121 protein-coding genes, 1 tRNA gene, 29 pseudogenes and 1 riboswitch (1 of these 152 cut by a window edge) are annotated in these 109147 nt (G+C 67.3%); of the genes and pseudogenes, 99 read left to right on the top strand and 52 right to left on the bottom strand.

The genetic code is table 11. The features are described from left to right. Positions 1 to 767, bottom strand: partial view of a peptidase C39 family protein gene (locus ACHMWU_RS22100; protein WP_396047254.1) — the 5' portion only. 475 nt of this gene lie to the left of the window's left edge; 767 of the gene's 1242 nt are visible here — the first part of the coding sequence; its start codon is at positions 765 to 767; the stop codon falls past the left edge of the window. A gap of 91 nt (positions 768 to 858) precedes the next feature. Here ACHMWU_RS22100 and cysS point away from each other — a divergent pair. Together cysS and rlmB are read left to right on the top strand one after the other, a co-directional pair. Next, positions 859 to 2264: pseudogene (cysS, locus tag ACHMWU_RS22095) on the top strand (cysteine--tRNA ligase). Between the two features lie 5 nt (positions 2265 to 2269). Further along, positions 2270 to 3216 (top strand): annotated as a pseudogene (gene rlmB / locus ACHMWU_RS22090) (23S rRNA (guanosine(2251)-2'-O)-methyltransferase RlmB). Between the two features lie 94 nt (positions 3217 to 3310). On the opposite strand, the gene ACHMWU_RS22085 reads toward rlmB, so the two are convergent. The 5 genes and pseudogenes from ACHMWU_RS22085 to ACHMWU_RS22065 form a co-directional block, all read right to left on the bottom strand. Then, positions 3311 to 4084, bottom strand: coding sequence for an ABC transporter ATP-binding protein (locus ACHMWU_RS22085; protein WP_396047252.1), 774 nt, complete (start codon positions 4082 to 4084; stop codon positions 3311 to 3313). Continuing rightward, positions 4081 to 5175 (bottom strand): ABC transporter substrate-binding protein, encoded by a 1095-nt coding sequence (locus ACHMWU_RS22080; protein ID WP_396047250.1) that lies wholly within the window; start codon positions 5173 to 5175, stop codon positions 4081 to 4083. Before ACHMWU_RS22080 ends, ACHMWU_RS22085 begins: the two co-directional genes overlap by 4 nt. 4 nt (positions 5176 to 5179) lie before the next feature. Further along, positions 5180 to 5503, bottom strand: a complete 324-nt coding sequence (locus tag ACHMWU_RS22075) for an ABC transporter permease (RefSeq protein WP_396049172.1) — start codon at positions 5501 to 5503, stop codon at positions 5180 to 5182. A gap of 585 nt (positions 5504 to 6088) precedes the next feature. Next, the gene (locus tag ACHMWU_RS22070) at positions 6089 to 6619 is read right to left on the bottom strand and encodes a ketopantoate reductase family protein (protein ID WP_396047248.1); all 531 of its coding nucleotides are present in this window, start codon (positions 6617 to 6619) and stop codon (positions 6089 to 6091) included. A gap of 80 nt (positions 6620 to 6699) precedes the next feature. Continuing rightward, positions 6700 to 7110 (bottom strand): annotated as a pseudogene (locus ACHMWU_RS22065) (ketopantoate reductase family protein); the annotation flags it as partial. 96 nt (positions 7111 to 7206) lie between these two features. Between ACHMWU_RS22065 and ACHMWU_RS22060 the strand changes: the two are divergent. The 22 genes and pseudogenes from ACHMWU_RS22060 to ACHMWU_RS21955 all read left to right on the top strand — a co-directional run bounded on the left by ACHMWU_RS22060 (position 7207) and on the right by ACHMWU_RS21955 (position 19330). Then, positions 7207 to 8177: pseudogene (locus ACHMWU_RS22060) on the top strand (fumarylacetoacetate hydrolase family protein). Positions 8178 to 8179: 2 nt separating this feature from the next. After that, positions 8180 to 8988 (top strand): annotated as a pseudogene (locus tag ACHMWU_RS22055) (ABC transporter permease). A gap of 7 nt (positions 8989 to 8995) precedes the next feature. Beyond that, positions 8996 to 9625, top strand: coding sequence for an ABC transporter ATP-binding protein (locus tag ACHMWU_RS22050; RefSeq protein WP_396047246.1), 630 nt, complete (start codon positions 8996 to 8998; stop codon positions 9623 to 9625). Further along, positions 9595 to 9744 (top strand): hypothetical protein, encoded by a 150-nt coding sequence (locus ACHMWU_RS22045; RefSeq protein WP_396047244.1) that lies wholly within the window; start codon positions 9595 to 9597, stop codon positions 9742 to 9744. The genes ACHMWU_RS22050 and ACHMWU_RS22045 overlap by 31 nt, the downstream gene beginning before the upstream one ends. A 45-nt stretch (positions 9745 to 9789) precedes the next feature. After that, on the top strand, positions 9790 to 11118 hold the full coding sequence (locus ACHMWU_RS22040; RefSeq protein ID WP_396047242.1) for an ABC transporter substrate-binding protein: 1329 nt from the start codon (positions 9790 to 9792) through the stop codon (positions 11116 to 11118). Continuing rightward, a complete protein-coding gene (locus ACHMWU_RS22035) occupies positions 11051 to 11815 on the top strand; it encodes an LLM class flavin-dependent oxidoreductase (RefSeq protein ID WP_396047240.1) in 765 nt (254 codons plus the stop codon). The genes ACHMWU_RS22040 and ACHMWU_RS22035 overlap by 68 nt, the downstream gene beginning before the upstream one ends. A gap of 5 nt (positions 11816 to 11820) precedes the next feature. Then, complete coding sequence (locus tag ACHMWU_RS22030; RefSeq protein ID WP_396047238.1) at positions 11821 to 12090, top strand: hypothetical protein; 270 nt, start codon at positions 11821 to 11823, stop codon at positions 12088 to 12090. Positions 12091 to 12116: 26 nt separating this feature from the next. After that, positions 12117 to 12974 (top strand): fumarylacetoacetate hydrolase family protein, encoded by an 858-nt coding sequence (locus tag ACHMWU_RS22025; RefSeq protein WP_396047236.1) that lies wholly within the window; start codon positions 12117 to 12119, stop codon positions 12972 to 12974. Between the two features lie 90 nt (positions 12975 to 13064). Next, positions 13065 to 13277 (top strand): LysR family transcriptional regulator, encoded by a 213-nt coding sequence (locus tag ACHMWU_RS22020; RefSeq protein ID WP_396047234.1) that lies wholly within the window; start codon positions 13065 to 13067, stop codon positions 13275 to 13277. Between the two features lie 19 nt (positions 13278 to 13296). Further along, positions 13297 to 13599, top strand: a pseudogene (locus ACHMWU_RS22015) (LysR substrate-binding domain-containing protein); the annotation flags it as partial. Between the two features lie 32 nt (positions 13600 to 13631). Beyond that, positions 13632 to 14003 carry a hypothetical protein gene (locus ACHMWU_RS22010; protein ID WP_396049300.1) on the top strand — a complete coding sequence of 124 codons (372 nt, stop codon included), beginning with the start codon at positions 13632 to 13634 and terminating at the stop codon, positions 14001 to 14003. Positions 14004 to 14163: 160 nt separating this feature from the next. Further along, complete coding sequence (locus tag ACHMWU_RS22005; RefSeq protein ID WP_396047232.1) at positions 14164 to 14901, top strand: sulfurtransferase; 738 nt, start codon at positions 14164 to 14166, stop codon at positions 14899 to 14901. After that, positions 14787 to 15023: a sulfurtransferase gene (locus ACHMWU_RS22000; protein ID WP_396049171.1), complete on the top strand. Its 237-nt coding sequence runs from the start codon at positions 14787 to 14789 to the stop codon at positions 15021 to 15023. The genes ACHMWU_RS22005 and ACHMWU_RS22000 overlap by 115 nt, the downstream gene beginning before the upstream one ends. A 135-nt stretch (positions 15024 to 15158) precedes the next feature. After that, entirely contained in the window at positions 15159 to 15482 is a 324-nt protein-coding gene (locus tag ACHMWU_RS21995; RefSeq protein WP_396047230.1) for an LLM class flavin-dependent oxidoreductase, read from the top strand. A 4-nt stretch (positions 15483 to 15486) separates the two neighbouring features. After that, a complete protein-coding gene (locus tag ACHMWU_RS21990; RefSeq protein ID WP_396047228.1) occupies positions 15487 to 16140 on the top strand; it encodes an LLM class flavin-dependent oxidoreductase in 654 nt (217 codons plus the stop codon). Between the two features lie 256 nt (positions 16141 to 16396). Beyond that, the gene (locus tag ACHMWU_RS21985; RefSeq protein ID WP_396047226.1) at positions 16397 to 17047 is read left to right on the top strand and encodes a hypothetical protein; all 651 of its coding nucleotides are present in this window, start codon (positions 16397 to 16399) and stop codon (positions 17045 to 17047) included. Beyond that, positions 17044 to 17438, top strand: a pseudogene (locus tag ACHMWU_RS21980) (FAD-binding oxidoreductase); the annotation flags it as partial. The gene ACHMWU_RS21985 and the pseudogene ACHMWU_RS21980, both read left to right, overlap by 4 nt. 293 nt (positions 17439 to 17731) lie before the next feature. Continuing rightward, positions 17732 to 18100 (top strand): annotated as a pseudogene (locus ACHMWU_RS21975) (FAD-binding oxidoreductase); the annotation flags it as partial. Then, entirely contained in the window at positions 18069 to 18323 is a 255-nt protein-coding gene (locus tag ACHMWU_RS21970) for an FAD-linked oxidase C-terminal domain-containing protein (protein WP_396047224.1), read from the top strand. The pseudogene ACHMWU_RS21975 and the gene ACHMWU_RS21970, both read left to right, overlap by 32 nt. Continuing rightward, positions 18323 to 18817, top strand: coding sequence for an NAD(P)H-dependent oxidoreductase (locus ACHMWU_RS21965; protein ID WP_396047222.1), 495 nt, complete (start codon positions 18323 to 18325; stop codon positions 18815 to 18817). Before ACHMWU_RS21970 ends, ACHMWU_RS21965 begins: the two co-directional genes overlap by 1 nt. Continuing rightward, a pseudogene (locus tag ACHMWU_RS21960) lies at positions 18814 to 19059 on the top strand (flavin reductase family protein); the annotation flags it as partial. The gene ACHMWU_RS21965 and the pseudogene ACHMWU_RS21960, both read left to right, overlap by 4 nt. A gap of 34 nt (positions 19060 to 19093) precedes the next feature. Then, positions 19094 to 19330: a flavin reductase family protein gene (locus tag ACHMWU_RS21955; RefSeq protein WP_396049170.1), complete on the top strand. Its 237-nt coding sequence runs from the start codon at positions 19094 to 19096 to the stop codon at positions 19328 to 19330. A 9-nt stretch (positions 19331 to 19339) separates the two neighbouring features. Here the strand turns inward: ACHMWU_RS21955 and ACHMWU_RS21950 are convergent, their stop codons facing one another. Continuing rightward, entirely contained in the window at positions 19340 to 20479 is a 1140-nt protein-coding gene (locus tag ACHMWU_RS21950) for an LLM class flavin-dependent oxidoreductase (protein ID WP_396047220.1), read from the bottom strand. A 259-nt stretch (positions 20480 to 20738) separates the two neighbouring features. Further along, complete coding sequence (locus tag ACHMWU_RS21945) at positions 20739 to 21482, bottom strand: LysR family transcriptional regulator (protein WP_396047218.1); 744 nt, start codon at positions 21480 to 21482, stop codon at positions 20739 to 20741. Between the two features lie 288 nt (positions 21483 to 21770). Between ACHMWU_RS21945 and ACHMWU_RS21940 the strand changes: the two genes are divergently transcribed. The 14 genes and pseudogenes from ACHMWU_RS21940 (at position 21771) to ACHMWU_RS21875 (ending at position 31660) form a co-directional block, all read left to right on the top strand. Further along, on the top strand, positions 21771 to 23168 hold the full coding sequence (locus ACHMWU_RS21940; protein WP_396047216.1) for an NtaA/DmoA family FMN-dependent monooxygenase: 1398 nt from the start codon (positions 21771 to 21773) through the stop codon (positions 23166 to 23168). 46 nt (positions 23169 to 23214) lie between these two features. Next, a complete protein-coding gene (locus ACHMWU_RS21935) occupies positions 23215 to 24843 on the top strand; it encodes an ABC transporter substrate-binding protein (RefSeq protein WP_396047214.1) in 1629 nt (542 codons plus the stop codon). A gap of 5 nt (positions 24844 to 24848) precedes the next feature. Then, positions 24849 to 25274 carry a hypothetical protein gene (locus ACHMWU_RS21930; protein ID WP_396047213.1) on the top strand — a complete coding sequence of 142 codons (426 nt, stop codon included), beginning with the start codon at positions 24849 to 24851 and terminating at the stop codon, positions 25272 to 25274. Beyond that, the gene (locus ACHMWU_RS21925; RefSeq protein ID WP_396047211.1) at positions 25253 to 26083 is read left to right on the top strand and encodes an ABC transporter permease; all 831 of its coding nucleotides are present in this window, start codon (positions 25253 to 25255) and stop codon (positions 26081 to 26083) included. Before ACHMWU_RS21930 ends, ACHMWU_RS21925 begins: the two co-directional genes overlap by 22 nt. Then, on the top strand, positions 26073 to 26654 hold the full coding sequence (locus ACHMWU_RS21920) for an ABC transporter permease (RefSeq protein WP_396047209.1): 582 nt from the start codon (positions 26073 to 26075) through the stop codon (positions 26652 to 26654). The genes ACHMWU_RS21925 and ACHMWU_RS21920 overlap by 11 nt, the downstream gene beginning before the upstream one ends. 61 nt (positions 26655 to 26715) lie before the next feature. Next, complete coding sequence (locus ACHMWU_RS21915) at positions 26716 to 26895, top strand: hypothetical protein (RefSeq protein ID WP_396047207.1); 180 nt, start codon at positions 26716 to 26718, stop codon at positions 26893 to 26895. Next, positions 26862 to 27164 carry a hypothetical protein gene (locus ACHMWU_RS21910; protein ID WP_396049169.1) on the top strand — a complete coding sequence of 101 codons (303 nt, stop codon included), beginning with the start codon at positions 26862 to 26864 and terminating at the stop codon, positions 27162 to 27164. The genes ACHMWU_RS21915 and ACHMWU_RS21910 overlap by 34 nt, the downstream gene beginning before the upstream one ends. Continuing rightward, positions 27053 to 27496: pseudogene (locus ACHMWU_RS21905) on the top strand (ATP-binding cassette domain-containing protein); the annotation flags it as partial. The gene ACHMWU_RS21910 and the pseudogene ACHMWU_RS21905, both read left to right, overlap by 112 nt. 66 nt (positions 27497 to 27562) lie before the next feature. Beyond that, positions 27563 to 28240: an ABC transporter ATP-binding protein gene (locus tag ACHMWU_RS21900; protein ID WP_396049168.1), complete on the top strand. Its 678-nt coding sequence runs from the start codon at positions 27563 to 27565 to the stop codon at positions 28238 to 28240. Between the two features lie 14 nt (positions 28241 to 28254). Continuing rightward, positions 28255 to 28416 carry a hypothetical protein gene (locus ACHMWU_RS21895; RefSeq protein WP_396047205.1) on the top strand — a complete coding sequence of 54 codons (162 nt, stop codon included), beginning with the start codon at positions 28255 to 28257 and terminating at the stop codon, positions 28414 to 28416. Then, complete coding sequence (locus tag ACHMWU_RS21890; protein WP_396047203.1) at positions 28413 to 29657, top strand: hypothetical protein; 1245 nt, start codon at positions 28413 to 28415, stop codon at positions 29655 to 29657. The genes ACHMWU_RS21895 and ACHMWU_RS21890 overlap by 4 nt, the downstream gene beginning before the upstream one ends. 1 nt (position 29658) lies before the next feature. Further along, complete coding sequence (locus ACHMWU_RS21885; RefSeq protein WP_396047201.1) at positions 29659 to 29922, top strand: acyl-CoA dehydrogenase family protein; 264 nt, start codon at positions 29659 to 29661, stop codon at positions 29920 to 29922. Next, positions 29919 to 30857 carry an acyl-CoA dehydrogenase family protein gene (locus tag ACHMWU_RS21880; RefSeq protein WP_396047199.1) on the top strand — a complete coding sequence of 313 codons (939 nt, stop codon included), beginning with the start codon at positions 29919 to 29921 and terminating at the stop codon, positions 30855 to 30857. Before ACHMWU_RS21885 ends, ACHMWU_RS21880 begins: the two co-directional genes overlap by 4 nt. Further along, positions 30854 to 31660, top strand: a complete 807-nt coding sequence (locus ACHMWU_RS21875) for a flavin reductase family protein (protein ID WP_396047197.1) — start codon at positions 30854 to 30856, stop codon at positions 31658 to 31660. The genes ACHMWU_RS21880 and ACHMWU_RS21875 overlap by 4 nt, the downstream gene beginning before the upstream one ends. Here the strand turns inward: ACHMWU_RS21875 and ACHMWU_RS21870 are convergent. The 4 genes from ACHMWU_RS21870 to ACHMWU_RS21855 all read right to left on the bottom strand — a co-directional run bounded on the left by ACHMWU_RS21870 (position 31605) and on the right by ACHMWU_RS21855 (position 33914). Further along, entirely contained in the window at positions 31605 to 32129 is a 525-nt protein-coding gene (locus ACHMWU_RS21870) for a hypothetical protein (RefSeq protein WP_396047195.1), read from the bottom strand. The two genes, ACHMWU_RS21875 and ACHMWU_RS21870, sit on opposite strands and share 56 nt — an antisense overlap. Positions 32130 to 32157: 28 nt before the next feature. Continuing rightward, positions 32158 to 32523 carry an acyl-CoA dehydrogenase family protein gene (locus ACHMWU_RS21865; protein WP_396049167.1) on the bottom strand — a complete coding sequence of 122 codons (366 nt, stop codon included), beginning with the start codon at positions 32521 to 32523 and terminating at the stop codon, positions 32158 to 32160. A 252-nt stretch (positions 32524 to 32775) separates the two neighbouring features. Then, on the bottom strand, positions 32776 to 33642 hold the full coding sequence (sfnG, locus tag ACHMWU_RS21860) for a dimethylsulfone monooxygenase SfnG (RefSeq protein WP_396049166.1): 867 nt from the start codon (positions 33640 to 33642) through the stop codon (positions 32776 to 32778). A 23-nt stretch (positions 33643 to 33665) separates the two neighbouring features. Then, the gene (locus tag ACHMWU_RS21855) at positions 33666 to 33914 is read right to left on the bottom strand and encodes a hypothetical protein (protein WP_396047193.1); all 249 of its coding nucleotides are present in this window, start codon (positions 33912 to 33914) and stop codon (positions 33666 to 33668) included. Between the two features lie 271 nt (positions 33915 to 34185). Between ACHMWU_RS21855 and ACHMWU_RS21850 the strand changes: the two genes are divergently transcribed. Further along, complete coding sequence (locus ACHMWU_RS21850; protein ID WP_396047191.1) at positions 34186 to 35379, top strand: hypothetical protein; 1194 nt, start codon at positions 34186 to 34188, stop codon at positions 35377 to 35379. Between the two features lie 110 nt (positions 35380 to 35489). Here the strand turns inward: ACHMWU_RS21850 and ACHMWU_RS21845 are convergent, their stop codons facing one another. The 3 genes and pseudogenes from ACHMWU_RS21845 to ACHMWU_RS21835 all read right to left on the bottom strand — a co-directional run bounded on the left by ACHMWU_RS21845 (position 35490) and on the right by ACHMWU_RS21835 (position 37946). Beyond that, positions 35490 to 36575 carry a D-arabinono-1,4-lactone oxidase gene (locus ACHMWU_RS21845; protein ID WP_396047189.1) on the bottom strand — a complete coding sequence of 362 codons (1086 nt, stop codon included), beginning with the start codon at positions 36573 to 36575 and terminating at the stop codon, positions 35490 to 35492. 7 nt (positions 36576 to 36582) lie between these two features. Further along, positions 36583 to 36789: pseudogene (locus tag ACHMWU_RS21840) on the bottom strand (FAD-binding protein); the annotation flags it as partial. 89 nt (positions 36790 to 36878) lie between these two features. Next, entirely contained in the window at positions 36879 to 37946 is a 1068-nt protein-coding gene (locus ACHMWU_RS21835; protein ID WP_396047187.1) for an alanine racemase, read from the bottom strand. 53 nt (positions 37947 to 37999) lie between these two features. On the opposite strand from ACHMWU_RS21835, the gene ACHMWU_RS21830 reads away from it, so the two are divergent. The 5 genes from ACHMWU_RS21830 to ACHMWU_RS21810 all read left to right on the top strand — a co-directional run bounded on the left by ACHMWU_RS21830 (position 38000) and on the right by ACHMWU_RS21810 (position 40992). Next, positions 38000 to 38833, top strand: coding sequence for a hypothetical protein (locus ACHMWU_RS21830; protein ID WP_396047185.1), 834 nt, complete (start codon positions 38000 to 38002; stop codon positions 38831 to 38833). A gap of 37 nt (positions 38834 to 38870) precedes the next feature. Then, positions 38871 to 38946: transfer RNA gene (locus ACHMWU_RS21825), tRNA-Thr, on the top strand. Positions 38947 to 39349: 403 nt separating this feature from the next. Then, positions 39350 to 39712 (top strand): sigma factor-like helix-turn-helix DNA-binding protein, encoded by a 363-nt coding sequence (locus ACHMWU_RS21820; protein ID WP_396049165.1) that lies wholly within the window; start codon positions 39350 to 39352, stop codon positions 39710 to 39712. After that, on the top strand, positions 39709 to 40524 hold the full coding sequence (locus ACHMWU_RS21815; RefSeq protein WP_396047183.1) for a hypothetical protein: 816 nt from the start codon (positions 39709 to 39711) through the stop codon (positions 40522 to 40524). The genes ACHMWU_RS21820 and ACHMWU_RS21815 overlap by 4 nt, the downstream gene beginning before the upstream one ends. 147 nt (positions 40525 to 40671) lie before the next feature. Further along, positions 40672 to 40992 (top strand): CoA transferase, encoded by a 321-nt coding sequence (locus ACHMWU_RS21810; RefSeq protein ID WP_396049164.1) that lies wholly within the window; start codon positions 40672 to 40674, stop codon positions 40990 to 40992. A gap of 85 nt (positions 40993 to 41077) precedes the next feature. Here ACHMWU_RS21810 and ACHMWU_RS21805 read toward each other — a convergent pair whose 3' ends face one another. The 3 genes from ACHMWU_RS21805 to ACHMWU_RS21795 are packed head-to-tail and all read right to left on the bottom strand — an operon-like array spanning position 41078 to position 42374. Further along, on the bottom strand, positions 41078 to 41296 hold the full coding sequence (locus ACHMWU_RS21805) for a hypothetical protein (protein ID WP_396047181.1): 219 nt from the start codon (positions 41294 to 41296) through the stop codon (positions 41078 to 41080). Then, entirely contained in the window at positions 41293 to 41907 is a 615-nt protein-coding gene (locus ACHMWU_RS21800; RefSeq protein WP_396047179.1) for an SDR family NAD(P)-dependent oxidoreductase, read from the bottom strand. Before ACHMWU_RS21800 ends, ACHMWU_RS21805 begins: the two co-directional genes overlap by 4 nt. Positions 41908 to 41957: 50 nt before the next feature. Further along, positions 41958 to 42374, bottom strand: a complete 417-nt coding sequence (locus ACHMWU_RS21795) for a hypothetical protein (protein ID WP_396047177.1) — start codon at positions 42372 to 42374, stop codon at positions 41958 to 41960. Between the two features lie 757 nt (positions 42375 to 43131). On the opposite strand from ACHMWU_RS21795, the gene ACHMWU_RS21790 reads away from it, so the two are divergent. The 6 genes and pseudogenes from ACHMWU_RS21790 (at position 43132) to ACHMWU_RS21765 (ending at position 50927) form a co-directional block, all read left to right on the top strand. Further along, positions 43132 to 43746, top strand: a complete 615-nt coding sequence (locus ACHMWU_RS21790) for a hypothetical protein (protein WP_396047175.1) — start codon at positions 43132 to 43134, stop codon at positions 43744 to 43746. After that, positions 43724 to 44662 carry an Ig-like domain-containing protein gene (locus tag ACHMWU_RS21785; RefSeq protein ID WP_396047173.1) on the top strand — a complete coding sequence of 313 codons (939 nt, stop codon included), beginning with the start codon at positions 43724 to 43726 and terminating at the stop codon, positions 44660 to 44662. Before ACHMWU_RS21790 ends, ACHMWU_RS21785 begins: the two co-directional genes overlap by 23 nt. Then, positions 44659 to 48180 (top strand): beta strand repeat-containing protein, encoded by a 3522-nt coding sequence (locus ACHMWU_RS21780; RefSeq protein WP_396047171.1) that lies wholly within the window; start codon positions 44659 to 44661, stop codon positions 48178 to 48180. The genes ACHMWU_RS21785 and ACHMWU_RS21780 overlap by 4 nt, the downstream gene beginning before the upstream one ends. A gap of 115 nt (positions 48181 to 48295) precedes the next feature. Continuing rightward, positions 48296 to 49090 carry a hypothetical protein gene (locus ACHMWU_RS21775; protein WP_396047169.1) on the top strand — a complete coding sequence of 265 codons (795 nt, stop codon included), beginning with the start codon at positions 48296 to 48298 and terminating at the stop codon, positions 49088 to 49090. Positions 49091 to 49303: 213 nt separating this feature from the next. After that, positions 49304 to 50149 carry an alpha/beta hydrolase gene (locus ACHMWU_RS21770; RefSeq protein ID WP_396047167.1) on the top strand — a complete coding sequence of 282 codons (846 nt, stop codon included), beginning with the start codon at positions 49304 to 49306 and terminating at the stop codon, positions 50147 to 50149. Then, positions 50146 to 50927 (top strand): annotated as a pseudogene (locus ACHMWU_RS21765) (SDR family NAD(P)-dependent oxidoreductase). The gene ACHMWU_RS21770 and the pseudogene ACHMWU_RS21765 overlap by 4 nt, the downstream one beginning before the upstream one ends. Positions 50928 to 50943: 16 nt before the next feature. Here the strand turns inward: ACHMWU_RS21765 and ACHMWU_RS21760 are convergent. Continuing rightward, a complete protein-coding gene (locus tag ACHMWU_RS21760; protein WP_396047165.1) occupies positions 50944 to 51156 on the bottom strand; it encodes an FCD domain-containing protein in 213 nt (70 codons plus the stop codon). Positions 51157 to 51262: 106 nt separating this feature from the next. Beyond that, a complete protein-coding gene (locus ACHMWU_RS21755; RefSeq protein ID WP_396049163.1) occupies positions 51263 to 51610 on the bottom strand; it encodes a winged helix-turn-helix domain-containing protein in 348 nt (115 codons plus the stop codon). Between the two features lie 226 nt (positions 51611 to 51836). On the opposite strand from ACHMWU_RS21755, the gene ACHMWU_RS21750 reads away from it, so the two are divergent. From ACHMWU_RS21750 to ACHMWU_RS21695, 12 genes and pseudogenes are all read left to right on the top strand, one after another. Next, a complete protein-coding gene (locus tag ACHMWU_RS21750; RefSeq protein WP_396047163.1) occupies positions 51837 to 52427 on the top strand; it encodes an AMP-binding protein in 591 nt (196 codons plus the stop codon). After that, on the top strand, positions 52315 to 52812 hold the full coding sequence (locus ACHMWU_RS21745) for an AMP-binding protein (RefSeq protein WP_396049162.1): 498 nt from the start codon (positions 52315 to 52317) through the stop codon (positions 52810 to 52812). Before ACHMWU_RS21750 ends, ACHMWU_RS21745 begins: the two co-directional genes overlap by 113 nt. Next, positions 52793 to 53311, top strand: a complete 519-nt coding sequence (locus ACHMWU_RS21740; protein WP_396047161.1) for a hypothetical protein — start codon at positions 52793 to 52795, stop codon at positions 53309 to 53311. The genes ACHMWU_RS21745 and ACHMWU_RS21740 overlap by 20 nt, the downstream gene beginning before the upstream one ends. Before the next feature lie 148 nt (positions 53312 to 53459). After that, on the top strand, positions 53460 to 54110 hold the full coding sequence (locus ACHMWU_RS21735; RefSeq protein WP_396047159.1) for an SDR family NAD(P)-dependent oxidoreductase: 651 nt from the start codon (positions 53460 to 53462) through the stop codon (positions 54108 to 54110). A 54-nt stretch (positions 54111 to 54164) separates the two neighbouring features. Beyond that, a complete protein-coding gene (locus ACHMWU_RS21730) occupies positions 54165 to 55181 on the top strand; it encodes a DUF1116 domain-containing protein (RefSeq protein WP_396047157.1) in 1017 nt (338 codons plus the stop codon). A gap of 109 nt (positions 55182 to 55290) precedes the next feature. After that, positions 55291 to 55431: a hypothetical protein gene (locus ACHMWU_RS21725; protein WP_396047155.1), complete on the top strand. Its 141-nt coding sequence runs from the start codon at positions 55291 to 55293 to the stop codon at positions 55429 to 55431. Further along, positions 55428 to 55634, top strand: a complete 207-nt coding sequence (locus ACHMWU_RS21720; RefSeq protein WP_396047153.1) for a hypothetical protein — start codon at positions 55428 to 55430, stop codon at positions 55632 to 55634. Before ACHMWU_RS21725 ends, ACHMWU_RS21720 begins: the two co-directional genes overlap by 4 nt. A gap of 148 nt (positions 55635 to 55782) precedes the next feature. Then, positions 55783 to 56273 (top strand): annotated as a pseudogene (locus ACHMWU_RS21715) (hypothetical protein). Positions 56274 to 56280: 7 nt separating this feature from the next. Further along, on the top strand, positions 56281 to 56850 hold the full coding sequence (locus tag ACHMWU_RS21710) for a hypothetical protein (protein WP_396047151.1): 570 nt from the start codon (positions 56281 to 56283) through the stop codon (positions 56848 to 56850). 50 nt (positions 56851 to 56900) lie between these two features. Continuing rightward, positions 56901 to 57221 carry an FAD-dependent oxidoreductase gene (locus ACHMWU_RS21705; RefSeq protein ID WP_396047149.1) on the top strand — a complete coding sequence of 107 codons (321 nt, stop codon included), beginning with the start codon at positions 56901 to 56903 and terminating at the stop codon, positions 57219 to 57221. Further along, a complete protein-coding gene (locus ACHMWU_RS21700; RefSeq protein ID WP_396049161.1) occupies positions 57131 to 58348 on the top strand; it encodes a flavin-containing monooxygenase in 1218 nt (405 codons plus the stop codon). The genes ACHMWU_RS21705 and ACHMWU_RS21700 overlap by 91 nt, the downstream gene beginning before the upstream one ends. Positions 58349 to 58392: 44 nt before the next feature. After that, positions 58393 to 59130 (top strand): SDR family oxidoreductase, encoded by a 738-nt coding sequence (locus ACHMWU_RS21695; RefSeq protein WP_396047147.1) that lies wholly within the window; start codon positions 58393 to 58395, stop codon positions 59128 to 59130. A gap of 53 nt (positions 59131 to 59183) precedes the next feature. On the opposite strand, the gene ACHMWU_RS21690 is transcribed toward ACHMWU_RS21695, so the two are convergent. The 5 genes from ACHMWU_RS21690 to ACHMWU_RS21670 are packed head-to-tail and all read right to left on the bottom strand — an operon-like array spanning position 59184 to position 61596. Next, complete coding sequence (locus tag ACHMWU_RS21690) at positions 59184 to 60182, bottom strand: hypothetical protein (RefSeq protein ID WP_396047145.1); 999 nt, start codon at positions 60180 to 60182, stop codon at positions 59184 to 59186. A 2-nt stretch (positions 60183 to 60184) separates the two neighbouring features. After that, positions 60185 to 60349: a hypothetical protein gene (locus ACHMWU_RS21685; RefSeq protein WP_396047143.1), complete on the bottom strand. Its 165-nt coding sequence runs from the start codon at positions 60347 to 60349 to the stop codon at positions 60185 to 60187. Further along, a complete protein-coding gene (locus ACHMWU_RS21680; RefSeq protein WP_396047141.1) occupies positions 60324 to 60602 on the bottom strand; it encodes a hypothetical protein in 279 nt (92 codons plus the stop codon). The genes ACHMWU_RS21685 and ACHMWU_RS21680 overlap by 26 nt, the downstream gene beginning before the upstream one ends. Beyond that, positions 60566 to 61360: a hypothetical protein gene (locus ACHMWU_RS21675; protein WP_396047139.1), complete on the bottom strand. Its 795-nt coding sequence runs from the start codon at positions 61358 to 61360 to the stop codon at positions 60566 to 60568. The genes ACHMWU_RS21680 and ACHMWU_RS21675 overlap by 37 nt, the downstream gene beginning before the upstream one ends. After that, complete coding sequence (locus ACHMWU_RS21670) at positions 61264 to 61596, bottom strand: hypothetical protein (RefSeq protein ID WP_396047137.1); 333 nt, start codon at positions 61594 to 61596, stop codon at positions 61264 to 61266. The genes ACHMWU_RS21675 and ACHMWU_RS21670 overlap by 97 nt, the downstream gene beginning before the upstream one ends. Positions 61597 to 61827: 231 nt before the next feature. Here ACHMWU_RS21670 and ACHMWU_RS21665 point away from each other — a divergent pair, with 231 nt between their 5' ends. From ACHMWU_RS21665 to ACHMWU_RS21650, 4 genes and pseudogenes are all read left to right on the top strand, one after another. Continuing rightward, entirely contained in the window at positions 61828 to 63141 is a 1314-nt protein-coding gene (locus ACHMWU_RS21665) for an APC family permease (RefSeq protein ID WP_396047135.1), read from the top strand. Next, positions 63141 to 63341: a hypothetical protein gene (locus tag ACHMWU_RS21660; RefSeq protein WP_396047133.1), complete on the top strand. Its 201-nt coding sequence runs from the start codon at positions 63141 to 63143 to the stop codon at positions 63339 to 63341. The genes ACHMWU_RS21665 and ACHMWU_RS21660 overlap by 1 nt, the downstream gene beginning before the upstream one ends. A gap of 42 nt (positions 63342 to 63383) precedes the next feature. Continuing rightward, positions 63384 to 63764 (top strand): annotated as a pseudogene (locus ACHMWU_RS21655) (gamma-glutamyl-gamma-aminobutyrate hydrolase family protein); the annotation flags it as partial. A gap of 74 nt (positions 63765 to 63838) precedes the next feature. After that, positions 63839 to 64177, top strand: coding sequence for a gamma-glutamyl-gamma-aminobutyrate hydrolase family protein (locus ACHMWU_RS21650; protein WP_396047131.1), 339 nt, complete (start codon positions 63839 to 63841; stop codon positions 64175 to 64177). A gap of 35 nt (positions 64178 to 64212) precedes the next feature. On the opposite strand, the pseudogene glsA reads toward ACHMWU_RS21650, so the two are convergent. Beyond that, positions 64213 to 65118: pseudogene (gene glsA / locus ACHMWU_RS21645) on the bottom strand (glutaminase A); the annotation flags it as partial. Positions 65119 to 65275: 157 nt separating this feature from the next. Here glsA and ACHMWU_RS21640 point away from each other — a divergent pair. Further along, positions 65276 to 65725: a hypothetical protein gene (locus tag ACHMWU_RS21640; protein ID WP_396047129.1), complete on the top strand. Its 450-nt coding sequence runs from the start codon at positions 65276 to 65278 to the stop codon at positions 65723 to 65725. Beyond that, the gene (locus ACHMWU_RS21635; RefSeq protein WP_396047127.1) at positions 65695 to 66351 is read left to right on the top strand and encodes a zinc-binding dehydrogenase; all 657 of its coding nucleotides are present in this window, start codon (positions 65695 to 65697) and stop codon (positions 66349 to 66351) included. Before ACHMWU_RS21640 ends, ACHMWU_RS21635 begins: the two co-directional genes overlap by 31 nt. Here ACHMWU_RS21635 and ACHMWU_RS21630 read toward each other — a convergent pair. Next, complete coding sequence (locus ACHMWU_RS21630; protein WP_396047125.1) at positions 66348 to 66569, bottom strand: LuxR C-terminal-related transcriptional regulator; 222 nt, start codon at positions 66567 to 66569, stop codon at positions 66348 to 66350. The genes ACHMWU_RS21635 and ACHMWU_RS21630 overlap by 4 nt on opposite strands. A gap of 721 nt (positions 66570 to 67290) precedes the next feature. Here ACHMWU_RS21630 and ACHMWU_RS21625 point away from each other — a divergent pair. From ACHMWU_RS21625 to ACHMWU_RS21605, 5 genes are all read left to right on the top strand, one after another. Further along, on the top strand, positions 67291 to 68046 hold the full coding sequence (locus ACHMWU_RS21625) for an SDR family NAD(P)-dependent oxidoreductase (protein ID WP_396047123.1): 756 nt from the start codon (positions 67291 to 67293) through the stop codon (positions 68044 to 68046). A gap of 31 nt (positions 68047 to 68077) precedes the next feature. Further along, entirely contained in the window at positions 68078 to 70279 is a 2202-nt protein-coding gene (locus tag ACHMWU_RS21620) for a N,N-dimethylformamidase beta subunit family domain-containing protein (RefSeq protein WP_396047121.1), read from the top strand. Positions 70280 to 70418: 139 nt separating this feature from the next. Continuing rightward, entirely contained in the window at positions 70419 to 71933 is a 1515-nt protein-coding gene (locus ACHMWU_RS21615; RefSeq protein ID WP_396047119.1) for a sugar ABC transporter ATP-binding protein, read from the top strand. Between the two features lie 9 nt (positions 71934 to 71942). Then, positions 71943 to 72983, top strand: a complete 1041-nt coding sequence (locus ACHMWU_RS21610) for an ABC transporter permease (protein WP_396047117.1) — start codon at positions 71943 to 71945, stop codon at positions 72981 to 72983. A 611-nt stretch (positions 72984 to 73594) separates the two neighbouring features. Next, positions 73595 to 74335 carry a hypothetical protein gene (locus tag ACHMWU_RS21605; protein ID WP_396047115.1) on the top strand — a complete coding sequence of 247 codons (741 nt, stop codon included), beginning with the start codon at positions 73595 to 73597 and terminating at the stop codon, positions 74333 to 74335. An 89-nt stretch (positions 74336 to 74424) separates the two neighbouring features. Here ACHMWU_RS21605 and ACHMWU_RS21600 read toward each other — a convergent pair whose 3' ends face one another. From ACHMWU_RS21600 to ACHMWU_RS21560, 9 genes and pseudogenes are all read right to left on the bottom strand, one after another. Next, positions 74425 to 74739, bottom strand: a complete 315-nt coding sequence (locus ACHMWU_RS21600) for a hypothetical protein (RefSeq protein WP_396047113.1) — start codon at positions 74737 to 74739, stop codon at positions 74425 to 74427. 111 nt (positions 74740 to 74850) lie between these two features. After that, entirely contained in the window at positions 74851 to 75495 is a 645-nt protein-coding gene (locus ACHMWU_RS21595; protein ID WP_396049160.1) for a (2Fe-2S) ferredoxin domain-containing protein, read from the bottom strand. Next, on the bottom strand, positions 75492 to 76253 hold the full coding sequence (locus ACHMWU_RS21590) for an ABC transporter ATP-binding protein (RefSeq protein ID WP_396047111.1): 762 nt from the start codon (positions 76251 to 76253) through the stop codon (positions 75492 to 75494). The genes ACHMWU_RS21595 and ACHMWU_RS21590 overlap by 4 nt, the downstream gene beginning before the upstream one ends. Then, positions 76250 to 77279 (bottom strand): annotated as a pseudogene (locus tag ACHMWU_RS21585) (FecCD family ABC transporter permease). Before ACHMWU_RS21585 ends, ACHMWU_RS21590 begins: the two are co-directional and overlap by 4 nt. Positions 77280 to 77311: 32 nt before the next feature. Beyond that, positions 77312 to 78309: pseudogene (locus ACHMWU_RS21580) on the bottom strand (ABC transporter substrate-binding protein). 56 nt (positions 78310 to 78365) lie between these two features. Further along, positions 78366 to 78548, bottom strand: a riboswitch (cobalamin riboswitch). A 13-nt stretch (positions 78549 to 78561) separates the two neighbouring features. Continuing rightward, a complete protein-coding gene (locus ACHMWU_RS21575) occupies positions 78562 to 79032 on the bottom strand; it encodes a GGDEF domain-containing protein (protein ID WP_396047109.1) in 471 nt (156 codons plus the stop codon). Continuing rightward, positions 79029 to 79706: a histidine kinase N-terminal 7TM domain-containing protein gene (locus ACHMWU_RS21570; RefSeq protein ID WP_396047107.1), complete on the bottom strand. Its 678-nt coding sequence runs from the start codon at positions 79704 to 79706 to the stop codon at positions 79029 to 79031. Before ACHMWU_RS21570 ends, ACHMWU_RS21575 begins: the two co-directional genes overlap by 4 nt. 219 nt (positions 79707 to 79925) lie before the next feature. Beyond that, the gene (locus tag ACHMWU_RS21565; RefSeq protein WP_396047105.1) at positions 79926 to 81530 is read right to left on the bottom strand and encodes an ABC transporter ATP-binding protein; all 1605 of its coding nucleotides are present in this window, start codon (positions 81528 to 81530) and stop codon (positions 79926 to 79928) included. Positions 81531 to 81790: 260 nt separating this feature from the next. Beyond that, a pseudogene (locus ACHMWU_RS21560) lies at positions 81791 to 83164 on the bottom strand (ABC transporter transmembrane domain-containing protein); the annotation flags it as partial. A gap of 275 nt (positions 83165 to 83439) precedes the next feature. Here ACHMWU_RS21560 and ACHMWU_RS21555 point away from each other — a divergent pair. From ACHMWU_RS21555 to ACHMWU_RS21525, 7 genes and pseudogenes are all read left to right on the top strand, one after another. Then, complete coding sequence (locus tag ACHMWU_RS21555) at positions 83440 to 84231, top strand: helix-turn-helix domain-containing protein (protein WP_396049159.1); 792 nt, start codon at positions 83440 to 83442, stop codon at positions 84229 to 84231. A 201-nt stretch (positions 84232 to 84432) separates the two neighbouring features. Then, on the top strand, positions 84433 to 85440 hold the full coding sequence (locus ACHMWU_RS21550; RefSeq protein ID WP_396047103.1) for an ABC transporter substrate-binding protein: 1008 nt from the start codon (positions 84433 to 84435) through the stop codon (positions 85438 to 85440). Beyond that, on the top strand, positions 85437 to 85769 hold the full coding sequence (locus ACHMWU_RS21545) for a hypothetical protein (protein ID WP_396047101.1): 333 nt from the start codon (positions 85437 to 85439) through the stop codon (positions 85767 to 85769). The genes ACHMWU_RS21550 and ACHMWU_RS21545 overlap by 4 nt, the downstream gene beginning before the upstream one ends. Next, positions 85693 to 86504 (top strand): annotated as a pseudogene (locus ACHMWU_RS21540) (iron chelate uptake ABC transporter family permease subunit). Before ACHMWU_RS21545 ends, ACHMWU_RS21540 begins: the two are co-directional and overlap by 77 nt. Then, a pseudogene (locus ACHMWU_RS21535) lies at positions 86501 to 87220 on the top strand (FecCD family ABC transporter permease); the annotation flags it as partial. The pseudogenes ACHMWU_RS21540 and ACHMWU_RS21535, both read left to right, overlap by 4 nt. 79 nt (positions 87221 to 87299) lie before the next feature. Continuing rightward, on the top strand, positions 87300 to 87554 hold the full coding sequence (locus tag ACHMWU_RS21530; protein WP_396049158.1) for an iron chelate uptake ABC transporter family permease subunit: 255 nt from the start codon (positions 87300 to 87302) through the stop codon (positions 87552 to 87554). Between the two features lie 4 nt (positions 87555 to 87558). After that, positions 87559 to 88413: an ABC transporter ATP-binding protein gene (locus ACHMWU_RS21525; protein ID WP_396047099.1), complete on the top strand. Its 855-nt coding sequence runs from the start codon at positions 87559 to 87561 to the stop codon at positions 88411 to 88413. Between the two features lie 9 nt (positions 88414 to 88422). Here ACHMWU_RS21525 and ACHMWU_RS21520 read toward each other — a convergent pair whose 3' ends face one another. From ACHMWU_RS21520 to ACHMWU_RS21510, 3 genes and pseudogenes are all read right to left on the bottom strand, one after another. Next, positions 88423 to 88839: an aldo/keto reductase gene (locus ACHMWU_RS21520; protein WP_396049157.1), complete on the bottom strand. Its 417-nt coding sequence runs from the start codon at positions 88837 to 88839 to the stop codon at positions 88423 to 88425. 246 nt (positions 88840 to 89085) lie between these two features. Continuing rightward, a pseudogene (locus ACHMWU_RS21515) lies at positions 89086 to 89311 on the bottom strand (aldo/keto reductase); the annotation flags it as partial. Between the two features lie 101 nt (positions 89312 to 89412). Beyond that, a complete protein-coding gene (locus tag ACHMWU_RS21510) occupies positions 89413 to 90543 on the bottom strand; it encodes an NAD(P)H-dependent flavin oxidoreductase (protein WP_396047097.1) in 1131 nt (376 codons plus the stop codon). Between the two features lie 98 nt (positions 90544 to 90641). Here ACHMWU_RS21510 and ACHMWU_RS21505 point away from each other — a divergent pair, with 98 nt between their 5' ends. Further along, positions 90642 to 90863 (top strand): hypothetical protein, encoded by a 222-nt coding sequence (locus ACHMWU_RS21505; RefSeq protein ID WP_396047095.1) that lies wholly within the window; start codon positions 90642 to 90644, stop codon positions 90861 to 90863. A gap of 718 nt (positions 90864 to 91581) precedes the next feature. On the opposite strand, the gene ACHMWU_RS21500 is transcribed toward ACHMWU_RS21505, so the two are convergent. Continuing rightward, positions 91582 to 91743, bottom strand: a complete 162-nt coding sequence (locus tag ACHMWU_RS21500; protein WP_396047093.1) for a GPGG-motif small membrane protein — start codon at positions 91741 to 91743, stop codon at positions 91582 to 91584. Between the two features lie 314 nt (positions 91744 to 92057). Here ACHMWU_RS21500 and ACHMWU_RS21495 point away from each other — a divergent pair, with 314 nt between their 5' ends. The 6 genes from ACHMWU_RS21495 (at position 92058) to ACHMWU_RS21470 (ending at position 96064) form a co-directional block, all read left to right on the top strand. Then, positions 92058 to 92489 (top strand): Abi-alpha family protein, encoded by a 432-nt coding sequence (locus tag ACHMWU_RS21495; protein ID WP_396047091.1) that lies wholly within the window; start codon positions 92058 to 92060, stop codon positions 92487 to 92489. A 900-nt stretch (positions 92490 to 93389) separates the two neighbouring features. Then, entirely contained in the window at positions 93390 to 93698 is a 309-nt protein-coding gene (locus tag ACHMWU_RS21490; RefSeq protein ID WP_396047089.1) for a hypothetical protein, read from the top strand. Next, on the top strand, positions 93695 to 93979 hold the full coding sequence (locus tag ACHMWU_RS21485; RefSeq protein WP_396047087.1) for a hypothetical protein: 285 nt from the start codon (positions 93695 to 93697) through the stop codon (positions 93977 to 93979). Before ACHMWU_RS21490 ends, ACHMWU_RS21485 begins: the two co-directional genes overlap by 4 nt. Positions 93980 to 94260: 281 nt before the next feature. Beyond that, on the top strand, positions 94261 to 94809 hold the full coding sequence (locus ACHMWU_RS21480; protein WP_396047085.1) for an alcohol dehydrogenase catalytic domain-containing protein: 549 nt from the start codon (positions 94261 to 94263) through the stop codon (positions 94807 to 94809). A gap of 21 nt (positions 94810 to 94830) precedes the next feature. Beyond that, positions 94831 to 95439: a hypothetical protein gene (locus ACHMWU_RS21475; RefSeq protein ID WP_396047083.1), complete on the top strand. Its 609-nt coding sequence runs from the start codon at positions 94831 to 94833 to the stop codon at positions 95437 to 95439. Between the two features lie 145 nt (positions 95440 to 95584). After that, positions 95585 to 96064 (top strand): methyltransferase, encoded by a 480-nt coding sequence (locus ACHMWU_RS21470; RefSeq protein WP_396047081.1) that lies wholly within the window; start codon positions 95585 to 95587, stop codon positions 96062 to 96064. On the opposite strand, the gene ACHMWU_RS21465 is transcribed toward ACHMWU_RS21470, so the two are convergent. The 3 genes and pseudogenes from ACHMWU_RS21465 to ACHMWU_RS21455 all read right to left on the bottom strand — a co-directional run bounded on the left by ACHMWU_RS21465 (position 96061) and on the right by ACHMWU_RS21455 (position 97155). After that, a complete protein-coding gene (locus ACHMWU_RS21465; protein WP_396047079.1) occupies positions 96061 to 96255 on the bottom strand; it encodes a CDGSH iron-sulfur domain-containing protein in 195 nt (64 codons plus the stop codon). The two genes, ACHMWU_RS21470 and ACHMWU_RS21465, sit on opposite strands and share 4 nt — an antisense overlap. Continuing rightward, positions 96252 to 96760, bottom strand: a pseudogene (locus ACHMWU_RS21460) (iron-containing redox enzyme family protein). The gene ACHMWU_RS21465 and the pseudogene ACHMWU_RS21460 overlap by 4 nt, the downstream one beginning before the upstream one ends. Positions 96761 to 96993: 233 nt before the next feature. Next, complete coding sequence (locus tag ACHMWU_RS21455) at positions 96994 to 97155, bottom strand: hypothetical protein (RefSeq protein ID WP_396047076.1); 162 nt, start codon at positions 97153 to 97155, stop codon at positions 96994 to 96996. A 235-nt stretch (positions 97156 to 97390) separates the two neighbouring features. Between ACHMWU_RS21455 and ACHMWU_RS21450 the strand changes: the two genes are divergently transcribed. Beyond that, positions 97391 to 97609: a hypothetical protein gene (locus ACHMWU_RS21450; protein ID WP_396047074.1), complete on the top strand. Its 219-nt coding sequence runs from the start codon at positions 97391 to 97393 to the stop codon at positions 97607 to 97609. 64 nt (positions 97610 to 97673) lie between these two features. Next, positions 97674 to 98108, top strand: a pseudogene (locus ACHMWU_RS21445) (pyridoxamine 5'-phosphate oxidase family protein); the annotation flags it as partial. Here ACHMWU_RS21445 and ACHMWU_RS21440 read toward each other — a convergent pair. The 4 genes and pseudogenes from ACHMWU_RS21440 to ACHMWU_RS21425 form a co-directional block, all read right to left on the bottom strand. Next, positions 98069 to 98305, bottom strand: coding sequence for an oxidoreductase C-terminal domain-containing protein (locus ACHMWU_RS21440; protein ID WP_396049156.1), 237 nt, complete (start codon positions 98303 to 98305; stop codon positions 98069 to 98071). The pseudogene ACHMWU_RS21445 and the gene ACHMWU_RS21440 overlap by 40 nt on opposite strands. A gap of 247 nt (positions 98306 to 98552) precedes the next feature. Next, positions 98553 to 98669 (bottom strand): annotated as a pseudogene (locus ACHMWU_RS21435) (hypothetical protein); the annotation flags it as partial. After that, positions 98666 to 98923: an FAD-dependent oxidoreductase gene (locus tag ACHMWU_RS21430; RefSeq protein WP_396049155.1), complete on the bottom strand. Its 258-nt coding sequence runs from the start codon at positions 98921 to 98923 to the stop codon at positions 98666 to 98668. The pseudogene ACHMWU_RS21435 and the gene ACHMWU_RS21430, both read right to left, overlap by 4 nt. Positions 98924 to 99032: 109 nt before the next feature. After that, a pseudogene (locus ACHMWU_RS21425) lies at positions 99033 to 99311 on the bottom strand (FAD-dependent oxidoreductase); the annotation flags it as partial. Positions 99312 to 99436: 125 nt separating this feature from the next. Here ACHMWU_RS21425 and ACHMWU_RS21420 point away from each other — a divergent pair. Continuing rightward, entirely contained in the window at positions 99437 to 99721 is a 285-nt protein-coding gene (locus ACHMWU_RS21420) for a hypothetical protein (protein WP_396047072.1), read from the top strand. Here ACHMWU_RS21420 and ACHMWU_RS21415 read toward each other — a convergent pair. Next, the gene (locus tag ACHMWU_RS21415; RefSeq protein ID WP_396049154.1) at positions 99691 to 99975 is read right to left on the bottom strand and encodes a hypothetical protein; all 285 of its coding nucleotides are present in this window, start codon (positions 99973 to 99975) and stop codon (positions 99691 to 99693) included. The genes ACHMWU_RS21420 and ACHMWU_RS21415 overlap by 31 nt on opposite strands. A gap of 46 nt (positions 99976 to 100021) precedes the next feature. Continuing rightward, positions 100022 to 100414: pseudogene (locus ACHMWU_RS21410) on the bottom strand (TetR family transcriptional regulator); the annotation flags it as partial. Positions 100415 to 100564: 150 nt separating this feature from the next. Between ACHMWU_RS21410 and mftA the strand changes: the two are divergent. The 9 genes and pseudogenes from mftA to ACHMWU_RS21365 form a co-directional block, all read left to right on the top strand. Next, positions 100565 to 100669, top strand: a complete 105-nt coding sequence (gene mftA / locus ACHMWU_RS21405) for a mycofactocin precursor MftA (protein ID WP_396047070.1) — start codon at positions 100565 to 100567, stop codon at positions 100667 to 100669. A gap of 11 nt (positions 100670 to 100680) precedes the next feature. Continuing rightward, on the top strand, positions 100681 to 100953 hold the full coding sequence (mftB, locus tag ACHMWU_RS21400; RefSeq protein WP_396047067.1) for a mycofactocin biosynthesis chaperone MftB: 273 nt from the start codon (positions 100681 to 100683) through the stop codon (positions 100951 to 100953). Positions 100954 to 101075: 122 nt separating this feature from the next. After that, positions 101076 to 101702 carry a mycofactocin radical SAM maturase gene (gene mftC / locus ACHMWU_RS21395; RefSeq protein ID WP_396049153.1) on the top strand — a complete coding sequence of 209 codons (627 nt, stop codon included), beginning with the start codon at positions 101076 to 101078 and terminating at the stop codon, positions 101700 to 101702. Further along, positions 101624 to 102226 (top strand): SPASM domain-containing protein, encoded by a 603-nt coding sequence (locus tag ACHMWU_RS21390; protein WP_396049152.1) that lies wholly within the window; start codon positions 101624 to 101626, stop codon positions 102224 to 102226. The genes mftC and ACHMWU_RS21390 overlap by 79 nt, the downstream gene beginning before the upstream one ends. Positions 102227 to 102238: 12 nt before the next feature. Continuing rightward, positions 102239 to 103459 carry a pre-mycofactocin synthase MftD gene (mftD, locus tag ACHMWU_RS21385; protein ID WP_396049151.1) on the top strand — a complete coding sequence of 407 codons (1221 nt, stop codon included), beginning with the start codon at positions 102239 to 102241 and terminating at the stop codon, positions 103457 to 103459. Positions 103460 to 103573: 114 nt separating this feature from the next. Then, entirely contained in the window at positions 103574 to 103738 is a 165-nt protein-coding gene (locus tag ACHMWU_RS21380) for a hypothetical protein (protein WP_396047065.1), read from the top strand. Between the two features lie 184 nt (positions 103739 to 103922). Then, a pseudogene (locus ACHMWU_RS21375) lies at positions 103923 to 104006 on the top strand (mycofactocin biosynthesis peptidyl-dipeptidase MftE); the annotation flags it as partial. Positions 104007 to 104172: 166 nt separating this feature from the next. After that, positions 104173 to 105471, top strand: a complete 1299-nt coding sequence (gene mftF, locus ACHMWU_RS21370) for a mycofactocin biosynthesis glycosyltransferase MftF (protein ID WP_396049150.1) — start codon at positions 104173 to 104175, stop codon at positions 105469 to 105471. Between the two features lie 51 nt (positions 105472 to 105522). Continuing rightward, a pseudogene (locus tag ACHMWU_RS21365) lies at positions 105523 to 106984 on the top strand (GMC family oxidoreductase); the annotation flags it as partial. A 104-nt stretch (positions 106985 to 107088) separates the two neighbouring features. On the opposite strand, the gene ACHMWU_RS21360 reads toward ACHMWU_RS21365, so the two are convergent. The 3 genes and pseudogenes from ACHMWU_RS21360 to ACHMWU_RS21350 form a co-directional block, all read right to left on the bottom strand. Further along, positions 107089 to 107343: a 2Fe-2S iron-sulfur cluster-binding protein gene (locus tag ACHMWU_RS21360; protein WP_396049149.1), complete on the bottom strand. Its 255-nt coding sequence runs from the start codon at positions 107341 to 107343 to the stop codon at positions 107089 to 107091. After that, a complete protein-coding gene (locus ACHMWU_RS21355; RefSeq protein WP_396047063.1) occupies positions 107313 to 108218 on the bottom strand; it encodes a hypothetical protein in 906 nt (301 codons plus the stop codon). The genes ACHMWU_RS21360 and ACHMWU_RS21355 overlap by 31 nt, the downstream gene beginning before the upstream one ends. Before the next feature lie 136 nt (positions 108219 to 108354). Next, positions 108355 to 108720 (bottom strand): annotated as a pseudogene (locus ACHMWU_RS21350) (cytochrome P450); the annotation flags it as partial. Positions 108721 to 109147 lie beyond the last annotated feature (427 nt).

Genomic DNA, 109147 nt, shown 5'->3' with positions numbered 1-109147 from the left:
CCGAAGTAGCGCATGATCATCGAGGTCGAGGTCGGCGAGCACCAGGCCTCGCCACCGCCGCCCCACTGCGGGAACTCGCTCTTGTGGATCATCTGCGACGACATCGGCACCGCGAGGTCGGTCGTCGTGGTCATCGTGGTGGCGCTGGCCGCGCTGGGGTTGCGAGCGGAGTAGCTCGCTGCGACGCCGTTGACGGCGTGCAGGGTGGGCGTGCTCTTCGAGCCCTTCGGCCGGTACAGCAGCACGCGGACCTGCCACTGGTCGAACGACTTGCCGACATTGGCCAGCACGGTGTCGGTCGACAGGCGGGCCAGGTCGTCGGTCTGCGCCGAGTACGACGAGCGCTTGACCCGGGTCGTGGCAGTGGCCCAGCGCGCGACGGTGTCCCAGCTGCCGACCGTCGAGCCCTTGCGGACGCGTACGTCGATACGGGCCCACGTGCCCGACGGCGTCGTGATGCTCCACGACGGGATCAGGCTCGCGGCGGAGAAGCTCGTCTTGGCCCACGGGCTCGTCCAGTAGCCGCGGTCGTACGACTTCTTGCTGCCCGAGACGCGCGGATCCTTGTACTTGTAGACCGCGGTGCCCTTGCCGATCGTCAGCTTGCCGGTGCCCGGCGAGAGCCCGACCGACCGACCCTTCTTGAAGTCGTTGCTGGAGGTCCAGCGGGAGAAGGAGGCCTTGTCGGATGCTGCGCTCGCGGGAACGGCCGACAGCACGGTCAGACCGAGGATCATGGCGACGAGCAGGGGAAGATGACGACGCATCGACCCATAGTAGGTGACATATGTGACGCGTGGGGTTGGAGTGAAGGTTCGCCCGCACCACCGCGGGCCGCAGAGCCGATAGGGTTGGCGCGTGGCATTTCACCTGTACGACACTGCGTCCCGGCAGATTCGCGAGCTCGTCCCGGTCATCCCCGGGCAGGTCTCGATCTATCACTGTGGGCTGACGGTGCAGGGGCCGCCGCACATCGGGCACATCCGCAAGGAGGTCGTCTTCGACGTCCTGCGCCGCTGGTTGATGCGTTCGGGCCTCGAGGTCTCGATCGTCGCCAACGTGACCGACATCGACGACAAGATCCTGGCCAAGGGCGTCGAGCAAGGGCGTCCGTGGTTCGCTGTGGCCTACGAGAACGAGCGGGCGCTGCACGCGGCGTACGAGGTGCTGGGGTGCATCCCGCCGACCTATGAACCTCGCGCGACGGGTGTGGTGCCCGAGATGATCGAGATGATGGAAGAACTCATCCAACGGGGGCATGCCTACGCAGCCGACGACGGCTCCGGTGATGTGTACTTCGACGTCCGCTCGTGGCCGGCCTACGGCGAGCTGTCGAACCAGAAGGTCGACGACATGCTCAACGCCGAGGACGCCCCGCCCGAGGGCAAGCGCGACGGGCGCGACTTCGCGCTCTGGAAGGGCCACAAGGACGGCGATCCCGAGTCGGCTTCGTGGCAGACGCCGTGGGGTCGCGGACGTCCGGGCTGGCACCTGGAGTGCTCGGCGATGGCCGCGAAGTACCTCGGCCCCGAGTTCGACATCCACGGCGGAGGACTCGACCTGCGGTTCCCGCACCACGAGAACGCCTCGCCCAGTCGCGGGCGGCGGGCCAGAAGTTTGCCCGGTTCTGGATGCACAACGCGATGCTCAACCTGGCCGGCGCCAAGATGAGCAAGTCGGTCGGCAACACGTTGATGGTCAGCGAGGTCGTCAAGCGGGTCCGGCCGATCGACCTGCGCTACTACCTCGCGGCATCGCACTACCGCTCGATCGTGGAGTTCTCCGAGGAGTCGCTGGCCGAGGCGGCGACAGCCTTCGGCCGGATCGAGGGATTCGTCCGTCGCGCGGTGGAGATCTCGGGGCCCGGCGAGCTCGGCGACGTCCCCGCGGCCTTCGCCGAGGCGATGGACGACGACCTGTCGGTCCCGGCCGCGCTCGCGGTGCTGCAGAGCCGCGTCACCGAGGGCAACTCGCTGCTGGCCGGCGGCGAATCGGCCGAGCTGACCGCAGCGCTGGCCGACGTCCGGACGATGCTCGATGTGCTCGGTTTGGATCCTGTGTCCTCGACGTGGGATCGTGGAGGTAACGATGCGGCTTCAGCGCAGGTGATCGACTCCCTCGTCGAGGGGCTGCTCGAACAGCGACAAGAAGCACGTGCCGCCAAGGACTTCGCCACCGCCGACCGTGTGCGCGACCAGCTGGCGGCTGCGGGCATCGACATTGAGGACACGCCGCAGGGTGCGCGCTGGTCCGTGAAGGGCTAGAGAACATGCCAGGCAACAGCAAGCGCAAGGGTGCGATCAAGAAAGACCGGCAAGGGCAATCCCACAGCCGGATCGGGCGGACGCCGCCGTCAGGGTCTCGAGGGCAAGGGCCCGACTCCTCGCGCCGAAGATCGTCCCAACCACAAGATCTACAAGATGAAGAACGCCACCGCCAAGCGCGAGCAGGCCCGCCCCAAGCGCAAGCAGGGCGACGCCGCCGAGTGGGTGGCCGGACGCAACTCGGTGCTCGAGCTGCTGAAGGCGACCGTGCCGGTGCACGCGCTGTACGTCGCCGAGGGCACCGACCGTGACGAGAAGGTCCGCGAGATCTTCAAGCTGGCCGCCGAGCAGCACGTCAGCCTCCTCGAGGTCGGACGCGTCGAGCTCGACAAGTTCACCGGTGGGGCCGTCCACCAGGGCATCGCCGCCAAGCTGCAACGCCTACGACTACGCGTCTCCCGACGACCTGATGGCGCTGGCCGCTGAGCGCGACGAGCCGGCCCTGATCCTGGTGCTCGACGGGATCACCGATCCCCGCAACCTGGGTGCGATCATCCGTTCGGCTTCGGGCTTCGGCGCCCACGGCGTCGTGATCCCCGAACGTCGCGCCGCGCAGATCACGGCTGCGGCCTGGAAGACGTCGGCCGGTGCTGCTGCACGCGTGCCGGTCGCCCGGGTCACCAACATCACCCGGACCCTCAAGGACTTCCAGGACGAAGGCTGCATGGTCATCGGTCTGGCTGCTGACGGGACCGTCGATGTTGCCGACTCGCAGATGATCGACGGCCCGCTGGTCGTCGTGATCGGCAGCGAGGGCAAGGGGCTGTCCCGGCTCGTCGGCGAGACCTGCGACGAGATCGTCTCGATCCCGATGGCCACGGGCCTCGAGAGCCTCAACGCCGGTGTCGCCGCCGGCATCGCGCTGTACGCGATCGCCCAGAAGCGAGCCTGACCACCCGCCACGTGTGGTCAGGTCGCTCTGGATCGGTCCGCGCTGGGTTGGTCCGCGCTGGGTCAGGCCGTGATGGCTTCGCGCACCTGCGCGGTCAGCCGGGTGAACTCCGGCAGGCTGCGTCAGCTTCTGGTGCGATCGGATGCTGCGCCGACGAGAAGCGGGCCGCGACGTCGAGCACGATCCGGCCCGGTCGCGGACTCATGACCAGCACCCGCGTCCCCAGGAAGACGGCCTCGTCGACACTGTGCGTGATGAACAGGATCGTCTTGCCGGTCTCCCGCCAGATCGTGAGCAGCTCTTCCTGGAGCCGTTCACGGGTCAGGGCGTCGAGCGCGCCGAAGGGCTCGTCCATCAGCACGATGTCCGGATCGTTGGCGAGGACGCGAGCGATCTGGGCCCGCTGCTGCATGCCGCCGGACAGCTCGTAGGGACGGTGGCCGGCGAACTCGCTCAGCCCGACGAGCTCGAGGTGACGGTCGGCGGTCGCGTACCGCTCGGCCTTGCCGATCCCGCGCACCTTCAGCCCCAGCGCGACGTTGCCGCGGACGTCGAGCCACGGGTAGAGCGTCGGCTGCTGGAAGACGACGCCACGCTCGACGCCCGGCGCGGTGACCTGCTTGCCGCCGACCTCGACCGTGCCGCGGCTCGGCTGCTGCAGTCCTGCGATGATCCGCAGCAACGTCGACTTGCCGCATCCCGACGGTCCGGCCAAGGTCACAAGCTCACCGGGCTGGATCGTCAGGTCGATCCGGTCGATGGCGCGCACGGCCCCGCCGGGGGCCCGGAACTCATGTTCCAGGCCCGCGACGGTTACCGCGAGATCGTGGTAGGTCCCCGTGGGGATGGGTCCCGCTGGGATGGTCACTGTGCTGCGGCCTCCGCCGGTGCCTTGTCGACGCCGTCGGCGTACACCGACTTGTCGGCGACCTTCGCGATGCCGTCCTGGGTCAGCAGGAATCCGGCAGTCGTGAACAGGTCCTGGCCCAGCTTGCCGCCCAGGTAGTCGGCGCCGACCTGCTCGGAGGCGTCGAGGAACACGAAGCCGCCGAACAGCTTCTCGGCCTCGGCGGTGCTGACACCGACCTCCACGGCAACGCTCTCGGCGGCCTTCGCGGGCTCTTCCCGGATCTGCTTGACCGCGAAGTCCTGCGCCTTGGCCCAGGTCTCGAGGACAGCCGGATTGGCGGCGATGAAGTCGTTCGAGGCGATCGCGAGGTCGAAGGTCGGCTTGCCAGCCTTCGCGGTGTCCTCGCTCGACAAGATGACCTCGCCCTTGTCCTTCGTCAGCTCGCTGAGCGTGGGATCCCAGATCCAGGCGGCATCGACGTCGCCGCGGCTCCAGGCCGGAGCGATCTGCTCGGGCTCGGAGTTGATCAGCTTGTAGTCCTTCGCGTTCTCGCCGGCGTCGGCGATGGCCTGCAGCAGCGAGAAGTGCGCGGTCGAGCCGAACGGCGTCGCGATCGTCTTGCCCTTCAGCCCGGCGATGTCGGAGGCAGCGCCGTCACGGACGACCAGCGACTCGGCGGTGCCGATGACGTCGTGGATCCAGATGACCGAGACGGGCAGGTTCAGCGGAGCCGACAGCGCCTTGGTGCTGGGGGACGATCCGGCGAGCCCGATGTCGAGGCTCTTGCCGCCGAACGCCTGGACGACGTCGCCGCCCGAGGCGAAGTTGCTCCACTCGATCGTGGCATTGGGCAGGCAGTGCTCGAGGATCTTCTGGTCCTTGACGACGACGTCGCCGTTGGGGATCTTCTGGTAGCCGATGCGCACCTTGGCGGTGACCGACTCGTCGGCCTCCCACGGGCAGGCTGACGACGCACTCGCGTTCTCGGTGTCGTCGTCGCTGCTGCCGCCGACACAGGCAGACAGCGACAGCGCGAGTGCTGTGGCGGCGCCGAGTGCCAGGAGCTTGCGCTTCGGGGGCAGGTGGCTCTTCACGGTCAGGTGCTTCATGGGGTCAGGCCTTTCCTCGCCAGGGGACGAGTGTGTTCTCGATGGTGCGGATGAGTGCGTCAAGGGCGATCGCGGTGAGGCCGATGACGATGATGCAGGCGATCGACAGGGCGATCTTGTTCTGTGTTCCCGAGAGATATGCCAGGCCCCCGATGCCGGGCAGTCCGTTCACGAGCTCGGCGGCCACGACCGTGGTCCACGCGAATCCGACCGCGACCCGCAGGCCGCTGAAGATGTCGGGGAGCGTGGCGGGCAGGGTCACCTGTGTGACGACCTGACGCCGGGAGGCGCCAAGAGTGAGGATCGCGTCGACCTGGTCCGTGCGAATTCCGCGGACTCCGTTCAGGGTGGCCAGTGCGATGGGTGGGGAAGGCTGCGAGGAACAGCAGCCAGACCTTCGACGTGTCGTAGATGCCGAACCAGGCCACCAGGAAGCCGATGTAGGCCAGGGGCGGGATCGAGCGCAAGAAGTCGAGGTACGGACCGAGCAGACGTCCGGCGAACTGTGAGGTGCCCATCAGCAGCCCCAGCGGGATGCCGACGATGATCGCGAACAGCAGGCCGAGCCCGATCCGGCGCAGGCTCACGACGAGGTGCTCCCACAGGAAGTAGTTCTCCTCCCCGCGCACGACCCGGTCGACTCCGCCGCCGATCGCGTGGTGCGTGTTGGCCCGGACGAAGGCGTCCCAGACCTCGAGCGGGCTCGGCGTCAGGTAGTGCGGCTCGACGAGGTCGGCTGCGGCAACGGCCGTCCAGACGAGGAGCAGGACGACCAGCAGGGCGACGGGCGGCAGCCAGCGGGACAGGGCGGGGAGGCGGGACACGTCCGAAACCGTAGGGACAGCGGGCCCCGGTCGGGCACATGTCTCAGCCGGCGGACCTTGGTCCAACCGGCCGAGACATGTGAGATGGATCAGGCAAGCAGCTGGGCGAGCTCCTCATCGCCGAGGGCGCCGGGCGCGCGCTTGTCCGCGACGGCCTCTTGGATCAGCAGCTGCAGTGCTTCATTGAGCGGTGCCTCGACCCCGTTCAGGCGGGCCAGCAGGACGACCTCGCCGTTGAGGTAGTCGCTCTCGACCTCGGCGCCGCGGACATAGCTCTGCAGCGTGGAGTTGCCCTGGCGAGGCTGGCCTTCGACCGCGCCACCGTGGAGGTCTTCGAGATCGATCGTCGACACGCCCTCGGCATGGATGTCGACGGGCTTGATGCCTTCGGCCGCGAAGACGTCGAGAGCCTCGAGGCGCAGCCGCTCGACGAGCTCGGACCGCAGCTCGCTCGGGGCGAAGACCGGCTCGACGGAGTTGACCGTGTTGTAGCTGAGCTTCCAGGCCTTGAATCCCCGGATCTCGTCGACGACCTGGACGCCGATCCGTCCGGTCGCGCGCAGCCCTCGGCGATCGACTCGAGCTCGGCGTCGCTCCCGCTCGGGTAGCGGCCCAGCCACAGCAGGGCCCGCTTCGTGGCGCCGTAGTTCGTGATCTCGCCGACGGTCGTCTTGCCTCCGGGGCAGCCGATCGTGCCGGCGTAGACCGTGCTGAACCAGCGGAGCGCCACGCGCTCGGCGTTGAAGCCGTTCTGCACCGTGACGACCGGGATCGTGCGGGCAGCGCGGGTCACGGTGCCGTCGGCAGCAGTGACGGGCTGCCAGGCCCACTGGCGCAGCGCGCCTTCGACGTCCTGCACCTTGGTCGCGATGAGGAGGACGTCGTCGGGTGTGAGGCTCACAGCCGACGGCCCGTCGACGACGGGGATCTGGAGGTGCTCAGTGCCGTCGGGCGTGTGGTAGATCAGGCCCTTGCTGGAGATCGCTTCGTACTCGGCGCCGCGGGCGACGAGCAGGACGTTGCTGCCCTGACGGGCGAGCTCGGCGGCGATCGTGCCGCCGGTGGCACCGGGTCCGATGAGGATGAACCGGCGAGATGACTGGGTGCTCATGGGTGCTCCTGGAAGGGTTGCGGAGCCCCCATCGTGTGCGGCTGGCAAGGCCCGCGTCCAATAGTGATTCCTGATCCCTCGGCATCGCAAAACCCTATGAATTGCAGGAACGATCGGGCATTCGGATCGATCGGATTAGCCGATGGGAATCGATCGGCAAAACGTGTTGGACGTGGCCACGCGATCGCCCTTAGCGTCGTCGCCATGACCACCCTTGCCAATATCGCCGGCCGCCTCGCTGTCATCCTCGACGACGGTGCCGCCGACGTCGCGACCGCCAGTGATGGCCGCTTCGGCCCCGATCCCCAGTCCGTCTACGACGACTGGCCCGCCTTCGCGGCGTGGCTCGGCGATGCGACGTTCGTGGCCGATCAGTCCGCTCCCGCAGCGTCCGAGATCGGGACTCCGGTCCCACGGCCGCGGCAGATCATCGGCGTCGGCCTCAGCTATCACGACCACATCGCACATGCGGGGCTCACGCCACCGACGACGCCAGGCTTCTTCGCGAAGTTCGCCTCGTCGTTGACCGGTCCGTTCGCCGAGATATCGGTTCCCGGGACCCAGGTCGTCACCGAGGTCGAGCTGGCTCTCGTCGTGGGTCGTGGCGGTTACCGCATCCCGGCGGCCGACGCGCTCGACCACCTCGCGGGAGTCACGATTGCCCAAGACCTGACCGATCCGGCGTCGTCGGTCAAGGTGCTCCGTGAGGACGGGACGCCCGGCGCGACCTATATCGACCCCGGCAAGTCGCACCCCGGATTCGTGCCGGTCGGCCCGTACGTCCTGACGCTCGACGCGGCCGGAGACCTCGCAGACCTGGCGATCGGCTCGACATCGATGATCAGCCGGTCCAGCGCGGCAACAGTCGGGATCTCGTGTTCCCGATCGCCGATCTCGTCTCGCGCGTCTCCCACCACGTCGAGCTGCTGCCGGGCGACATCATCTTGACCGGAAGCGCTGACCGGGTCGACGGCACGCACGGCCTCAAGCTCGCGGCGGGCCAGACGATCCGCGCCCGCGTCGGTGCCCTGGGCGAGCAGCGAACCGTGATCGTCGAGGCGGCCTGACGATGGCGACGACGACGTTGCAGCGGCTCGCGGTCTCCGACGAAGTCGCGGTCCGACGGGTCCGGTGGTTCTCCCCGCGCAACCTGATCAGGGCGCTCCTGCCGGTCTCGGCGTTGCTGCTCTGGCACATCCTCAGCTCGACCGGTGCGATCAAGCCGCAGTACTTCCCGTCGCCCGTCACGGTGTTCGAGGCGTTGATCGACCTGGTGGAGACAGGTGAGCTCGGGGCCGCGCTGCCGGCCTCGCTGGCGCGTGCCGGAACGGGCCTGGCGATCGGCATCGCGATCGGGCTGACCTTCGGCGTCCTGAACGGACTGTCGCGGATCTTCGAGGAGGTCTTCGACTCGTCGTTCCAGATCGTGCGGCAGGTGCCGTTCATCGCGATGGTGCCGCTGTTCATCATCTGGTTCGGTATCGACGAGTCGTTCAAGGTGGTCGTCATCTCGCTGGCCTGCGTGTTCCCGGTCTACATCAACACCTACTCGGGTGTGCGCAACGTCGACCCCAGCTGGTCGAGGCGGGCCGCGTCTTCGGCTTGTCCAAGTTCGAGTCGATCCGTCAGATCGTGCTGCCCGCCGCCTTGCCGTCAGTCCTCGTCGGGGTGCGCTACTCGATGGGGGTCTCGCTGCTCGCGTTGATCGTTGCCGAGCAGGTCAACAGCAAGAGCGGCATCGGCCACATCATCTTCGTCGCGAACGGCGCACTGCGCATCGACATCATCACCGGCGCGATCCTCATCTATGCCGTCCTCGGCGTGCTGGTCGACATCACGATGCGTTTCCTCGAGCGCCGTCTCCTGCCCTGGAAGTGAGCAGAACATGACCATCACCGCCCCACCCCACCACCCGCTCCCGGTCGAGGACGATGGCGCAGACGCCGTCGTGTCGCTGAAGGGCGTCAGCAAGTCATTTGGCGAGCGACCGATCCTCGACGACATCGATCTCACGATCCGACGCGGCGAGTTCGTGGCGCTGCTCGGTGCCTCAGGCTCCGGGAAGACGACCTTGCTGCGGATCCTGGCCTCCCTCGACCATGCCAATGCTGGCGAGCTCAGCGTCGCGCCGCAGCGGTCCGTAGTGTTCCAGGACGCGAGGCTGCTCCCGTTCAAGCGGGTGTGGCGCAACGTCCGCCTCGGCCTGTCGCGCTCGGCGATCTCTCGTGACGAGATCGTGGCCGCCCTCGACGAGGTCGGGCTCGGCGACAAGGGCGATCGCTGGCCCAAGACCCTGTCGGGCGGGGAGGCCCAGCGAGTGGCACTGGCGCGGGCGCTGGTGCGGGAGCCACAGCTGCTGCTGCTCGACGAGCCGTTCGCGGCCCTTGACGCACTGACCCGGATCAAGATGCACGAGCCGTGCTGCGGCTGTGGCGACAGCACGATCCGGCCGTCCTGTTCATCACCCACGACGTCGACGAGGCCGTGCTGCTCGCCGACCGGATCCTGGTGCTGAAGGACGGGAAGTTCATCGTCGACCTCGACGTCACCGAGCCACGGGAGTCCCGTCGTACCTGGGCCGGGCTGCTCCAGATCCGCCTTCAGCTTCTCGAGGAGCTCGGCGTCGTCCACTGATCCACCCCTGCGCGGTCATCCGACCGCATCCACCCCCTGAAAGAAATGAAGAGGAATCATCATGTCCCTGTCACCGTTCGGCAGTCGCCGCCAGACCGTCGTCGCGGCCATCGCCGCCCTCGGCCTCAGCTTCGGCCTCGCCGCCTGCGGTGGGGAGTCGTCGGCGACATCAGAGGGGACGACCCGCTCGCGGGCGTCACCATCACCCTCGGCCAGAACGACCCGGCGGTCCGCGCCGGGATCGAGGCGTCCGGCGTCTACGACGACGCCCCCTACAAGGTCGACTTCGTCGACTTCGCCAACCAGGTCGACGCCTCCACGGCGTTGACGACGGGCGACATCGACGGCTCGGTCATCGCGCAGTACACCCTGGTCCAGGCCGCGGCGGGGGCCAAGCCCGCGTGGACGCCCGAGACCGCGCCGTACAAGACGATCATCGTGCCCGGTTTCGTCGACACCGAGAACTGGGACCCGTTCGGAACCGTCGCGTCCAAGAAGTCGGGCATCAAGGAGCTGACTGCGGATGCGGTTCGCGGCAAGAAGTGGTCGGCCTCCCCGGGTGCCACGAACTACCTGACGATGCTGCAGACGCTCGACTACCTGGGCCTCGGTCTCGACGACATCAAGTACGTCCCGCTGGACAATCCCTCGGGCGCGGTGGCGTTGCTCAACAACGAGATCGACCTCGTCTCGGGCGGCTACTCGTCGTACTTCGCCGCGATCCAGGACGGGGCGACCCCGCTGCTGAGTGGCAGCCAGGTCGGACCGGGCAGCCCCGGCGCAGTCGTGGCGACCACGGCATCGCTCGATGACCCCCAGAAGGGCAAGGCCTGGGAGGACTTCGTCGACCGCTACCTCGACTACCGGCTCTGGGTCCTGCAGAACGAGGACAAGTGGGTCGATGCAGTGGTCAAGGCCACCAAGGTCACTCCGGAACAGGCGACCCAGCAGTACCTGAACTACGGCCGCGGCACGATCGGCCCCGTCACGGCGGACGCCCAGAAGACAGGTCAGGAGATCGCCGACGTGGCGTTCAAGAACAAGGCGATCTCGCAGAAGGTCGATGCATCGGCAGGCTATGACGACCGATTCACCGCCGTCATCGAGAAGAAGCTGCAAGGCCATCGACTTCGAGGCCGCGGTCGAGAAGTCGCGCGCAGACAACGCCGATCGCTCACCACGACGGGGGTGGGGCGTCGCTGCCCTGCCCCCATCGCTGGTCCCATCACCCTCGAAAGGGAACATCATGCGTCTGTCGGTCTTCGAGCTGTCAGCCATTCCCGCAGGCTCGACCCCGGGTGCTGCGTTGGCCGATGTGCTCGAGCTCGTCCGCTCGGCGGAGGAGTGGGGCTATCACGGCTACTGGTTCGGTGAGCATCACCTGGGCCGTGGACGTGCGGGTGCCTCACCGGTCGTGCTGACGGCGCTCGCGGCTGCGGCCACCCAGCGGCTCCACGTCGGTACCGCGGTGGCGGTGCTTCCGCACTACCGGCCGCTGGCTCTTGTCGAGCAGATCGGCACGATCGCCGAGCTGTATCCCGATCGGGTGCACCTCGGGCTCGGGAAGGGGACCAGCCACCCCGACGGCCCTGCGCCGGCGCGGATCGCGGCCGTCTCCGAGGCACTGGCCGATCCCTCGTCGGCGGTGCCGAAGCTCGAGATCGGCGACTTCGCGCTCTTGCTCAAGGAGCTTGCAGTGTCGAGCGACTCCTCGGTGGACGGCTATGAGCGGTCCGTCCGACAGGTACTGAGCCTGCTCACCCGACCGGTCGCGACGATCGACGGTCACCCCTTGCAGGCCGCACCGGGGCTCGGCGCCCCCGTTACGCCGTGGCTGTTCGGGCTGACGAGCGTGCGCAGCGCACAGCACTCGGCCGCAGCCGGACTGCCCTACGTCGTCAACCAGCACGTCAGCGGGCATTCCGTCGACGAGGCCGTGGCAGCCTACCGAGAAGGATCCGGCCGTCGGTGTTCCTGGACCGGCCCTATCTCGCCTACTCCGTGCACGCCGTCGCGGCTCCTTCGGCGACCGAGGCCGAACGACTCGCCGAGGCGTATCCCCGATGGATAGCCGGGGTGCTGCACCGCGGCTTCTCGGACCACATCGGCTCGCACGACGATGTTGACATCGCCCGACTGACTGACCCGGACAGGCTCCGGGGCGCGGCCGGCGTGCGAATCGTCGGCGAGGCCGCCGATGTCGCCGAGCGCGTGCGGGCCTTCGGTGACCGGATCGGCGCCGACGAGGTCTTGGTCAACACCATCGTGGCCGATCCCGTGGCGAAGGCCCGCTCGTACGCTGCTTGCCAAGCTCTGGCACCACCAGCTCTGACCCGACCAGCCTGACCTGACATCGCCCCGAGGAGACGGACATGACACGCATCGCCAACATCGAGGGACGACTCGCCCTCGTCCTGCCCGACGGGGTCATCGACGTCGAGCGCGCCAGTGACGGCCGCTTCGGAGCTGCTCCGCAGCATGTGTACGAGCAGTGGAGCGCCTTCGCCGACTGGGCTGGATCGGCCGATCTCTCGGCCGACTCGCCGCTGCCGGAGGACGCTGCGTGGTGGTCGCCGGTGCCGGAGCCACGCCAGATCGTGGCGATCGGCATCAACTCGCGGATCGAGCTCGAGCAGTTCGGGCTGGGCGAGCCGACCGGTGTGGGCTTCATCTCCAAGCTGCAGTCGTCACTGGGTCATCCCTTCGCACCGATCACGATCACGAGCGAGCGGGTCTACGTCGAGACGGAGGTCGCGGTCGTCGTGGGTCGGCGCGCGTGGCACGTGGGCGAGGCCGATGCCTGGAGCCACGTGGCCGGGCTCGCCGTGGCCGAGGACCTCGCCGACGCCGACGCGTACGTCAGCATCCCCGGGACACGCGATGGCGTCGCCGACGTGACCTACCACAACCCGGCCAAGTCGTTGCCGGGATTCGCCCCGGTGGGTCCGCAGCGCGTGACACCGGACGAGGTCGCCGACGTCGACGACCTCACGCTGTCGTTGTCGATCGACGGACGGATCGTCCAGCACGGCACGACCCGCGACTACCTCCACTCGATCGCCGAGATCATCGCTCGGCTGTCGCACCAGGTCCCGCTGCTGCCGGGGGACGTCATCCTCACGGGCAGCCCCGGCCAGCTGGAGTCATCGCCGCTGGAGCCTCTGCGCCCCAGCAGCACCGTGGTCTCCACGATCGACGGACTTGGCCGTCAGGTGCACGTTACGGAGTGAGGCGTACACCAATCCTCTGTGCGCGGGGATGCGCCGTCCACATGATGGTGAATCGTCTCGGCTCCTGAAACCGCGACGTACTGTCGCCGCATGGCTGCCACTCTCGACCTCATCCATCTCCGGTCCTTCGTCGCCATCTCTGACTGCGGCGGATTCGGTCGTGCGGCGACCGTGCTGCACATGAGCCAGCCCACCGTCAGCCAGCACGTCCGCGCGCTGGAGAAGCGGTTGGGCCAGCCGCTCGTGGAGAAGCACGGACGGGGCGTGCGGTTCCACCCGGGCCGGCGAGAGCCTCCTGCTTGAGGCGCGCCGGATTCTGGGAGTGCACGATCAGGCCCTCGAGCGGCTTGACGCGACCAAGCCACGCGCGATCGTCATCGGCTCGACCGAGACGGCGGCCGAGTCGATCCTGCCGGAGCTCCTGACATCGGTGCGTCAGGCATATCCCGACCACCAGGTCCAGTTCCACATCGATCGCTCCACGCAGATGGAGGATGCCGTGTCGAAGGGCACGATCGACCTGGCGATCACGATGGGTCTCGGCTCGGGTCTCGCGGGCAAGGAGGTCGGGCTGCTGCCGCTCAACTGGTACGCGTCCCCGCGGTTCACCCTGCCGGCCGTGGGTGCCCCGATGCCCTTGGTCGCCTACGTCGAGCCGTGCGGCATGCGGCAACGAGCTCTGGACGGCTCGGGGTGCGGGGCCACCAGGTGGAGGTCGTCGCAGAGTCGACGAGCCTCGAGGGCGTCATCGCCGCCGCCAGGGCCGGCCTGGGGGTCGCGGTCCTCCCGACGTCGGGAGCTGTGCCTACCGGGCTGGAGGTCCGTCGCGACCTTCCCGAGCTCGGCCAGATCGGCTTGCGACTCGTCAGTCGCAAGGGCGTCGACCGCGACATCGAGCGCACTGCGTACGAAGCACTCACCGAGTTCTACGCCGTCAAACGATACGTCCACTCGGTGCAGTCCGGCCTCCGATCGATCGGCACCGCTGATGGGTTCTCATCGGCAGAAGTTGTTGGACTCTCGGGCTGAAGCGCTGGAGAATCGACATCATGAACAGCACCGCGCACATCGGCTTCCCGCTTTGTCGCCGTCGTTCCTGACGACCTGCTGATTCACCGCTCCAACCCCCTGGCACGCTCGCGTGCCGGTCCTTGGCACTGCCATGCCACCAGTCGATCCGGAGAACCCGATGCCGATCCTCATCACCGCAGACGAGCTCGCTGAGCTTGCCGGGGTCTCGTCGCCCCGCGTGCTCGACGTCCGTTGGCGCCTCGACCGCCCGGACGGCCGAGGCGAGCACCGTGCCGGACACGTGCCCGGGGCGGTCTACGTCGACCTCGACCACGAGCTGGCCGCACACGGCGTGCCGACAGACGGACGGCATCCGCTGCCGGCTGTCGAGGCGCTCCAGGTCAGCGCCCGGAGCTGGGGGATCGATGACGACAGCACTGTCGTGGTCTACGACGACCAAGGCAATCTCGCGGCCGGCCGGGCCTGGTGGCTGTTGACCTACGCGGGTGTCCAGGACGTCCGAGTGCTCGACGGCGGCCTGCAAGCCTGGACCGCTGCGGGTCGCGAGCTGGCCACCGGCGGCGAGACCGCACCGGCCGGATCGGTGACGCTGGCGTACGGCCACCTGCCGGTCATCGGGGCCGACGAGGCACTCGATGCTGCGGCCGAGGGCAGCCTGCTCGATGCGCGGGCCCCCGAGCGCTACCGCGGTGAGACCGAGCCGATCGACCCGGTCGCCGGTCACATCCCCGGTGCGCTCAACACCCGACGGGAGGCGATCTCGACGCCGACGGCCGGTTCCTGCCGGCCGAGCAGCTGCGGCAGCGGTTCCTCGAGGCCGGTGTCGACCCGGCCAAGCCCATCGCGACGTACTGCGGCTCCGGCGTCACTGCGGCCCACAACGTCATCGCGCTGACCCTCGCTGGCTTCGAGTCGGCGCTCTACCCCGGCTCGTGGAGCCAGTGGTCCAACCAGCCCGGTCGTCCCGTCGAGACCTGGCCCATCCCGCCAGCACCGTCCCAAGGAGCCTCCGCATGACACTTCCCAGCCCCAGCGCCATCCGGTGGAGTTCGTCGGCCTGACCTTTGCCCAATGACGCGACCGAGCTCAATCCTCGTCCCGGCGCGCCACTCGACATCGACTACCTGATCCGCTATTCGCGGGCGCTCGACGATGTGGGCTTTCGACTACACGCTGCTGCCGTACCACTCGTCGTCATTCGACCCCTTCACCCAGGCCGCCGCGATCTCGCAGCACGCACCGAACGGGTGCGGCCGATCATCGCGCTGCGCCCCGACGCGGTCTACCCGACAGCTGCGGCCAAGGCGCTCGCGACGCTCGACCAGCTCAGCGGGGGGTCGTGCCGTCGTCCACATCATCGCGGGCGGCGATGCTGCCGAGCAGGCCCGCGAGGGCGACTACCTCAGCGAGGACGACCGGTACGCCCGCGCCGAGGAGTTCGTCCGCATCCTCAGAGCGGGCCTGGGAGTCGCCTGAGCCCTTGACTTCGACGGCGAGCGCTGCCGGTTCGAACTTCGGCAACGCAGTTCGCCCGGTCAACGGCGCGATCCCGGTGTCGGTCGGCGGATCCTCGGACGAGGCGTACCGCGTCGGCGGATCGTTGCGGCGACATCTCGGCCTGTGGGGCGAGCCGCTCGAGGAGACGAAGGAGCAGATCGACCGGGTCTGGGGTGAGGCCGAGAAGGCCGGCCGCATCGACAGGCCGCGTATCTGGGTCACGTTTCCGTCCGATCATCGCCGAGACCGACGACCTGGCCTGGAAGAAGGCGCACGAGGTGCTCGAATCGCTCCCAGCGCAACTCCGCAAACGGCAACCAGGTCAAGGGGCCGGAGGCGAGAGCCGCAGAATCTCGGCTCGCAGCGGCTTCTCGACATCGCGGCTCGCGGCGAGGTCCAGGACCGGGCGCTCTGGTACCCGACCGTGACCGCGACGGGAGCTCGCGGTGCGTCGACGGCCCTGGTCGGATCGCCGGACACGATCGCCGAGTCGATCGTCGACTACGTAGAGATCGGTGCCGACCTGATCTCGATCCGCGGTTACGACAACCTCAATGACGCGATCGACTACGGGCGCTACGTCCTGCCGTTGGTGCACGAGAAGCTCGCGGCGCGGAACCTGATGGCGGCGGTCTGATGGCGCACGTCAGCCGGGGTGAGCTTTGCCAGCGCGGTGAACGACCACGTCTCGACCGAGCAGGTGCCGACGAGTCTTCGCTCCCGGCCGGGACGCGGTGGTGACGCGATGACCGCTGAGACGCTCTTGCAGACCGAGTGGAACGAGCCGCAGGGCATCGCGCCTCGCGGAACCGTCATCGTGGTGGGCGGACGAGCCGAGAAATGCCGCGGTCTATCAACGCTTCGGTCGCCGCATCGCCTTCGATGCCTACCGAGTGCGCTTCGTCGAAGGTGATCTGTCGGATCTCGAGGCGGTGTCGCGCGACATCGACGCCGTGCTGAACGATCCGCAGACGGTGCTCCCGACCCTGCTGCTCGGCTCCGACACGGGTGCGGCGCTTGCGCTCGACCACGTGGCACGTCGCACCGACCTCGCCCAGCCCGATGCTGTCGCGATCGCCGGCCTGGCCTTCCCCGACGACGAGATCGCCACCTTCGACGACGAGATCGGCGCCCGGACGGCCTGCCCAACCACCGCGGAGTGCTGGGCCGTGAGGGCATCGACCACGTGCTCGCGACAGGTGATGTGCAGGTGCCGCGACCGGGCGCAGGCTCGGTCAGGGTCCCGCTGCTCGTCGTGCACGGTGAGGCCGACGAGGTGTCGCCGGTCGGGCGGGTCCGCCAGGTCGTCGAGGGCCTGGCGGCGCACACCGGCTCGTCACGATCGACGAAGGTCTGCACGATGCGCTCAACGACGTCACCCACCGCACGGTCGCCGCGACGATCATCCGCTTCCTCGAACGGCTCAAGCGCGGCCCCGATCTTCGACCCATCGCGACCGAGGACCAGGCGTGACGGTCGACCTCACTGCTCTGACGTCGACCCTTCGCGACTGGAGCATCGCTGACGGCGACTGGCGGCCGTGAGCGCCGACCGGTCGGGCTCGCCCGAGGCCGGAACCCCCGCGCTGCTGGTGCGGGCCACGAGCGTCGACGAGGTGCAGGCCGTTGCGAGGTTCGCGAACCAGCACCGCATCGCGGTCGTGCCGCGTGGCGGCGGCAGCGGGCTGGCTGGCGGCGCCGTCGCCGGCACCGGCACGATCGTGCTCGACCTGAGCCGGCTCGACCGGATCATCGAGATCAGGGCCGACGACCAGGTCGCAGTCGTCGAGCCCGGTGTCGTCACCGCTGACCTCGACACGGCGGCCGCCGAGCACGGGCTGTTCTACGCGCCCGACCCCGGGCAGCATCGACGTCGACGATCGGCGGCAACATCGCCACGAACGCCGGCGGGCTACGCGGGGTCAAGTACGGCGTGACCCGCGACGCGGTGCTGGCGCTCGACGTCGTGACGGCCGACGGACGACTCATCCAGGTCGGCGCGAGCACCCCCAAGAACGTCACGGGCTATGACCTGCTCGGGCTGTTCGTGGGCTCGGAAGGAACGTTGGGGATCGTCGTCGGGGCGACCGTCAGGCTGCTGCCGCGGCCCGGAGAGATCGGCACGGTGGCGGCGTACTTCGCGACCCTCGAGGAAGCGGCTGCAGCGGCGGTCGAGGTGCGGGCCAGCGGTGCGCGCCCCGCAGTCATCGAGCTCGTCGACGGCGCCACCTGGGAGCGATCGACGAGCTGGCCGGGACGACGCTGCGCCAGCGCGGCGAAGCCTTCCTGCTCGTGCAGGTCGACGGTCTCGACGTCGCCGCCGAGCTGGCCGCCGTCGAAGCGGCACTGCACGGTGCGACGTCGATCGAGTCGTCCACCGATGCCCAGGTCAGCGCGCAGCTGCTGGCGGCACGCCGACTCGCACTGCCAGCGATCGAGGCGCGAGGACGGGCACTGATCGAGGACATCGCAGTGCCGCCGTCGCGGCTGGTCGACGCCGTGCGCGGGGTCCACGCGATCGCTGCCGAGACCGGCGTCGAGATCTACGTGTTCGCGCACGCCGGAGATGGCAACCTGCATCCGATCATCGCAGTCGACGGTCCCGACGGCGAACCTCTGCCGACTGTCGTGGTCGAGGCCGCTGATCGCATCTTCGCCCTGGCTCTCGCTCGGCGGGACGCTGACCGGCGAGCACGGGGTCGGGACGCTCAAGCAGGCCTGGGTGGCCCGTCAGGTCGGACCCGACGTCGACGCGCTGCACCACGCCATCAAGTCCTTGCTCGATCCTGCGGGCATCCTCAATCCTGGAAAGGCGATCTGATGAATGTCGCTGTCGTCGTCGGCAACCCCAAGCCCCGTTCGCGCACCTGGGACGCGGCGCACCGGGTCGCCGAGGGCCTGGGTGGACAGGTCGACACGGCGATCGACGTCGTGGATCTCGGCCCGGGCCTGCTGGGTTGGGGTGATCCTGCCGTCAAGGTCGCGGTCGAGAAGGTCGCGGCGAGCGACCTCGTCGTCATCGCCTCACCGACGTTCAAGGCCACCTACACCGGTCTGCTGAAGCTGTTCCTCGATCAGTTCGCAGGATCGACCGGGCTGGAGGGGTCGTCGCCGTCCCGGTGCAGCTGGGGCGGGGCCGGCCCACGCGTTGTCGCCGGAGCTGCACCTCAAGCCGGTGCTGGTCGGCCCGGAGCGACCGTTCCGGCGCCGGCGCTCTACCTGGTCGACAGCGCCGAGCAGCCAGATCCGGTCGAGGTGGGCTGGCTCGAACGCTGGGCCCCGGTCGTCCGCGCCGCCGCAGGAGCCACGGCATGAGCGCCGCACCGGCCCCCGACGACGACCTCGTGCTCGACGAAGCGGTGCTGCAGAAGTCGTTCCGGGCCGCGATGGGCAATGTCGCCGCGGCGGTCTCGGTCGTCACGACGATCCACGACGGCGGACCGCACGGGACGACGGTCAGCGCCTTCGCATCGCTGTCGATGGAACCGCCGATGTTGCTGGTCTCGCTCGACAACCGGTCGGGCCTGCTGGCCAAGCTGCGGGTGGGCTCACGGATCGGGGTCAACGCGTCTCGCGTCCCACCAGGACCAGATCGCCCTGCGGTTCGCCGGCAAGGCCGACGACAAGTTCGTCGACGTGCCGTGGCAGCTGGAGGACGGGGCACCCGCACTCGTCGACCGGCATGCGTGGGTCGCGGTGACGGTCGACCAGCTGGTCGTGGCCGGCGACCACACGCTCGTGCTGGGCACGGTCGAAGCCGCTGACAGCTCGGCGTCGACACCGCTCACCTACTGGCAGCGAACCTTCGGCACCCACCAGGGGTTCTGAGCAGGTGCCTCAGGTTCCGGTGGGCAGAAGGCCGCGGCGGCGCAGGATCGGCAGGACGCCCTCGGCGAACCAGTAGGCCTCCTCGATGTGCGGGTAGCCCGACATCACGAACTCCTCGATGCCCACGGCGGCGTACTCCTCGATGAGGTCGGCGACCTCGGTGTGGCTGCCGACCAGTGCGGTGCCGGCGCCGCTGCGCATCAGGCCGATGCCCGACCAGAGGGCCGGGTGCACCTCGAGCTGGCGGGCATCGGTGTACGTCGTCAGCCCGCCGTGCAGCTCGCGCATGCGCTTCTGCCCCTCTGACTCGCTGCTCGCGAGGGCCTCCTGCGCCTTGGCGACATCGGCCGGGTCGAGCTCGGCCAGCATCGCGTCGGCGATCTGCCAGGCCTGCTCGGAGTGGTCGCGGCTGATGGTGTGCAGCCGCACCCCGAAGCGGACGGTACGGCCTTCCTCGTCGGCGAGCTTGCGGATCCAGGCGATCTTTTCCGCGACGGCGGCTGGCGGCTCTCCCCACGTCAGGTAGACGTCGGTGTGCGCTGCGGTGACCGGACCAGCGGCCGCCGACGAACCGCCGAGGTAGATCTCGGGCACGGGTGCCGGGCGTCGGGTGCGGGCGTCCTCGACGTCGTAGTAGTCGCCGGTGAAGCTGCTGCCCGCCTCGGTGAACGCCTCGCGAAAGACCTGGAGGAACTCAGCGGCCCGTGCGTAGCGGTCGTCCTTGGCGACCCGGTCGCCGAACCTCAGCTGCTCGGACGGATCTCCGCCGACCACGACGTTGAGCAGCAGGCGGTTGTCCGACAGCCGCTGGAACGTCGACGACATCTGCGCGAGCAACGTGGGGGAGATGAGCCCGGGCCGCAGCGCCACCAAGAACTTGAGCCGCTCGGTCTGCGGGATCAGCGCCGATGCCACGACCCAGGCGTCCTCGCAGGGGGTGCCGGTGGGCGTCAGCACCGCGTCGAAGCCGAGGTCTTCTGCGGTGCGGGCCACCTGGGCGAGATAGCGCAGGTCGGGCTCGCGGAACCGCCCGGCAGTGTCGATCGAACCGCCCGCGCGGCCGAGATCTGACGGGACGCTGTGACCGCCGCCGACGAGGGCGCGGCTGTCGCCGGTCGTGGGCAGGAACCAGTCGAACGTGAGAGCCATGGGTCGAGTCTCATGTCAAAGCGCCGCCCGGCGCGACGCGTCTTGCATCGTGGAACCGGTAGTGGTGGGGTGCGGGTCAGGACGCCCGGGCGTCGACCCGTCCTTGTGAGTGGGCCCGCGCGATGCCCGCGACGGTCTCCTCGAAGTCGGCGATGTCGGCCGGCATCCGTTCGAAGTCGCGCCGCAGCAGCAGCATCGTGACCAACGGTGTCGGGCGGAAAGAGGACGAGCCGTGATGATCCCGGCCTCCTCGAGCGGGTCACCGGTGATGCCTGTAGTCCGGCAGGACCGAGGGGCCGACGCCCTTGGCGACGAGCGACTTGGCCATCTCGGCGCCGTCGGCGTAGTAGGTCGTGGCCGGCGGGCGTGAGCCGAACAGTCGTTGCGTGAGCCGGTTCATGACGTAGCCCGGACGCGACGAGACGAATGGCCGATGGCGCAGGTCGTCGACGCTGATCTCGTCCTGCGTGGCCAGCGGGTCACCGGTGTGGACGCACACGACCGGGGTGCCTTCCAGCAAGGGGACCGCGGTCAGCGCGGTGGGGATGTCATCACCCGGAAAGATGTTGACCAACCCGATCTCCAGCCGGCCCTCGAGCAGGCTCTGCTGGATGTCGGCCTGGAACATCGTGGCGACGTCGACCGTCGTGGTCGCGTGCCGGGTGCCGAAGTCCTGCACAGCGGGGATCAGGATCGCCGATGTCCCGGCGTTCACGGTGCCCACCCGGATCGTGCGGCTGGTCCGGTTCTGGTCGCCTGCCGCCTCCTTGAGCCTGGCGATGCCGTTGAGCACCTCGGCCATGATCGGGAGCAGGTCACTGCCGTCACGGCTGATGCGGGCACCCGATCGATGCCGCTCGAGCAGAGGGACTCCGAGCTCGCGCTCCAGGCCGCGGATCGCCTCGCTGAGCGCCGACTGCGACAGGTGCAGCTGCTCGCTGGCCCTGCGCAGCGAACCGTGCTGCGTGACCGCGGCGAGGTACTCGAGCTGCTCGATGCGCATCGGACCTGCCTTCCGTCGGGAGCGGCTCTGACGAGCAGCGGTGACAGTCGCCATTAGACGTCCGACCGGCGGCGGCCGATCACAGATCTCACGATCCGGTCGGCCTGGAACACGGTTCGTGACGCAGGTCTCAGAGGTGCATGGGGTGGCCGATCACCCCATCGGAAATGCGCGTTGAACGCAGAGTGAGACGGGCGCTGTGACCCCGCTGCCGGTTCCTAACGTCGTGGGCAACACAAGTTTCTCGGGTGTGCTTCGGGCCGCTCGACGTCTAGGAGGCCCCATCCCATGTCACGCCCACCGATCTACAACGGGTTCTTGCACCTGACCCCCAACCACCACAGCCACGGCTACTGGCGCACCGAGGAAGGGCAGGTCCAGTACGGCTACAAGGACCTCGATCCGTACGTCGATGTCGTCAAGACCTTGGAGCGCGGCCGGTTCGACGCGTTGTTCATCGCCGATGTCGTCGGCGTCTACGACCGCGAGTACGGCGACGGCGGCGGGACGATCCGCGCTGGCTCGCAGTTCCCCGGCAATGATCCTGCTGCGATCGTGTCGGCGCTCGGCTACGTCACCGAGCACCTCGGGCTCGCGATCACCAGCAACGTCATCCAGGACCACCCGTTCTCCTTCGCCCGCAAGCTCTCGTCGCTGGACCACTTCACGGAGGGCCGGGTCGCGTGGAACATCGTCACGTCCTACCTCAGCAACGGCTTCCGCAACTTCGGCTACGACGAGATCGTGTCGCACGACGAGCGCTACGTGTGGGCGCAGGAGTACCTCGACGTGACGTACAAGCTGTGGGAGCACTCGTGGGAGGACGGCGCGGTCGTCAAGAACCCCGCAACCGGGGTGTTCTTCGACCCCGACAAGATCCACACGATCGATCACGTCGGTGAGCGCTACAAGGTCGAGGGCCCGCACCTCGTCGAGCCGTCGCCGCAGCGCACACCGGTGCTGTTCCAGGCAGGCAACTCCGTGGCCGGCCGTGAGTTCGCGGCCCGCAACGCCGAGGTCACCTTCCTGCCGTCGTTCACCCCGGAGGCGGCACGCAAGGACATCGCGATCCTGCAGGACGCGGTCGAGGCGCACGGCCGCGAGCGGGGATCGCTGAAGACGCTGGTGCAGCTGTCGACGATCATCGGCTCGACCGAGGAAGAGGCTCGACGCAAGCAGCAGCACCTGCGCGACAACATCGACTTCGGTGGACTGGTCGGCTTCTACAGCGGCGGCTCGGGCATCGACTTCACGTCGATCGACCCCGAGACACCGTTGAAGGCCCTGCGCGACCAGGTCCAGCTCGGCGAGCACGTGCGCTCGATCTTCCGGTCGATCGTCGACGCCGATCTCGGCGCCGGCCGCGACCTGACCTGGCGCGAGTACCTCATCGACCACGCCCTGCTGCCCGGCAAGTTCGCCGGAACGCCTGAGCAGATCGCCGATCACGTGCAGACCTGGGTCGACGCCGGGGTCGACGGGTTCAACGTCGTCCCGATCACGACGCTCGGCTGGTGGGACGAATGGGTCGACCACGTCGTCCCGGTCCTGCAGTCCCGCGGCCTCGCCCAGACCGAGTACGCCGAGGGGACCTTGCGCGAGAAGCTCTTCGGCCGCGGCGACCGTCTTCCCGAGACCCACCACGGCCGGACCCTCGGCCTGTCCGCGCCGGCGTTCTCCGGCTGAACCCGACCTTCCAGAAGCATCCGACTTTCACGAGAGAAGCAAAGACATGAAGATCGAGAAGCTGTTCGGAGCCGTGGCGCTCGTCGTGGTCGGTGGCCTGACCGCGGCAGCGTGCGGCGGCAGCAGCACCAAAGGCGCCGAGGGCACCAGTGGCAAGCGCATCCTCGACCAGACCATCACCTACGCCCACGCCCAGGAGCCGCCGTGCTTGTGGGGCGGCTGGGTGCAGCAGGCCTACCTCTCACGCCAGGTGTTCGACTCGCTCGTCAGCCACGACGACGGCAAGATCGTCCCCTGGCTGGCGACGTCGTGGAAGACCTCGAAGGACGGCAAGACCGTCACCTTCGAGCTGCGTGACGACGTCACGTTCACCGACGGCACACCCTTCGACGCCGAAGCCGTCGTGGCCAACAACGAGAACTGGGCCAAGGGCATCGGCTGGAACAGCTTCACGTACCTGACCGACGCGAAGGCCACAGGCACGCACACCGTCGAGCTGCACCTCTCGCAGCGCAATCCCGAGATCTTCCAGGAGCTCTCGAACGGCCACTACGGGATCCAGTCGCCGACCGCGCTGAAGACGCAGTCGACCGAGAAGAACTGCCACCAGCCGGTGGGCTCAGGCCCCTGGACCGTCAAGGAGTGGAAGGTTGGGGACGGCATCACGTTCGTCCGCAACGACGACTACAACTCGGCTCCGGAGAACGCGCACCACGACGGCCCGGCCTACCAGAAGCAGCTGAACTGGAAGTTCGTGCCGGACGCCACGACTCGGTGGTCGGCGCTCAACACCGGCGAGGCTGACGTGATCTACGACGTCCCGGCCGTCCAGTGGGCGACTGCGAACAAGGACTTCCAGGTGCTGAACTTCGTGGCCGGCGGACGGCCGCAGGTGTTCTCGTTCAACGTCCAGCGCGGCCCCTTCACCGACAAGCGCGTCCGCCAGGCCTTCTTGTACGCCTCCGACCGCAAGGCGATCGTCGACGCGGTCTTCAAGGGATCGGTGCCCTTCGAGGGCAACGGCGCCCTGGCCAGCTGGCAGGCCGACTACCTCGACGTGAACAGCGCCTACCCGTTCGACCTCACGAAGGCCGAGAAGCTGCTCGACGAGGCAGGATGGAGCGCCAAGAACAAGGACGGGATCCGGGTCAAGGATGGCGAGACGCTGACCGTGCGCCTGCCGTTCGGCAACGGTTCCATCGTGACGGCCGAGGGCTCGGCTGCCCTCCAGGCGGTCCAGGACCAGGTCAAGGCGGCCGGCATCGACCTCAAGCTCATCCCGCTGACGCAGACCCAGCTGTTCTCGGGCGAGCAGTCGGCTCCGACCGACAAGGAGCTCAGCTTCGGCTACTGGGTCTGGGGCGCCCCCAACATCCTCGACATCACCTTTGCGGCCAAGCAGGGTGACGCGCCCAACGGGAACAACACCTCGTTCTTCGACAACCCGGAGATCGAGGCCAAGATCCAGGCGGCGCAGGTCGAGACCGATCCGGCGAAGCGCACCCAGCAGTACGACGCGCTGCAGAAGTGGTTCACCGACGAGGCGATCGTCGGCGGCTTCTACGACATGACGTACAACGCGGCCGTGTCGCCGAAGCTGAAGGGCGTGTGGCAGGACCAGAACAGCAACGGCCTGCTGAACTTCAACGACGCCTACTTCGTGTCGGGGTCCTGATGACCGTGGTCTCGTCACCCGCCTCGATCGTGTCGCCGGCTGATGTCGACGGCACGATCGGGGGCCGGGCGCGCCGCATCGCCCGGCTCGTCGGGACGAAGATCCTCGCGGCGATCTTCGTCCTGTGGGGAACTGTCACCGTCACGTTCGTGGTCCTGTCGGTGCTTCCGGGTGACCGGGCCACGATCCTGCTGAACGTCCAGTCCGGCCTGAGCATCCCGCGCAGCGCCGCCGAGCCGCGCCCGTCAACCGCGAGTACGGCTTCGACCGGTCGCTGCTGGTCCAGTACGTCGACTACCTCGGCAACCTGGTTCGCGGCGACTTCGGACTCTCCTACCAGTCGGGGCGTCCCGTCTCGACGATCATCGGCGAGCAGATCGGGCCGACGTTCGTCCTGGCCATCGCCTCCTTGGTCCTCGCCTGGCTCCTGACCGTGGCGTGGACCCTGGTGACGGCGGGCCGCGGACCGCGACTGCGTTCGCTCGGCTCGGCCGGCGAGACCATCACGGCGGGCCTCCCGCAGTACTGGGTCGGCATCCTGCTGCTGATCGTGTTCGCCGCGAACCTCGGCTGGTTCCCGGTCATCGGCGGCACCTCGTTGGCCGGCACCGTTCTGCCAGTGGTCACGCTCGCCGTCCCGTTGGCCGGCTTCCTCGGTCAGGCGACCAGGACCGAGTTCGACCGGGCGATCCGCGAGCCCTTCGTCCTGTCAGCGCGCACACGGGGCATGGGAGATCTCGAGGTCCGCTGGCGGCACGTCCTGCGACATGCCTTGATCCCCGGCATCACCCTCTCCGGCTGGGCCATCGGCTCCTTGTTGTCGGGTGCGGTGCTCGTGGAGACCGTCTTCGCCCGACCCGGCCTCGGTGCGGTGCTCGTCACCGCCGTCAGCCAGAAGGACCTGGCTGTCGTCGCGGGCATCGTCGTCCTGATCAGCGCGCTGTACGTCGTCATCAACCTGCTGGTCGACATCATCTACGTGCTCGTCGACCCCGACTGCGAGGTTCGCTATGACCGTCCTGCCCCTCCCCACAGCACCGGAACGCCGCGCGACACGTCGCGGGCGAACCGGCGTGCCGGTCTCGGTCATCGTCTCAGGACTCATCGTCCTGCTCTTCCTGGTGGCCGCCGTGCTTCCCGGTCTCCTGTCGGCGCACAGCCCCTTGACCACGGATCTGCCCAACGCCCTGCAGGGCCCGTCGCTGCAGCACTGGCTCGGGACGGACGACGTGGGCCGTGACCTGTACAGCCGCATCGTCTGGGGCACTCGGCCGTCGCTGCTCATCGGGATCGGCGTCATGGCCCTGGGCATGGTGCTCGCGGTCGTGCTCGGGCTCGCGTCAGGTCTGGGACCGCGATGGGTTGCCGGGCCGGTCAACCGTCTGCTCGAGGTGCTGCTCGCCTTCCCGACCCTGCTGCTGGCGCTGCTGCTCGTGGCGCTCCTCGGCCCCTCGGCGCAGAGCCTGATCATCGCGGTCGGCATCAGCACAGCGCCCGGCTACGCCCGACTCATCCGAGCGCAGACCCTCAGCGTCAAGCGATCCGGGTACGTCGAGGCTGCCCGCGCGCTCGGGCACACCCGGCGCACGATCGTCGCGCAGCACATCGTGCCGAATGCCTTCCGTCCGCTGGTGGCGCTGATCGCCCTGGGAATCGGCACCTCGGTCGTCTGGGCCTCGGGGCTGTCGTTCCTCGGGCTGGGGGTGGCGCCGCCGTCGTCGGAGTGGGGGCTGCTCCTCAACTCCGGCAAGACCCAGATCACCGTCGCGTGGTGGCTGGAGATCTTCCCGGCATCGCGATCGTGCTCGTGACGCTGTCGTTCACGCTGATCGGCCGATACATCCAAGCACTCGTAGAAGGGGACCACGTCTCATGACGAACCATCGTGAGGACCGCGCGATCGGCGACCGGGTGCTGGAGGTACACGACCTCAACGTCTCGTTCGCCGGCGAGGACGGTCAGCTCAAGCACGTCGTCAAGGACGTGAGCTTCGAGCCCACGCAGGCCAGTGCGTCGCGATCGTCGGCGAGTCGGGCTCGGGCAAGAGCGTGACCGCGCGCTCGCTCGTCGGCCTCGCCGGTGACCGATCCGTCGTCGACGCCGCGACGCTCGAGCTGGAGGGCGAGACGCTGCTCGGTCGTCCGGGCAGCGGTGGCGCCGGGTCCGCGGATCTCGGATCGGCTACATCTTGCAGGACGCGCTGGTCTCGCTCGACCCGCTGCGCCCGGTCGGCAAGGAGATCGCCGAGCCGCTGCGGCTGCACCGTCACGGTGCGCGATCGACCCATGCCGCGCAGGTGCTCGCGCTGCTGGACCGGGTAGGTGTCCCAGAGCCGGAGCGACGTGCCCGGCAACGGTCCGGCGAGCTGTCAGGTGGCCTGCGACAACGGGCGCTGATCGCGTCGGCCATCGCGCTCGACCCGAACATCGTCATCGCCGACGAGCCGACCACCGCGCTCGACGTCACGGTGCAGGCGCAGGTTCTCGACGTCCTTCAAGGCATGCTCGCCGAGGGGACCAGCGTCATCCTCATCAGCCATGACCTGGCGGTCGTGGCACGGCTGGCCGACGTCATCCTGGTCATGCAGGGCGGTCGGATCGTCGAAGCCGGCGACAGCGATCGGGTGCTGCGCGACCCACAACATCCCTACACCCAGCAGCTCATCGACGCGGTCCCCAGCGAGCACACCAAGGGCACCCGGCTCGGCCGCGGGGCTCACGTGAACGCGGCCTCGCTGTTCGCCTCGGCGCCAGCGGGCGCCGAGACCACCGATGTCGTCCTGCGCGCCAACAGCGTGGTCAAGAGCTTCGTCGGGCCCGACAAGGTGCGACGTACCGTGGTCAACCAGGTGTCGTTAGACCTGGCCCGCGGTGAGACGCTCGGGATCGTCGGGGAGTCCGGGTCGGGCAAGAGCACCTTGGCGCGCATCGCCTTGGCCTTGGAGACGCCCGACAGTGGTGACGTCGAGTTCCTCGGTCGACCGTGGACGTCGGCCCCAGCGGCCGACCAGCGGGCCATCCGACGCCGTATCGCGGTGGTCTACCAGGATCCGTTCGAGCGATTCGATCCCCGGTGGCGGGTCTCGCGGATCCTGACCGACGCGATCGAGCTCGGAGACCCAGAGAACGCGCACCGTGCTGCCGACCGGGCCGTCGAGCTGCTGGAGACGGTCGGGCTGGGGCGAGAGCACCTGGCGGCCTGGCCACGGCAGATGTCGGGAGGGCAGCGCCAGCGGGTCGCCATCGCCCGAGCCATCGCGACCCGGCCAGAAGTCATCGTGCTCGACGAGGCCGTCTCGGCGCTCGACGTCTCCGTGCAGGCGCAGATCCTCGACCTGCTCACCGACCTCCAGCAGCAAGCTGGGCGTCAGCTTATCTGTTCATCTCCCACGACCTAGGAGTCATTCACCACATGAGCGATCGAGTGCTTGTCATGCAGGGCGGTCACGCCGTCGAACAAGGCCTGGCCGACGACATCTTCTCCCGTCCGCAGCATCCCTACACACAACGGCTGCTGGAGTCGCTTCCGCGGCTCGAGTACGCCTCGCTGCGTGGGGCGGTGTCGTTCGCATGATCGGCGACGAGGACTTCGGCGGTGTGCAGCGGGCGGTTCGTCGGCTCGCCGCGCGCGTGCATGACGAGGCTCCGGTGCGTGAGCGCGACCACCTCGGAGTCGCCGACGTCGTGCCCGACCTGCTGGCGACCGGGATCGGTCGACTACGGGTGCCGCGCCGCTACGGCGGCATCGGCACGTCGGTGGCCGGCAGCTGGGAACTGTCCTGGTCGAGCTGGCTGCGGCCGAGTCCAATCTCGTCCAGATCATTCGTGGGCATCTCGGATTCGTGGAGTTCTTGCTGCAGCGCGAGGACGATCCGGCTGCCGAGGGAGCTGCTCGCTGCTGCTGGCCGGGGTGAGTTCTTCGGTCCCGCTGCCTCGTCCAAGGGCGGTCCGAGCGCACCGACCGACGGCGAGCCGCGCAGCGCAGCGTTGGCCTTGACCGACGGCGTGTGGCTGCACGACGACGGTGCAGGACTGCGTCTCTCGGGGACCAAGTACTACAGCACCGGAAGCCTGTACGCCGACTGGATCAACGTGCTGGTGCCACACGAGGGCGGCTTCGTCGAGGTCGTCGTCTCGCGCACCGATCCGGGGGTCAGCGTCGTCGACGACTGGAACGGCTTCGGGCAGCGGATGACCGCGAGCGGCACAGCGACGTTCGAGGCGGTCGCGGTGCGCGAGGACTACGTGCTGCCGCACCGTGACGCCGAGGTCGCTGAGCTCCTCGGCGCGTTCTACCAGTTCATCCACTCGGCGACCCAGGCCGGAATCGCTCATCGGGCGTCGCAGGACGTGGCCCGTCTGGTGCGAGGGCGACGCCGCTCCTATCCGTTGGCGGCCGACCCGGAACCGCGTCATGACGCGCAGGTGCTCGGGGTCGTGGGTGAGATCTCGACCCGCGCGTTCACGGCCCGTGCCACAGTGTCGGCGCTCGGCGCCACGATCGACGACTACCTGGTCAGTGGCGGTGACCTGCGACCGGAGGCGCTCAAGCACGTCGTTGTTGAGTCCGCACAGACCCAGGTCGTCAACTCCCGCCTGGCCGGCGAGGTCGGCTGGCTGCTGTTCGATGCGGCCAGCGCCTCGGCCCTCGACCTCGATCTGGCCCTTGACCGGCACTGGCGCAACGCCCGGGCGGTGTCCTCGCACAATCCGTCGATCTACAAGGCACGACTCGTGGGCGACTTCGCCGTGAACGGCACCCTGCCGAGCCCGGCGTTCGCGGCGAGCCCGGTGCCAGAGCGGGCAGGGGTGTGACATGGCGGTCGACACGCTGAACCTCACGGGCGCCGAGGCTGTCAGTCGGGCCGCCGCGCTCGGCCGCAAGTTCGTTGAAGATGCTGCGGTGCGCGACCGCGACCGGCTGCTGCCCTTCGAGGAGGTTGCCGAGCTGGCCTCGAGCGGTCTGCTCGCGATCACGGTCCCTGCCGCCCACGGCGGTGCTGATCTGCCGGTGGAGGTCGTCACCGAGGTCATCCGGCTGGTCTCGGTCGGCGACCCGAACGTGGGCAGATCCCGTTGAGCCACTTCGCCTACGTCAACCAGCTGCGCCTGCAGGGCAGCCCCGACCAGCAGGCCCGGATCTTCGCCGAGGTGCTGCGCGGACGGACGATCGGCAATGCTCAGAGCGAGCGGGGGACCAAGCACGTCCGCGACTTCCGCACGACCCTGACCCGCGACGGCGATGCTTGGCGCCTGGACGGCACCAAGTTCTACTGCACCGGCGCCGCGTTCGCCGACTGGATCCCGGTGCTGGCCCATCTCGGGCCGGACGGGCCGATGCACGTGGCGTGGGTCCCGCGGGGATCCGACGGTCTCGAGATCGTCGACGACTGGGACGCCGTCGGCCAGCGGACGACGGCCAGCGGGACGGTCCGGCTGGAGGGGGTCCGGGTGACGGACGACCTGATCACCGACTACGCCGAGACGTTCACCGGGCCGACGACGTACGGCGCTTTCGCGCAGGTGCTGCATACGGCGATCGACACGGGGATCGCCCGGGCCGCGTTGCAGGATGCGGCCCGATTCGTCCGCGAGCTGAGTCGTCCGTTCGCCGACGCAGTCGAGCCGCACGGCGCCGAACGGGCGGCGGACGACCCGTTGGTCGTCCAGGCGCTGGGCGAGATGGAGCTCGAGGTGCGCGCAGCGGAGTCGTTGCTGGCCGAGGCGGCGCGGGCGGTCGACGCGGCGAACGCCGACCTGACCGAGGAGTCGGCTGCCGCTGCGAGCCTCTCGGTCGCAGCAGCGCGGGTGGCCTCGAGCCGTTCGGCGGTCGACGTCTCGAGCCGGCTGTTCGAGGTGGCGGGCACCCGCTCGGCGCTCGCCGGAGAGTCCCTCGACCGTCATTGGCGCAATGCGCGGACGCACACGCTGCATGACCCCGCCGCGTGGAAGGTGCACCATCTGGGCCGCTGGGCCGTCGACGGCACCCGCCCGCGCCCGCAGGGGCAGCTGTGACCGAGACGGCCGTGGCAGCGGCCTTCCCGACGAACCAGGATCTCGATCCAGTGCGGCTGCGGCACGCCTTCGGTGTCTTTCCGACCGGCGTCGTCGCCGTGGCGGCGCAGGTCGACGGCGTGCTGACCGGCCTGGCAGCGTCGTCGTTCAGCTCGGTCAGCCTGGATCCTCCGTTGATCTCGTTCTCGATCGCAGCGGCGTCGAAGACGTGGCCCGATCTGCGCCGGGCTGATCATCTGGGCGTCACGATCCTGTCGTCCGATCACGGCCAGGTCGCCCGGCAGCTCGCCGGGGCGGTCGACCAGCGCTTCGACGGGCTGCCGGTCCAGGCGACGCAGCACGGCGCCGTCACGATCGACGGCGGCATTGCCTTCTTCGACACCACGATCTACCGGGAGGTCGAGGCAGGGGACCACACGATCGTGCTGCTGGAGCTGCACGCGGTCGGCCATCCGTCCCCTCGGAGGTCGGCGGGCCGCTGGTCTTCCACCGCAGTGGTTTCGGGAGCCTGGTCGAGCTGGGCTGACCGCATGCATGACACAGCACCGCCCGAGTCCCGTCGATGGGCCCGGGCGGTGCTGTGTGCTCGCGGCTCAGGTGTACCAGGTCGGCTGGGGGAACTTGCCGAGCAGTGCGTACTCACCGACCTCGCGGCGTTTGTAGGCGACGGGGTCGTGGAGCGTGTGCGTGCGTGCATTGCGCCAGTAGATGTCGAGCCCACCGAGCTGGCAGATGCGCGTGCACCGGTCAGCTCGAAGATCTTGGTGCCGACCTCCAGCGAGATGTCGGTCGCGGCTCTTTGACCGCCGCGATGCGGACGGCGACGTGGCCGCGCTGCTCGGCCGTCAGCGCCTCGCGATCAGCGTGCAGCAAGCCCGAGATCTCGGCTCCCGCCGCATCGGCCAGGGCCTCGACGGCCCACAGCTGCGACTGCAGACGTCCGTAGCCTTCCAGCAGATACCACTCCTGGTCGGCCGATTCCTTGTTGTCGCCGCCATAGGGCCAGGCGCGCGTCTTCTCCCGGGCGTAGGCTGTGCCGGCCTTGATCCCGCCTTGGGCGATGCCGAGGTAGAAGTTGCTGAAGACGAGCTGGATCGTCGGCAGGTTGAGCGTTCCGTAGGTCAGCTCGACGGGTTGCTTGTCGACGTAGCCCGCAGCAGCTGCCCACGGGATGCGGACGTCGGTGATCGTGACGCCTCCGGACTCGGTGAGGCGCTGGCCGAGATTGTCCCAGTCGTCATGGAAGACGATGCCGTCCTGCTGGGTCGGCACGATCGCGAAGATGTGCTGCTCGGTCCCCTCAAGGACGCCTTCGAGGACGGTGAGGTCCGAGACCTTGGGACCCCGTCGAGAACGACTTGCGTCCGTTGTAGACGAGCTCGTCGCCGTCCTCGGTGATCGTCAGGTCGTTGTCGCGGGGATTGACCGCACCGCCGAAGAAGAGGTTCTGCGTCGTGTAGAGCTCTTCAACTGCAGCGATCTGCTCGGGTGTGCCGACCAGTCGTACTGCCCAGGCCCACAGGTAGTGATAGCCGATGAGCTGGCCGATCGATCCGTCGCCGGAGGCGACCTCGCGGATGATCCGGTAGGCAGTCTCCCAGGTCTCGCCGGCGCCGCCGTGCTCGATGGGGCCGAGCAGCGTCACGAGCCCGGAGTCCTTGAGCAGCTGGACTTCGGCGGTGGGAACAGCCTGGGCGCGGTCTCGCTCGACGGCGTCGACGGCGAGGATGGCAGAGACGTCAGAGGCTGCGGTCGATCCAGCCCTGGATCGTGGTCGGGCGGGGCTGATCTGCCCACGGTGAGGACGACAATGCTTCCTGAACGCTGATGGTCATATTCTTTTCCTTGTCTCTCTTCTGGGGATGACACGCCTGCCGGGTCCTGGTCGACCCGGCAGGCACCTTGGTGGGGAGGTGGTTCAGCGGGAGGGGGCGAGCCGCCGGCGCGGATCGCGTCGGCCTCGAGCTCGCGGACGAGGGGCAGCACCTTCTCGCCGAAGTAGGCGATGTCCTCGAGGGTAGTGCAGGAATCCCAGCAGGAACAGGTCGACGCCGAGCTTCTTGTACTCGACGATCCGCGTGGCGATCTGCTCGGGCGTTCCGATCAGGCCGGTGCGGAAGCCGTCGTTGTACTGGACGAGGTCGCGGGTCGTGGAGTCCGACCACATGCCCTTGCCGTCGCCGGTTGATGATCCTGCCTGCTTGACCGCCTGGCGGAAGCCCTCGACAGCGTCCGGATTGGCCTTCTCGATGATCTCCTCGAGCACCGCGTGTGCCTCGTCTTCACTGTCGCGGGCGACGACGAAGCCGTTGAGCCCGAACCGGACCTGTCCCTCACGTCCGGCGAGTGCAGCGTTCTGGTTGACCTCGAGGTACTGCTCGGTGAAGCCGTCGAAGTCCTTGCCGTTGGAGAAGTACCAGTCCGACACCGTCCCGCCATTGCGACGGGCGGCGGTGGAGTTGCCGCCCTGGAAGATCTCAGGGTGCGGTCGACCGGGGACGTCGACGGGTCCGGGCTGGAGCGTGAAGTCGTGGATCCGGTAGAAGTCACCACGGTGGGTGAAATCCTTCTCTGTCCAGAGCCCGCGGAGGACGCGGATGAACTCCTCGCTGCGGCGGTAGCGTTCGTCGTGCTCGAGCCAGGGTTCACCGAGACCAGTGAACTCGTCCTTGAACCACCCGCTGACGACATTTACCGCAGCCCTGCCCCCCGAGATGTGGTCGGCGGTGATGATGAACTTCGCGAGGACGGCGGGGTGCCACAGCCCGGGGTGAACCGCGGCGATGACCTTCAGCTTCTCGGTCTGGGTCAGCAGGCCGAGCGACAGCTCGTTGATTCGTGCTGCTGGTCGGCGCCGTATGACGCGGTGTACCGGACCTGGCTCAGTGCGTACTCGAAGCCGACCTTCTCAGCGAGCTGGGCGACGTCGACGTTGAAGTCGTAGGACCAATCGGTGCGTTGCTCGATCGTGCTGGTGACCAGTCCGCCGGAGACGTTGGGCACCCAGTAGGCGAACTTGAGCGGTTCTGCTGAACCGTGGGGAGTGGAAATGGGCATGACGAATACATCCCTTCAGGGAGGTGGAGGTGAGAAGCGAGCGGAGCTCAGCGGGCAGAGCGAAGGGACAGACAGCTGCGGCCGTGCGCGGCGTAGGTCGTCCCTGTGGTCATACGTCGAAGGTAGACCGGGCTCTAGGTCGACGTGCCGGTTCTCATGACGTGGACGGGCGAAAGCCAGGCACCATGCCGTGATATCCGCACCGCCTCGAACAAGATGAATTTGACAATCATTCTCAGTTGGCGTGAGACTGCGTGCCATGAAGAAGCACATGACACGCACCTTGATCACCTTGCTGGCTGTCGGCTTGACCGTCGCGGCCTGCGCCGAGTCCGACTCCGGCTCCGAGAGCGCCGCCGAGACTGCTGCGGAGACGACGGATCGCTCCGCCACCCCGACCGCCCAGCCGCGACTCGTGATCGGCTCAGACGCCGGCGTCGAGATCGTCGCCGGGGCAGACCTGAAGAAGCTCGACCAGTACGACCTGGCGAGTCGGCCCGAGCTGCAGGTCGCCGGCGACGGCCGTCACGTCTTCGTCCTGCAGTCCGAGGCCAAGAAGGTCGGCGTCGTCGACGCCGGGACGTGGTCGGTCGCGCACGGCGACCACAGCCACTCGTACGTCACCGCACCCTCCCTGCTCACGACGACGTTCGACCGCGGCACGAGCTATCACGCCGTGAGCGATGACGAGCGCAGCGTCGTATGGTTCGACGACGACGGCTCGTTCGAGGCCTTCGACTGGAAGGGGTTCGAAGACGACGAGGTGTCGGTCCAGCGGGTCGAGACCGGTGCGGCGCACCACGGCGCAGCTGCTCCGACGTCGGACGGCGGCTTCCTGGCCTCCTACCCCGAGGGCGAAGAGGCTGCTGGCGTGCTCGTGCTCGATGCAGACGGCAAGGAGACCGGCCGCATCGACGGGTGCGAGGGCCTGCACGGTGAGACGCACGCCGGGCACGACGCCTATGCGTTCGGCTGCTCCGACGGCGTGCTCGTCGTCGAGGACGGCAAGGGCGCCAAGATCGACTCGCCCGTGAAGGGAGCTGGCACCAGCACGCTGATCGGGGACCACGAGTCCGATCTGCTGGCGGGCAACCTCTACAGCGAGAAGGATGCCGACGTGGCGAAGCAGATCGCGTTCTACGACGTCGATGCGGCGAAGGCGACGACGGTCGATCTCGGCGTGGCGTACTCGGGATTCGTCCGTGCAGATGGTCAGACAGTGGCCCTGGGCACCGACGGCGCCCTGCACGTCATCGACGAGGCGTCCGGCAAGGTCGCCGAGAAGCTCGACGTCGTCGAGCCGTGGGAGCTGACCGACGAGTACAGCGACCCGAAGCCTCAGGTCGCCGTCGGCGGCGGCTTCGCCTGGGTCACCGATCCGCGTGACAAGTCGGTTGCCCTGTTCGAGCCGGCACCGGCAAGGAGCGCACCCGAATCACGCTCGACGACGTCCCGACATCGCTGACCGTCGTCAACGCCCCGCACATGCACTGATCCTCAGCCCTGGCCCACCCTGCGCGGACGTCGTCCCCACAGTGCTGTCGCACGTACTGATGGGATGACGTCCGCGTGAGGCTAGCCGAGGACGCGGTCGAGGTACGGGTTGCTAAACGTCCGGGCGGGGTCGCAGCTCGTCGCGAATCGCCACGAAGTCGCCGAAGCGCGAGTACCGCTCAGCAAAGTAAGCTCGCATCGAGGGTGTGCAGCTTTGCCCCAGTGCGGACGGCCCTCGTGCGCGGTGAAGATGTCTTGCGCTGCGGCGAAGTACTCGTCGTAGTCGGTGCGCCAGTACTGGTGCACCGCGACGTAGCAGTTGTCGCGCTCATGACCGGTCGACATCCAGACATCGTCGGCGGCGGTGAACCGCACCTCGATCGGGAACGAGATGTTGGCGTGACCCGCACCGAACCACGTTGCCAGCTCGGCCAGGACGCTGGGCAGGGCCTCACGTGGCAGGGCGAACTCGGACTCACGGAACCTGACCTTGCGCGTCGAGACGAACACGTTGTACGAGTCGTCGACGTACTCGCGGGCGCTCAGCACCGAGCCAGAGATCTGGTTGACCCGAGGGATCCACGACGGCTTGCGAGCCAGCACCCGGTTGACGCCCTCGAAGGCGGTGTTGCTGAGGAACTCGTCGTCGAGCCAGTGACGGAACGCGCCGACCGGCTTGCGCTCGGTGCCCTCGGGTACTCGGTTGTTGCGCTTGATCGATGTCTTCTCGGTGTGCGGGAACCAGTAGAACTCGAAGTGGTCGTTGTCGGCGACCAGCGAGTCGAGGCGTCCCATGACCTCGGGCAACGGCATGGGCTCTTCGCGGGCGTGCAGCAGGAAGGCTGGGACGCACTGCAGGGTCACCTCGGTGACGATGCCGAGGGCCCCCAGCGTGACCCGGCTGGCGCCGAACCACGGGTGCTCCTCGTCGATCTCGAGCACCTCGCCGGTCGCCGTGACGAGCTGCACCGCGACGACGGCCTTCGAGATGCCGAAGAGCTTGCCGCCGGTGCCGTGCGTCCCCGTCGAGACCGCGCCGGCCACGGACTGCGGGTCGACGTCGCCGAGATTGGGCAGAGCGAGGCCGTGGGCCTTGAGCCGCGGGTTGAGCCCCGTGCAGGGAGATACCGGCCTGTACCCGCACTCGCTGGGTCGCGCTGTCGACACCGACGATGGTGCTCATCCGGTCGAGCTGCAGCAGGACGCCGTCGGTCGCACCGATCGCGGTGAACGAGTGGCTCGCGCCGACGGCCTTGACCGGCAGGCCGGCGGCGACGGCGTCGCGGACGAGTGTGGCGACCTCAGCGGTCGAGGCCGGATGGGCGATGCGTACGGGGTGGGACTGGGCGCTGCGTCCCCAGTTGTGCCAGTACTCAGCCAAAGTTCTTTCCTTCTCCTCGGTAGGTCGGCACGAGCGCGACGCTTCCGTCGGCGTCGACCACAGCGACCTGGTCGAAGCGTTCGCACATCTCACCGGCCTTGGCGTACCGCATCACGACGCGGTCGCCGATCGACAGCTGGCGGGCGGCCTTGCCCTTGAGCGGGCTCTGCACCTCGCCTGCGCCCTCGGTGCCGACTGCGGTGAGACCCTCTGGCCAGGTCGGCAGCGGTTGGCGGTTCTTGTTGGTCGGTCCCGACGCGATGTATCCGCCGGCGAACAGGGTCGCGATGTCGGGTCGCGGCTTGCGGACCACGGAGAGCACGAAGTATGCGGCGGGGCGTGACTCGAAAGCGTCGTAGCCGTCGAACAGCACCGGCGAGAACAGCCCGGAGCCGGCGGTGAGCTCGGTGATGGCGGGGTCGGCGCCGGTGACCTCGAGGCTGCCGGTGCCCCCCGGCGTTCACGATCTCGAGGGCGGCATGCTCGGCGACGGCGGCGACGACCTTGCCGCGGCGGGCGAGCAGCTCGGCGACCGAGCGCTTCTTGACCAGGCGCACGGCCTTCGACGAGTCGGGCAGCCCGGCGATCTGAGCGTCGTAGAACATGACTCCGACCAGGTCGAAGCCCGGCCGCTGCTCGATCGCGGCGGCGAGCTTGCGGGCCTGACGCGGGGTGTGGACGGGGGAGCGGCGGACGCCGAGGTGGATCGGGCCGAGCTTCAGCGAGCAGTCGACGTCGATGCAGACCCGGATCTCTGGATGGTTGGGCCCGATCAGGGAGTCGATGTGGTCGAGGGACTCGACGCTGTCGACCATGACCGTGATCGCCGCGCGCCTGCGCTCGTCGGCGACGAGATCCTTGAGCGCCTGGCGGCTCGTCGTCGGGTAGGCCAGCAGGATGTCGTCGATTCCTTGGTCGACGAGCCAGTTGGACTCTGCCAGTGAGTACGACATGATCCCGGCGAATCCGTCGCGGGCGAGGGTCTGCTCGAGGATCGACCGGACGCGCACGGACTTGCTGGCGACCCGGACCTTGACCCCACCGGCGCGGCGCACCAAGTCGTCGGCATTGGCCCAGAGGGCGGGGGCGTCGACCAGCGCGAACGGGGTGTCCAGCGTGGTCGTCGCGGTCAGAAGACGATCGAACGGTTGTGGCATCTCGTCAGTATGTCGCACCAAGGTTCCTCTGGCGGGTCATCGATACTGGGACGATGCGCTCGTTGTGGGGAACCCTGGTCGTCGTGCTTCTCGTCGTGGGAGGCTGCAGCGACGGTTCCGACGAACCAGAAGCCACCCCGACGCCCTCGGCGGACGCGACCACGGCGACCCGGGCGGTCACGTTGGAGTCGCTCGATCTCGACTGGCCACGTTCTGACGGCACGCTCGACGCCGCCAAGCCGCCCGCCGTCCCGGACGGCTTCGACGAGGGCGTGTACGACCAGATGGTCACTGGCCTGAAGGCGTGGGCCGCTGCCAGCACGGTCGACGACACGGTGTGGCACAACGCGAAGCCCGTGGAGCAGGTTGCCTCGACGCTGCCCGGGCAGGCGGCAGCAACCTTGACGAAGCAGAGCGAGGGACAGGCGTCGCCACGACTCGCCGTCGCCAATGTCTTCTCCGACCGGGTCAAGGTCATCGGTGAGCCGCAGGTGTCGACGGCCTGGCAGGTCAGGACCGTGGACGACGACACCGAGAAGCCGTACATCGTGCTCGAGGCCGAGACCCGCGCCGCCTATGAGGTGCGGCTCGGGGCGAACGGGCCCAGCCGGGTCATCGGGATGCTCCGCGTGCACGCGCTGAGCGCATTCGACGACACGACCGACGACTTCGGGGTCAGCGGCGGCTGGCAGGAGTTCGGTGCCGGTGACTGCTCGTTGGCGCTCAACGACTCGCTGATTCCCGACGCAGACGTCGACGGCTCGGCGAAGGACCTCGAGAAGTTCATTGCCGTGGGCAACGACGATGCGGTCGTGATGCCCGATCTCGGCGACGACGAACAGGTCGACGGCAACTATCTGAAGCGGTGCCGTGAAGGTTCGATCTAGGTGTCGCTAGGATGATGTCTCGGACTTCGGTCCGTACGCCTCTGTAGCTCAGTTGGTAGAGCGCCATACTTGTAATATGGATGTCGCGGGTTCGAATCCTGTCGGAGGCTCCAAAAACCGTGTGACCTTCATTAACGCAAAGCCAGTCTCTGGCGAATTGCCCGAAACCCACGTTGTGACCCACGCATTGACGATGTGGTTGTTCCGGCTGAGTTCCGCCAGGCCATCGCCCAGAACTCTGTAGATCGACAAAGAGAACAAATCCGCTAGTCATGGCGACACACTTGTGCGCCTGCCGACATGAGGAGATATGGACTCCACCGTTTCGGCGCAGCAGCGTGAGCAGCGCTTTCGAACGCTGTACGACGACGTTCATAGTGATCTGCTGCGCTTCGTGTGCCGACGGGTCCATACGAGAGATGCCGAGGACGTTGTCGGCGAGGTGATGCTCGTGGCATGGCGGCGTTTGGACGACGTACCCTCTAGCTGTCGCTGGCGCGCGCCTGGTTGTTCGGTGTGGCACGTCATACCCTCCTGAATGCGGGGCGGCGTGAACGCAAGCGGGAAGCGCTTCCCATTCGTCTCGCCGAGGTCGTTCCTGTCGTGACCAGCGGCGATCATTCCGCCGATTTCATCGCTGCCAGAGTTGATATGGCAACAGGTTGGCGTGCGCTGAACCCGATCCACCAAGAGGCGCTTGCTCTCGCAGTCTTCGACGGGCTCAGCGCGCCGGAGGCAGCCGTTGTGCTGGACATCTCGCCGACAGCATTTCGGCTTCGGCTGTCTCGCGCCAGGAGATCGCTGAAGCGGCTCATCGAGACGGGGCAAGCCGATGGCCAGCTGCCCGGAGACATGGCTTACACAAGGAGCCCGGAATGACCAAGCACACCTTCGCTCACCTCGATGCCGTCCTGCGCGAGATGGACCCGGCCCCACCCACACTGACCGACGATGAACGTCGCCGGGCCGTTGTAGCTCGTGATCGGATCATGGCCACGTCCACCGACGAACAGGTGCAGATCGGACCTGATCGTCAGAAGCGGCATCGCGGCCGTGCACTCGTTGCGGCGGCTATCACTGTGACCGCGGCAGTCGCCGCGCCAACACTCATCGGCGGTGGCTCCGCGTTCGCATCGTGGACCGCGACCCCGAAACCGCTGTCAGGTTCGGCCGCGACAGCGGCCGCCACCACATGCCGTTCAGCTCTTGGTATTGACGATCAACGTGCGCAAGCAATTATCAGCGAGGTGCGAGGCACATGGACGTACGTCCTTGTCGAAGGCCCAGCAGGCGAAGGCGCATGCCTGATGCCCGACGGTGACACGAACCGCAAGAGCGGATTCTTCGGCAGCTACAACCCTGAGCCGTCAGATGCGCCACCGCTGGCGAGTGACGACATCGACGAAACCTGGAGCATGGGAGGCTCCGTCACCGTTCCCGGTCGGCTGCCATTCAGTTCCACCGAAGAGTGGTTCAGCTGGGTCAGCGGCTTCGTGGGCAGCGACGTCACCGCCATCACGGTGCACCCGCCCGTCGGTCCTGATGTCGAAGCCACCGTCAGCCACGGTCGTTTCAGCGCTTGGTGGCCGGCCGGTGAAGCCAGAGGTGACAATCCGGGTGTGGGTGGGGGATGGAGCGACACCCTGACCTTGGCCGACGGTACTTCGCAGTGGGTCGACGTCGACGGCTGATGCGGGCGGCCGTCGACCACGTCGCTTGATCGCGGCTTAGGGTCTCGGTCACGATGATCCAACGATGACGATGCAGAAGTGTCTCGGTCGCGTTCCGTGTGGCAATGAGTTAGAAATTGCTTACGCGACCCGGCCACGTGGCCGCACCTGCGCGAGGTGTTCGCGGAGAAGTTCTCGTCGCGTACTCGCGCTGAGTGGACTGAGGTGTTCGACGGAAGCGACGCCTGCGTGGCCCCGGTCCTCTCGTTGGCCGAGGCGGCCGGGCATCCGCACCTTGCCGCTCGGCAGACGTTCGTGGAGGTGGGCGGGCTCGTGCAGCCAGCACCCGCCCCGCGCTTCAGTCGCACGAGCAGCCCCGTTCCAGAGGTGCCGCCAGCAGTTGGTGCCCACACGTGCGAAGTCCTCGAGGCCTGGGGAATCGACGACGTTGACTCGCTACTTGCTGCCGGAGTCGCGATCCAGGCCTAGGGAGCCGCAGGAGGAGGCAGGCTCGCATGGGATGCGGTGGGCCGAAGCGGCACGCCGGGGCGGTGTGCGTGCCGCTTGGCTCGCCTCAGGCGAGCTGGCCGCCTGCTGAGAGCACGTGCGTGATGCCGGTGATGTATCGACCGGAGTCGCCGACCAGGTAGAGCACGGCAGCGGAGATGTCCTCGACCTCGAGGGCAGAGACCGGCAACTTGTTGAGCGTGCGGGCCGCCTCTTCGAAGTCGGCGCGCGTCGGTTCGGCGAGGTCTGGTCGGAACAGTCGGTACGTTGCGTCGTTGAGGATCATGCCGGTGTTGACCGTGCTCGGGTGAAGCGTGTTGACACGAATGCTCTGAGGGGCAAGCTCTTGGCCATGACCTTCATGAGGCCGATGAGACCAAACTTCGCGGCCGAGTAGTGAGAGATGTTCTCGTTCACGACCTCGGTTGCCATCGAGCTCGTGATGACGACCGAGCCGCCACGCCCGCCAGCGATGATGTGCGGCACGGCGGCGCGCACTGTCTTCCACTGGCCGGTCAGGTTGATGTCGATCATCTCGTCCCAGACCTCTTCGTCCATGTCGACCGCGGGGGACATGCTGTTGATACCAGCGTTGGCCAGCACGATGTCGAGCCGCCCGAGCTCGGTCACGCCGGCGTCGACGGCCGCGCGTAGTGCGCCGAGATCGCGGACGTCGACCTCGGACGCAAGGATGCGACGGCCGACCGCCTCGACCGCTTCGACGGTCTCGGCGAGGTCATCTGGTGTTGCCATCGGGTAGGGAACTCGGTCGAGCTGGCGACACAGGTCCACCGCGATGATGTCGGCACCTTCCTTCGCCAGGGCGACGGCGTGACTGCGCCCCTGCCCCCGCGCGGCTCCGGTGATGAAGGCAACTTTGCCGTCGAGCTGTCCCATGATGTTCCTGCTTTCTCTAGGCGGTACTGAACTGGGGGAGGGGTGTCTTGTCAGGAGCTGTGGTCTGGTTGGCGTGGATCTGTGAGCCACGAAGGCAGGCATAGGAGGAGCGCTTCGACCAAGCGGTCGGCGGGCCAGCTGTCTTCAGGCTCGGCCAACCACGTGCTGATCACGCTGAGCACGCCGCCGCCGAGAAAGCGTGCGACCAGGACTGGATCGGCGCCATCGGGCCGCACCGACATGCGCGAAATCGCTTCAACACTGTGCTCGACGAATGCTGAGGTGACCGCTGCGCGCAGCTGCGCGGGGGCGTCTGGGCCGATCAGGCGGGCATACGACCCGCGCCGGTCAGCGAGGAAGGCAACCAGCCCACTCATCGCTCGCCGACTGGCCTCGGCCGGAGTGATCGGGCTGCCCGTGCTGCGCATGACGATGTCGGCATCGCGGATCAGGTCGAAACAGCCCATCGAGACCCTGCAGGGCGATGTCTTCGGGCGAGGTGAAGTGCTGGTAGAAGGTCGACCGGTTGACCTCGGCCAAGCGGCACAGCTCGCTGACCGTGATCTCATCGGTGTCTCGAAATCGCACTGCTTGCTCGAAGGCTGCGATCAAAGCTTCTCGTGCGCGAACCGCTCGCGGATCGGTGCTCCGTGCCATGGGGCGAGATGCGGAAGGCATGTGTCTCACGTTACATGACTGTCCAACAGGTGTTGGATAGCGTTGTCTTTTCCGTTCGTGCCCGCCACGCGCTCCGGAGGGATAGCATCCGGAAGTGATCAACGTGACGTCGGCTCGCAGGCTCCCTCCGATGGTCTTTTCGCTGGTAGCGCTGACGACCGCGCTTGTCACGGTGCTCCCACCATCGGTGGCGACGGCAGCACCCACAGCGGTGACGCCCACGGCGGCATCCGCGGCATCCGCGTCGGTCGCCGGAGCGGCCGTGGGAGATCGAGCGTCGCGCCCCATCTCCCGGGCCCGGGCCACGAAGCGCGCGATCCAGGTGCTGAAGGTCAGGAAAGCCGCCGCCCCGGTGCGTGTTTTCGCCGTGGGCGGGATCCGCCAGCCGGGAGACCGGATCACTCAGGCAGGTCGCGGGCACGGGCGCCTGTCCACCCGCTCGACGTACCAGGCTCCGGTGGTGGCCAAGGTGACGAAGCGGTCCTACATGTTCTACGCCGACGACGCGCCCACAAGCTCTACCAGCATCGAGGCCGGGTCGTCATCGTGCCGCTGGACGGCAGCAAGCCAACCATTCGACGTACCACCTTCGCGGTGCTGGTCAACGGCGTCGCCCCGTCCTTCCTCACCAGCCAGGGCCGTTACCTCGGCTACCCGACAGTGTTCGCCCGTGACTACTCGGCCGGCGCTGTCCCCAGCGCGAACCGACCCGCCGATCGTGCCGTCGATGCTGCGGCAGAGCTGGACGTCGCGCAGATCTTGGCCGAGCAGCGCACGTGTGTGGTGCGCGCCGCCAACAACGGCTTCAGCTACGGCCGCGCTGACAAGAGCTTTGGCGCCGCCCGCCGCAGCGCGACGACCCTCAGCTCGTTCTTCACCCGCTTGGCCGCCCGCACGCCCGGCCTGGTCAACGTGACCTGGTCGCCCCGGAAGACCTCGGCGACCACGTTCATCAGCTCCCCTGATCGCTTCTCGCGGTTGTCGGTCGGTCCTCGTCATCGCAGCGGGCGGTGGATACGTGACGGGCACCCCGGCCGTCAACCTCGGAATCTCGGTCTCCGGCGGTCAGCGTGTCCGGGTCAGGACCGAGAACCTGACCGCGGCCGATCTGTCGACGCTGGTCCGCCGCCACCCCGGCGTGGCCATCAGCCTCGTGCTTGACGCGCCCTACACCGGCCGGTTCACCAAGGGGCTTGCCGCGACTGCCAACGTCGAGGCGCTGCTCACCCCGGGCGGGTCCACCAGCCCGTCGTTCGCCTATCTCCCGGGCGTCCGGTCAGGAAGCCGGTACGTGCGTAATCCGGCCAATCCGCGTCGACTCCAGGAGACGTCCAACCAGATCGCGACCGGCCTGAAGCGGTTCGTGTCCTCCGGGGACGAGGTCCGGCGCTACCAGAGGGTGCGTAGCCAGGGGAACGCCCGCTCACTCGTCAGCTGGATGCTGGTGCGCTCTTCACGTCTCGGTGCCGCGGACGCGATCGTGCCCAAGGTCAAGGGAGCACCGAAGCCGCTCACCTTCAGCCGAGTCGCGGTCACCGCTCCGGTGCCACGAGGGGCACCCACTGCCGACGCTTCGACCCTGACGGTCGACGAGGACGATTCTGCAGCGGTCACCTTTTCAGGCAGTGACCCCGAGGAGAAGCCGTTGACGTTCGAGGTCGTCGACGCGCCCGCGAACGGAGACCTCGTCGCAGTCGAGGGCGGCGTCCGCTACACCCCGGTCGCCAACTACCACGGGGCCGATTCCTTCACGTACCGCGCGATCGCCGAGGACGGTGTCACGTCTGCGCCGGCCACGGTGTCCATCACGGTCACCCCGGTCAACGACGGCCCGACGGGCGGCGACTTCGACACGAGTGTCGACGAAGATTCCGCAAGCACGACAGTCGCGGCTCCCGGGCTGCTGGCGAGCGCGAGCGATGTCGACGGCGACCAGCCGCCGCGACCCCCGCCACGGGCGAGGGGACGGCGGGCGGCGAGTTCGACGTCCGCGCGAACGGCAGCTTCGACTACGACCCCGACGGTGCCTTCGACGACCTGGCTGCTGGTGAGGACCGCATCGACAGCTTCGACGTGACCGTCGTGGACCCGTCGGGCTCGTCGACCGTCGTCACGATCCGGGTCCGGGTCGTCGGAGTGAATGACGGCCCGAAGGTCGATCTCGGCACGACGTCGGCCGCCTACACCGAGGACGGTCCGCATGCTGACCTGGCGCCTTCGCTGACCCTCACCGACGTCGATGACGCCACCATCTCAGCGGCCACCGTCACGATCGCAGACGGGGAGGGCTCCGATCTGCTGACCTGGACCGTGCCGACCGGCAGCGGCATCACCGCGTCGTACGACTCCGCGACCCAGACGCTCGCTGCGTCCGGGTCGGCGTCGAAGACCGCCTACCGCGACCTGCTCCGCTCGGTTGCCTTCCACACCGTCTCCGACACCCCCGACGAGTCACCGCGCACCGTGACGTTCACGGTCGCTGACCCGGCTGACAACGACGGCGCCGACGACCTGACACTGGCCGTCACCGCCCACGACGACCCCTCGTCGGCCGTCGACGACACCAAGACGGTGGCCGAAGACTCCGGCAGCACGGCGATCGATGTGCTGGCCAACGACGTCGATCCTGACGGCAACGGTCCTGAGGTCACGTCCGTCGGCCAGCCGGAAGACGGCTCCGTCACGCGCGTCGACGGCGACGTGTCCTACACGCCTGCCGCGAACTTCAACGGCAGCACATCGTTCACCTACACGTTGGTCGGCGGATCCACCGCGACCGTGACGGTCACCGTCACCGCTGTCAACGACGCGCCGACCCTGGCTGGCGGTACCGGCTCGGCGAGCACCGCGGGTGGCGCCACCGGAGTGATCGTCCACGACGCCATCACCGTCGACGATGTCGACAGCTCGACCCTCGCCGGAGCGACTGTGTCGATCGGCGCCGGCTTCGACGCCACCGAAGACCGACTTTCGTTCACTGACACAGCGACGATCACCGGCACGTACAACACGAGCACGGGAGTCCTGACTCTCGTCGGCAATGGCACCACGGCGGCCTACCAGACCGCCCTGCGCTCAGTCCTCTACCGAAATCTCGGCTCCGGCGGGCCCAGCCCCGCCACGCGCGTCATCGGCTTCCGGGTCACTGACGGCTCGGCCAGCGACGCGACCAGCAACACCGTGATCAGCAACGTCACGATCGCTGCGGCCAACGTGGCGCCGTCGCTGAGCGGCGCGGGCGCGCTCGAGTACACCGAGAATGACACCGCGACGGCCATCTCCCCGGCGCTGGTCCTGACCGACGTCGACAACCCGACCCTCACCGGGGCGACAGCGTCCATCACCGGCAACCTCTCGGCTGGCCAGGACCGGCTCTCCTTCACGAACGCGGCGCCGATCACCGGCTCGTACAACGCCTCGACGGGGGTCCTGACCCTGAGCGGCACCGCCACAGTTGCGGAGTACCAGGCGGCACTCCGTGCCGTGAAGTACCACAACACCTCTGACACACCGTCGACCGTGACCCGGACCGTCACCTACAGCGTCTCCGACGGCGAGCTCTCCGACTCGGACACTGCCACCGTGACCGTGACCGCCGTCAACGACGCTCCGGTCGCCGACGACGAGTCCTTCAGCGGCGCCGACGCCGCGATCGGCAACACGACGCTGGTCGGCGACGACTCGACCGACGGAGCACCGAATCCAGCCGGACCGCAGAAGATCATCAGCGCGAACATCCTCGGCGGTGACACCGACGCCGAGGGCGACTCGCTGGCCGTCGTGCCCGGCACATTTGCCACGAATGACGGTGGCTCGGTCACGGTTCAGGCAGACGGCGACTTCACGTTCACCCCGGCAACCGGAACAAGCTGTTCCGACGCGAGCGACTTCTTCGACTACACCGTCACGGACGGCGCGTCGCCGACGCCGGGCACCGACACCGGTCGGGTCACGATCGCCATCACCGACTGCGTCTGGTACGTCGACAACACGGCCAACGCTGGTGGCAACGGGACGTCCGGCGAGCCGTTCGACACGCTGGCCGAGGCCGACTCGGCGGCGACCACCACCGGGGCCTACCTCTACGTCTACGAGGGCGATGGGACCACAGCCGGGCTGACCGGCGGCGTCGCGCTGCTGGCCAACCAGCGGCTCGTCGGCGCCGCCGAGGACCTCACTGTCGCGGGCGCCACGCTGGAGAACGGATCTGACACCAACCGGCCGGCCATCTCCGGCAACGTCACGCTCGCCGCCGGCAACACGGTCGAGGGCCTCGCGATCGCCACCTCCGGCGCCAACGCGATCGACGGTGGCGCGGGCGACGCGTCAGGCACCCTGGACGACCTCGTCCTGACGCCCAGCGGCGCGGCTGGCAGCGGCATCACGCTGAACGGCACGAGTGGCACGTGGAACGTCTCGGACACCACCATCACGGCCACGGCAGGCGCTCAGGGGATAGTCCTCAGCGGCGCTGGCACGGTGAACTTCACCTCGGCCGGAACGCTCTCCATCACGGCAGCGGGCCCGGCGTTCTCGGCGCTGAGCACCGCCGTGTCCGGCGTGATCGACACGACGACGTCCACGGGCGGATCGTACGGCTGGGCGCTGAACGCCGTCACGGGCTCGATCGACCTGGGCACCGGCACGGTCTCCGGCCACACGAGCACCGAGGTATCGGTCACGGCAGGCACCGGCGACGTGACGTACGCCGGAACGATCGGCAACGGCACCGGCACGAGCGCGATCGTGCAGAACCGAACGACCGGGGCGGTCACGCTGAGCGGCAACATCAACGACAGCAGCGACGCGGGCGGCGGGATCTCGATGAGCGGCAACAGCGGCGGGTCGACGACGTTCAGCGGCACGAGCAAGACCCTGAACACCGGATCCTCCACCGCGGTCAACCTCGCTTTCAGCGGTGGCCATACCGTGAGCTTCACCGGTGGTGGCCTGGACATCGACACGACGTCGGGCAGCGGTATCACCTCCAGCAGCCCGAACGGCTTCGTTGCGGTGACCGGGAGCGGCAACACGATTGACGTCAGCTCTGGCACGTCGGGTACGAAGGGCCTCAACCTCAACGGTCCAGACATCACGGCCAGTGGGTTGACGTTCCAACGGATCAGCACGACCGCGTCCGACAACGGCATCGTCCTGGTCAATACAGGCAGCGCCGGCGGCCTCACCGTCACCGGCACGGGGACGTCGGGCAGCGGCGGCGTGATCACCACGTCCACGGGAGCGGGCATCAGCCTGACCAGCACGCGGGACATCGCGCTCAGCGGCGTCAACGTCACCAACGGCGGCGACGACGGCATCCGCGCGTCCAACGTGACCAACCTGTCGCTCGCTGGCAATGCCGGGACAGGCCTGGCCTCCGCGATCTCCGGCAATGGCAACGCAGGCGGCGAGAACGGGTTCGACCTGACCGAATTGGCGGGTGTCGTGACGATCAGCAACGCCACGGTGACCGGCAACTACGACAACAACGTGGCGCTGTTCAACGATGCGGCAACGCTGTCGAACTTCACGATCGACGACGGCTCCTACGGCTCCACGAGCCGTCGGGCGGCAACGACAGCATCCAGATCGTGAACACCGGCTCAGGCAACCTCACCGGCACGATCAAGAACGCGGACTTCGTGAACAGCCGAGGCGACCACATCCAGCCGTCACCGACAACGACCCGACCACGACGTCGACGCAGAAGGTGACGATCCAGAACAACACCCTGGACAGCACGGCTCTCAGCTCCACGGTCCTGGGCGGCGGCATCGCGCTCGGCGTCGGCGGCGGTGCGACCCAGACGGTCGTGGTCGACAACAACGACATCGACCACGCCCACGGCGCTCCCATGTCGTTCAACACGACGACGGGCAGCAGCCCCAACGCCAACTGGACGGTCAACAACAACCGGATCGGCAACACGGGCGAGGTCAAGTCTGGCTCAGCAGCGAGCTCAGGCTTCTACATCAACGTCAACGGCAACGGCAACGCGAAGTTCAACCTCACCAACAACACGATCATGCAGACGAACTTCACTGCCGTCGACGCCGTGCAGAACGACGGCGACGCGGCGATGAACATCACGATGAAGGGCAACGTGATCACCGAACCGGGCACGACCATCGACTACGCCTTCGGTGTGCGCTTCGTGATCGGCAGCGACGACGGAGATGCCGGCACCTCGTGCCTCGACCTCGGTCACCCGAGCACCACTGCGCTGAAGAACCGCTTCTTCGGGTCCGGCAACAGCGGTCAGGGCTATCAGGACGTGCGGCTGCGCATGGCCGGCGATGCGACGGTGAACCTGGCCGGGTTCACGGGCGGTCCGCACGACAACGCCGCGGTCAACTCGTGGGTGCAGACCCGCAACAACCTCGGCGGCACACCGACCACGGCTCGTCGCAGTTCGACGCGGACTCGTTCTACGTTCAGGCCTCCAGTTGCCCGCTGCCGTCCGTGCCGTGACAGCTTGAACGGGGTCGCAGAACTGATGGCATGAGGTGCTGCTTGCAGCCTTCGTGATGAGTTCGACGGGTAGTGAGGCAGCGGCCTGTCGTGTACATTGGTCTATTGGCTTGACCATACCGAAAAATCGATGTCCGACGGCAGCCTCTGAAGGAGTAGATCGATGCCCATGCACCCAGCCGCGCGTAGATTGATGGATGAAGCAGCGCAGAGCGATCAGCCCAACTCTCACCTTCTCCCCATCGAGGTGGCGCGCGCCAACTTCGAGGCGAACTTCGCCGCGCTTCCGGTAGACCAGATCCACAAGGTCGAAGACTTCGTCGCCACGGCCCCGGGGGTCGACATACCCCTGCGCATGTATCGCCCGAGCGACGCCCAGGCCCTCGCGGTCATCGTGTACTTCCATGGTGGCGGATGGCAGATGGGCAGTATCGATTCGCATGACGGAATCTGCCGGTCGCTGGCCAACGCGACAGGGTCGGCAGTCATCAGCGTCGGCTACCGCAGGCCGCCCGAGAGCAGATTTCCGACGGCGCCCCACGACTGTTTTGCTGCGCTGACATGGATAGTTGGGCATGCCTGCGAGCTTGGCGTCGACGCTCGACGATTGGCGCTGGCGGGTGACAGCGCTGGCGGCAATCTCGCGGCTGCTGTAGCCATCCTCGCGCGCAATGGGGAAGGTCCGGTGATTTCCTGCCAGGCGTTGATCTATCCAGCGACGACGTTCGATCTCGACGTCGGATTCGACATGGACTTCGAGGGGGTCGTCTTGATGCGAGACGAGGTGCTCTGGCACCGAGGCGCCTACTTCGAGGACGAGGCGGATGCAGCGTCCCCGCTTGCCTCGCCCTTGGGATCTGATCTGGACAACTTGCCGTCCACGTTGGTGATCACCGCCGAGTACGACCCGTTGCACCGACAGGGTGAGCTGTTCCACGAGGCGCTCGTCGCGGCCGGCGTGGACTCGACGCTACGCCCGTTCGCCGGGATGATTCACGGCTTCGCTCAGTTTCCGATGTTGTTCGACGAGGCAGATGCGGCGATCGCCGAGATAGGCGAGTTCATCTCGAAGCACACGGGCGCAGTGGCATGACCGGCTTCACTGGTCGGACTGCGGTCGTCACGGGCGCCGGTGGCGGCATGGGCCTGCAGATCGCCAACGACTTGACCCGACGGGGTGTGCGAGTCGTGGCGACGGACATCCGTGGCGAACGGCCCGACGATCTCGAGGCTCACGAGTACCTTGCCGGTGACGTGACCGATCAATCGCTCGTGGAGCGGCTGGTCAAGCGTGCGGCCGATGGATCGGTCGACGGCAATATCGACATGCTCGTCAACGCGGCAGGCGTGGCGTGGTTCGGCGAGGAAGGACTGCCAGAACCTCCGGGCCTGGATGGATCCATCGTCGACATCGAGATCGAGACGTGGCGTCGTGTACTGGAGATCAACCTCACGGGGCCGATGATGTTGGCCCGAGCTGTCCTGCCTGTCATGAAGCGTCTCGGTGGCGGTTCCATGGTCCACATTGCGAGCATTGCTGGTGTGCGAACGGCTGACGGGGCTCTCGACGCCTACCAGGTGTCGAAAGCTGGCCTGATAAGCCTTTCCCGTGCTATCGCAGCTCAGCACGGGGCGGTTGGTATCCGTTCGAACACCGTCTGCCCGGGTGCCATCTTGACTCCGATGATCGCGGGGATCTACGAGGCCCACCCTGAACGTGCTGTCGCGATGGCCGAGCGAGTCCCGCTTCGACGAATCGGGTCGCCGGGGATGTCGGTGCTGCTGTGATGTACCTGTTGTCGGACGAGGCGTCGTTCGTGACCGGAATCGACCTCGTCGTCGATGGCGGGTGGCTGACCAACATCGGGTGACGCAGACGGCGAGCCTTCAGCGCTTGAGCCAGGACTCGATGGTCCGTCTGGTCGACTCGATGTGGGCCGTCATCGTCTCGGAGGCGCGATCTGCATCTTTGTCGCGGATGGCTGCCAGGATCTCAGCGTGGTGATCGTTGGCGTTGTCTTCGATGTGTCCGAAGATCGCCCCCGACGGGCAGCCACATCTTGCGTCGTCCCTGGTCGACCGCATGTGCCAGCTGCTCATTTCCGGACGCTTGAGCGATGCCGAGGTGGAACGCGGAGTCAAGTAAGCTGGAAGTCGGTGATGAGCGTCGTCGAGGGATCGGTGCGTGCGGTCTCGATGACTTCGGTCATGCGGCTGAGGAGCTGGAGAGGTGTGGCAGGTCCGCGGCTCGTCTACGTTCGGCTGCGAGCCTGGCGGCGCCGGACTCCACGACGATGCGGAACTCGAAGGCGTGTCTCACGGCGACGCGGTCCTTGCGGAACTGCCGGCGCGCCTCGGCCGGGTCGAAGGAGGGCTCCAGCACGAGGAAGCCGCCACCTCGTCCACGCCGGACCGACAAGCGGCCTTCGTGCTCGAGGACGGCGACCGCGGCGCGCACCGTCGTGCGAGAGACGTCGAGCATCTCCGCCAAGTCTCTCTCGGAGGGCAGGCGGTCTCCTGGTCGGAACTGGCCGTGGTCCAGTGAGCGTCGGATCTGGTCGAGGACCAGCGTGCGCGGCGATCTGCTTGATGGGTGCGAGTTCAGCGGTCTTTGACACCTTGCCTCCTAATGTCGCAAAGGTTACTGCAATGCGCCGATAGAGGTGGAGTCGATGGGGTAAGCAACCCGAAAACCATAAAGGTCTAGAGGTCTTGTTTATAGACCTTATCTCGTTTAGAGTCGAGGCACAGCCACGACGACGCGCCATTCGGAGACCTGCATGAAATATCCGCTGACGATCAAGGACTACCTCTATCGGGCGGAAGAGGTGTTCGCGGCCCGCATCGGCATCGTGGACGAGCCTGACCAGCCTGCCGAGCCGTGGAGGCCTGTCTCGTACGCCGAACTGGGGCGATTGGCCCGTTCTCAGGCAGCGACGTTGGACGAGCTGGGTGTCCCGGTCGGCGGTCGAGTTGCCATCGTCTCGCAGAACTCGGCTCGAATGCTCGCCTCTTTCTACGGAGTGAGTGGATTCGGACGGGTCCTGGTGCCGATCAACTTCCGACTGACGCCCGAAGAGGTCAGCTATATCGTCGAGCACAGCGGTGCGGAGGTCCTGATCGTCGACCCGTCGGTTCGCCACCTGCTTGACGTAGTCGACGTCGCGCACGCTTTCGTGATGGGCGAGGACCAGCGCGTGTGGTCCGATCCCAACGCGCCAGTGGAGTGGGACGGTGACGCAGGATGCCACGGCGACCATCAACTACACGTCGGGCACGACCGCACGCCCCAAGGGCGTCCAGCTGACACACCGCAACCTGTGGCTCAACGCGGCAACCTTTGGTTGGCACGCCCAGGTCAACGACGATGACGTGTACCTGCACACCTTGCCGATGTTTCACGCCAACGGATGGGGTATGCCATATGCCATCACCGGCATGGGCGGTCAGCACATCGTGCTCCGTCAGGTCGACGGTGCAGAGATTCTTCGACGGGTCGATGAGCACGGCGTGACCTTCATGTGCGCAGCGCCAGCCGTCCTGGCCGCGGTGCTTGAAGCGGCATCGACGTGGACCGGCGCGATTCCGGGTCGTCATCGCGTGCGGGTCGTGGTGGCAGGCGCCTCCGCCACCCACCCGGATGATCGAGCGGATCCGCGACGACTCGGGTGGGAGTTCATCCAGATCTACGGGCTCACGGAGACGTCGCCGTTTCTGACCATGTCTCGTATGCGCAGTGAGTGGCGCGAGCTTTGAGCCGGAGGCACAGGCCGTCCTGCTGGCTCGGGCGGGCGCGCCCGCCATCGGTGTGCGCATCGAGACCGACGGCGCCGGGAAGATTCTGGCTGCCAGCAATCACAACATGGCTGGCTATTGGCAGAACCCTGACGAGACGGAGCGGGCGCTGGCCGGCAACCGGTTCCACACGGGGGATGGCGGCCTGGTCGACGACGGGTATCTCAGCATCGTTGATCGCAAGAAGGATGTCATCGTCAGCGGCGGGGAGAATGTCTCGTCGATCGAGGTCGAGGATGTGCTGTCCAGCCACCCCGCAGTGAAGGAGGCTGCCGTCATCGGGATTCCTGACGAGAAGTGGGGTGAGCTGGTGATGGCGCTGGTCGTCACGGCTCACGAGGTCGACGAGCACGGGCTGATCGAGTACTGCCGTAGCCGTCTGGCTGGATACAAGTGCCCGAAGCGGGTCGAGTTCCGTGACGGCTGGCCCGAACAGCGACGGGCAAGCTCCAGAAGTTGAGCTTCCCGCGAGGCCTACTGGGGTGCGGGGTCAGCGTCAAGTGAACTAAGTGACCTGCCCGTTGGCGAACGGGTCGACCCGTGTCGCGAGAAATGGTCTATAGACCCGATCTATGAATTTTTAAATTTCAACTAACGAAGGTGGAAAAGTGAGCGGAAAAGTCATCGCGACCGGCGGAGCCGGTGTGATTGGACGAGCGATCTGTGACCGGCTCGCCGTGGGCGGCTATGAGCCGATCGCAGCCGACCTGCCTGGGTCGTGTGACGTGGGTAAGCCGCTCGAGCATCCATTCGTCGCGCTCGACGTCAGTGATCCCGCGTCGGTTAAGGACGTCGTCACGAGCATCGTGAGCGGCGGGAGTCTCGCAGGGCTTGTCAACTGTGCAGGCGTCCTGCGCGATTCCTTCCTCGGTGAGCTGGACGAGTCGAAGCCCGACGTCATGTTCCAGGTCAACATCGCCGGGATGGCCCGTATGGTCGATGCGGCGGCGCCGCACATCGTCGACGCCGGCTCGATCGTCAACATCGGCTCGTTGACCGGTCATTTCGGTCGCTTCACCGGCGCATCGGTCTACGGCGCGACGAAGGCGGGGATCGCGGCCTACACCCGGTACCTCGCCTCGGCTCTCGCCGCGGGAATTCGCGTCAACAACGTTGCGCCGGGTGTCATCCGCGCTCCCATGGGGCCGTCGATGGCTCGCGTCTCCGGTGGTGAGGAGGTCTCCGCGCAGTATGCGATGCTCAAGCGGATCGGAGAGCCTGAAGAGGTTGCCGAGGTAGTCGAGTTCTTTATCTCTTGACCGGTCCTCGTTCGTCACGGGTCAGACCCTGTTGGTCGACGGCGGAGTCGTTGCATGGTGACTTCCACCGCTGTGCGGTCCGAAGATCGGATCGACGCGGCGAATGCGGAGTCGTTCGCACGGCTGAACGCCGCCGATCCGTGGGTGGTCGACGTGCAAGCAGCGCGTGAGGTGATTCCGGGTTACACAGATGATCTCGTGCTGACCTCTGGTGCCCCGATGGCCTGGAAGGAGTACGTCGGTGGGCAGCGCGAAGCGCTGATCGGCGGCGCCCTGTTCGAAGGCCTGGCCAGCACCCGCGAGGAGGCGATTGCGGGCTTCGAGTCTGGTGCGATCAGGATCGGTGCCTGCCACGACTATGGTGCTGTCGGCTCGTTGGCCGGCATCTACACGGCGTCGATGCCTGTCTTCGTCGTCGAGAACCGCGAGCACGGCAACATCGGCTTCTGCAACTTCTACGAAGGCAAGGAGCCGCGCCGTCTCAACTACGGTTGCTACGACCAGGGCGTCCACGACCGGTTGGTGCACGTCAACACCGTGCTGGCGCCCGTCGTGGGTGAGGCCATCCGACGATCCGGCGGCATCGCGCTGAAGCCGCTGATCGCTCGCGCCCTGCGGATGGGGGACGAGGTTCACAGTCGCAATGCGGCGGCCTCGCTGCTGTTCAACCGGGACATTCTCCCGGCAATCCTCGACATGGTGCAGGAGGGGCACCAAGGCGTCGCCGACGCGATGGTGCACCTGTCGGAGAACGACTACTTCTTCTTGCGACTCTCGATGGCCGCGGCGAAGGCGTCGGCTGACGCGATGGTGGTCCCGGGTCTCACGCTCGTATCGGCGATGGCATTCAGCCGTCGCGGATTCGCGATCAGCTGGCCGGTCCTGGGCGATCGCTGGTTCGAGGGACCTCCTCCGATTCATGAGGGAAAGCTGTTCGCGGGCCACATCGAGGACGAGATCACATGGATGGGCGGAGAGTCTCCGATTACCGAGACCATCGGCCTGGGTGGATTCGCGCAAGCGCGTGCCCGTCGCTGCAGGACTATCAGGGAGGCTCGGCTGACATCATGATCGAGCGAAACCTCCAAATGTACGAGATCTCGCACGGTGACAACGCGACCTTCAGGATTCCGTTGTTCAACTTCCGGGCACGCCGACGGTGGTCGATGCGCGCAAGGTGGTGGCAACCGGAATCCTCCCGGTCATGGACGTGGGCCTGGCAGGACGCGACGGAGGGCAGATCGGTGCGGGCATCATCCGGGCACCTCGCGAGTGCTTCGAGCAGGCGCTCGCGGCACATGCATCGGAGACGCCGTCATGAGCCGCGACCAGGGGCTGCTGAGCCGGGATGAGTATGAACAGCTTGCGGCTGACGGTGACGTCGACACGGTGATTTGTGCGACCCCCGACATGCACGGCCGGCTGATGGGCAAGCGCCTGACGACAGATGCCTTCAAGAGCTTAGGTCTGTCCGGAGAAGGGATCGCCGCGAGCAGCTACCGTTCACGTCTGACATCGACATGACGCCGATGAATCTGCCGATCGCGAACGAGGACAATGGCTGGCCTGACTTCCATCTCGTGCTGATCTGACGACGCTTCGACGTGTGCCATGGGAGCCGCACTCGATCTTGGTGCTGTGCGATGCGCGATCGGCCGAGACTGGCGGCTTAATGGAGGTCGCCCCTCGTTCGATCCTTCGACGGCAGCTCGAACGCGCCCGCGAGGTGGATCTGGCCTTCAAGTTCGCGTCTGGAGCTGTCTACCTGGCCGCTGTGGAACCGACCGCTGCCCACGCGGCCGGCTACCGGGATCTGCCGATGAGCTCGCCTTACCGCGGCGACTACCAGATCCTGCAGGGCAGCCGCGACGAGTGGTTGATCCGTCAGATCCGTACCCAGATGCCGCAGTTCGGCATCCCGATCGAGTCCTCCAAGACGGAGTGGGGGCTTGGGCAGCAGGAGATCACCCTCGACTACTGCGACGCGCTCCAGATGGCGGATCGCCACGTCTTGTTCAAGCATGGGATCAAGGAGCTGGCGCAGCGAACTCGATGACTGCGACCTTCATGGCGAAGCCGACGATCGATGACGCTGGTTCGTCGTGCCACCTGCACACGAGCTTGTGGTCAGCTGACGGCAGCACGCCGTTGGACTTGGTCTGATGGCGGCATGTCGGATGTCTTTGGTGCCTACATATCGGGGCAGCTGGCTTACACACTGGATGTGGGTCTCCTGTATGCGCCGACCATCAACTCCTACAAGCGATATGTGCCGGACCAGTTCGCCGGTACGGCGATCGTGGTCGGCCACGACAATCGTACGTGCGCCTTCCGACTCGTCGGGGAGGGTGAATCCTACCGTCTGGAGAACAGGATCCCGGGAGCTGACACCAACCCCTACCTGGCCTACGCCGGCACGATCGCTGCCGGACTGGCAGGTGTGACGGGCGGGCTCGGGCGTCCTGACGTCTTCTCGGGCAATGCCTACCGTGACGACTCGCTGACTCTCATGCCGTCAAGTCTTCAGGAGTCGCTCGCGAACTTCAGCGAGAGCAAGATCGCTCTGCACGCTTTGGGGGCGCAGGTGCACGAGCACTTGCGCGGCTTCTATGCCCAGGCTGCGCGCGTTCAACTCCGAGACCGTCACCGAGTGGGAACGGCAGCGCTACTTCGATCGTATCTAGTCGGCGCCCTCGGGAATGCAGGTTCTGGTATGGCAGGAATCTTGACAACTCGTTAAAAGGTCGAAAGACTGGACCTAATAACCACAACGTATGGATTGGTAGACCAGTGAAGTCAACGAACACACCCAGTGCGCCAGGCGCGCACGACGTTGCCGTCATCGGTGCTGGCTTCAGCGGCATCGCGGCAGCGACCGAGCTCATCAGACAAGGCGTAGACGACTTCGTCATCTTCGAGCGGTCGGAAGACATCGGCGGCACATGGATGGTCAATCGCTATCCGGGTGCCGAGGTCGATCTCGAGTCGCACATCTACTCGTTCTCGTTCGAGCCTCACGACTGGACGCGCACGCATGCCGACTGGCGCGGCTTCTGGCCTACCTGCAGGGCGTCGCCAAGAAGTGGAAGCTCTACCAGCGCACCCGGCTGAGCACCAAGGTGGAGTCCGTCACCTGGTCGGACGACACCCAGACCTACACGATCGTCACCGGTGACGGCGAGGTGTGGGGGCCGTTCAAGGCGGTCATCTCGGCCGTGGGCTTCCTCAACACGCCTCTGATCCCTCCCTTCGCCAGAGGGGAGACAGTGTTCGAGGGCGACCTCTGTCACACATCGACCTGGCGGGACGAGCTGACGCTTCGCGGCAAGAAGGTCGGAGTCCTCGGGACCGGGTCGTCGGCGGTGCAGGTCGTCACGGAGGCGGAGAAGCAGGGTGAGTCGGTCAAGGTCTTCCAGATCGAGCCGAACTGGATCCTGCCGAAGGACGCACGAGACTTCACGCCGTCGGAGCGTCGATGGAACGGCTTTCGTCCGGTCTACTACTTCCGCCGCTACCGGCTGTATCTCAACTACGACGTGCGACAGTGGCGGGCCAGCCACGCGCGCACCGGCGGGTGGGTCAACCGCAAGCGTCAGAAGCGGGTGGAGGCGTTCCTCGACGCGTCGATGGCGTCGCGCCCGGATCTCAAGGCGCTCTTGACTCCCGAGTTCTCGGTCGAGGCGCGCCGGACGGTGGTCAGCGACACCTACTATCCAAGCTTGCTGAGCGAGAAGGTCACCCTCGTGCCGCATGCGGTGGCTGATGTGACGGCCAGCGGCGTGGTCGACGCGATGGGGGTCAAGCACGATCTGGACATGATCGTCCTGGCGACGGGCTTCGATGCCGCCAACTTCATCAGTACCTTCACGGTCAGGGGCGAGAACGGCGCCGACCTGCGCGAGCAGTGGACGGATGGAGCCGAAGCGCTGTACGGGCTGATGACACCGAACTTCCCGAACTTCTTCATGATGTTCGGCCCCAACACCAGTGGACTGCCTCTCGTGACGTACTACGAGGCGCAGGCCAAGTTCTCCGCGCAGCCGATCAAGAAGATCGTCAAGGGTCGAGCCCGCCAGGTCAGCGCCCGGCGTTCGATGCACGATCTGTACAACCGTCGGCTGCAGGCGCGCCTGGCCAAGACAGTGTGGACCGAGGTCCCGAGCGACTTCCACGCGGACAGCGGAAAGATCATCAGTCAATGGGCGTTCAGCCCGACCGCCTACCTGCTCGGGGGTTAAGCTGGCCCGTCGTTTCGGCGTGAAGGTCGACTGAGATGGTTGACATGAGCGGGAAGGTCATCGTGGTGACTGGCGCGGCCGGCGCGATCGGCCGCGCCACGGTCGACGTGCTCGCGCGAGAAGGCGCTGTAGTCGTCGCAGTGGACATCGCCCCTGCGGAGGATCTTTCCGTGGATCTATTCGTGACGTGCGACTTGACTGACGAGCAGCAGGTCATCGGCCTGTACAGCGACGTGATGGACAGGTTTGGACGGATCGACGGCCTGTTCAACAATGCAGGCGTCGCCCTCGGCGACGACGGTTCATTTCTCGACGTGGAGTGCGAGGTGTTCATGCGGACCTTGCGCATCAACGTCGAGAGCGTGCTGCTGTGCTGCAAGCATGGAATCCCGCACGTGGTTGCCAGCGGTGGAGGGTCCGTCGTGAACACCTCGTCTCTCGTGGCATCGATCGGGTCGGCGGTGTCACAGATCGGCTACACCGCCTCGAAGGGTGCAGTGCTCGCCATGTCGCGCGAGCTCGCCGTCGAGCTCGCTCGCATGGGCGTTCGCGTGAACTCCCTCAGCCCTGGCCCGGTGGAGTCGCCGCTGCTCGACACGCTCTTCACCGGAGAGGAGGTCGCACGCCGGATGGTCCACGTCCCGACCGGCCGCTTCTCCCGTGCCAACGAGATCGCCGAGGCAGCGGTGTTCCTTCTTAGCGACGCCTCGTCCAACATCACCGGCACAGACCTGAAGGTTGACGGCGGCATCACAGCTGCCTATGTGACTCCCGAGAGCTGAATCGGTCGCGGGCCTTCGGCAGGTCCGGGCCTCGCCGAGGAGCGACCCCGCCGTTAGCGCGGCGGGGTCGCTCCAACGTCTGTCCAGGCATGTGCGGGGATCTTTGAGACGTCCTTGTAGATCGACCACGTGCATACTGCCTTGCCGGGATGGTCGGAGCTGGCTCGAACCGGTGGTTCGATGACCCGCAGGGGGATTCCGATCCTCTCGATCGGTGCCCGCTGCTGCAGCTGGCAGCAGTGAACGCAGTACAGGCACACGCCCTTGGTCTGCCACGCCCAGTCGTGCTCATCTGATGTGAACTCGTCGGGGTCGCGGTCCGCGGCTTCTGCGCCTGGATACGTACGACCGCCTGACCCGCAGGGGGCGAACTGCAGGACCCACCGGTTTTCGTCCTCGCTGATGGAGAATCGTCCATCGCGGTCTGGCCCGCTCAGGTGCCCGCGGACCGCTTCGAAGATGTCCATGCCGAGCTGGTCCAGAGAATCCGGCCATGGGCGTGTCTCGGGATCGTACTTGGCAGCGATCCCGTCGTAGTAGTGGCTCAGCATGGCGTCCCACAGGTCGCCGACGCTCGCCTCGCCGAGGTGCTGTGATGCGAGCGCGAGCAGGCCGGCCAGACAGTCGGTGGCCGGGTCGTGGGCGGCGAGCCAGGTGGTCCGCGCCGACTCGAGCACTCCGGCAGCAGCCGTCACCGATCGTGTCCTCGCCGCGGTCTCGAACCCTTCGACGAGGCTGAGATAGCTGGTCCAGCCGGCTTCGAGCTGCTGCTTTGTCACAGCGGCCGCACGGCGAGTCGGGTCGAGCGCCTGGGGCGGAACACCTCGATCAGCGAGCAGATCGGGTAGCTGCACCAGCCACAGTGCATACAGGTCGAAGGCCTCCTGGGCTTCCTGAACCGTCAAGGACGCGAGGGCGACTGCGTCATCGAGTCGCCCCGCGCGAAGAGAGTCGAGTGCCAGGACGTACGACGAGCGGCCCTGGCCGAGCCAAGGATCGGACCGCACGTCGTGTCCGAGTGAGTCGTGGAACCGGGTCGGCTCGTCCGCCACGATCAGGCTCGTTCGAAGAAGCGACGCTTCTCCCAGTCCGTGACGGTTTCGGTGAGAAAGGCATCTTGCTCGGCTCGTCCCAGGGCGAGAAGGTGCCGGTGGACCTCATCGCCGAGCCCGTCGCGCAGGGCGGCGCTGTGCTCAAACTGGCCGATCGCGGTCTGCAAGGAGGTTGCCAGGCGCGGCGCCTCCGTGCTGGCGTACATGTCCCCCGGTTTCCAGGCGAGGCATCGAGAGCCCCGCTTCGATGCCGGTGGCACCAGCAGCCGCCATGGCGCCCAGCGCCACGTACGGATTGGCGTCCGCGCCGGGGACCCGGTTCTCGACCCGCCTGGTAAGCCCGGAGCCGACAAGACGTAGCGCGCAGGTGCGGTTCTCGTCTCCTACCGCGATGACGGTGGGCGCGAAGGAGTGCGGCATGAATCGGCGGTAGGAGTTGACGCTGGGTGCGAACAGCAAGGTGGCCTCCGCCATGGAGGCTGGCCAGACCTGCGACATAGCCGCCGAACTGATCGCCATCCCCGATCGGTGTCGTACCCGTGAGATCCCACGAGCGTGTGGATGTGGCACGAGCTGCCGTCACCGTCGATGGCCCACTTGGCCATGAACGAGGCAGACATACCCATGCGGGCCGCGATGCTCTTGACGCCGAACTTGAAGAGGAAATGACGGTCTGCCATCTCTAGGGCGTCGGTGTGGGCCAAGTTGATCTCCTGCTGACCGAAGCCGTACTCCTGCGAGTATCCCTCGGTCTGAACCCCGGCCAGATCCATCTGCCGAATCACTTCGTCGACGAACGGCTCGGCCTTGATCGCTGCAATCGCGTCATAGGCTGCATGGTGACGAGTTGACGCGGTGAGTCCTTGGTGCCCCGCGTCCCAGGCGGCTTCGTACGACTCGTCGAACAGGTAGAACTCCAGCTCTGTGGCGGCCTGGATCGTCACTCCGAGCGACTCAAGGCGTTGAAGCTGGGACTTGAGGATCTGTCGGGGGGCGTAGGGGAGTGGAGATCCGTCGACCAGCGTGGGATCGCAGATGACGACTGGCGTGCGAGGTAGCCAGGGAAGTCGGCGGATCGTGGTCATGTCGGGGACGAGCGGCACATCGGCCGCGCCGGGAGCCATGCCGCCGACGTGCTCGAGGTCGTGGCGGTAGTTCTGCTCGATGTCGAGCCCCACAACATCAGCGGGACCTTGAAGGCGCCGATCTTGCTGTGATCGTGCAGGAAACGGCTAGTCGGAACGCGTTCGGCGAGGCATCGACCGTGGTTGTCGGGCGTGATGAGGATGATCGCGTCAACATGTCCTGCGTCGACCTCGCGGCGGAGCTGATCCAACGACAGGGGGCCGAAGCTCATCTGGTCGAGCGCCGGTGCAACGGCTGTGCCTTCGAATGACGCGCGAGTGATGGTCATGGATGCTCCTAGGGGGTGGGCCTGATCTTGTGGTCCAGTAAGTAGACCTAAACCGTAGGTTGCCCAGATCACACTGTCAACACGCAAGCCGGCTCGAGACGGGATTAACCTGCCCGCGATGTCGGGGGCTATTGACACAATGGCCTAAAGGTCGGAAGATCAAGCCATTCAAGGACGAGTGGTCGGACGGCGGGACACCAGCTTCGGATCTCGGCGCTTCCCTCCTCACTCGTGATTGCTCGGGCAGTCATCACGCAGGGCACTCATCGACTCCGTCCAGGAGCGGGACCAAGGAGAATCCATGTCTACAACCAGAGATCCACAGGCGGATGCGGGCGCCCATGGCACCGATGCGCTTCATCGCGGGCTCGGCGTCGGTTCGATCGTCTTCATGGTGGTTGCCGCAGTTGCGCCGCTAGGGGCTGCCTGTGCCGTCATCCCGCTCGTCTTCGCGCTGGGCGGCAACGCCGCCGCACCGTTGTACTTCATCGGGGCGGCCGTCGTCCTGTCCGTCTTCGCAGTCGGATTCACTTTGATGAGCCGGCACGTGCAGAATGCGGGCGCGTTCTACTCGTATGTCCAGGCTGGCCTCGGAAAGGTGCCCGGCGCTGGCACAGCTTCCCTCGCGCTGGCGTCCTACGTGATCTTGCTCATCGCTCTCTACGCACTGCTTGGTGTCTCGGCTTCTGCTGCCTTGGACCAGTATCTCGGACTCGACGTGGCTGGTGGGCATCGGCGTTCGCCTTCCTCGTGGTCATTTCCCTCCTGGGGTACCGGGACATCGAGGTCAGCGCGAAAGTTCTTGGTGTGGCCTTGGTGCTGGAAGGTCTCGTCGTCCTCGTGGTCAACTTCGCCATCATCTTCCAGGGCGGCGACGCAGGCATCTCTGCAGAGCCTCTTAATCCGGCGAACGTATTTGACGGTGCTCCGGGTCTGGGGCTGATGTTCGCCTTCTTCGCCTTCGTCGGCTTCGAGGCCACTGCTGTCTTCCGGAGCGAGGCGAAGGACCCCGAGCGCACGATCCCCAGGGCCACCTACATCGCCATCGCGCTCATCGGCGGTCTGTACGCGTTCACGTCGTTTGCGATGGCCAACGGTCTCGGGGTCGGGCAGGCCGCCGAGCTGGCGGGTGCCGATCCGTCCAACACCATGCAAGGCCTCGCCAGTCGTTATGCCGGCACGTTGGTCGAAGATGCGGTAATCCTGCTCCTGGTCACGAGTCTGTTTGCGTGCTGCCTCTCGTTCCACAACGTCATCACCAGATATCAGTACAACCTTGCAAGAGGCCGGGTGTTTCCTGCCTTCCTTGCCGAGACGCATGCGGTGCACCGCGCGCCATCGCGCTCGTCCGTCGTGGTGACTGTCGGTTCCGCACTGATCCTCGGGCGCTCACGATCGCCGGGCTCGACCCGATCCTGGAGATCTACACGTGGCTCTCCGGCGCGGCCACGCTCGGTCTCATGCTGCTCATGCTGCTCACGAGCGTGGCAGTCGTCGCCTTCCACCAGCGCGGCCGAGGAGATGATCCGGTGTGGAACTCGGTAGTGGCGCCGATTCTGTCGTTCGTGGCGCTCGCGTTCGTCGTCTACATGATGCTCGACAACCTCGATCTGCTCGTCGGGGGCAGGGCCGCTGCGAACTGGGTGTGCATCGGGCTGGTCGCGGCGTTCGCGGGAGGTGCAGTCGTCGCGGCCGTCGCGCGGGCGACCTCCCCGGCCACCTATGCCGAGATCCTCGAGGACTGAAGCTGTCGTTTCGCGTCATGGAGTGCGGACGGGCCCGGGCGAGTGCGCCCGGGCCCGTCCGCCATCGCAGAATTCCCAGGAGCAGTCGTGAATGAACACTTCGATCGACCCGTCATCGGTATCACCTACTCTGCCAGCGAACTGATCCAGTTCGTGCTGTGGAGACACTTCTTCCATGCCTTCGTGGCGGCGGGCGCCACCCCGGTGCTGATCGACTGCGCCGTCGATCAGCCGGGCATCGACTCATTCGTGGGGCGCCTCGACGGACTCGTCATCAGCGGTGGAGGTGACGTCGATCCTGTGCTGTACGGAGCGGATCGAGGGGACTCCGTCGTCCGTGGTGTCAACCCGGTTCGTGACGCAAACGAGCGGCGGGCTCTCGACGCTGCGCTCGAGCGGGGTATGCCGATCCTTGCCATCTGTCGTGGTCTCCAGCCGTCAACGTCGCGTTGGGCGGAACGTTGCACCTCGACCTTGCGCGGGAGCGGCCGACAGGAGTGGTTCATCGGGAGTCCGAGGAGGCTCTCTCCCGGCCGCTGCACGAGGTGGAGGTGCGCGCCGGATCGCTGTTGTCGAGGTGGATCGGTGTCCACGGGGTCGTCCCTGTCAACAGTGAGCACCACCAGGGGATCTCGGTACTGGCCCCTGCGCTGACCCCCGTCGCCTTCTCGTCGGACGGCTTGGTGGAGGGAGCGGAGTCGATCGAGCACAATATCGTCGGTGTGCAGTGGCATCCAGAGATACTGTGGCCGCACGAGCCGTGTTCGGCCGCGTTGCTGCAGGGCTTCGTCGCGGACTGCCAAGCTCGGATGCCAGCTGGGAGGCTCTCGGAGTGAGCCCGAGTCAGGTGCCGAAGCGAGAACAGGGACCAGTGAGTCGACCTCGCCAGCTCCTCTATGGCTGCCACCGCACCGATCGAGTTGCCGAGATCGTCCAGTGGCGGACTCCAGGCGCAGATGGTGCCGACACTCGGCAGCACAGCCAGCACGCCGCCGCCGATACCGCTCTTGGCTGGTAGGCCGATCCGGTGGGCGATGTCGCCTGCCGCCGAGTACATGCCGGCCGTGAGCATCACGGCGTTGATGCGTCGGACGTTGGTTGCGTCGATGCCGATCCGGCAACGCGGGTCGACCAACAGGCGCACGGCGCGGGCGACCGTGAGCGACGAAGCGGCTAGCGCGCACTGACGGTGATAGGTCGCCAGGACGTCCTCGACTGGATTCTGCAGTCGGCGATGATCGGCGAGCAGGTGCGCGATGGCGCGATTGCGGTGGTCGGCCAGTGACTCGGACGCGGCGACCTCAGTGTCGACGACTACCTCGGTGTCGGAGACCTCTGCGATGAGTCCGGACACAGCGCTGTCGGCCGAGCCTGTCAGGGTCAGAAGTCGGTCGGAGACGATCAAGGCTCCGGCGTTGACGAATGGATTGCGTGGACGTCCGTCGTGGCGTTCCAGGTCGGTCAGGGAGTTGTAGCCGAGATCGCTCATGTCCCAGCCGACGTGCTCCCACGCCTGCGGGTCAAGGCGCAGGAGGGCGCACAGCGCAAAGAGTTTGGTGATGCTCTGCAGAGAGAAGGGGGTATCGGCGTCGCCAGCGCTGACCTCGATTCCGTCGATCGTCGTCAGCGCGATTCCGAACTGTTCCGTGTCGACCTCGGACAGCCGGGGGATCTTGGTGGTGACCCGCCCCGATGGCGAGACGGTGCGACCGACTAGTGCGGCGGACTCGACGAGGGGGCGAAGGGCTCGCTCCCTCGTCTCTCGCGGATGGGGGATCCTGCAGAGACGCCAGGGCAGGAGGCAATGAGGTGTTGACGGCGGATCCTTTCGCCAGCGCGCGCGAGTAATGGCTCATTTTGTAGTCCATAGATCGTCTCACATTCACCAATAGAAACAAAGGCTCATTTAATAGTCCTTAGGTTACGATGAGCCTATGTCTACTTTCACGAACCGACGGATGTTGTTGACCCGCCGACCGACCTGGACCGCCACGATGGACGATTTCACGCCGGAGGACGTGCCGACGCTCCCGCCCGGGCCGGGGCAGATCCTGGTACGTGTGGTCTGGCTGGCCTTTGATCCGGCCATGAGGGGCTGGATGAATGACGGACCTTCCTATGCGCCGCCCGTCCCGTTGGGCGGCGTCATGCGCGGGCACGGAGTGGGGCAGGTCGTCGAGGCCGGAGAGGGCGGATTTCCTGTCGGCACCTTGGTCGCTGGAAACTTCGGCTGGCAGGAGTACGTGTTGGCGCAGGCGGAGTGGAGCTCCTCGGTGCGGCTGGACCACATCGGTGACGAGTGCGTCGGTGTGCCTAGAGCCACGAGGATCCCCGACGGGATCCGCCGACTGCGATGCTCGGAGTGCTCGGGACCACTGGCCTGACTGCCTACTTCGGCATGCTCGATCTGGGTCGGCCCCGGCCGGGCGACGTCGTGCTCGTCTCGGGGGCGGCGGGGGCAACCGGCTCGGTGGCCGGGCAGCTCGCCAGGCTTGCGGGTGCGCGAGTCATCGGGACCGCGGGCGGCCCGGAGAAGGCGAGGTGGCTGACGGAAGTCGCGGGCTTCGACGAGGCAATCGACTACCGTCGAGAGGACGTCGAGACAAGGATTGCCGACTTGGCGCCAGGTGGTGTCGACGTCTTCTACGACAATGTGGCCGGCCCCATGCTCCAGGCTGGGATCGCGAACATCGCGCAGCGCGGCACCGTGGTGTTGTGCGGGGGAGTCTCCAGCGGGTACTCCGACGAAGCAACCCCTGTTGGTCCCACCAATCTGTCCACCATCACGGTGCGCAGCTGCCAGGTCAAGGGGTTCATCGTCACCGACTACGTCGACCAGTTCGACGAAGCAGCACAGCGATTGGCCGCCTGGGTACGGTCCGGTGAGCTGGTCTCGGTCGACGATGTCCAACGAGGTGGCGTCGAGGATGCCGTCGACACCATGAATCGGCTGTTCGACGGCAAGAATCTCGGCAAGCAGCTGCTGCAGATCGCGGAGCTCGAGGTCTAGGCGCGACGTGTGGGCGGCCGCCACGCCTCTGTCTCACGCCGAGGCGCGGCGGCCGTCGTCAACGCGTTCGAGTCCGAATCGTTCGGCGAGGACTGCGGCTTCGGTGCGGTTGCTGGCCCCGGCTTGCGAAGGACGTGCTCGACGTGTGTGGTGACAGTTCGCGGCGAGAGCACCAAGGTGTGGGCAATCTCGGCATTTGACAGTCCGTCCCGCAGCATCGCAAGCACCTCGGTCTCGCGAGCGCTGGCTTGGCCAGCTCGAACCTGCCCATCGTCGCGGCCCACTCGGCGAGGAGTGGTTGTACCGCTTCCACAAGGTTCTTGGTCTCGGTGTCGACGGTGTCGAAGCGAGTGCTGATGTGAAGCACGCCGACGGGGAGGCCGGAGGACGCCGCGAGGACGAGTGACATCCCGTTGTTGTAGCCGGCCGGCTGGTAGACCGTCGTGGCCTCGAAGCTCCCGCGAAAGTGGGGTATGTCCTCCCAGCAGTGGATGATGCCGGGGCGTCCAAGGATCTGCCGGACTCCTGGCTGCCCCTTGACGTACCGGCTCGAGGAGTGGTGCTGAAAGGTCTCTGGTGCGTAGTTGGCATTGAGCATCGGGAAGTGTGTGCCGTCGACGGGGGAGATGCCCATGAGGCCGACGGCGTCTGCCTGCGAGCGAAGCAGGATGATCTCGGCCAGGTGTCGGCACCGGACGGAGGTGCGCGTCTCGGAAGCGACGGTCAACGTGTCGTGTTCTGAAAGGTGATCCACGTCACCCAATCTATAGGACTAATGTTTCTACCGTAAATCGATCTGGTCATCTTCTTGAGCATCGGCTCCTGGGTCGAGATACGTATTCCGACCGATAGGCGCGTCGGCTCGGCGTTCTTAGACTCGGCGACCACGGGCGAACCCGCGAGACGGCTCGCAGGTCGACCGATCAGGAAGGACACGTGATGAGAAACATCGACCTGCACGGCAAGCGGGCAGTTGTCGTGGGCGGTGCCACTGGCATCGGGCGGGCCTCGGCCTACGCGTTGGCGCAGGCAGGTGCCGACGTCGTCACGGTGTCCCGGCGCGAGCACACAGCAGCGTTCGCTGGCCCCGCAGATGTCTCGGCGCGGATCACTCACCGCGCGCTCGACATCTCTCGGCATGACGACACCGTGCGGTTGTTCGACGAGATCATTGCCGGTGGGGGGTTCGACATTGCCGTGCTCAGTGCGGCTGTCATCGAGCCAGCGTCGGCGGAGGACAGCGATGAGGCGCACTGGCGCCGACACATGGACGTCAACGTCGACGGAATCTTCTACTGCGCACGCGAGTCCATCCGGCACATGGCCAGCGAAGGACGGACTGGCAAGGTCGTCATCGTCGGCTCTGTCTCGGGCATGGTCGGCAACCCCGGGTTCGCTGCCTACTGTGCGTCGAAGGGGCTGTGGATCAATCTGACCCGCCAGCTTGCCCTCGACAACGCGGCCCGCGGGATCAACGTCAATTCCGTCCTGCCGGGGTTCACCGACACGGAGCTGACGCAGATCTACGACGCCGAGACCAAGGCCGCGATCGCTGCTGCGGTCCCCGCCCGGGTGTGGGCCAGTCCGGAGCAGATCGCGGACGCCGTCCTGTTCTTGTCCTCACCGCTCGCCGACTACGTCCACGGAGTCAACCTGCCGGTCGACGGTGGGTATCTCGCGGCCGGACCCGTCTGACCATCACCACATCACGAGACCAGGAGAACTCATGGCATCGCTACCTGTCCGGGCCTACACCGATCGCTTCTCGTACGAGCGGGGCGGGCGTCTCAGTCTTCACGTCGACGCCGTCGGCCCGATCGACGTTCGCCTCATCCGGATGCGCAGCTCCAGCGCGACGGACACGACGCTCGACGACGACGTGGCGTGGGAGGCAGCGGGGTCGTACCAAGTCGCGCCCCAGGCCACCTGTGTTGGCTCGTTCCTGCACGGGCTCCCAGGGATAGATGCTCCGTCCGCCACCACAAGCCTGTCGTTCGGGGCGTTTGTCTGGTCAGGCGACATGGCGGCGTCCCCGGTTCAGACGCTCGTGTCCGCCGGAGGTCTCGCACTACAGCTGCACGACGGCAGGCCGGTCCTCGAGAGCGGCGAGACCCTGGTGACCGGACAGCGGCTCGTCGGTCACGAATGGCACCTGGTGGTGGCGCAGATCGACCGAACCGAGGCGAGCGTGACAGCGGTGCCGTTGTCCGAGCTGCGCGGCATTCATACGCACAGCCGGAAAGCTGTCAGCGAGCGCGAGATCGATCTCACTGGCCCGGTCACTGTTGGAGCCAGAGGAGTAACGCGTGTAGAGACCGACGGCGGCTGCGCGAGAGGAACGGCCGAGCAGCACTTCACCGGCAAGATAGAGCGGCCATTCGTGCTGGCCTCCGCCTTGGACGACCGCCAGGTCCAGGCCATCGCGCGCGGGACGCTCGACCTTGCTGATCTACCGCTGGTCGCGGGATGGGACCTGGCCTTCCGTCATGGTGGCGACCCGACCGCTGCCATCCCCCTCGCGCCAGGACAGCCTGTCGGACGCCTGGTGAACGGCCCGTCCCGTGGAGTGACCGGCCGATTGTTCACGGGCCGGGTGCTGGAGTTCAACGCGGCTCCCGACGAGTACGCGGCCGCGCACTTCCACTCCACCGACCTCGTGGACGCAGGGTGGCAGCAAACAGTGCAAGCAACCCTGCCGGACGATCTCGAGAGCGGCGTCTACGGCATTGTCGTCGAGAGCGGGAGCGGATCGGACACAGTGCCGATCACGGTCGTGCCGCGCGTCGGCGACGAGCGGCACAAGGTCGCTGTCGTCCTGCCAACGTTCACCTATCTGGCCTATGCGAACGAGGCCCTGTTCAGCGGTCTCGATGCCAGCGCCATGACCGATCAGGACGTCTCGATCTCGGCGGAGGACCTGGCTCATGTCGGCGATACCTCGTTCGGGCTGTCGATGTACGACCACCACACCGACGGCAGTGGGGTCATGCTGTCGGCGGGACGGCGCCACATCGTCAACATGCGACGCGGCTACCGCATGTGGCTGCTCAACGCCGGACGGGCGTTCTCGGCGGACATGTACCTCATCGAATGGTGTGCCAGACGGGGCATCGACGTCGATGTCATCACCGATCAGGAGCTTCATGCCAGAGGGGCGGCGTACATCGCGGACTACTCGGCGGTCATCTCGGGATCGCATCCGGAGTACACCTCCGAGGAGATGTTGGACGCCTTGACCGAGTATCGCGACAACGGTGGGGGGCTCATGTATCTGGGCGGCAACGGGTGGTACTGGGTCACCGGCGTACTGAGTGACGATCCGCTTGTCGTCGAGATCAGACGCGGTATGGCAGGCGTGCGGTGTTGGGAGTCCTATCCCGGGGAGGTCTCACTCATGTCGACCGGTCTGCCGGGCGGGCTGTGGCGTCATCGTGGACGTGCGCCCCAGGCGCTCGCAGGTGTCGGCTTCGCGGCACAAGGATGGGGCAGGTCGGAGCCGTACGACCGTCTCGAGGTGGCGTCAGCCCCAGAGCACGCCTGGATCTTCGACAAGGTCGACGAAGATCCGATCGGCGCGTACGGGGCGGTCATGGGTGGCGCCGCTGGTGACGAGGTCGACCGGGTCGACCGGGCACTCGGCACCCCGCACCATGCGGCAGTGCTGGCGACATCGAGCGGGCGGCACTCCAACTTCTACCAGCGTGTGGTCGAGGAGATCGCGATGAACCTGCCCGATCACGGCGGAGGGCAGCAAGACCCCGAGGTGCGTGCGGACATCGTGTACTTCACGACGCCGGGCGGCGGAGAAGTGTTCTCGACCGGATCGATCGCCTGGTCGGGCTCGTTGCTGCACGACGACACTCGCAACGGTGTGTCACAGATGACGGAGAACGTCGTGAGGGCGTTCGTCGCGCGACGCGACAGCTGATCGCGCCCGACGGGGGGCCGGTGCCGATCAGGGCGGGGTGCGAAATACGCATTTTGACCGATATTGCAGGCCAAAACCTCTAACTACGCTCAACAGGACGCCCCGGCACCGTGCCGGCCGGTACTCGGAAGGACCTGTCGTGGTCGCAACAGAACTACCGTCAGAAACCCCGCTCCTCGCAGCCCAAGGTGTCTCCAAGCGCTATGGTCGCAACCTCGCCCTCAAGCCGACGACGTTCACGATCGCTGCGGGCGAGTGCGTCGCGGTGATCGGTGAGAACGGTGCAGGCAAATCGACTTTCGCGAAGGTTCTGACCGGCATCGAGACGTCTGACGGTGGCGGCATCGTCATGGTGGGCAAGCACGTGTCGTTCGCTTCGCCGCGTGACGCCTTGCAGCATGGTGTCGCCCTGATTCCCCAGGAGCTGGCCTACGTGCCGGGTCTGACCGTCGCCGAGAACATCATGCTGAACCGTCTGCCGGGACGCCGTGGCTTCACCAGCCGTGCGCGTATCGAGAAGGCCGCGGCAAGCCTGATGCGCGAGTTCGGCATGTGGGTCGAACCGACTGCCACGATGTCGCAGCTCGGCGTCTCCGAGCAGCAGATGGTCGAGCTGGTCAAGGCGCTCGGGCGCAAGTCCCGCCTGCTGATCCTGGACGAGCCGACCGCGGCTCTGACCGAGGATGAGGCCACCAACCTGTACCGGGCACTGGCCGAGCTGCGGCACCAGGGCATCGGAGTCGTGATCATCTCCCACCATCTGGACCAGATCAGCAGGCATGCCGATCGGATCGACGTGTTCAGAGACGGGCAGCTGGTGTTCTCGCAGTCACCGGCGACCACGACGAAGGCAGAGTTCATCCAACAGATGCTGGGCACGGACGCCGTTCCGCAGCTGGCACGCGACTCGTCGAGAACCATCGGTAGAACCATCATGAGTCTCGACGGATGGCAGGCACCGGGGCGCCCAGGCCTCCGTGACTTCTCGATCGAGCTACGTCATGGTGAGGTGCTCGGGGTCTACGGTATCCGTGGCTCGGGTTCGGAGCTGCTGGCCAGCGGCCTCGGCGGCCGGGCTCCGCGGCTGAGCGGCACCGTCACTCTCGGTGGCACGAGCCGCTCCGTGTTCAGAAGCCCTCGTGACGCGATCGCATGCGGTATCGCCTACGTGCCGGCCGATCGCAAACGAGATGGGCTCGTCCTGGGACAGTCGATCCGCACGTCGTCGGCCATGCTCGTGCTGAAGAAGCTGGCTCGGTGGGGAGTGATCCGCACTGCCGACGAATCTCGGGTGGCACACGAGTACTCGACACGTTTCCGCCTGCGGTACTCATCGTTGGCTCAGCCGGTCGGGCAGCTATCGGGAGGCAACCAGCAGAAGGTGCTGTTGGCCAGTCGACTTGCTGCCGAGCCGGCCGTGCTGGTCGTGCATGAGCCGACCAGAGGCGTCGATATCGGCGCACGACATGAGATCCACGAGACGTTGCGCGAGCTGACTGATTCCGGTACGGCCGTCCTCGTCGTGACCTCTGACGTCGAAGAGGCCGTCGACGTCAGCGATCGTCTGCTGATCATCCGCGACGGCGAGATCGTCGCGGAGCTCACCGGCGTCGACATCACTCAAGACAACGCCGTCCACCACGCTGCAGCCTAGGAGATCCACGTGACCATCGAGACTCACGAAGAGCACCTGTCCACCAGCTCGCCCGTGCCGAGGCCGGATGCGACGTCCGCAGAGGCTGCCGCCGGAGCAGCTTCTCGCGTCCGATCTCATCTCATCCAATCGTTCGGTATTGCAGCGTTTCTCATCGTGCTGGTGCTGGTGTTCGCATCGTTGACACCGCGGTTCCTCACGGGCGACAACGTCGAGGGCATCTTGACCAGTATCGCCTTCATCGGTGTCGTCTCGCTCGGGCAGACGCTGGTCGTCATTGCCGGAGGTTTTGATCTCTCGGTCGCCGGCGTGGCGCCGCTGTCCGCCGTGATCTTCGCGTCCCTCGTCAACAGCGACATGGCGATCGTCCTTGCCATCGTCGCGGCTGTCCTCGTGGGCGGCGTCGTGGGTGCCGTGAACGGGATCATCGTCACGTGGGGCGGAATCAATCCGCTGATCACGACGCTCGGGACCTTGTCGATAGCTGGCGGTCTGGCGTTCACCATCGTCGACGGGCAGAGCGTCCCGATCGACAACGTGTCAGCAGGGTTCATGGCGGAGACCAACCTGTTCTGGGTCCCGAACCAGGTATGGCTCGCGGCGACGGCGACGGTGGTGCTGGCATTGGTGCTCCGCTACACGACATATGGGCGTGCACTGTACGCGCTGGGCGGCAATCGGGAGGCCAGCCGTCTGGCCGGAATGCGTGTCGACGCTCTGGCCACGAGCACGTATGTCCTGAGCGGGTCGCTCGCGGCATTGGGCGGGGTCATTCTTGCCAGTCAGTTGTTGGCCGGCGACGGAAACTTGGGCAGCGATGCAGCATTGCTGTCCGTCGCGGCGGTTGTCTTGGGCGGCGGATCTCTGCTCGGCGGGGCTGGCGGCGCTCTTGGCACCGCAGCTGGCGTCCTCGTGCTCGGTGTGCTTGCGAACGGGCTGACCTTGATGCACGTCTCGACCTTCTACCAGCAGATGGCGACGGGCGCTGTCCTGCTCGTTGCGGTCGGTTTCAGTCGCGTGCGCGCGACGGCGATGCGCAGCATCGCCTGATCGGGTGGGCTGCTCGCGACCGACTACACGCTTCCCCTCATGTCTATCCCACCACCCCTTGGAGGAATCATGCTGCCCATACGCCCACCCCGGAGTCGCCGCGCTCCTCGCCGTGCTGCCGCGATGCTCGCCAGCGCGCTGTCCCTGATCGTCCTAGCAGCCTGTGGAAGCGGTGGCGACGATCTGGACGATGCTGATGCCGGTGCCATCGACAACCCGGTGGCAGGACTGTCGATGGCCTACACGAATGCGACGGATGCGGCACCGCTCTACGTCACGATGCGTGACAGTGTGAAGTCGGCAGCGAAGAGGACTGGCGTCTCGCTGGAGACCTACGACAACAAGCTGGATGCCGCAACGGTGTCACAGAACGCGCGTCTGATCACCCAGGCGAAGCCCGACTTCGTCTTCTCGTACAACCCGATCGAAGGGGTCTACGGATCGATCGAGCGGATGTACAAGCAGGCAGGCATTCCGTGCATTGCGGTCAACACCCCTGGCAAGGACTACTGCTCGTGGTTCAACCTGAGCAATCCTCGCTGTGCACGGACTCTGCCAAGGCCGTTGGCACCGTTGCTAAGGAAGAAGGCTGGACAGGGGACGACACGACAGTGCTGCTGGTCAACGCGCCGAGCTTCGGCGAGCAGATCAACAACTGCAACGCCTACTTCTATCAGGAGATCACCAACTGGGTTCCGGGTCTGGAGACGATCGAAAACGTCGGCGACCTGAAGACCACAACCGCGAGCATCGGGTCGTCGATGGTTCAGGTCGACGGTCAGGCGCAGCGCGCCCCGTCCTATGACGCAGTACGTCGCGCCTTGTCGGGAATCCCCAAGGAACGCAACCTGATCCTCTACTCCGTCGCGGATGACTCGACCCTCGGCGCGTGGCAGGCGGTCGAGCAGGCTGGCCGCGCCGATCGAACCTACACGGCGGGTCTCGGGGGTTCTGAAGAGGCGCTCAAGCAGCTGCGTGACAACCCGCGTTGGGTCGCGCAGGGCGATATGTTCGTCTCGCACTGGGGGCAGTACCTGATGGCGATGGCGGCAGCGATCAAGGACGGTGTGGACGTGCCGTTCCAGACCCTGATCCCGGAGGCAGTGCTGACGAAGGACTTCGCCGTGCCCGATTCGATTGTTGCGCCCGTCACCGACTACTACCGGAACGGTCAGACTGATGCGTATCAGCTGCCGCCGCTTGTGCCGGTTGCCGAGGCGGAGACGGTGTTTGGCACGAAGACCGTGGGCAATGACTACCTAGGCGAGACCGGTGTCCTGCAGCTGTTCGGGAATGTCAAGGACCTGGCCTGGCTGCTGGGCGCGATCGACCAGCCCGTCAGTCGGCGATAGTCGTCTTGTCTCCGCCTGGAGGCAAGACGACTATCCGTACAGGACGCTCGTCCTGCTGCCATGGCCGCCGCTGCATGTTCGCTGCACGTTCAGATCAGGCCCAGTCGGGCCGCGATGACGACGGCCTCGATCGTGGCCTCGACACGCCACAGCTCGCGCACCGCGGCCAGGGTGCGGCACAGCGTTCGTACCGAGATGTGCAGCTCGAGCGCCAGCTCGCGATTGCTCTTGCCCCGAGCCACACCGCGGAGGATGTCGAGCGTCAGGGAGTCAGGCAACTGGGCCGGATCGATGAGGCCTGCAGAGAGCGAGGTACATCCGCGCGCGAACGCCAAGGCCATCGTCGTGATCAAGGCGAAGGGTGTGTCTGCGCCGATCGGCATGATCACGATCAAGAAGGGCAAGCACACCTTGCGGATCGTCTACTCCGGTGGCGGTGCGGTCAAGGGCAAGAGCCGTCGACCCGGATCCTTCGGGCGAAGTAAGCTCGCCAGCTCGAGCACGGCGGGGCAGTGTCAGCCCGGTCGACCGGGGCTACGCGGCAGTCTGTGGTCGGCAACGGGTGCACCGTCCTGCAGGTGCTCGACGACGATGCGCCGGGCCGCTGCCTCGTCGACCGATCCGTACCAGACGTCATCGGGATGGACCACGACCACCGGGGCGTTGTTGCACGGGAACAGGCAACCGGTCTGGGTGACCAGGACGTCGTCATCGCCGAGCCCCAGCTCGTTCAAGGACAGGTCGATCGTCGCTGATGTCCGGTCGGCGCCTCGAGCTGAGCACCGCGGTCCGCGGCACACCAGGACGTGGCGGGCGTGCGACGGCACGTCCTGCCAGGCCGGCGAGACCAGAGGCGCTTCGGTGCCGGTGACCTCTGACTCGCCGATCGTGACGACGGGGCTGTCGTCACGTTGGCGCAGCCAGTGGGCTGCCACCCGTCGAAGCCACGAACGTGCGGTGCGACGTGTGCCGAGATCGACAGCCTCGAGGTGGATGTGCGTCGCGCCGGTGTCGGTCAACCGGGTGAGCTCGGCGACCAACGAGGGTTCTCCGACCTGCAGGAAGGCCACGCTCGCTCCCTCGGCGCTGGCACGCGCGTGGAGAGCGTCACGCTGATTGGCCTCGGTGATCGACATGCCGACGAGCACGACCCGCCTCATCGGTGCCACACGACGTTCCATCGATTCGCGGTGGGATGTTGCTCGATCGTGGTGCGGACGCCGTACACGTCGTTGACGAGCTCGGCAGTCAGGACGGACTCGACCGGCCCGCTCGCCACGACGTGTCCACCACGCATCACGACGAGCCGGTCGCAGAACGCGGCCGCCAGGTCGAGGTCGTGCAGTGCGGCGATCGTCGTGATGCCGAGATCCCGCACGGTCGACAAGAAGTCGATCTGGTGCCGCAGATCGAGATGGTTGGTCGGCTCGTCGAGCATCAGCAGCGACGGTTCCTGCGCGAGCGCCCGGGCCAGCTGGACACGCTGCCGCTCACCACCGGACAGCGTCTGCCACCTGCGATCGGCGAGATCGTCGACCCGACCGGCCTTGAGGGCCTGCTCGATCTGCGCGCTGCCTTCGTCGAGTCGCCCCGGCCACCGGCCCCGGTGCGGGATACGACCGAGCTCGACGACTTGACGGACCGTCAGGTCGAGAGACGTCGACGAGTGCTGCTCGAGCAGCGCGATGCGGCGCGCACGGGTGCGGGCCGACCAGGCGTGCACATCCTCGTCGGCGACCCTGACGGTGCCTCGGGTGGGGCGGCGCAGTCCGGCCGTGACATGCAGCAAGGAGGTCTTGCCAGAGCCGTTGGGGCCGATCAGACCGGTGACGCTGCCGGCCGGAAAGTCGGCAGTCACGTCGTGCAGGATCGTCAGGTCCTTGACTCCCCACGTGACATCGTCCACGGCGACTCTCATGCCTCACGCCCTTCGCGCCGCAGGAGCCAGGCGAAGACGGGGGCACCCATCACCGCGGTGACGACGCCGATGGGGATCTCCTGCCCCGACACGAGGGACCGCGCGATGGTGTCGGCCCAGACGAGCAGGATGGCCCCGACGAGCGCGCTGAGCGGGAGCAGCCGGCGGTGCAGCGGACCCCACACGAGCCGGACGACGTGCGGCACGACCAGACCGACGAAGCCGATCGCCCCGGTGAACGCGACGAGCGACGCAGTCAGCAGCGCGGTCCCGATCAGCAGGGTCCAGCGGGTGGTCGTGATCGACACGCCGAGCGAGCCGGCCGAAGCCTCTCCGAACGCGAAGGCATCGAGGTCGGCAGCGAAGGCCATGATCAGGACGACGGCCAGCAGCGCGACGACGCACAGGAACAGGGCCGAGCTCCAGCGCAGGCCGGCCAATGATCCCAGCGTCCAGCTGCAGCACCCGGCGAGCGGCGTCGTGGTCGCCGCTCATGATCACGACGAACGACGTGTAGGCGGCGCAGATCTGGCCGATCGCGACACCCGCCAGCACGGTGCGGGCCGGTGGCAGCGCACCGGACCGTCCGGTCGCCAGGACGAGGACCAGCACCAAGGACGCCAGCGCACCGGTGAACGCGCCCAGCGTGATCATGGCGGCCGAGATCAGGCCCGCGACGCTGACCCCGAGCACGATGACGCTGACGGCGCCGACCGTGGCACCGCCGGAGATGCCGAGCAGGTACGGGTCGGCGAGGTCGTTGCGGGTCAGCGACTGCAGCACGGCGCCGCAGATCGCGAGGCCGGCGCCGGTGGCAGCGGCACCGAGGATCCGCGGCATCCGCAGCTGCCACACGATCTGATCGTCCAGGAGCGGCACGTCGACGCCGAGCCCCAGACGCTGCAGGACGACGTCGACGACCGTCCCGACGGGGATCGAGACGGCGCCGATCCCCAGGGCGATGACCATCGTCGCGGCCAGGGCGACGAGCAGCAGCACGAACGGCGCAGCCGCACCCGCTGCCATGGTCGGCCGCGGTCGGTTCTGCTGCTGGTGCATCAGCCGAGGTCGAGTGCGGCGAGTCCGTCTGAGACTGTCTGGGCGCCGTCGGCGAGACGGACGCCCGGCGTGCTCTCCGAGTAGGGCAGCACCACGAACCGCTTCTCCTTGACGGCTTCGAGCTTGCTCAGTGCGGGGTCTTTCTGCAGGAAGGCGATCTTGTCGGCGGCCGACGACCAGCTGGCGTCGCCGAGCACGATGACGTCGGGATCGGCTGCGACGACCTTCTCCCAGCTGACGTCGGCCCAGCCGCCCTTGAGGTCGGCGAACAGGTTGGTGGCCCCGACGGCGTCGAGGATCAGCTGCGGGCCGCCCTCTCCGGCCCCGGCGAGTGCGGTCTTGTCACCGGAGTCGAACCAGAACACGTCGACCCCGTCGCCGGCCTTCTGCTGGGCGAGGCCGTCGAGCAGCTTCTTCTGCTCGGCACGGATGGTCGCTGCCCGGTCCGGGACACCGAAGATCGTCGCGACAGTGTCGATCTCGTCCCACACGGTGTCGAACGAGAGCTCGGGAAGGCTGTCGTCACCACAGCCGAGGGGCGAGTTGTACGAACCGATGTCGAGCTTCGCGCGAGCTCGGCAGGAGCTCCGGCCACCTCTTTGTCGAAGGCGCTGATGTAGGAGGCATAGACGAAGTCGGGCCGCGCCGCAAGGAGGGTCTCGTGGTCCGGGTACTCCTTCGACAGGACGTCGACCGAGTCATAGGCGGTCTTCCACTTGTCGGGCACCGAGTCGTCGAGGTAGGCCGTGCCGACGAGCTGGTCCTGGAGTCCCAGGGCGAGGGCCACCTCGGTGGCGCCCTGGTTCATCGTCACGGCACGCTGTGGCTTCGCATCGATCGTGCTGGTGAAGCCGCAAGCCGTGGCCTTCACGGGGTAGTCGGCCGAGTCGGCCGCGGTGGCCTTCTCCGAGTCGGGTGCTCCGCCGCAGGCGGCCAGGCAGAGCGCTGCGACAGTCAGGAGGGCAGGGAACAGGGTGGTGCGACGGGAGGTCGTCATCTGGGTCTCTTTCGAGTCCGGAGGCTCTTGCGCGAAGCCTGGTGGGCGGGTGACACAGACGGATGTCTGCGGCCAGCAGGTCTTCGGACTCGGGGTCATCCGGACGGCGCGCCTTCCCAGACCGGTTGGTCCAGTGGCCTCGTTGCTCCGCCCGTCGCCCTCACCGCTGCGCGTCAGTCCCGGATTCTCACCGGGTTCCCTGGCTCATTGCTGAGTTGACTGGCATCGGCAATCTAGCAGCGTCACCCATGGTCAGCGGCGGCGGTCGTACCAGGTGGTGTCTTCGCTGCCCCGGTCCTTGCGCGCGTACATGGCTGCATCGGCCTTCGCGACCCAGGCGTGCCAGTCATCGCCGTCGCACGGCGCGACCCCGATGCTGACCGAGATCGCCACGTGCGTGTCATCGGCGACGGCGACCGGCGATGACGCGCAGGCAGCCGTCAGGTCGTCGGCGATCAGGCCGACTTCGTCAGCGCCGAGACCGCGCAGGACACCGACGAACTCGTCTCCTCCCCAGCGTCCGAGCGTCAGCCGCGGATCGTGCCCGCAGAGCCGGGTGGCCACGGCTGCGAGCACCTGGTCGCCGGCAAGGTGGCCGAAGCTGTCGTTGACGCCCTTGAACCGGTCGACGTCGACGACCAGCACGTGGCACAGCTCGGGGCGGCGGCCGGCGAGCCGGGTGAGGTGCTGCTCGATCGACCGCCTGCTGAGCACGCCGGTCACCGGGTCGTTGGGGTCGAAGGCCTGCGCGAGGGCAGGATCGCGGTGCCCAGCCCGCCCCGATGAGCCGCGAAGGCGAAGGCGATCAGCGCGATGGCCGCGAAGGTCTGGCTGATGCGGATCTGCAGGACCTGCACCGTGCAGGTCGCGACGACCAAGGTCATGACGAGGACCGCGAAGCTGCGTATCCACGGGGACGGGTCGGAGGTCCTGCGGCTCATCTCGAGACCGGCGAGGCTCAGCAGCATGAAGCAGAACAGGACGTGGAAGCCGAAACCCCACGCGTACTCGATGTGCGAGCTCGCGAGGTCCTGCGAGACCAGGTGGTGTCGGTCGTTGGTCGCGGTCAGCGCCGCGGAGGTGAGGCACTCGACGGCGACGGCGACCGCGAACCATCGGCCGGGTCGCCAGGCTGGGTCGTTGGCGACCTTGGCCAGCAGGAAGATCGCCGTGGCGGTGAGTGTCACCGACGGCAGCCAGATCAGGCCGAACACGATCGAGTCGCCGGACTCGACGAGCAGGCCGAGCGAGAACGCCCACACGACGGTCGCCGTCATGCCGAACAGCAGCAGCCGACCGACGTACGACGTGTGGTCGCGCGTCCATGACCACACGCCGACGCAGAGCAGCGGCGCTGTACTGACGAGCAGCGCTATCAGGAGTTGTGAATCAGACATGCCCAGGTTCCGGGAGTCGGGAGTGGGAGTGGGGTCGTGAGCGGGGGAGTGTGCTGATCACACTAGGCGCGCCAAGCCCGTCATGGGTGCTGTTTGGGGTGAGTAGTGCCTCAGGTGCGGCGGCTTCGGGCGATCGAGGAACGGTCCTGCGCCCACGCGCGCCACAGGTGCGCATAGTGACCGTCGCGCTCCAGCAGCCGTCGTGGTGCCCGTCCTCGATCACGATGCCGTGTTCCATGACGAGGATCCGGTCGCCGCGGCTTGCTGGCTCAACCGGTGCGCGACGCTGACGGTCGTACGGTTGCGGGCGACCGTGACGGCGGCCTGCTCGAGAACGTGCGACGACATCGAACCGTCCTCTGCGGTGGCCTCGTCGAGGACGACGACGGGCTGGTCACTGAGAAGTGCCCGCACCAGGGCGAGGTGCTGTGCCCGGTCGCCGGTGGCTCCAGTCCGCCACCGCCGACGAGAGTCGCGAGTCCGTGCGGGAAGCTCGGCGACCCAGTCGGCACCCGCCGCGGTCAGGGCTGCGTGCAGTGCGTCGTCGCTCGCTCCAGGAGCTGCGAGCCTCAGGTTGTCGGCGATCGTGCCGGAGAAGACGTGCACGTCCTGGCTGACAAGGATGCTGCTGCGCCCCAGGCCGGGGGCGTCGTGGGCTGATCCGTACGGGACGCCGTGCCAGCTGACAGTTCCGGCGGTTGGTTGCAGGCTGCCGGCGATGACACGGGCCAGGGTCGTCTTTCCGGCTCCGCTGGCGCCCACGAGGGTGACGTGCTCACCGGCTCGCAGGTGCAGGTCCAGCCCGGTCAGCACGTCCTTGCCCGGCAGGTATCCGGCACTGACTCCGCGCAGCTCGATCCCCGATGCTCGATCGGAGTGCGCCGTCCGGGCGGGCCCCGGGGCGGACGACGGATCGAGGCCTGACGCGCCATCGATGATGCCGACGAGCCGGGACAGGCCCGCGCCAGCCAGCTGGAGATCGTCGATGTTCATGAGGATCGCGCCGATGGGTCCGAACAGGCGGTGGAAGAACAGTGCTGCCGCGGTCGCCGCACCGACGCTCACCGATCCGTTGCCGACCAGCCAGTAGCCGACACCGAGGATCGAGCACAGGCCAACCAGCTCGGCGATGTTGAGGCGCCCTTGGAACCGGGTGCGGACCACCACGGTCGACAGCACCAGCCTGATGGCCCTGACCGAAGAACGTCCGATGCGTGCCAGGTGCTGCTGGGAGTGGCCGAGGGCCCGCACGGTGTCAGCGCCTGCAGTCGCCTCGAGCAGGCGCTGGCCGCGCTCGGACTCGGCCACCCGCACCTCGCGGTACAGCGGCCCCGAGGCCCGCAGGAACCGACGCAGTGCGAACCAGTGGATGGGGGTGCTCAGCAGCGCCGCGAGTGCGAAACGAGGATCGATCGCCCCCAGCCCCGCCATCGTCAGCGCCACCGTGAACGCCGCTGACATGAAGGTCGGCAGGATCGATCCGATGGCCTCGTTGACGACCTCGACGTCGTGCGAGACCCGTGAGAGGAGGTCTCCCGAACCTGCCCGTTCCAGGGTCTCGGACGGCCGAGCCGTCGCGGTGGCGAACACCTCTTCGCGCAGGTCGGCGAGACCGTTCTGGCCGATGTGCGCCATCGTGATGGTGCTGGCGCTGCTGAGCACCGCCGTGAGGAAGCCTGCGGTGAGCAGGGCAGCGGCACCCCAGGCCAGAGTGGCCGGTGGGTTGCCGCGGTCCACGGCATCGACCATCCATCCCAGGAGCGCAGGAACCGCCAGCCCGGCGGACGAACCAGCCAGCAGGGTGGCCAGCAGGAGGACGAGCATCGGCTTGCGACGGCCGAAGACGCGCATCGCGTGACGCCAGGTCGTCCTGGTGTCTGCCACCGGAAGGTGGTGGGTGGCGGCTGGGGTCGGTTCCGGGCAGCGCAGGCATGACTCGGGAGGCCTTCGAGGTCGATGATGTCGTGGCAGATCGCCAGCAGTGCTGGGCTCGTGGTGATCAGCACCATGGTGCGTCCGTGGAGGTGCTCCAACGCATCGGCGATGCGCGCCTCGGTGACCGAGTCGACCGCCGATGTGGGTTCGTGCAGCACCAGCACCGCCTGGGGCTGGTGCAGCGCCCGGCTCAGCAGCAGTCGCTGGCGCTGCCCGCCCGACAGGGTCCGTCCGTGCTCGCCGATCGTCGAGTCGAGGCCGCGGGGGAGATGCTCCAGCACCTCGTCGAGCGCGGCAGCGGCGACGAGGTCGTCGTCGACCGAGACGGCCGCGAGGTTGTCGCGGACGCTGGCCGAGAAGACCGCTGCCCCGTGATGGGACACGAAGACCTGCCGGGCCACCTCCTCAGGCCCCAGGTCGATGGCATCGCGACCGCGCACGAGCAGCTCGCCACGAGACAGCGGTCGTCGGTAGGCGAGCAGGTCGACGAGTCGCTGTGCGGTTCTCGGTCCTGCTGCGATGCCGATCACCGCGCCGGGGGCGACGGTCACGGTTCGTGACGTGTCGTCGCGGCTCTGGATCGTGAACCTGACCAGGTCGCCCTCTGAGGCGGGCCGTGCGACCAAGCGGTCGCCCGCACCTTGGTCGAGGTCGTCGTCCTCGGCGAGGATCGCCGACAGGCGGCCGGCCACGGCGCGCTTCTCGCGCACCTCGGCGCTGAGGAAGGCGAGCGTCGTCATCGGATCCTTGATGAACTGCGCGAGGCCGACGACCGTGATCAGCTGACCGACGCTGATGCTCCCGCTGGCTGCCATCGATGCGGAGAGCCAGGCGATCGCCGCGACGAAGGCGCCCGACAGGCCGAGCGAGACGCCGTTGAACAGTGCCCTGGCCCGCACCATCGACAGCGATGCGTCGAGCGAGGAGCGGCTGACCTGGTGGAAGCGAGTCGAGGCAGTGTCCACGGCACCGATGCCCTTCAGGACTCGCAGCCCGGTGATCAGGTCGGCCGCGACGTGAGCGGCCTCGGCAGCGGCCGCCTGCTGGTGCAGCACGCGACGTTCGAGCGGCGCGGTGACGAAGTGCATCGCTGCCATGAACGCTGCTGTGGCCACGATGACCGTGGCTCCGAGCTGCCACGAGATGAGCAGCAGCGAGACGGTCGCGGTCAGCAGGGCGGCCAGGGCGCTGAGCTGCTCGACGATGACCCAGGAGAGTCCCGCGGTATGACGGGTGTCGGACGTCGAGATGCTCAGCACCCGGCCGGGTCCTCGACCGGTGCCGCTGTGCAGCGGGTGCAGGACCTTGGCGGCCAGCAGCTGCCGCAAGGCGTGCTCGCCGAAGCAGAACACGCTCGTGCTGAGCCGGGTCCCCATCCGCCAGCTGGTCGTCAGGACCAGGAAGAGCGCCGTGATGGCAGCCAGGCACCACACCAGGGCCAGGGGGTCGTGCGGCGCGATGGCTTGGTCGACCGTGACACCGATCGCGACCGGCACGAGGGCTTCTGCCACCTGGTGGAGCATCCGAGCCGTCGTGGCTCCCGCGAGCTGACGACCTCGTCCCTCGCGGAACGAGCCGTGGAGCAGCGCCTGCCCAGACGTCGTGGGAACGATCGGAGCGGCCGGTTCGGAGGGCATGTCCCGGAGCCTAGGGAGGGTTCTCGTGGGGCCACAAGGACGCCAGTGGACAACTCGTATCGGGTTTGAGACAGCTGGCCGCGACAGCCCGGCCATGGCAGCACAACGCCATCAACTAAGGTAAGCCTTACAGAATTTCTGGAGGTTGTGCTGTGACGCTGATGGCTACGTCGGGGCTCGACGATCTGGTGCTCGACCAAGCAGAGGTGCCGCGAGCGGTCCCCGACGACTTCCTGCTCACCACGGGTGTGTTCGACACCGAGGAGAAGACGCGCTGGCAGCCCCACACCCACGACGAGCACGAGCTGCTCTGGTGCGAGCGCGGCGTCGTCACGATGCTGGCCGATGATCGCCTGTGGACGGTGCCGCCGGGCATGGGGCTGTGGATTCCCCGCGGCGTCGTGCACGAGGGCCAGGTCGAGAGCAATGTCGCCTTCCGGGCGACGTTCTTCTCGCCGGAGTCCTGGACGCGAGGGTGGGATCGACCGGTCGCGGTAAAGGTCAACCCGGCCGTCCAGCAGCTGCTGGTCCACCTGGCCGCGACCGACATGCCTCAGGACGAGAGGCTCCGCGCCCAGCAGGTGTGCATCGACATGCTGAGCTTGGCGAGGTCGTTCGACCTCGACGTGCCGGTCCCGCAAGACCCGCGCCTGCGGTCGCTGGTCGACAGCGTCCTGAACGATCCCTCCGACGACCGTTCGCTCGAGCAGTGGGCAGGCAGGCTGAACCTCAGCTCGCGCACCATCACCCGGACGTTCTCGGCCGATCTGGGGATAAGCTTCGCCCAGTGGCGCAGGTTGGTGCGGATGCGTTCTGCGCTCGGCCTGCTCGCCACTGGCATGAGCGTCAGCATGGTCGGACGTCGCGTCGGCTACGGCACGACGAGCGCTTTCGTGGCGGCATTTCGCACCGTGGTGGGCTGCACGCCAGGAGACGTTCGCGACGGTTCATGAATGTCCCGAATGCGATATCGGCTGTCCGCACATCGGCAGCACCCGGTCCTAGGCTGAACCTTAGGTAACCCTGCCCTTACTGCGGCACCGGTTACGCATCTTTCCGCACTTGACCACAGGAGCACCATGTCCCGCACGCGTCTGCTTTCATCTCGGACTCACGAGCGAAAGCGGGGGCTCACGGCCCTCGCGATCGTCGCCATGCTCGCGTTGACCGCATGCTCCCAAGGGTCCGACAGCGAGTCCGACGATTCGTCGAGCTCGGCCGGCCAGGCGGAGAAGGGTGCCTTCCCCGTCACGATCAAGCACGCGCTCGGCGAGACCACGATCAAGTCCGAACCTCAGCGGATCCTGACGATGGATGCAGAGTCCACCGACACGGCCCTCGCGCTGGGAGTCGTGCCGACCTCGATCGCTGCCCAGGACTTCGGTGGCGACAAGGAGGGCTACCTGCCGTGGACCCGCAAGGCCCTGGACGCACTGGTCGACACTCCGCCCAAGACCGACGTGTTCTTCTCCGAGACGGGGGAGGTCGACTTCGAGCACATCCTCGAGCTCGCGCCCGACGTGATCTTGGCGCCATACTCCGGCTTCTCCCAGGAGGACTACGAGCGGCTCAGCGAGATCGCGCCGACGGTGCCCTTCGACTACAAGCCGTGGCAGCCCAGCTCGTGGCAGAACATGACGACCAGCGTCGGACAGGCGCTCGGACGTCCGGCACGCGCCGCCGAGCTCATCAAGCAGGCCGAGGCAACCACGGCACAGGTCGCCGTCGACCACCCCGAGTTCAAGGACGTGAGCTTCATCTTCGGCACCTACATGCGTGAAGGGGAAACCCAGACGGCCGTCTACAGTCCCGCCGATCCGCGGGTCAAGCTCGTCTCGGACCTCGGTCTGACCATCGCGCCGGACGTCCTCGCTGGTGCGAAGAAGGACAAGAGCGGCTCGTTCACGTTCGGAGTGAGCCTGGAAGAACTCGACACCGTCAACGCCGACATCTACATCGGTTGGGCCGGCGAGCAGGCCGACATCGACCGCAGCGTCGGCAATGCGCTGTTCGCTCAGTGGGAGCCCATCAAGAAGGGCAAGGACCTGTGGTTCACCGATGATCGGCTCACCTCGGCGACGATGCACGTCAGCGTGCTCAGCATCCCGTGGACGATCGATCAGCTCGTGCCGCAGCTGACGGAAGTCATCGCGCGTCCATGAGCATTCGGGCGGAGGCCGTCCGGCCTCCGCAGCAGGTGAGCTCGGAGGCCCACCGTGGGCTGGTCAGGACTCGGACCCTGCGCACGACGGGGCTGGCGATCGCGGTGGGTGTCCTGGTGCTCACCGCGATCGCCAGCATCATGATCGGTGCGCGGGGACTCTCGGCAGGCACCGTCCTGGGCGCTCTGTCAGGCTCCGACGGGTCGACCGAGCACCTCATCATCTGGGGAGCTGCGGATTCCTCGGACGGTCGTGGGCCTCGTCGTCGGCCCGGCTCTCGGGCTCTCCGGCGCGCTCATCCAGGCATTCACCCGCAATCCGCTCGCTGACCCGGCATCCTCGGCGTCAACGCGGGGGCCGGCTTCTTCGTCACCATCGCGGTCGGCGTCCTCGGCCTGACCTCGGTCGGCGCCTACGTGTGGTTCGCCCTGCTGGGTGCGGCGGCCGTGACGGTGCTGGTCTACCTCATCGGATCAGTCGGCAGGGGCGCAGCGACACCGGTGCGCATGACGCTGGCCGGTGTCGCGATGAGTGCTGTGCTCGGCGGCATCGCCTCTGGCATCAGCCTGAAGAATCCTTCCGCGTTCGACAGCATGCGGTTCTGGGGCGCCGGATCGATCGGCGGCCGGTCGTGGGACATCATCGCGGTGATCACCCCCATCCTCTTCGTGGGTGTCGTGGTGGCGTTCGTCGTGGCCAAGCCTCTCAACGCCCTGGCGATGGGCGATGACGTCGGACGCTCGCTGGGTGCCAGCGTGGCGAGCACCCGGGTGCTGGTCGTCCTGGCCGTCACGTTGCTCGCGGGCGGTGCGACGGCCCTCGCGGGGCCGATCGGGTTCATCGGGCTCATGGTGCCGCACATCGTGCGGTGGTTCGTCGGCCCCGACCAGCGCTGGATCTTCGCCTACACCCTGGTCGTGTCGCCGGTCCTGCTCCTGGCAGCCGACATCCTCGGGAGGATCATCCTGCCCAGCGGCGAGCTTCGAGTGGGGCTCGTCACGGCTGTCGTCGGTGCCCCGATCCTGATCCTGCTCGCCCGTCGCCAGTCGGTGAGCGGGCTGTGACGGGGTCCCGGACCGTCGACAACGGCCGCCGTCAGTGGACGTTGCACTGGGCGCGCCCCGCGATCTCGCTGCGCGTCGACCGTCGAGCAGCTGTCGTCGGGCTCGTCGTCCTGGGCCTGGTGGTCGCGGTCGGGCTCTACACCTTGTCGACAGGGGCATCGCCGACCCCGATCCGCGACGTCTTCTCCGCGTTGGTCGGACGCGGTGACCAGCGCACGCAGATGCTGGTCGTCGAATGGCGGCTGCCTCGCCTGCTGTTCGCCGTGTTCTGCGGCGTGGCGCTGGGAATGAGCGGCGCCCTCTTCCAGTCGTTGACCCGCAACCCCTTGGGCAGTCCCGACATCATCGGCTTCTCGGCGGGCTCCTACACCGGTGCCCTGTTCGTGATGCTGGTCGCCGGAAGCGTCGGCTATCGCGACATCGCGGCCGGTGCGCTGATCGGCGGGATCCTGACGGCCGCACTGGTCTACGGGTTGTCCTACCGCGGCGGAGTCGAAGGATTCCGGCTGATCATCATGGGCATCGGTGTCAGTGCGGTCCTCGGCTCGGTCAACTCCTACCTGATGCTGAAGGCCGATCTGCCCGATGCGATGGTCGCGGCGGCGTGGGGGGCCGGGTCGCTCAACGGACTCGGCTTCGACCAGTTCTGGCCGATGTTCGCGATCTTGGCACTCCTCGTGCCGCTGACCTTGATGCTTGGGCCGGGCATGCGGCAGCTCGAGATGGGCGACGACGCCGCGAAGGCGTTGGGCCTGCGCACCGAGCCGCTTCGGCTGGGGAGCGGTCGTCGTCGGCGTGGCGCTGACCGCTCTGGTGACTGCCGCGGCCGGCCCCATCTCGTTCATCGCCCTCGCCGCACCACAGATCGCTCGTCGGATCACGGGTGCGCCGGGCATCGGCCTGATCCCTGCCGGCGTCGTCGGTGCCCTGCTGCTGGCCGGCGCGGACGTCATCTCGATCGGCATCCAGCTGCCGGTCGGCATCATCACGGTCTCGATCGGTGGCAGCTACCTGCTCTGGCTCCTCGTCGGCGAGTACCGGAAGCGGTGACCTCATGGACCCCTACCTGGAAGGTGCAGTCGTGCACACCCTGACCAAGCCCCCAGCCGTCCTCGCAGACTCCACGGACCTGCGCGCCGAACGGGTCACGATCGGTTACGACAAGCGCATCATCTCCGAAGAGCTCAGCGTCAACATCCCGCCGGGCTCGTTCACCGTCATCATCGGCCCCAATGCCTGCGGCAAGTCGACCCTGCTGCGGGCGCTGTCGCGTCTCCTGCCGCCCAGGGAGGGATCCGTGCTCCTCGATGGCAAGGAGATCTCGCAGTACCGGGCCAAGGAGGTCGCCCGGCGTATCGGCCTGCTGCCGCAGACCTCGATCTCACCAGACGGCATCTCGGTCGCAGACCTGGTCGGACGCGGACGCTATCCGCACCAGAAGCTGCTCCAGCAGTGGTCGGCCCAGGACGAGATCGCCGTGGCGGAGGCGCTGGAGGCGACCCACCTGACCGACTTGTCCGCGCGCCTGGTCGACGAGCTCTCCGGCGGGCAGCGGCAACGGGTCTGGGTCGCGATGGTGCTGGCGCAGCAGACCCCGCTCCTGCTGCTCGACGAACCCACGACCTTCCTCGACATCGCCCACCAGATCGAGCTCATGGAGCTCTTCCGCGGGTTGCACGCCGACGGACACACGCTGGTGGCCGTGCTTCACGACCTGAACCATGCAGCTCGGTACGCCACCCACCTCATCGCGATGAAGGACGGTCAGGTCGTGGCCGAGGGACCGCCCGAGGAGGTGGTGACGGTGCAGACCGTCTCCGACGTGTTCGGCATCGACTCGGTCGTGATCGCTGATCCGATCACCGGGGGACCCTTGGTCGTGCCGTACATGGCCAGCGAGGAACCCTGACGAGAACGCTCAGCGATCAATCATGCGCTGCATCGCCTCGGGATAGCGGTCGCCCGTCAGGTCGACCGCCGCCGACGCCCGGTCGAGCTCGGCGAGATCGTCGCCGCTGAGCTCGATTTCGGTGGCGCCGAGGTTCTCGTCGAGCCGGGAGATGCGGCGGGTGCCGGGAATCGGCACCATCCACTCGCGCTGCGCCAGGAGCCAGGCCAAGGCGATCTGTCCCGGTGTTGCGCCCGTGCGCGCCGCAACCTGCTTGACGGCGTCGACGAGGGCGAAGTTCTTGGCCAGCGCCTCGGGGGTGAACCGCGGAAGGTTCGCACGGATGTCGTTCTCGCCGAACGTGCTGTCGGCGGTGACCTGACCGGTCAGGAATCCGCGCCCGAGCGGGCTGAACGGGACGAAGCCGATGCCGAGCTCGTCCAGCACCGGCAGGATCGCCTCCTCGGGCTCGCGCCGAGAACAACGAGTACTCGCTCTGCAGGGCCGTGACCGGCTGGACGACGTGCGCGCGGCGGATGTTGTCGACGCCAGCCTCCGACAGGCCGAAGTGGCGGACCTTGCCGTCGGCGATGGAGCTCCTTGACCGTGCCGGCGACGTCCTCGATCGGTACGTGGGGGGTCGACCCGGTGCTGGAACAGCAGGTCGATGGTGTCGGTGCGGAGCCGGCGCAGCGAACCGTCGACGGCCGCGCGGATGTCGGCCGGACGGCTGCTCACGCCGGTCTGCTGGCCGTCGGCGTCGAACACGAAACCGAACTTGGTCGCGATGACGACGTCGTCGCGGACCGGTTGCAGCGCCTCGCCGACGAGCTGCTTCGTTGTGGAACGGTCCGTAGACCTCGGCAGTGTCGAACAGGGTGACACCGCGGTCGACGGCCTCGCGGATGAAGGAGATCATCTCGTCGCGCGGCGGACGCGGGCCGAAGCTCATGGTCATGCCCATGCAGCCGAGTCCGAGGGCGGACGTCTGGAGGGCGGCAGGTCCGAGCAGGCGGGTGTTCATGAGGGGGCGGGCTCCTTCGTCAGGGGGTGATTCATGGTGGCACGTGCCGAACAACGGTCCTGTCGCACCAGGCCGTTCACGCCTGGGAGGCGAGACGGGCCAGGATCTGTCTGACGGGTTCTGCGCTGGCCTCGGCATGCCCGGTCCGCAGCCCACAGGTGGGCTCGCTCGACGTCACCGGCATCGACGGCGGCCTTGCGCAGGGGACTCGTCAGGTGGTGGATGGCGGGATAGCCGCTCGGGGTGGTGCCGGAGTAGGTGTCGGTGAAGCGGTTGCGCAGCGCACGGGCTGGACGCCCGGTGAAGGCGCGGGTCACGACAGTCGCGGCGCGGGCCGGATCGACGAGTGCTGCCTGGTGGACGGCCGATGCGCCGCTCTCGTCGGATCGAAGCAGCGCAGTCCCAACAGACACGGCCTGCGCGCCGGCAGCCAGAGCGTCGGTCACGTCCCGGGGTCGGCTGATGCCGCCTGCTCCGATGAGCGGGATCGACACCGCTACGGCGATCTCATCGAGCAGGTCTGGCAGCGGCCGCTCGGGCGGGATGATGGACGGGGTCAGGGTGCCCGAGTGCCCGCCGGCGGCCGATGCCTGCACCGCGAGCGCATCGACGCCGGCCTCGGCTGCGCGCCGCGCCTCGTGCGCCGAGGTCACGGTCTGGACCGTGAGGGTGCCAGCCTTCTTGAACGCCGCGACGACGTCGTCGCTCGGTAGGCCGAAGGTGAAGCTGACGACCGGCACGGGATCGGCCAGCAGCAGGTCGACCTTCTCGTGCCAGGAGTCGTCGTCCTCCCGCAGGGCGATCAGGTCGAGGGAGAGCTGGTAGTCGTCCGCCTCGGGCTGGAGCTCGCGCGCATAGGCCCGGTAGTCCTCGAGCGAGATCGGGTCGGGGTTCGGGGCGAAGAGGTTCACGCCGAACGGGACCGCTGCGGCGCGCACCGCCTGCACCTGGTCGGCCAGGGCGGCGACGTCCTTGTATCCGGCGGCGAGGAGCCCGAGGCCTCCCGAACGTCCGGCCGCGATGACCAGGGCAGGAGTCGTCGCTCCACCGGCCATGGGTGCGGCAAGCACCGGAAGGGTGATCCCGAGCTCGGTCAACAGGTCCGGCCCCGAGGATGCGTGCGCCATGGAGTCCACGATATCCGTGGCATGACAGCCCGCACCCGCGGGAATAGCCGGCCCCGGATCGGGTACCGCACGGGAACCATGCGACCGACGGAGGACAGATGAGCACACCTGATTCCCACGCCCGTCCCGACGGGGTCGGCGACGCCACGGTCGAGGCGCTCGGCAAGGTGAGCGAGGCGTTGGAGGTCGTGGAGGAGGCCCGTGGGGCCTGCTGTACGCCTTCCACCGTCGGTGCGGCACGGCAGACCTCATGCTCGGCGAGGCAGTCAGCCGCTTCGGGCGGCCGGTCACGACACCCACGCCGACGCAATCGAGACTGACCTGGTCGGCCGCAACATCCTCGGAGGGACGGTGGTCGTTCCAGGTGGTCGAGGAGTACGACGCCACGTACTACCAACCGTTCCGTGACCACGAGCAGACGGTTCGGGACGCCCTGATCGAGGGCAGGCAGCACGTGTACGAGGCGGAGATGAAGGAACGCCGACGCAGTCCAGGGCGTCGGCACCACGAAGCACGGACCGGCCGACGGGGCCTGACAGTGCTAGCCGTGCCGACGTGTTCCGGGCGCCGATGCGTTCGCGCCTCGATTCTGTTGACGCTGCTGCCGCAGTCGACTGGGCCCTCCGTGCGGGCGTCGTCGGCGTCGGGGAGCAGGGGAGTGCGCAGGAGCTCGACCGCGTCCAGGCCCGCCTGCGCCGGTTCGCCGACGCAGCGGTCGGCTCGTTCGTGTGGACGCGGCGTGCCGACTCGATGCTGTTCGTCGGGCGGATCGACGGCCCGCTGCGTGAGGAGCCCGCTGGTGCGCCCTTCGACCTGAGAAGCGTCCGGCCCTGCCGGTGGCACGGCGATCCGGTCGACCCGGCCGCCGTCCCCGCGGCCGTGCTGACCAGCTTCGAGCGGGGCGGACGGAACTTCCAGCGGATCAACGCCGACGGCGTCGAGACGTCGGTGGCGAGACTGTGGAACCAGCCTGTCAGTCACCCACACGCACGAAGACCCCGACCTCTCGTAGAGCGGCCGGGGTCGTGCTGGGTGCGGTCAGGCTCTGGAGCCGCCGCGGTTGAAGATGCTCCATCCACCGGGTCCGACCGCAAGGCCGAGCACGATGAGGACGATTCCCCACAACACGCTGCCACCGATGAGGGTGACGATTCCGGCAATCACGAGGATGACGGCTGCGATCCATAGAAGTAGTGACATGGCATCTCCTGTTCTGTTGTAGATCCGGCCGAGGTGTTCGCTGCGTGAGCGACTCAGCCGGACACCTCCCCAGTACCCGGCCGGACAGATCTGAAACCTCGACCGGGGCAAAGGACGACAGATCGGTGTTCGACTCGGTCTGGCCGTCAGATTCTGGGCAGCCCTTGTCGTTTCAGTCGATACCGGTATGTATGAACTCAACCTCGCAGGAAATCTGAAACTCGATGATTCGGACCTGCTATAGCAGCAGCATGCCTGTGGTGCGGGCTAGTCTTGGCCTCATGACAGGTGGCGAGATGGTCCCAATCGCAAAGGTGGCCAAGACTGCCGCGAAGGCCATCAAGAACGACCCGAAGACGGCGGAGTCGTTGTTGGATCTCGCAAAGGAGACTCCCCACTTTCAGGCCGCAGCAAACTCCGTGGCGAAGCGGCAAGCGGTGAAGCAAGCACTAATTCTCAAGTTCTGGCAACCGCTTGGTCGATTTGCGGGGGCGTCTAGTGACTACTTCAACTCTGAGTTCCCGGCCGATCTCACCGAGAAAATGAAGAACGTCCCTGACGAGGAGATTCAGACTCCGAAGCCGAACGTCGCCATGCCTGCCCTAGAAGCACTCGCTTACTCGGTGGAAGAGGCTGAGCTCAAGGAGATGTATCTAAACCTCTTGGCTCGTGCATCCGACAAGCGGACTTCATCTCTGGCCCATCCCGGCGTACTCCCAGATCATCCGACAACTCGACGCCAGTGAGGTAGAACTGCTCGCCGTCGCGTTGGCGAACTTGATGTGTCCGATGGTCATCATTACGGAGCAGGCTGCAACCCGGGAGGGCCGAACGAGGGTCGTGCACAATCTGATGAACACATATCGCGGCGGCAGTCAGTGGGTCATTCCTGACTCGGAGAGCTGGGTTAACAACTGGGTCAGGTTGGGCTTGGGTAGAAATTGACTTCGCCAGCTTCTCCACTGACCCTCGGGCCTACACCTGGGTCGATAATAGGCCGGAGATGTTCGCTCGGAAGGCGGGCGCGGTCGAGGGCGCCGTCATCGGCTTCGACAAGGGTTTTCTCCGGCCTACAGCTTTCGGTCGCAACTTCGCCCTCGCGGTTATGAGCGGCGGTCCAAGGTCATCGAATGTCGAGATCCGCCCTGGACCGGCGCCGACGCCAGTTGAACGACAGGAACCTCCGACTTACAGATGGCTTCCCACCAGGTCAGCCAGTTTGGGACACGCGAGATCCAGAGATAAGTTCCTTGACTCCGATTTTCGCGAATACCAGGGACCAGAACCGGCATACGGGCACGCGGGAATGAATGGAGTCGCACATGGCTGGTTACGCCGGCGTTTCCGCCAAGTTCGTCGGTGACATCCTGTACTTTCCTCACAGGAGGTTGGCCGGTGGACGCGTTTCAAGATTGGTTGGCAATTGTTGGGTTTGTCCTGACCATCGTCGGCTTCGGTCTAACCTTCTGGCAGCGAAGACGCACAAAGCGTGTAGCGGAGGCAACACAGGAGACGGTCTACAAGGCAACAGATCGTGTGCGATACAACCAGTTGCTGGTGCTTCTCCCGCAGTCGCAGAATTTGGAGCCAGAGTGAGATACTGCCGTTCGCGAGGACGACAGCCGTGTTGCGGGCGCAGAACCCTGGTGCGGTGGAATCAACTCGCCAGCCAGGTTCAGGGCATCCTGTCGACCATGGGAGCTGAATACGAGGAGACAGCTTTGGATCTGACCAAGAGTTGCGAAGCGGCCGCGGGCGCGAAGGGCGACCTGGTCGACGGCAATCTCCTGGTGAAAGACGTCACCAAAGAGGCGCGTGCGTTGATGGCAAATCTCTCTACCGCACTTGGTGGGATACTCGGGTCAATCTCGACCCAAGCCAGCGCGCCTGTCGAAACCGATCCGGGCGTGGGGAAGAACTTACTGTCGACAAATTCATATAGGGGCGCTAAATGACACAACTCCCGATTGGCACTGAACTCTTCGCGGAGTTGATCGCGGACCTCATCGATCTCACCAATGAGGGCAAGGTCGAATGGGAGGTGGCGATGGATGAAGGCATGCCGTACGAGTATGAGGTGGACATTCAGAGTTGGAATGTCGACCTTCGATCGGCGGATGGAGATGGCCAGGTCCCCTTTGTGCTGCGAATTTTCAAGGGTGCTGACCTGCAGGCGGAACTGGACTCGCGTACTTGGCGTGAGTTCAACAGTCCACTCACTAGCTCTACAAGGTAGTCGTGCGTCAGGTAACCCGCGTGGACGTCAGCTCTGCACCGTTGGTCGAGGAACTTCGTAACCTGAAAGGGCCGCGGTCCTAAGGGAATCAAGTAGCGCCGAGAGCCGTCGTGTATCCCTAGCCTCAACCTCACGCCAGCGGCGTTCTGCGAGATTGGAGGGACCAGCATCGGCCGAAGCCGGACCGAATGATTGAACGAGGCGACGACGGGCACTTGGGAGGTGGCGGGTCCAGCGGGACTCGCGCAGTCCCCCTGAGACTTGATCGTGAGAGGCACCCCATGAGAGCACTGACCTGGCAGGGCAAGCAGAAGGTCAGCGTCGAGACGGTCCCCGATCCGCAGATCGTCGAGCCGGACGACATCATCATCGAGGTCACCACGACGGGCCTGTGCGGATCCGACCTGCACCTGTACGACCCGCTCGGACCGTTCCTGCACCAAGGCGACGTGCTGGGACACGAGCCGATGGGGCGGGTCGTCGAGTGCGGAGCTGACATCACGGACCTCGTCATCGGCGACCGGGTCGTCATCCCGTTCCAGATCGCGTGCGGTAGGTGCTTCATGTGCCAGCGGGGTCTGCAGACCCAGTGCGAGACGACGCAGGTGCGCGAGTACGGCATGGGCGCTGCGCTGTTCGGCTACACCGATCTGTACGGCGCGGTGCCGGGGCGCAGGCCGAGTTCCTGCGCGTGCCGCACGGCGACTACGGACCGATCAAGGTTCCGGAGGGGCCGAGCGACGAGCGGTTCGTGTACCTGTCCGACGTCGCGCCCACCGCCTGGCAGGGCGTCGAGTACTCGGGCGTGCAACCCGGTGAGACGTTGCTGATCGTCGGGCTCGGCCCGATCGGTGAGATGGCCGCACGGATCGCCCCTGCTGCGCGGAGTCCGCGTCCTCGGCGTCGACCTGGTTCCCGAACGGCTGGCGCGGTCAGCCAGTCTCGGCGTGGAGACCATCGACCTGAGCGCTGGCGACACCCTCGCCGCGATCCGCGACAAGACCGCAGGTCGCGGGGCCGACGCTGTCATGGAGGCGGTCGGCATGGAGGCGCATGGCTCGCCGATCGCCGAGACCGCCCAGAAGATCGTCGGCCTGCTGCCCAAGGCCCTGTCACGCCCGATCATGACCAATGCCAGCACCGACCGGCTGGCCGCCCTCGACCTGTCGTTCCATGCGGTGCGCCGAGGTGGGGTCGTGTCGATCAGCGGCGTGTACGCGGGCGCGGCCGATCCCTTCTCGATGCAGCTGATCTTCGACAAGCAGCTGACCCTGCGGATGGGACAGGCCAACGTCAAGCGCTGGGTCGACGACATCCTGCCGTTGGCGTTGGACGATGCGGACCCGCTGGGGCTCGAGACCTTCGCGACCCATCACCTGGCGCTGGACGACGCCCCGGCCGCGTACGAGATGTTCCAGAAGAAGCAGGACGGTGCCATCAAGGTGTTGTTCAAGCCGTGACGGACGTCGTGCGGGAGGCCGTGGAGTTCGGCGGCCTGAGCATCGCCTTCGACCACCGGGTCCTGGAACCGCGCACCTGGACCTTGGCGCAGTCGGCCTGGGCCGCCGACCTGCTGCACGAGGCGCCGGACGGCCCGGTGCTCGAGTGTTCCGCCGGGGTCGGCACATCGGCCTGGCCGCGGTCTCGCAGAACCGCAGATCGCTCGTCATGGTCGATCTCAACCCCGCAGCCTGCACGCTGGCGGTGCACAACATCGCCGCCGCCGGGATGGGCGACCGGGTCGAGGTGCGACAGGGGCGGATCGACGAGATGCTCGAGTGGGACGAACGCTTCTCGGTGATCATCGCCGACCCTCCGTGGGTCCCCACTGCGGACATCGTCCAGTTCCCACAGGATCCGACGATCGCGATCGACGGCGGGGCTGACGGCCTCGACCTGGCGAGGACGGCATGCGCCGTGATCCATGCGCACCTGGCGATCGGGGGATCTGCGGTGCTGCAGCTCGGCTCGTCCGAGCAGGTTGACGCCATGGACGTGTACCTCGATCGGGACCTGGGATCAGATCTCGGCGTCGCGGAGGTGCGTCACTTCGACCGTGGTGTCCTGGTGCGGCTCGAGCGCTAACGGTTCGCGATGACCTTGTGGGTGCCGTCGCACCACGGCTGCGACCCGGACTTGCCGCACCGGCACACCGCGCTGATCGGGCGGGTCGTGCGGTGCAGGTTGCCGTCGGCGTCCTGCACCGTCTGGTCGCCACGGATCAGGATCGGTCCGTCGGGGCAGACGATGACGTCGGGGTGCTCGGAGCCGGTCACGCTGCCCACGCCTCGAGCATGCGGCGGGCGAATCGGTCCTCGAGGTCGAGGCACGTGAAGGCGCCGAAGAAGACGTCGTCACGCAGACGTGGTTCGTCGACCAGGAGCGATCCGCAGATCGTCCGCACGGCCAGCTGCTCGTGGACGGCGTCGGCCTCGACGTGCTCGGTGTAGTAGCCGATCATCGACTCTGGCAGCTCCAGTCGGGTGAAGCCTTGAGCGAGGCGTCGCGACGGGATGCTGCTCGTCACCTCGAAGGCTGCGAGGTGGCCGAGAGCGGCACCCCGCAGTCGGCGGTTGAGGCCGAACAGTGACATCGCATCGTTCTCCTCCAGCACCTCGACGGGCACGTCGTCGATGTAGGCGCCGTACTCGGGACGCAGCCCGCAGTCGTCGAGGCCCCGGCGAAGAGCTCGGCGTGCAGCCTGCTCGGGTCGCCGCAGCCGTACTCGTCGAACTGCAGCTCCATGAGGGCCGCCTTGGTGGCGTTGCCCAGACGAGGCACGAGCCAGGAGCTCGGATCGGACTCCTTGAGGTGGTAGATCGACCGGAGCCGAAGCAGGTCGAGCGCCTGCTCGCGGTTGGCGTCCTGGCGGATGAACGTGGCCAGCGACGGGCCGTCGTGGGCTGCGACGAAGGCGAAGAACGTCTCGGCGAACTCACCGTCTGGCACCGCGACCGGCGCGCGGTCGCGCAGCGTCTGCTCGAATGACGTCTCCAGCGAGCGGCGGAGCTCGATCAGCTGGGCTGCCACTCCAGGTGGTCGTCGACGTCGTCGAAGCCCCGGTAGTGCAGCTCGTACAGGGCCCACAGGCAGATGTGCAGGTCGAGGTCGTTGTCGGGCAGGGTGCGCAGGGCCTCGCGCCAAGACGGCTCGGCTGACCGCATCTGTCCGAACACGATGTCGCTGAGCGAGCCGCGTCCCTTGGGGTCAGCACGTCGAAGTCCCTGCGGGATGGGCGTGGGCGGGACGGTGGGTCAGGTGATCGTGCATGGTCGTCCTTGCGGTGTGCTGGGATCCGGCCGGGTGCACGACAGGACTCCGTGGTGGTACCCAGGTCGGCGTACTTCAAGCGTCGGGCTTTCCTCGGGGATCGACCGGTTGGAGCGAGGGGTCGATGGGTACGCGGACAGCATGAGTGAATACGAAGACGACCAGCTGGTGGCCATTCAGAACGTCGTGGACCGGGTCTCGGCCTACCAGGACGGCGCCACCCAGGAGACTGTGCTGGCCCAGCTGCGGGAGGGATTCGACGAGGTGGCCGTCGAGGTGTCGACCGACGACGTCGCCACGCTGGCAGAGGCCATCTACGACAACGACGGGGACGTGTCTGCTGCCGAGGTGATCGGCTGATGTCAGACGTCGACGCTGAGCGTCAACAGCATCTCGCCACGCTGATCGAGCGACTCGTGACTCGAGATTCTGCATGCTCACGACGGTTGGTGACGACGGGGTCCTGATCAGTCGTCCGATGTCGTTCCAGGACGTCGACCTCGATGTCGAGCTGTGGTTCATCGCGACACGTGACTCCCGCAAGGTGGCGCACCTGCAGCGCGACCCGTCCGTCTCGGTGACGGTCTCGACGAACAGCTCGTGGGTGTCGTTGAGCGGGGTCGGCGAGGTCGTCGACGACGACGCGTTGCTCAAGGAGATGTGGTCGACGTTCGCCGAGGCCTGGCTGCCCGAGGGGCCTGAGGACCCCAACGCGATCCTGCTCAAGGTCGACGTGCACTCGGCGCAGTACTGGGACAACCCAGGCGGACGTGTCGCGAGCGTCGTCAGCTTCATCAAGTCCAAGGTGACCGGCGAGCCCTATGACGGCGGTGACAGCGCGATCGTCACCGACCTCTGAGCGCGGTCAGCGTGCAGGTCAGTCCGCCAGCGGGGAGCCGATCTGGGCGCGAAGATCGTCATTGACGTCCAGACGTTGACGTTCATGGCGGCGGTGACGACGCCGTCGCGCAGCCAGTAGGCGACGAACTCGCCTGAGTCGCGGTCGCCGCGGATCACGACGTCGTCGTCCGCCGAGCCGCGGCCGACGTACTCCATCCCGAGATCGAACTGATCGGTGTAGAAGTAGGGCTGCCAGTCGTACGAGACCTTCTGGCCGAGCATCGACCGCGCAGCGGCTTGCCCTGGCGGATCGCGTTGTCCCAGTGCTCGACCCGAAGGGACGTGTCGAGTGCGGTGTTGAACGCGCGGGCGACGTCTCCCGCGGCGAAGATCGCCTCGTCGCTGGCGTGCGAAGGCGTTCGTCGACGACGATCCCGTCGTCGACGGACAGCCCGGCGGCCTCGGCGAGCTCGGTGCGGGGCGTGACCCCGATGCCGACGATCACCATGTCGGCGGGGATCGACTCGTCGCCGACCAGCACGGCCGAGACCCGGCCGTCGGTCTGCTCCAGGCCGGTCACGGTGACCGACGTCCGCAGGTCGACCCCGTTGCGGCGGTGCAGATCGGCGAAGTACCCCAGCGAGCTCGTCTCCCCAGCACCCGCTGCAGAGGCAGCGGCGCCGACTCGAGCACCGTGACGGCCAGCCCGGCGGCGCGAGCCGCCGCCGCGGTCTCCAGACCGATCCACCCGGCGCCGATCACGACGACGCTCGACGACTCGCCGAACGCCGTCCTGATGCGGTCGCTGTCGGCCAGGCTGCGCAGCGTGAACACGCCGGCGGCATCTGCGCCCGCGAGATCGAGCGGACGGGGACGAGCCCCCCGTCGCGAGGAGCAGCTGGTCGTACCGGACCGTCTCACCGGAGTCGAGGTAGATAGTGCGCTCGTGCCGATCGATCGATCCGGCCGCCTGACCGAACAAGGTCTCGACGCCGTGGTCGTCGTACCACGTGCTGGTGTGGACGAAGAGCTCGTTGACGGGCTTGTCGCCCTGCAGGTAGCCCTTCGACAGCGGCGGGCGTTCGTACGGTCGGTCGGGCTCGTCGCCGATCAGGGTGATGGCGTCCTCGAAGCCCTCTTCGCGCAGGGTCTGGACGGTGTGCGCAGCGGTGAGTCCCGCACCGATCACGACGATTCCGGCAGTGCTGGCTGGCACGCTCATGCTTGCTCCTCAGGGGGTGCGATCTCTGCCATCATGCGCCTGATCGGACACAACGGCATCACGTCAGTGCTGTTGCACGTACTGATGTGATGACGTCCCGGCAGTTCTCGACCTAGACTCGCGCCATGATCATCGTCGCTGGATGGCTGCTGCTCGAACCGTCGGACCGTCCTGCCTACCTCGCCGGGTGTCGCGAGGTCGTCGAGCAGGCCCGTGCCGCGCCCGGGTTGTCTCGACTTCAGCCTCACCGCCGACGTCCTGGTGGATGGGCGGATCAACGTGTACGAGCGGTGGGACAGCGAGGAGGGCTCACGGCGTTCCGCGGCGAGGGCCCGGACGAGGAGCAGCAGGCCGAGGTGCTCGACGCGTCGGTACGTCGTTACCAGATCGCGTCCGAGGGTCCTGCCTGAGCAACTTCTCGAGGGGCGCGGTGGCTGAGCAACCTCATCGGTCCGGCGCGGTGGCTGAGCAACCTCGATCGCCCGGATGCCGTTGAATTATCACCGCGTCGGCGGGACGGGGTGCAGATGAGGTTGCGGATCCACCGACCCGGGGTCGGTGGGGTCATGGCGCCAGGTAGTCCCGGCAGCTGCGCCATCGCCTCGTCGATCAGCGGCAGCAGCTCGGCCGTGTCCTCCAGCAGCCACTGCTCGTAGGCCGAGATCGCCAGGGCCAGGCTGACGTGACCGGCGACGCGTCGGGACCAGGGAGGTCGGTTCGATGTCGAGCCGATCGGCCACGTACTCCGCGATGACGCGGCGCCACTCCGTGTACTGGTGCACCGAGTGGGCCTGCAGTGTCGGGGTCGTCAGGATCAGCGACATGCGTTGGCGGTGCACGTGCGTGGTTGCGGCGTCGTAGTCGTTGAAGGCCAGGACGCCGCGATGCACGGCATCGGCCAAGGGCAGGTCGGCCGGCATCGAGGCGAGGATCTCGCGGAACGCGTCGAGGCTGGCTGCGAACTCGCCCCAGGGGATGTCGTTCTTGGACTCGTAGTAGCGAAACAGGGTGCGGCGACCGACGCCCACCTTGGTGGCGATGGCGTCCAGGGTGGTCCCTTCGAAGCCGTGCTCGGCGAACAGCTCGAAGGCCGCACGCTCGATCTCCGCATGGGAGGTCGCGACCGGGACGACCGGGGGAGGTGCGAGGGGAGGCCATGGTCAAGGAATCTAGCAACATCTGGGCCAGCCCTTCCTTTATGGCACCGAGTGCGGTTATTGTGTGATCCACACCGCTATCCGGAGGAGACCCTGATGAACGAGCCGACACCCACCACCGACGTCGTCGACGAGACCCCCGTGGCCGCCGAGGCACTCATCGAAGAGGTCTCGATCGACGGCATGTGCGGCGTCTACTGAGCCGACTCGACATGACCACCGACCAGCCGCACGCGAACGCGATGCTCGACGAAGCCTGGGACCTGTCCCCGGCGGTGGCCCTGCGTCCTGAGCCCTTCGGCGCCATGGCCTACCACTTCGGCAACCGCGAGCCGCACCTTCCTCAAGCGCAACGGCTGGTCGACGTCGTCCGCGGCCTCTCGGGCCATCCCGATGTCCGGGGTGCGCTCGAGGCCGCGGGCATCCGCGAGCTGACTGGCCCGGCTACGTCGCCGCCCTGCAGGGGCTTGCCGCCACCGACATGATCCGCCCGCGAGCCACCACGAACAAGGACGCAGCATGACGATCCTCGAGACCCGACCGGTCATCGACCGGCCGAAGAACGCCTCGCTCATCGAGCAGTTCGAGCTTCGGACTCGACGCCCCCATCTGCCTGACGTGGGAGCTGACCTACGCCTGCAACCTCGAGTGCGCACACTGCCTCTCGTCGTCGGGCCGTCGCCGACCCCGCGCGCTGACCACCGAGCAGTGCAAGGCCGTCATCGACGAGCTGCAGCGCATGCAGGTCTTCTACGTCAACATCGGCGGCGGCGAACCGACGATCCGCCCCGACTTCTGGGAGCTGCTCGACTACGCCGTCGCACACGACGTCGGCGTCAAGTTCTCGACCAACGGCGTGCGGCTCAACGCCGAACGTGCCCGGTTCCTGGCGAGCACCGACTACGTCGACGTGCAGATCTCGCTCGACGGTGCGACCGCCGAGGTCAACGACTACGTGCGCGGTCCCGGTTCGTACGACACCGCGATCATGGCCCTGAAGAACCTGCAGGACGCCGGGTTCAAGGATGCCAAGATCTCGGTCGTCTGCACGCGCCAGAACATCGGCCAGCTCGACGAGTTCAAGGCCATCGCCGATCAGTACGGTGCGACGCTGCGCCTGACCCGGCTGCGTCCCTCGGGCCGCGGTGCCGACGTCTGGGACGGCTGCACCCGCTGCCCGAGCAGCAGAAGACTCTGTACGACTGGCTCGTCGCGCATGGCGAGAACGTCCTGACCGGTGACTCGTTCTTCCACCTCGCAGGCCTCGGCGACACAGCACTGCCGGGCCTCAACCTGTGCGGCGCCGGGCGGGTCGTGTGCCTGATCGATCCGATCGGCGACGTGTACGCGTGCCCGTTCGCCATCCATGACAACTTCTTGGCCGGCAACATCTTGGCCGATGGTGGGTTCGAGACCGTGTGGCAGCGCTCCGAGCTCTTCACCGAGCTCCCGGTCACCGCAGACATCGGCGCGTGCACGTCGTGCCAGTTCTTCGACGCGTGCCGCGGCGGCTGCATGGCCGCCAAGTTCTTCACGGGCCTGCCGATGGACGGACCAGATCCCGAGTGCGTGCAGGGCTACGGCGAGGCCGCACTGGCAGCCGGCGACCGGGTCATTCCAGCGCAGAGCCAGGACCACTCCAAGAAGAACCCCACCCGAAATCAACCGGTCATGCTGACGCTCAGTCGGCGCAGTGACCTCGAAGCGCCACCGGTCTCGGCCTGCGCCGAGAACCCGTTGGCCGGCTTCGTCCTCTAGAAACGAGAACACCTGATCAGCAAGTGGAACCCCTGGGCCCAGAACCCCTGGTTCGAGTCGGTCGCGGTGGCGCAGCAGCGCGCCAAGAAGCGGCTGCCCGCCCCCGTCTACGGGGCCCTGGTCGCCGGCTCCGAGCGCGGCCAGTCGATGGCCGACAACGAAGCCGCCTTCATGGAGCTCGGTTTCGCACCGCACGTCGCCGGCCACCAGGCCAAGCGCGAGATGGCCACGACGGTCATGGGCCAGCAGATCTCGCTGCCGGTCATCATGTCGCCGACCGGTGTGCAGGCCGTCCACCCCGACGGTGAGGTCGCCGTGGCTCGCGCGTCCGCCGCGCGGGGCACCGTCATCGGCCTCAGCAACTTCGCGAGCCGCGCGGTCGAAGAGGTCGTCGAGGCCAATCCGGCGACGTTCTTCCAGATGTACTGGACCGGTGACCGCGATGTCATGGTGCAGCGCATGCAGCGCGCCCATGACGCCGGTGCGGTCGGCCTCATCGCGACGCTCGACTGGTCGTTCTCGATGGGCCGCGACTGGGGCAGTCCCGAGATCCCCGAGAAGGTCGACTTCAAGACGGCGGTCAAGTTCGCCCCGCAGGTCATCCGCAAGCCGCGCTGGCTCGCGTCCTTCGCCCGCGACCTGCCCGATCTGACCGCCCCCAACCTGGCGGCGCCGGGCGAGCAGAAGGGGCCGACGTTCTTCGGCGCCTACTACGAGTGGATGACGACGACACCTCCGTCGTGGGACGACGTGGAGTGGATGCGCGAGCAGTGGCAGCAGATCTCGGGCGGACGACCGTTCATGCTCAAGGGCGTCTGCCGCATCGATGACGCCCTGCGCGCCGTCGACGCGGGCGTCACGGCGATCTCGGTGTCCAACCACGGCGGCAACAACCTCGACAGCACCCCCGCGCCGATCCGGATGCTGCAGCCGATCAGCAACGCCGTCGGCGACCAGATCGAGGTCGTGCTCGACGGCGGGATCCGCCGCGGCTCCGACGTCGTGAAGGCCGTCGCGCTGGGTGCTCGCGCCGTCATGATCGGTCGGGCCTACCTGTGGGGGCTCGCCGCGAACGGCCAGACCGGTGTCGAGAACGTCCTCGACGTCCTGCGCAGCGGCATCGACTCCGCGCTGCTCGGCATGGGGGTGTCGTCGATCGACGAGGTCACGCCCGAGCACCTGGTGATCCCCGACGGGTTCACCCGCGCTCTCGGAGTCCCGGCGCAACGATGAGTCACCTGCTGTCAGATCAGACCTGGCCGGAGCTGGACGGCAGGCCATTCGTCCTGGTCCCGGGTCGGGTCGATCGAGCAGCATGGTCCGCACCTGCCGCTCGACACCGACACCGTGATCGCGGTGGCAGTGGCCGATGCGGTCGCCACTGCGCTGGACGGGACAGTCGGTGGCAGGGACGTGCTGGTCGCGCCGCCCGTCTCGTACGGCTCCAGCGGCGAGCACCAGTCGTTCGCCGGCACGAGCCGATCGGCACCGAGGCGCTGCAGCTGTTCGTGATCGAGCGGTGCGCTCGATGTCGACCTGGGCCGGGCGCATCGTGTTCGTCAACGCCCACGAGGAAACGTCGCCGCGATCTCCAAGGCGGTGTTCCAGATGACCGCCGAGCAGCACGACGTCGGGCTGGGTGCCGTGTGCGACCGAGGACGTCGACCTGCACGCGGGCTTCACCGAGACCTCGCTGATGCTGCACCTGCGGCCAGCATCGGTCCGGCTCGATCGAGCGGAGCCGGGAGACACGCGTCCGCTGACCGAGATCCTGCCGCAGCTGATGGCGGGCGGGGTCGGCGCCGTCTCGGTCAACGGGGTCCTCGGCGACCCGGCGGAGCCTCGGCCGGTCACGGCGCCGAGGTGCTCGCGACCATGGTGCACGACATCGTGCAGCGGATCGAGCGCGGCACGACCGACGTGCACGGGATGTTGCGCGTTGCTGCCTGACGGGTTCGTCGTGCGGCTGCACGACGAGGTCGACCTCGGACCGGTCCCTGGTCGCCGGGACGAGGGTCCTGCGGCTGTCGCCCGTCGCCCGGCAGCTGATCGTCGACCGCACCGTCATGGTCGACTCCCGCACCTCGGCGCTGCTCGCCGACCGGTTGCTCGACCTCGACCTGGCCGATCCCGTGCTGCCCGATGGTCCTGCTGCTCACATCACGGTCGTCATCCCGGTCAAGGACAATGCCTCGGGAGTCGAACGTCTGCTGACGGTGCTGGTTCCACACCTGCCGTGCATCGTGGTCGACGACGCCTCAGCCGAAGCCGGTGCGGTGGCCGACGTCGCCTACCGCCATGGGGCGATGCTGATCAGGCTCGACCACAACCTGGGGCCTGCGGCCGCTCGGGACGTGGGACTCAAGCAGGTCACGACGCCCCTGGTGGCCTTCGTCGACTCCGACGTCGAGGTGTCGGTCGAGTCGCTCGCTGCCCTCGGCCGCCACTTCGCCGACCCGCGGCTCGCTGCTGCTGCGCCGCGCGTCCGCACCCGGTCGGGAGCCCGGTGGTTCGAGCGCTACGAGGCGTCGTCCGGCTCCCTCGACCTCGGCCCGCGGCCCGCGACGGTTCGCCCGTGGTCGCCCGTGACGTACGTGCCGAGCGCCTGCCTCGTCGGGCGGGTCGACGCCTTGGGTGCGGGATTCGATCCGAGCCTGCGCAGCGGCGAGGACGTCGACCTGGTGTGGCGCTTGCAGGCGGACGGGCATCGGGTCCGCTACATCGCCGAGGTCACGGCGCACCATGACGCGCGCCGGACGGTGACGGGCTGGCTGGGCCGCAAGGTCTTCTACGGGACGAGTGCCGCACCACTGGCTCGCCGCCACGGCGACCGGGCTGCACCGGCCGTCATGACGTTGCCGGTGGCGACGGTGTCGATCGGTCTGCTGCTGCAGCGTCGATGGTCCCTTGCGGCCGCTGCGGTCGCAGCCGGCTTCTTCGTGCGTGACACCGGAGCCGCGCTCGGTGATCTCCCGGCGCGGCGACGACGTGCCGTGGTCGTCGCGACCGGCGGCACGATGCTGCGCCAGACCTCGGGGCTGGTGCTGCGGCACTGGTGGCCCGCCTCCCTCGTGCTGGCCGTGGCTTCGCGACGTGGTCGGCGCGCGCTGCTGGTGGCGGGAGCCCTCGACGTGGTCGCGGCTCACCGCTCGTCCGACCGGCAGCGACCTGCTCCGCTTCGGGCTCGCCCGCCGGGCCGACGACATGGCCTACGGATGGGGCGTGTGGCGCGGCGCTGCTCGTGAAGGTTCGGTGCGCTGCCTGCTGCCCCGTTGGGTGTCTCCTCGGGTACGGACATGACGGCCTCGCCGACGACGTACGACTACATCGTCGTGGGCGCCGGCGCCGCCGGATGCGTCGTCGCGGGTCGGCTCGCAGCCGAGTCGGGCGGAACGGTGCTGCTGGTCGAGCACGGTGGTCCGGCTCGCAGCCCGTTGCTCGCGGTGCCGCGGGCCTTCTACTTCACGCTTCGATCCAAGAAGTACACCGATCACTACGTGACGCTGCCGGTGGCGGGCGGTTCGCCCGAGACGTGGGTCCGGGGCCGCGGGCTCGGCGGATCGACGCTGGTCAACGGCATGATGTACGTCCGGGGCGCCGCCGCCGACTTCGAGGCTCTGCGCGACGCGGGCAACGTCGGATGGGGCTCGACCGAGTTCACGAGGGCGTACCGGCACGTCGAGGAGCGGCTCGGCGTGACGATCCCGGCCGATCACGACGATGTCACGGATGCGCTGTTCACGGCCGCGGCCGGTCGCGGGCTCCGGCGAGTCGCCGACTTCAATGCCGACGACGACGAACGGATCGGCTTCACCCCTGCGACGATCCGGGCCGGACGACGGGTCAGCGCAGCAGCCTTCCTGCGTCCGCGACCGCCGCGGCTGTCCGTCATGACCGGCGCCCGCGCCGACCGTGTCCTGCTCGACAGGACCCGAGCTGCCGGGGTCGTCGTGGAGCATCGCGGGCGGGGTCGTGACCGTGCATGCCCGGCGCGAGGTCATCATCTCGGCCGGCGCGATCGAGAGCCCGTTGCTGCTCGAACGTTCTGGGATCGGCCGCCCCGACGTGCTGCGCGACTCCGGGGTCCGCCCCGTCGTCGAGAGCCCGAACGTGGGGGAGCGGATCATCGAGCAGCGCGCCGTGAGCCTGCAGGTGCGGTTCCGCGACCGCCTGGGTGCGACCGAACGGCTCGACACCCGGCGCGGACAGGTGCGAGAAGGGGCGCGGTACCTGGCGACGCGCCGCGGCCCGGTCGCCACGAGCGGCTACGACATCGTCAGCGCCTTCCGCTCCACACCGGCCACCTCCCGACCCGACGTGCAGGGGGTGTGGGTGCCCATGGCTCTCGACGAGACCGCAGACGACCTGCGGCTGGCGCCCTACTCTGGACTGCTGTTCACGGGCTACGCGCTGCGGCCGACCAGCACCAGCAGCATCCACCTCGGTGGTGCCGAACCGGGCTCCCCGCCGATCATCACGCCCCGCTTCCTGGAGCACGAGGCCGAACGACGCACGACCGGTGCGATCCTCGACCACGCGCGGCAGGTCGTCGCAGCATCGCCGCTGGCCGACCTGGTCGACCGGGAGGTGTTCCCGGGGCCTGCGGTGACGACCCCGGACCAGGTCGTCGACCATGCGCGGATCTCCGGCGGCGGGATCTACCACGCCGTCGGCTCGTGCGCGATGGGTCCGAACGACGATGACGTGGTCGACGCATCGTTGAAGGCCAGAGGAGTCGACGGCCTCCGGGTGACCGATGCGTCGGTGCTCCCGTTCCAGCTGTCCGGAAACACGGCGGCACCGGTCATGGCCGTCGGTTGCTCGCCGCCGAGCTGCTCCTGGCCTGACCGCGAGCGACGAGGTCACAGGTCGAGGACCAGCCGTTCGGACGTGCACCGTCCGACGCAGATCATCATGCTGCGGCCCGCCGCGCGCTCGTCCTCAGACAGGATCGAGTCGCGATGCTCCGGCGTGCCAGCGAGCACACGCGTCTCGCACGCTCCGCAGTACCCCTTCTCGCAGTCGTACGACAGACCCGGAAGCACGTCCTTGAGTGCTTCGATGAGTCGTCTGTCCCGCGGCACCGTCACGGTCGTCCCGGTGCGCGCGAGCTGCACCTCGAACTCGGTGTTCGCTGCCGGATCGACGTCGACGTCGAGGTCGTCGTGGGACGTGAAGTGCTCGACGTGCGCTGGTCGGCCATGCCGAGGACGTCGGCCTGCTCGCGGAGGGCCGTCAGCATCGCTGCCGGACCGCACGCGTAGACCGCTGTGTCGGGGTCGACCGAGGCCAGCAGCGCCGCCAGGTCCGGCAGACCGACCTCGTCCTGCGGCAGGAGGGTCAGCCGGTCGCCGGCCACGTGCGAGAGCTCGTCGACGAACGCCATGGTCGATCGGCTGCGGCCTCCGTACGACACCGTGAACTCGATGCCGCGGTCGGCCGCATCTCGCGCCATCGCGAGGATCGGCGTCACGCCGATCCCGCCGGCGATGAAGAGATAGCGTGCGGCGTCGACCAGGCCGAAGTGGTTGCGAAGACCGCGCAGGGTCAGCCTCGTGCCGGGTGCGGCGGCTCGTGGGCTCCTGCGATCCGCCCCGTCCTGCGGGTTCCCGCAGCACGCCGATCTGCCACTCGCGGGGGTTGTCAGGATCTCCGCACAACGAGTACTGACGCAGGCGGCCTGAGGGGAGCGGCGCTCGACATGTGCGCCGGGCCGCCACACTGGGAGGGCAGAGCCGTCCTCGCTGCGCAGACTGATGCCCAGCACGTCGCCCGACAGCGGCGTCGCGGCCGAGATCACCAGCTGTCGCGGCAGCACGGGTCGGTCCCGTTCTGCGAGGCCTCCCGCGGAGCGCCGGCCGGGGGTGAAGATCGCCGGTATCGCGTCGAAGCCCGCCTGGTTTCCGCTGGTCGGATAGGCCACCAGGCCATCGTCGATGACCCGGTAGTCGGGCAGCCGGGTCAGCACCTGGCTCATCATCTCGCGGAACATCGCGCGGGCCAGATGTGCTCCGGCGCAGCGGTGGGGAGCCGATGCCGAAGCTCAGGTGGCGGCTCGCATCGCGGTCGAGCTCGATTTGCTGCGGCTCGGGAAAGACCTCGGGATCGTAGTTGGCCGCGACCCAGGGGATGAGGATCCGCTCGCCGGCGCGGACGGGACAGCCGCCGACCGTGGTGTCGGTCGTGACGGTGCGCGCCATCGACTGGGACGGCGCGGCGGCGCGCAAGAACTCGTCGGTCGCGCTGTCGAGCAGGTCGGGTGACTCGATCAGCCTCCGCCGGTGCTCGTCGTGGCGGGAGAGGTGGACCAAGGTCCACCCGGTCAGCGAGGTCGTCGTGTCGACCCCGCCGGCGATCAGCAGCCCGATGACCGAGACGCCGTCCTCCTCGAAGTCGCTGCCGTCCTTGCGGCGGCCCTGCACGAGCGTGCTGACCGCGTCGTCCTGAGGCTGCGCGCGTCGTGCGCGGATCAGCTCGCGGATGCGATCGTCCATGTACGCGAGCCCGGCGGCTCCCCGCACGGCCCGTTCGCTGCCGGACTCGGCGGCGAAGATGTCGTGGATGGGGCCGGCGAGCTGCGCCCATTCGGCCTCCGGGAAGCCCAGCCAGTCGAGGGTGACCGCTGCCGGGAGCGGATTGGTCAGGTCGCGGACGAAGTCGCACGAGCCGAGCTCGATGAAGCTCGTCCACGATCCGGGTGGCGTGCCGGGCGATCATGGGGAGCACTCGTCGACGGCTTCGGCCGTGAGCAGGGGATTGATCAGCTCGCGGTAGTCGACCCGACTGCGGCGGGTCCAGCTCGATCGGGAACTGCTCGAGGCCGTGCCCCCTTCGGGATGACGATCTCGACGCCGCGGCCGCCGTGATTGCTGCGCGCCGACGAGAACGTGCTGTCGTCGCGGGCGATACGCGCGATGTCGG

It is taken from the genome of Aeromicrobium sp. UC242_57, from assembly GCF_044452305.1.
Lineage (GTDB): Bacteria > Actinomycetota > Actinomycetes > Propionibacteriales > Nocardioidaceae > Aeromicrobium.
This window is presented reverse-complemented; position numbering and strand designations above follow the sequence as displayed.

Bases quoted from the DNA above. Each gene is read 5' to 3' on its own strand.
- ACHMWU_RS21595 (WP_396049160.1), bottom strand. From the start codon at position 75,495: ATGAGGCGGGTCGTGCTCGTCGGCATGTCGATCACCGAGGCCAATCAG.
- ACHMWU_RS21570 (WP_396047107.1), bottom strand. From the start codon at position 79,706: ATGTCTGATTCACAACTCCTGATAGCGCTGCTCGTCAGTACAGCGCCG.
- ACHMWU_RS21805 (WP_396047181.1), bottom strand. From the start codon at position 41,296: ATGATCCTCAACGACGCAACGTACCGACTGTTCCGACCAGACCTCGCC.
- ACHMWU_RS21510 (WP_396047097.1), bottom strand. From the start codon at position 90,543: ATGGCGCACGCATCCTCGGGGCCGGACCTGTTGACCGAGCTCGGGATC.
- ACHMWU_RS21950 (WP_396047220.1), bottom strand. From the start codon at position 20,479: ATGGCTCTCACGTTCGACTGGTTCCTGCCCACGACCGGCGACAGCCGC.
- ACHMWU_RS21935 (WP_396047214.1), top strand. From the start codon at position 23,215: ATGAAGATCGAGAAGCTGTTCGGAGCCGTGGCGCTCGTCGTGGTCGGT.
- ACHMWU_RS21355 (WP_396047063.1), bottom strand. From the start codon at position 108,218: ATGTTCCGCGAGATGATGAGCCAGGTGCTGACCCGGCTGCCCGACTAC.
- ACHMWU_RS21640 (WP_396047129.1), top strand. From the start codon at position 65,276: ATGTCTACTTTCACGAACCGACGGATGTTGTTGACCCGCCGACCGACC.
- ACHMWU_RS21710 (WP_396047151.1), top strand. From the start codon at position 56,281: ATGTCGGATGTCTTTGGTGCCTACATATCGGGGCAGCTGGCTTACACA.
- ACHMWU_RS21590 (WP_396047111.1), bottom strand. From the start codon at position 76,253: ATGAGAGTCGCCGTGGACGATGTCACGTGGGGAGTCAAGGACCTGACG.
- ACHMWU_RS21970 (WP_396047224.1), top strand. From the start codon at position 18,069: ATGGCAACCTGCATCCGATCATCGCAGTCGACGGTCCCGACGGCGAAC.
- ACHMWU_RS21550 (WP_396047103.1), top strand. From the start codon at position 84,433: ATGCTCGCGTTGACCGCATGCTCCCAAGGGTCCGACAGCGAGTCCGAC.
- ACHMWU_RS21505 (WP_396047095.1), top strand. From the start codon at position 90,642: ATGAGCACACCTGATTCCCACGCCCGTCCCGACGGGGTCGGCGACGCC.
- ACHMWU_RS21680 (WP_396047141.1), bottom strand. From the start codon at position 60,602: ATGCCGCACTCCTTCGCGCCCACCGTCATCGCGGTAGGAGACGAGAAC.
- ACHMWU_RS22020 (WP_396047234.1), top strand. From the start codon at position 13,065: ATGGCTGCCACTCTCGACCTCATCCATCTCCGGTCCTTCGTCGCCATC.
- ACHMWU_RS21750 (WP_396047163.1), top strand. From the start codon at position 51,837: ATGAAATATCCGCTGACGATCAAGGACTACCTCTATCGGGCGGAAGAG.
- ACHMWU_RS21670 (WP_396047137.1), bottom strand. From the start codon at position 61,596: ATGACCATCACTCGCGCGTCATTCGAAGGCACAGCCGTTGCACCGGCG.
- ACHMWU_RS21695 (WP_396047147.1), top strand. From the start codon at position 58,393: ATGAGCGGGAAGGTCATCGTGGTGACTGGCGCGGCCGGCGCGATCGGC.
- ACHMWU_RS21885 (WP_396047201.1), top strand. From the start codon at position 29,659: ATGGCGGTCGACACGCTGAACCTCACGGGCGCCGAGGCTGTCAGTCGG.
- ACHMWU_RS21485 (WP_396047087.1), top strand. From the start codon at position 93,695: ATGACACAACTCCCGATTGGCACTGAACTCTTCGCGGAGTTGATCGCG.
- ACHMWU_RS21940 (WP_396047216.1), top strand. From the start codon at position 21,771: ATGTCACGCCCACCGATCTACAACGGGTTCTTGCACCTGACCCCCAAC.
- ACHMWU_RS22040 (WP_396047242.1), top strand. From the start codon at position 9,790: ATGAAGAGGAATCATCATGTCCCTGTCACCGTTCGGCAGTCGCCGCCA.
- ACHMWU_RS21625 (WP_396047123.1), top strand. From the start codon at position 67,291: ATGAGAAACATCGACCTGCACGGCAAGCGGGCAGTTGTCGTGGGCGGT.
- ACHMWU_RS21480 (WP_396047085.1), top strand. From the start codon at position 94,261: ATGAGAGCACTGACCTGGCAGGGCAAGCAGAAGGTCAGCGTCGAGACG.
- ACHMWU_RS21830 (WP_396047185.1), top strand. From the start codon at position 38,000: ATGCGCTCGTTGTGGGGAACCCTGGTCGTCGTGCTTCTCGTCGTGGGA.
- ACHMWU_RS21440 (WP_396049156.1), bottom strand. From the start codon at position 98,305: ATGGAGTACGTCGGCCGCGGCTCGGCGGACGACGACGTCGTGATCCGC.
- ACHMWU_RS22050 (WP_396047246.1), top strand. From the start codon at position 8,996: ATGACCATCACCGCCCCACCCCACCACCCGCTCCCGGTCGAGGACGAT.
- ACHMWU_RS21565 (WP_396047105.1), bottom strand. From the start codon at position 81,530: ATGCTCGTCCTCCTGCTGGCCACCCTGCTGGCTGGTTCGTCCGCCGGG.
- ACHMWU_RS21635 (WP_396047127.1), top strand. From the start codon at position 65,695: ATGCTCGGAGTGCTCGGGACCACTGGCCTGACTGCCTACTTCGGCATG.
- ACHMWU_RS21800 (WP_396047179.1), bottom strand. From the start codon at position 41,907: ATGGGACAGCTCGACGGCAAAGTTGCCTTCATCACCGGAGCCGCGCGG.
- mftB (WP_396047067.1), top strand. From the start codon at position 100,681: ATGACCACCGACCAGCCGCACGCGAACGCGATGCTCGACGAAGCCTGG.
- ACHMWU_RS21795 (WP_396047177.1), bottom strand. From the start codon at position 42,374: ATGGGCTGTTTCGACCTGATCCGCGATGCCGACATCGTCATGCGCAGC.
- ACHMWU_RS21450 (WP_396047074.1), top strand. From the start codon at position 97,391: ATGAGTGAATACGAAGACGACCAGCTGGTGGCCATTCAGAACGTCGTG.
- ACHMWU_RS21545 (WP_396047101.1), top strand. From the start codon at position 85,437: ATGAGCATTCGGGCGGAGGCCGTCCGGCCTCCGCAGCAGGTGAGCTCG.
- ACHMWU_RS21525 (WP_396047099.1), top strand. From the start codon at position 87,559: ATGGACCCCTACCTGGAAGGTGCAGTCGTGCACACCCTGACCAAGCCC.
- ACHMWU_RS21630 (WP_396047125.1), bottom strand. From the start codon at position 66,569: ATGCTGCGGGACGGACTGTCAAATGCCGAGATTGCCCACACCTTGGTG.
- ACHMWU_RS22005 (WP_396047232.1), top strand. From the start codon at position 14,164: ATGCCGATCCTCATCACCGCAGACGAGCTCGCTGAGCTTGCCGGGGTC.
- mftA (WP_396047070.1), top strand. From the start codon at position 100,565: ATGAACGAGCCGACACCCACCACCGACGTCGTCGACGAGACCCCCGTG.
- ACHMWU_RS21720 (WP_396047153.1), top strand. From the start codon at position 55,428: ATGAGCCGCGACCAGGGGCTGCTGAGCCGGGATGAGTATGAACAGCTT.
- ACHMWU_RS21915 (WP_396047207.1), top strand. From the start codon at position 26,716: ATGACGAACCATCGTGAGGACCGCGCGATCGGCGACCGGGTGCTGGAG.
- ACHMWU_RS21995 (WP_396047230.1), top strand. From the start codon at position 15,159: ATGTGGGCTTTCGACTACACGCTGCTGCCGTACCACTCGTCGTCATTC.
- ACHMWU_RS21855 (WP_396047193.1), bottom strand. From the start codon at position 33,914: ATGCCCATTTCCACTCCCCACGGTTCAGCAGAACCGCTCAAGTTCGCC.
- ACHMWU_RS21760 (WP_396047165.1), bottom strand. From the start codon at position 51,156: ATGAGCAGCTGGCACATGCGGTCGACCAGGGACGACGCAAGATGTGGC.
- ACHMWU_RS21890 (WP_396047203.1), top strand. From the start codon at position 28,413: ATGATCGGCGACGAGGACTTCGGCGGTGTGCAGCGGGCGGTTCGTCGG.
- ACHMWU_RS21965 (WP_396047222.1), top strand. From the start codon at position 18,323: ATGAATGTCGCTGTCGTCGTCGGCAACCCCAAGCCCCGTTCGCGCACC.
- ACHMWU_RS22025 (WP_396047236.1), top strand. From the start codon at position 12,117: ATGACACGCATCGCCAACATCGAGGGACGACTCGCCCTCGTCCTGCCC.
- ACHMWU_RS21835 (WP_396047187.1), bottom strand. From the start codon at position 37,946: ATGCCACAACCGTTCGATCGTCTTCTGACCGCGACGACCACGCTGGAC.
- ACHMWU_RS21620 (WP_396047121.1), top strand. From the start codon at position 68,078: ATGGCATCGCTACCTGTCCGGGCCTACACCGATCGCTTCTCGTACGAG.
- ACHMWU_RS21500 (WP_396047093.1), bottom strand. From the start codon at position 91,743: ATGTCACTACTTCTATGGATCGCAGCCGTCATCCTCGTGATTGCCGGA.
- ACHMWU_RS21850 (WP_396047191.1), top strand. From the start codon at position 34,186: ATGACACGCACCTTGATCACCTTGCTGGCTGTCGGCTTGACCGTCGCG.
- ACHMWU_RS21555 (WP_396049159.1), top strand. From the start codon at position 83,440: ATGGCTACGTCGGGGCTCGACGATCTGGTGCTCGACCAAGCAGAGGTG.
- ACHMWU_RS21815 (WP_396047183.1), top strand. From the start codon at position 39,709: ATGACCAAGCACACCTTCGCTCACCTCGATGCCGTCCTGCGCGAGATG.
- ACHMWU_RS21895 (WP_396047205.1), top strand. From the start codon at position 28,255: ATGAGCGATCGAGTGCTTGTCATGCAGGGCGGTCACGCCGTCGAACAA.
- ACHMWU_RS21420 (WP_396047072.1), top strand. From the start codon at position 99,437: ATGATCATCGTCGCTGGATGGCTGCTGCTCGAACCGTCGGACCGTCCT.
- ACHMWU_RS22080 (WP_396047250.1), bottom strand. From the start codon at position 5,175: ATGAAGCACCTGACCGTGAAGAGCCACCTGCCCCCGAAGCGCAAGCTC.
- ACHMWU_RS21730 (WP_396047157.1), top strand. From the start codon at position 54,165: ATGGTGACTTCCACCGCTGTGCGGTCCGAAGATCGGATCGACGCGGCG.
- ACHMWU_RS21945 (WP_396047218.1), bottom strand. From the start codon at position 21,482: ATGCGCATCGAGCAGCTCGAGTACCTCGCCGCGGTCACGCAGCACGGT.